The following is a 115343-nucleotide window of genomic DNA, read 5'->3' as shown; positions in this document are numbered from 1 at the left end:
TCGTTGCCGGGGGAATCGGATTGGCCGATGCCCTGGACCGTCATGTCGTAGTCGAACTCACGAAGGCGCTGTATGTACTGGTTTGTATCCACCAGACGTACGGATACATCGACTCCCAGCCTTTTCAGGTTGTTCTTGAAGGGCAGCACCACCCGTTCGAAGGTTTTCTGAAAAATCAGTATCTCGAACGCCAGGGGGTCACCGGTTTCCCGATTCACCATTGTGCCATCCTTAACCTCATAGCCGGCCTCGCGTAACAACATGAGGGCGTTGCGGAGATTATCGCGGAGCCCGCCTTCACCCGACGTCGAGGGCGGCTGGTACGTTTCATTGAAAACGTCATCGGGCAATTGATTGCGATAGGGCTCGAGGATCTCCAGTTCGCGTCCTTCGGGCAGGTCGGACGACGCCAGTTCGCTGTTCTCGAAGTAGCTTGATGTCCGGGTGTACTGCCCGAAGAAAAGGTTCTTGTTGGCCCATTCAAAGTCAAACGCATAAGCCAACGCCTCTCGCACACGAGGGTCGCTGAAGACCTGGCGGCGGGTGTTCATTGCGAACGCCTGCATGCCCGCAGGGCGGCCATGCTCGACGGCCTCGGTTTTCACCTTGCCGGAATCGAACTGGTTGCCGGTGTAAGCGGTGGCCCAGTTCTTGGCCGAGGATTCCACCCGGAAATCGAAATTACCGGCGCGGAAAGATTCCAGGGCGACGGTGTCGTCCTTGTAGTAATCGTAGTGAATCTCATCGAAATTAAACCGACCCTTCCGCACTCCGATGTTTTTGGCCCAGTAATCCTCCACTCGTTTGAAGGTGATGGAGCGGCCCGCCTCGAAATCGCCAATGCGATACGGTCCGCTGCCAACGGGTGGTGTCAGGCCGTTGTCGCCAAATTCACGGTTTTCCCAGTAATGGCTCGGAAGAATGGGCAGTTGACCAAGAATCAGTGGCAGCTCACGGTTGTTGGTGTCGCCGAACTCGAAGCGGATAGTCCGCTCATCTTCGATGATTACCTCGGCCACGTCCGCATAATAGTTGCGATAGAAAGGATGGCCTTTGGTGGTCAGGACATCGAACGAAAACTTCACGTCCTTCGCGGTAATGGGTTCACCATCCTGGAACCGGGCTTCTTCACGCAAACGAAAGGTAACGTAGCTGCGGTCTTCGGGGGTCTCGATGGACTCGGCAATCAGGCCATACGCGGAAAAGGGCTCGTCCGCTGAGGGTTCCATCAGGGTGTCGTATAGGTATGTGTTAATGCCCGCCGCGGCTACACCGCGAATAACGAAAGGGTTGAAGGTGTCGAACCCGTTGGCCACCACGGCCATTCGAAGTGCGCCGCCCTTGGGCGCTTCGGGGTTAACGTAGTCAAAGTGTGGGAAGCCTTCGGCGTATTGGGTGTCGCCGTGCATTGCAATGCCGTGTCTCGCGTCCGGCTCGGCTGAGGCAGATTGCCATGGAAGGAGAGCCATGGCGGTAACGGTAAAAACACTGATGAGGGATGAGGCTTTCCGTGTTCTTGTCATAGATCTCGCACGTTTCCGGTTCAGACTCAGGGGCTGTTTCTTATGTCGACATAGAGTACCAGACTTTGCCCGGGCTGAAGATAACGGGAGGTGTTGAGGTCGTTCCAGCTTGCGATATCTCTCACATTAACTGCAAAGCGGCTGGCGATGGTTGACAGGGAATCGCCTTTGCGGACCTGATAGCCCACTTTACGTACCATGCCTTTGCCGCGATTGGTGCTGGCCAGCATGGCGGGCTGTTTGGATTTTGACCAGATGACCAGTTTCTTGCCGGGCATAAGCGGGTCGCCAGGGGCCATGCCGTTCCAGGACGCCAACTGGCGGACGGACACCCGGTGCTCGCGGGCGATATCCCAGAAGGTGTCCCCGGAGCGGACGGTGTAGTCAACCCGAGTACCGTTGGTGTTCTTGCCGCTCCGTTCCTGCTTCCTGGCGAGTCGTTCACTGGCGCTCAGGGAGTAGGTGCCTGCCTGTTCAGCTGCGGAGGGAATCATCAGTCGTTGGCCGATGCGGATGATGTGACTGTCGAGGCTGTTGACCTGCTGTATCACCGATGGCGTAGTGGAATAGCGTTTGGCAATGGTGCTCAGGGTATCGCCGGATTCCACCTTGTAGTTCCGCCAGGAAACGCGTTTCGCCGGATCCATACTCTTGAGAGCAGTAGCAAAGGTTTCAGCGTGGTCGCGGGGGATTAGCAGGCGATGGGGACCATCCGGCGACGTGGCCCAGCGATTGTAAGAGGGGTTGAGCAGGTAAATCTCGTCGATATCGACACCGGCCAGTTCCGCTGCTTGTGCCAGATCGAGCTGCGAACCGGTGTCCACGATTTCAAAGTAGGGCTCGTCGTCCAGCGGAGGCAGCTCAATGCCGTGGGCTTGTGGATCATCGAAGATCTTCGCGAGGGCAATCAGCTTGGGGACATAATGGCGGGTCTCCCGAGGTAGGTCGAGGGACCAGTAATCGGTTGGTTCGTTGCGCTTGCGGTTACGGCGCATGGAGCTGGAAACCGTGCCGCCACCACTATTGTAGGCCGCAAGTGCCAGCATATAGTCACCATCGAACCGCTTTGCCAGTCGATCAAGATACGTCAGCGCCGCATCGGTGGCGGCAACGATATCGCGGCGATCGTCATGCCACCAGCTTTGGGTCAGGCCAAAATACTTGCCTGTGGAGGGAATGAATTGCCAAAGGCCGGCAGCGCGACCGTGAGAATAGGCGAACGGATCGAAGGCACTTTCCACCACAGGCAGCAGGGCCAGTTCCGTGGGCAGCCCCCGTTTTTCGGCTTCGGAAACAATGTAGTGCAGGTAGCGGCTGCCACGATCAACCACTCGATCAATGTAGCGTGGATGCTTTTTGTACCAGTTCAGTTGCGCCTGGACTCTGGGCTCGCTGGCATCGTGATCCAGCTCAAATCCTGCTCGCAGGCGGTGCCACAAGTCTGGGGTGGCGTCATTCTCTTCCGCGATCTTCTGGTCGGGCTCGTCCAGCTTTTCCCTGGCGTCTTCGGCGGTTTGCTTGAGCGTTGGGTCAATGGCGTCGTCTAGTTTTGTTCGGGACGCGCGACCCGTTGGTTCATTGCCAGGTGAGGACTCTATCGCCTCTTTAAGCTCGTCATCACCGGCCGCCACAGTCAGTTTCTCGGAGGCCAGTACGTCACTTGATGAAGACTCTGAAAAAGGATCAAGAGTGCTGCAGCCGCTGGCAAGTGCGCCAAGGAGAAACAGGGTGGAAAATCGCGAGACCGTCATATAACTACTTCCGGTGGCTGGTCGAAGCCGGGATGAACTGTACAAAAACCCGGCATATTTAATGAGTTATGACACAAAAGTTAAACGGATTCTATTGGAACGCTTTTCAGGGGGTCAACAAGACTCGCGTTACGTCATTGATAGATTTTGTTACCTGCCTCAGAGCGTATCCTTTAGAGCGTGTCTTTTAGAACGTGTCTTTGCCGTGCCTTGTGGCTGCGAAAACATCGTTGTCCGATTCGACGGCCAGCCCCGTTTTCTTTGCATATCGATGCGCGGCGGAGACAACCGCCTCGTCGTCCCAGCGCAGGAAAGGGTTCAGTCGCTTCTCTTCACCGAGGATGGATGGAACGGTGGGCATGCCATCGTCGCGACGTTTCTTGCAGCGGGCCTCGAATTCCCTGAGCGGCTCGTCATCTGGTAGCCAGTGACGGGCGAATTTGAGGTTGGCGAGGGTGTATTCGTGAGCACAATATACGGCCGCCTCGTCTGGCAGGTCCCGAAGGCTTTCCAGTGATCGTTTCATTTGCTCTGGTGTCCCTTCGAACAGGCGTCCGCAACCGCACACAAACAGAGTGTCGCCACAAAACAGCACCGGACGGTCGTTGACATGTACGTCGGTGAAATAGGCGATATGGTCGAGGGTATGGCCGGGAACGCCAATAACATTGAATGTGAGGTGTTGCCAGACCACCTCATCCCCGGGATGCACTTCACTGTTCGCGCCCTTGAAGGGAGAGTTCGCCGGGCCGATGATCCTGCAGTCGGATACTGTTCCGGCGAGTTTGCTTACACCGCCCACATGGTCAGGGTGGTGGTGAGTCACCAGGATGGTGTCCAGTTCCAGCCCATTATCCGCCAGGAATTCAATGACCGGCTCTGCCTGCCCGGGGTCCACGACCAATGCTTTGCGATCCTCACTGTTGGACAGGCACCAGATGTAGTTATCATTGAAGGCTGGAATAGCGTTAATGGTCAGCATAGGCTCCACATGTGCGATACGAATGTGACTGTTATCATAGTGTATTAATCCCGGCGTCCCAACACCGGAGAAACGAACCAGGGGAACGCAGCAATGAGACCAGCAGGTGACGTTGACTATTCCGCCCGACATGACGGCTTCGAGAGCTGGTTTCAGACGCCCCTGGGCCGTTCGCTATTGGCCGATCAGCGTGCCTGCGTTGAGCGTCATGTCCGCGCCCTCTCTGGGGCGAGGCAGTTACAGGTTGCGGTCAGTCATCGTCTCCCATTGGCCAGTGGGACTGATTTTGCGCAACGTATTCTGACGACGCCGAACTGGCAGTCGTCCATTCCCGACGGCGTGGCGGTCTGCGATGCCGACGAGTTGCCCTTTCCCGGTGATTCCATGGACCTGGTGATTCTCCATCACACGGCGGATTTTTCGCCGCATCCTCACCAGGCTTTGCGAGAGGCTTCCAGGGTGCTCAGGGGGGAAGGCATGATGGTGCTGATCGGATTCAACCCATTTAGCCTCTGGGGCATGCGAAAACTGGTTTCCAGGCACCATGAGGGCCCCTGGGGTGGTCGTTTTCTGATGAAGGGGCGCATGGAAGACTGGCTCCGGCTGCTGGATTTTTCCGTGGAGTCATCGGGCTCCTCGTTTTTCCGTGTTCCGCTTCAGCGGGCGGTTCTCGCGGAGCGCAGGGGCATGATGGAAAAATTGTGCAGCAACCGTTTCCTGCCGGTGGGGGCTTATTACTGTATCCTTGCCAAAAAGCGAGTTTATTCCAGGTTACGACGTCGGCCAGCCTGGCAAGGGCAGAAAGTCATCGCCCTGCCAGGAAGGGGCGCAGTGGGAGCCTCACGTGGCTACCCCGCGCAGCCCGAAAACGATCGGTGCGTCATATTGAAACACAAGCATGTCGAGGAGTATTGATGGCCGGAAAGGTTGTTCTCTATACCGATGGAGCCTGCAAGGGCAACCCGGGGCCGGGAGGCTGGGGTGTTGTTCTGAGGTACGGCGATGCCAACAAGCTGCTGCACGGCGGTGAGGCGAATACCACCAACAACCGTATGGAGTTGATGGCTGCGATACAGGGTTTGAAAGCGCTCAGGCGCGCCTGCGACGTGGAGCTCTATACCGATTCCCAGTATGTCCGCAAGGGCATCACCGAATGGATGGCGGGCTGGAAGCGAAATGGTTGGAAGACATCCGCAAAAAAACCGGTCAAGAATGAAGACCTCTGGCGGGAGTTGGATAACGAGGTGGCCCGCCACAAGGTCAATTGGCACTGGGTGAAGGGACATTCGGGGAATCCCGACAATGAGCTGGCAGATGAGCTCGCCAATCGTGGTGTGGAAGAACTGGCTAACGCCGGATAACAACGGCGAATAGGGTAACCATGAGACAGATTGTACTGGATACAGAAACCACCGGTATCGACCCGACGGAAGGTCACCGGATTATTGAAATTGGCTGCGTTGAATTGATGGAGCGCCAGATTACCGGTCGGCACTATCACGTCTACATTAACCCTGAACGGGAAGTGGAGGCGGAAGCCATAACGGTTCACGGAATCACCAATGATTTTCTGGCGGACAAACCAAAATTTGCCGAAATAGCCGACGAGTTCTTTGAGTTCATTAAAGGAGCCGAGCTGGTTATCCACAATGCGGCGTTCGATATCGGATTTATGGATTCCGAATTTGCCCGCCTGAAGCCGGTTCGCAGGACGACTGAGCATTGCGGAGTGGTGGACTCTCTCGCCATCGCCCGCAAGAAGCATCCTGGCCAGAAGAACAATCTGGATGCCCTGTGCAAGCGTTACGGGATCGACAACAGCAATCGCGAGTTGCACGGCGCGTTGCTGGATGCGGAAATCCTAGCTGACGTCTATCTTTTGCTGACAGGCGGGCAGACTGCGCTTTCTCTGGACGCTGGCGGTGACGAAGCCGGCGGTGAGGGTGGTATCCGTCGCCTGGCTGATGACCGCAATCCGCTGCCGGTACTCAAGGCCAGCGACGACGAGCGTGCCGCCCACGATGAGTTCATGGCGTTGCTGGCAAAGCAGGCTGGTGCAACCGTATGGGATAAGCTTTCGGCTAAAGAATAAGCCGAGCTGAGCAGAATGTTCTTTTGGCAGTGCGAACTGTGTGTCGCGCTGTACGTTTTGTTACATTCCTGCTTTCTTGAGCTACTTGAGTTTTGTGTTATAAGTAATGATAAGTTCGCGAGTTTTCGCGAACTTTTTATTTTAGCCGGGAAGGATAAATCTGGCTCATAAAGTGATTCTTCAAAAAACCGACAAGATCACATTCCAAGAACAGGACGCGGTAGTTTCCGCATAATTTACAGGAAGCGTTTATGGTTCAATCGTCTCTGGCGACGAAATCACAGTCATTTGATCTGGTCAAAAGTGAGATTGAGCAGACCATCAGACAGGCAGAGTCCAGCCTTGAACGCTTTCAGGAAAATCGTGAGAGTGGCGAGGATCTGCAAAATTGTGTGGATTTCCTGAATCAGCTCCGCGGTATTTTCATTCTTGTCGAACTGCGTGCCGGTACCCTCCTGTGTCAGGAGGCCGTCACTATGGCCAACGATGTTCCCGTTGGTGCTAACGACGACAAGAACATCCTTCTGACGACACTCAACAGCGCCTTGTTCATTTTGCGCCGTTACGTTGAATACTATCATCAGCAGCGAGCGGATCATCCGGAGCTGCTGCTGCCGGTTATCAATGATCTGCGCGAAGCCCGCAAGGAAAAACCTTACCCGGAATCCTGTTTCTTCGATGTGGACGTAAAGGAGCGGCCGGATTTCTGTTCAGGGCTTTCCCTCCAGGCGTTTGATGGAAACGAGGCCGAATACGAGATACTGGCCCGCCGTATGCGGCTGACGTTCCAGGTCGCGCTGCTGGGTGTGCTTCGTGAGAAGAACGATGTGGTCAGCAAGAAACTGTTTGGACGGGCAGCACGTGGATTTGCTCGGCTTTGCCAGGGGCAGCCCATGGGGCAAATGTGGTGTCTGGTTGCCATTGTGGCGGATACCATGCTTGATCGTGTCATGGGGTTCAGCAAAGCCCGCAAGCGCATGTTCATGCGTATCGAGAAATATTCCCGTGAAGTCGTGTACGTCGGTAAGGTGGCCACAGCCAAAGATGCGCCGGATTCTCTCATTCGTGATCTGGTGTATCTGCTCTATAGAAGCGGATCTGCGAATCCCGAGGTCACCTCCGTTCTGTCAGCCTATCGACTGACACCTGCGGAATTCCCGGACTCCATGCTTGATGCTCATGCCCGTCGCCTTTACGGCCCGGGTACCGATGTTCTCAAGTCGTTGTCGACGGCATTGCAGGACGAGCTGAATCAGCTCAAGGACAAACTCGATATCGTTGAGCGTGGCATTGAGCCGGATCTGGCGGAGTTGTCCTCCATTGCAGATGCTCTGGAGCGCCTCGCCAATACGCTGGTGATGCTGGACCTCAACCAACTGGGCACCATGGCTCGGGGTGAGGCCGCGAAGTTGCGCACCTGGGAGGAGGAGAATCGTCTGCCTGCAGACGATGAGCTCTATAAGCTGGCGGATTCCGTACTGGGTATTGAGGATGCCGTGATGCAAATCGTGGTTCGTGGCATCACATCCGAAACCGACGCCCTTGCGGGTGGGCAGCGTACCCGCGAAGAGTCTCTTTACCTCCAGGAAGCCACCTACGTGGTGGCGGACGAAGCGAAAGGCGCACTGACCCTCGCAAAACGCGCCATAACGGCATTTATTGAGTCCGACTACGACAAGCTCCACCTCGCCAATCTGCCTGCTACGTTGCACAGTATCTGGGGTGGGCTGCACATGTTGGATGATCCTGGTGCGGCCTCGGTGCTGGAGCGCGTAGCAGCGTCCATCCAGGAGCGCCTGCTGGATGCCAGGGAAGCACCTCAGGCCCAGGTGTTGGAAGCATTGGCAGACGCACTGACGTCCCTTGAGTACTACATAGAGAGTGTTGGCAGGCGGGAAGATCGCAATGCGGACCTGTTAAAGCTGGCGGAGTCTTCCCTGGAGGACGTTGGGCTCTAGCGCCGTAGTCGCTGGTAGTTAGTCACTGCAGATCAAAAAAAACCCTGCCGTATGTGCAGGGTTTTTTTTGGGAGTTCAAAGAGCCATTAGCCCATATTGAACAGCTCGCCGAGCTTGGTTGCCAGCATCATGTCGCCTTCAGCGCGCAGCTGACCGGCCATAAATGCCTGCATGCCATCGGTTTCGCCGGAAACGATGCCCTGCAGGGTTTCGGAGTTCATGATCAGGGTGACGGAAGGATCATCGTGGGCGCCTTCAGCCATCTTGCAGGTGCCATCCTTGATGACCAGGTGGTAGGTCTTGTCATCCTCGATGTCGAACTGGAATACCAGATCCAGGCCTTCAGCTGCGTCCGCGTTAAAATTCTGTTCGAGTTTTTCGAATATCTGAGCTACAGACATTATTTTACCCTTATTAATGGTTGTCGTGGCGTATTGACGGCTTCTGGTTCCTGGCCTTTCGCCTGCATGGAAGCCCGGGTGAGCCGACGTAGCCATTCGACTTTAGGGTTAGACATTACTGGTGTCAAGCTCGATCGAACGCTTGTTTTAATTTGTTATGGGTTCTATGGCTTGTACCTCAGGGCACCTCGGTTACAATCGAGCGCTCAAGAATAATCCTGGAGAAGCAACTTGGAATTTCTGACAGAGTTCGGTTTGTTTATTGCGAAAACGGTTACCCTCGTGGTGGCGCTCCTGGTCATCGTTTCGGTGATTTTATCCGCTGCCCATAAGGACAAGGACGATCAGGGGAGTGACGGTGAACTGAGGGTTCGCAAACTCAACGAGAAATACCGCAAGCTGAGGGAGTCACTTCAGGCCAAACTGCGCAGCGATTCGGAGCGCAAGGCTTTCGAAAAGGCCCGTAAAAAGGAAGACAAGGCCGAGCAGAAAGCCGAGAAGGCCAAGCGTAAATCCGGCGACTCGGAAGACAAGCCCCGGCCCAAGGTGTACGTACTGGACTTTGATGGTGATATCAAAGCCAGCGATACGGATTCCCTTCGCCGATCAATCACAGCAGTGCTGAGCGTCGCGGAGCCTGAAACCGACGAAGTGGTGATACGCCTTGAAAGTGGCGGGGGCCTGGTTCATTCCTACGGACTTGCGGCTGCCCAGTTGGACCGTATTCGCGCCAAAGGCATCCGTCTTACGGCCTGCGTAGACAAAGTGGCCGCCAGTGGCGGGTACATGATGGCGTGCGTGGCCGACCGGATTGTCGCATCGCCGTTTGCGATTCTCGGGTCCATCGGTGTGGTTGCTCAATTGCCCAACTTCCATCGTTTCCTCAAGAAAAACGACGTCGACTTCGAGATCCTGACGGCGGGAGAACATAAGCGCACCATGACCATATTCGGTGAAAACACCGACAAGGGCAGGACTAAATTCCTCGAAGACCTTGAGGATACTCACGTTCTGTTCAAGGAATACGTGGGTGAGCGTCGTCCGGAGCTCGACATCGCTGCTGTTGCCAATGGTGATATCTGGTTTGGTCGGCGCGCCCTGGAAGTCAAACTGATTGACGAGATTAAAACATCCGACGAATTTCTCATTGAAGCCTGTGATAGAGCAGACGTAGTCTCGGTAGGTTTTCAGCGCAAACGCACGTTGCCGGAAAAGCTTGGCCTGGCCACCAGTGCGGCACTCGAGCATACCGTATGGCGGGTACTGGGCGCGTTCCGCAACCAGAAAATCCAGTAAATCGACAAAACGGGAACAGAGTCATGACAAACGACACCGAGTTCAAGGCATGGCGAGTTCAGGAGCAGGGCGGCGAGTACGCGGGTTCCGAGCATACGCTGCAGGTATCCGATCTGCCCGACAATGACGTCCTCATCAAAGTCAGTCATTCGTCGCTGAACTACAAGGATGCCTTGTCTGCGTCCGGCAACAAGGGCGTTACACGTAACTTCCCGCATACGCCGGGCATCGACGCCGCCGGCGAAGTGGTGGACGCGGCCTCTGGTCCCTTTTCCGCCGGCGACAAGGTGCTGGTTACCGGTTATGACCTTGGCATGAACACCGATGGCGGCTTTGGCGAATACATCCGTGTGCCTGCCGAATGGTGCGTGGCAATGCCCAAAGGTTGGGATGCCCGCACGGCCATGATCTACGGCACAGCCGGCCTTACTGCGGGCCTGTGTGTACAAAAGCTGCTGACCATGGGTGCCAGGCCCGAACAGGGCAAAGTCGCCGTCAGTGGCGCCAGTGGCGCGGTAGGCAGCGTAGCGGTTGAGCTGCTTGCGAGCCTTGGCTTTGAAGTCGTGGCCATCAGTGGCAAACAGGACCACGCGGATGCACTCAAGAACCTCGGTGCTACGGACGTGCTGGGACGCGAAGCTCTGGCAGCCGAAAAAAAGCCAATGCTGAAACCCGTTTATGCCAATGCCGTGGATACCGTCGGCGGTGGCCCACTGGCGGAATTGCTGAAGCAGATCCACCCAGGCGGCTCCGTCTCCTGCTGCGGCCTGGTCGCCGGGCCACAACTGGAAACCACCGTGCTGCCGTTTATCCTCCGGGGTAACAACCTGCTGGGTGTCGATTCGGTTGAAATCCCACTGGCGGACAAGCAGTCAGTCTGGGACAAATTCGCTGGTGACTGGGCGTGTAAGAAAACAGAAGCGTCTGCCCGCGATATCGGGCGTGATGAACTGGATGGGGCTTTGAAGGCGTTTCTGAAAGGGGAGTCTTCAGGAAAGATCGTTCTGGATCATTCCCTGTAAACCAACAGGCTTTAAACTGGCGGGCCATCTCCCAAGGTCCGCCAGAACGAAGAGGGAGCTGAGCACCAAAACTGTGCGGAGCCATGGATGGCGAAGCCCAAGCCGAACAGGACGTCTTGAGGCGTGTTTTGGTGATCAGCTCCCTCTTTGTTCGTCTGGGGAGTAAAAGAATACTAAGAGTCAGGAAGCCCGGCGGCGGAACAACGGCTCGTCTGTATCCGTCGCAGCCTGATACCCCTGTGTAAAGAAGTTCAGGCAACGAGCTGCCTTGTTGATATCCTTATCAGCGCGCAGTACATAAGTATCAAAGCCGCATCGCTTCATAAACTGCAACTGGTCGAGAAGTACATCTCCAACCGCACGGAGCTCATTGCGGTAGTTCAACCGTTCCCTGAGCAGGCGCGCAATACTGTACCCGCGGCCATCGCTGAACTTCGGAAAGTTCACCGCAATTACGGGAAGCTCATTCACCACGCCTGCCAGAATCTCTGGCTCGTCATGGCTGTCGAGCCACACACCAATATCATCACGGTCTTCAAAATGCTCCTTGCCCGCCAACCACAGGTCGGCCGGGATCAGGGCGGGTTGCTCGGGAACATCCAGCGACTCTCCATCTGCTGGCCGTGGCACAACAACCCAATCGTCCTGACGGATACTTCCGTCACTGGTGATCACATCAGGCATAAACCCGCTCCTTGAATGGCTCAATGCCAATACGGCGATAGGTGTCCAGGAAAGGCTCTTCCTCGGTCCGGTTATCGACGTACACATTAATGATTTTCTGCATCACTTCCGGCATGTCTTCCCGGGCAAAAGAGGGCCCAAGAATCTTGCCGATCGCGGCATCATGATGGGACGAGCCGCCCAGGCTGATCTGGTAGAACTCCTGCCCCTTCTTGTCGACGCCAAGGACGCCGATGTTGCCCACGTGGTGGTGACCACAGGCGTTCATGCAGCCGGAAATGTTCAGGTCAATGTTGCCGATGTCGTACAGGTAGTCCATATCATCGAACTGGCGCTGAATGGACTCCGCCACGGGAATCGACTTGGCGTTCGCCAGGGCGCAGTAATCGCCGCCGGGGCAGCAGATAACATCGGTCAGGGTGTTCAGGTTCGCGGTGGCAAAGTCCATCGGCGTGATGGTTTGCCACAGATCGAACAGTTGATCCTTCCGGACATCCGCCAGAACCACGTTCTGCTGGTGCGTAACCCGCACTTCGCCAAAACTGTACTCGTCCGCCAGGTCGGCAATCTGTTCGAGCTGCTGATCGCTGACATCGCCCGGCGGCGTACCGGTTTTCTTCATGGTCAGCGTCACAATGGCGTAACCAGGATTCTTGTGGGTATCCACGTTGTGGCTGATCCACTGGTCAAACTCTCGATTCTCGAATCGTTGAGTCGCCAGGGTGTCCTTCACGTCCGGAACCTGTTGATAAGCCGGTTCCGTGAAATACCCCTTGAACTTGTCAATAGCGTCCTGGGTCAGGCGGGTGGGGGAGTCCTTGATGTGGGACCACTCATCTTCCACCTTGGCTGCAAACCCTTCGGGTGTTAATGCTTTCACCAGAATTTTAATGCGGGCCTTGAACTTGTTATCACGGCGACCGTAACGGTTGTAGACGCGCAGTACGGCTTCAAGATAGGTGAGCAGGTCCAGTTCCGGCAGGAAGTCCCGGATAACAGGGCCAACCATCGGCGTACGACCAAGACCGCCACCCACATGAACACGGAAACCCAGCTCACCCTGCTCATTGCGAACCATCTGCAGACCGATATCGTGCACCTGGATAGCGGCGCGGTCGGTATGCTCGGAGGCATTGACGGCCACTTTGAACTTGCGCGGCAGAAAGGCAAATTCCGGGTGGAATGTGGACCACTGACGGACGATTTCGCAGTAGGGGCGCGGGTCGGTAATTTCGTCCGCCTGCACACCGGAAAACTGATCCGTGGTGGTGTTTCGGATGCAGTTGCCGCTAGTCTGGTTGGCGTGCATTTCCACTTCCGCCAACTCGGCCAGGATATCCGGTACGTCTTCGATCTCCGGCCAGTTAAGTTGAACATTCTGGCGGGTTGTAAAGTGAGCATAACCTTTGTCATAGTCACGGGTTATGCGTGCCAGACGGCGAAGCTGAGCAGAACGGAGCATTCCGTACGGCACCGCGATGCGCAACATCGGGGCAAGACGCTGTACATACAATCCGTTCTGAAGTCGCAGTGGAAGAAACTCGTCTTCGCTCAGCTCGCCAGCCAGAGCTCTCTCGGTCTGGTCACGGAATTGTGCAACGCGCTCGGCAGCCATCTGCCGGTCGTGTTCGTCATAAACATACATAGTGGAACGTCCTGCTAAAACGCTGGAGATACGGCTTTAGTGCCTTTTCTTGCGTGGGAGAATATCACCGTGTCATTATTCTTAAAATGATTATTTCCAAATATGTTTATCGACTAAGGTGATATAGAAAACCAGATATTGCTGGACTGATTACAATTTCCCGCCTAGATTTAAAGAGGCGTGTGCGACAAAACAGACAATAACGACATAGCGAGGAAAGAGTATGAAGAAGACCGCGAGAACCGACAGTCAGGCCGACGCCGTTGCCGCCGTTTTACTGGTAATGCTTGCCGTTGCCTTCGCCGTAGTCTGGGTAGCCGGACAATAATCGTTACTGGCCGGCAAGCACCAGCTTGACGACCACCACGAGGGTAACCACGAATCCCACTGTAAACAGGATGCCGGCAATGATGTACGGCCAGGGGCTGTGGCTCGAGAAATCCTCCTCCCGGCGCTTGTCGGACTGAACACCGAGCGCGCCGGCAAGGATGCTCTGCATCACCTTCAGAACGCCCGGTCCTTTTTTCACAGGCTTGGCGGGCGTTTTCTCTTGTTCGTTCTCATCCGTCATGCTGTGTTCCCGTTGGTTTGAAGGAGGCCTCCGGCGGTGGTTACTCCGCCGGGTCGTATGCAAGGCTGGGTGCTAACCAGCGCTCTGCTTCCGCCTTGGATATTCCCTTGCGCGTTGCGTAGTCTTCAACCTGATCCGCGCCAATCTTGCCCACCGCAAAATACTTTGACTCGGGATGGGAGAAATACCATCCGGAAACGGCTGCAGTCGGGAACATGGCGAAATGCTCGGTCAGTTCCAGGCCAGCGTTTGCCGGTGCGTCGAGCAAGTCGAACAGGGTAGCCTTCTCCGTGTGGTCCGGGCAGGCGGGATAACCAGGCGCTGGCCTGATTCCCTGATAGCGTTCACGGATCAGGTCATCATTTCTCAGCGTCTCATCTTCGGCATAGCCCCAGAATTCCTTCCGCACCCGTTCGTGCAGATGCTCGGCAAAGGCTTCCGCCAAGCGGTCCGCCAACGCTTTGACCATGATGGCATTGTAGTCATCATTGCGGTCCTTGAATTCCAGCGAAAATTCCTCTGCGCCGATGCCGGTGGTCACGGCAAAGCCGCCCACGTAGTCGACCGGGCCATCGCCCTCCGGGGCCACGAAATCCGATAGCGCCATCATCGGTTTGCCTGGCGCCTTGTCATCCTGCTGTCGCAGGTGATGAAGAGTGGTGAGTTCTTTTTCCCGGGTTTCGTCGGTGTAGAGCACGACGTCATCGCCACGCCGATTGGCCGGCCAGAAGCCGATTGCCGCTTTGGCGGAAACGCGCTTCTCATCGATCATCTGCTGCAGGATCTGCTGACCGTCGTCGAACAGTGTTCTGGCGGCTTCGCCCCGTTTCGGGTCGTCGAAAATGGCGGGGTACTTGCCGGACATATCCCAGGAGATAAAGAAGGGCGTCCAGTCGATGTAGTCCACCAGCTCTTTGAGGTCATAGGTCTCGAAGGAGCGAATGCCGTTAAAGGTCGGTTTGGGCGGCTGGTAATCGTCAAAACGGATTTCCGGTGCGCGGTCCCGGGCCTCCTTTAACGAGACCAGCTTAGTGCGTTCACCCCGGTTTTTGCGGCGCTCCCGAATCTCGTCGTATTCGGTACGTGCGCCCTCGACCAGTGCCGGCTTGGCGGTCTTGCTCAGCAACTGGGACGCAACGTTCACGCAGCGCGAGGCGTCAGAGACATACAGGGCGATGTCGTTCTTGTACTGGGGTTCGATCTTGACCGCAGTGTGTGCCTTGGAGGTGGTGGCGCCGCCAATCATCAGCGGGATATTGAAGTCCAGTCGCTGCATCTCTTTGGCCACGTGTACCATTTCATCGAGCGACGGTGTGATCAGGCCGCTTAGGCCGATAATGTCGACGTTTTCCTTTACTGCCACGTCCAGGATTTTGTCGCACGGTACCATCACGCCGAGATCGATGACTTCATAGTTGTTGCATTGCAACACCACGCCCACGATGTTCTTGCCGATATCGTGTACGTCCCCTTTGACCGTTGCCATTAGGATTTTGCCCTTGGCTTGCTGATCGCCGGATTTCTCGGCCTCGATATAGGGAATCAGGTGGGCCACCGCCTGCTTCATAACGCGGGCGCTTTTGACCACCTGGGGCAGGAACATCTTGCCGTCGCCAAACAGGTCGCCAACCACGTTCATGCCGTCCATCAGCGGGCCTTCAATAACCTCGATCGGGCGGGTGGCGCGCTGCCGGCAGGCTTCGGTGTCTTCAATGATGTAGTTGGTAATACCCTTGACCAGGGCATGCTCCACTCGCTTCTCAACCGGCCATTCGCGCCAGGCAAGATCCTCTTCCTGAGTCTTGCCGCCCTTGCTGCGATAGCGCTCGGCAATTTCCAGCAAGCGGTCTGTGGCGTCGTCGCGGCGGTTAAGCACCACGTCTTCAACCAACTCTTTCAGTTCCGGATCGATTTCGTCGTAAATCACGAGCTGGCCGGGGTTGACGATGCCCATGTTCATGCCCGCCTTGATGGCGTAGTACAGGAACACTGAATGGATGGCTTCACGCACCGCATCGTTACCGCGGAAGGAGAACGACACGTTGCTGACACCACCAGAAATAGCCGCGTGGGGGAGGTTGTCGCGAATCCAGCGGCTGGCGTTGATGAAATCCACCGCGTAGTTGTTGTGCTCTTCGATGCCGGTGGCGATGGCGAAGATGTTAGGATCGAAAATGATATCGCCAGCGTTGAAGCCGATGCCAACGAGCAGGTCGTAGGAGCGTTTACAGATATCGGTCTTACGTTTGAAGGTATCGGCCTGGCCATCCTCATCGAACGCCATGACCACAACGGCGGCACCGTAGCGCATGCAGTCCCGGGCCCGCTTCAGGAATTCCTCTTCGCCTTCTTTCAAGCTGATGGAGTTCACCACTGCCTTGCCCTGAATGCAGCGCAGGCCGGCTTCGATCACCTCCCACTTGGAGGAGTCGATCATGATCGGTACGCGAGAAATATCCGGTTCCGAGGCAACCAGTTTGAGGAACGTCACCATGACGTCCTTCGAATCCAGCATGCCCTCGTCCATGTTGATGTCGATGATCTGGGCGCCGTTTTCAACCTGGTCCCGGGCGACGCTCAGGGCTTCCTCGTACTGCTCCTCCTTGATGAGCCGCAGGAATCGCTTGGAGCCCGTTACATTGGTACGTTCGCCCACGTTGATAAACAGGGTGTTCTCATCCCCCGTAAACGGTTCAAGACCGGACAGCCTCAGGGCGGGCTTCTGTTCAGGAATCTTTCTGGGGGGGTACTTGGAAACCGCATTGGCAACAGCTTCGATATGGTCTGGGCGTGAGCCGCAGCAACCACCAATGATGTTCAGAAACCCGTCACGGGCAAAGCCTTCAATGATCTCGGCCATTTCTTCCGGCGTTTGGTCATACTCGCCGAATTCGTTCGGCAGCCCGGCATTGGGGTGGGCGCTGACGTAGGTTGTCGACCTGTTCGCCAACTCTTCTACATAGGGGCGCAGGGCGTCGGCGCCGAGGGCGCAGTTCAGGCCAACCGAGATCGGCCTGGCGTGGGACACGGAGTTCCAGAACGCCTCTGTGGTCTGGCCCGACAGGGTGCGCCCGGAAGCATCGGTGATGGTGCCGGAAATCATGATCGGCAGCTCAATACCGCTGTCGATGAAGTACTGCTGGGTCGCGTATATCGCCGCCTTGGCGTTCAAGGTGTCGAAGATGGTTTCGATCAGGATCAGGTCACAGCCACCTTCAACGAGGCCTTCGACCGCTTCGTAGTAGTTTTCCACGAGAGTCTGGAAATCGACGTTGCGATAACCGGGGTTATTCACATCCGGTGAAATGGAGGCGGTGCGTGAGGTGGGACCAACTGCCCCGGCCACAAAACGAGGTTTTTCGGGGTTGCGGGCGGTGAATTCGTCCGCAATCTGACGTGCCAGTTTTGCCGCTTCAACATTCAACTCCTTCGCAAGCGACTCAAGACCATAGTCGGCCTGCGACAACTGCGTGGAGTTAAAGGTGTTGGTTTCAATAATGTCAGCGCCCGCGTCTAGATAGTCCGCGTGTATATTGCGGAGCAGGGCGGGCTGGGTCAGGTTCAGCAGGTCATTATTGCCCTGAACCTCACGGTCATAATCGGCAAACCGGTCGCCACGGAACGCCGCCTCGTCCAGTTTCAGGTTCTGGATCATGGTGCCCATGCCACCATCAAGGATGATGATGCGTTCTTTCAGGGCCCTATCAAGCTGTTCCAGGCGGTCCAGACGAGCGTTGCGGTCGGTCATATAAATTACTTCCGGAAGTCGTTTTTGTCTCAATGGCGCGCGATCATAGCAAAAATGGCAGTTGTCGTCCCACGGCTCGATGATGTTGGTCAATGGAGCACTTAAAGTCTGACTATTTTACTTGGTCTTTCATGTTGCAGCGATCTCACTTAAAATGAGGGAACACTTACAAACGGGTTGCAACTATGGCATTGGTTACGGTGACAGATCCCGCTCGGGATTACCTTGCACAACTTATCGAAAAACAGGATGTGGAGGGCATGGGTGTCCGTATTTTCGTAACCCAGCCCGGCACCAAGAACGCCGAGACCTGCCTTGCCTACTGCCCGCCGAACGAAGTCGTGCCGACGGACGAGCAGGTAGATCTGGGCAAGTTCACGTTGTTTCTGGATCATAATTCCGTGCCGTTCCTGGAAGAGGCCTTTGTGGACTATTCCAAGGACCAGATGGGCGGACAGTTGACCATTAAAGCGCCTAACGCCAAGGTGCCCAGCGTTGATGAAAACGCGCCGCTGCCGGATCGCATCCAGTATATCCTGGCGTCGGAAATTAACCCCAATCTCGCGGCTCACGGCGGCGAAGTGTCCCTGGTCGAAGTGGCCGAGGAATCCATTGCTGTCCTGCGGTTTGGCGGTGGTTGCCAGGGCTGTAGTGCGGTAAGTCTCACGCTGAAGCAGGGTGTTGAGTCGACGCTGAAAGAGCGCGTTCCCGAGATAACGGCCGTTCGCGACGTTACCGATCATACTTATACAGAAAATGCTTATTATCAGTAATATAAAGCAGACTCTGAAAGCATGATATGAAGCCGGCCTATGCCGGCTTTTTTAGTTTTGGGCGTAGAGGTTTGTCGGTGCTGTTTATCGGTCCCTGTTTGTCAGTACTATGTGTAATGCACCATGCGTGCCGCGCTATCGTCATTGCTGTGGCGGCACGGCCAATGTCGGATAATTCGATTTAACTCATCATCAGTCACATAATCAGAATCAAGCGATGGGTAAGATACCCGTCATACACAATTATGGCGTGTCCTCACCACCGTGCCCGCCAATTACACACTGGGGTTTGTCTTGGTTGATGTAGCACTTTTCTCTGTGCCACCCATGGCCGCTATTGTTGGCTGGTTCACCAACTGGCTGGCGATTCAGATGTCATTTAATCCAATTCAGTTCGTGGGTGTTGGCGCTATTGGTTGGCAGGGAGTGATTCCGCGCAAAGCCGAGAAAATGGCCCATATATGCATTGACCGCACCCTACAACAATTCGGCGACCTGAACGCGGTGTACCAACAATTGGAGCCGCAACGAATCGTTGAGCAGGTCATTTCCCAGGTTAACCCTCGCATGGACGAATACATTGACGAGGTGATGTATGAGATCCAGCCAGTACTGTGGGACAACCTCCCGTTGTTCATGAGAAATCGCATCTATCGGTGGGGTCGAGAACAGCTCCCGTCAAGAATAGAGTCCCTGGTGGAGGACTTTGGGGATGACCTCAATGACCTTGTCGATCTGAAGGCCTTGCTGAGCCGCGAGCTAAAACAGCACCCTGACCTGATGAACCGAATTTTCAGGGAAGCGGGCTCAGTCGAACTGCGGTCGGTTATCAATCGAGGGGCTATCATTGGCGGCCTGCTGGGGGCGTTATTGGCGCCCGCCTGGGTTCGCTATCCCGAACCATGGTTATTACCGGTCGGTGGCTTTGTGGTTGGGTTTCTAACCAACTGGATTGCCATCAACCTGATTTTCCGCCCGCTCAAGCCCAGGCGTTTCCTGTTCTGGCGGGTACAGGGTCTGTTCCTGCAGCGCCAGCCGGAGATCAGCGACGTATGGGCCAGGTTGGTGGCGGAGGAGTTGATCACCGTTGAGAAAGTGGCTGACGCCATGATCAACGGTAACCGTGGGGACCGTACGCGGGCGATTATCCAGAAGCATCTGAGGCCACTGCTGGACAACTCGATGGTCATGAAGCTCGGTGCCCAGGTCACCGTTGGTATGACGGGGTATACCGAGCTTAAAAAAGCCATGAACCATAAGGCGGTACTGGCTACCCATGATGTCTTTGGGGACCCCGCGTTTAACCGCGAACGGGCGCCGGTGGTGGCCGGGGTGTTGGCCGGGCAGATGAAGTCTCTGGCGCCGGCAGAGTTTCAGGATATCCTGCGGCCGGCATTTCGAGAGGAAGAGATTCAACTCATGCTGGTTGGAGGGGGACTGGGTTCCCTGGCGGGTGCGCTTCAGTTCTTGGTGATGAACAACGTATTGAATTAGGCGCTTGGAGCAGTATTCCTTGCATAATGAGCTGACCAGGAGGGCAGTATGGATTTTGGATGGGCAGTCGCGATACAGGCTCTGGTAACTGGGGCTGTTGTTCTTTCAGTGCTTGCAGGTTTCTGGTTCGGCATTGTGCGGCCGCACCTTGACCGAAAGGTGGTGGAGCTCATAGAAGCGTCGCGGGAGATAGAGCCCAGGGTGAGGCAGGGAGTACGGGAGGGTGTGGAGGAAACCCTTCGGGAATTGCCGGAAAGTACGGTGAAAGAGTCTACCCGCCAGTTCCTCCGGTTCGGTTCCGGGCTGTTCGAGAACGGCCTCAGCAGCTTTCTGGGTGAGGTGTCTGACCCCGGACGAAAGCCCCGAAACGATTTATAGACAATTCGTCGGTCTTGGCAGGCCTGCTATTCGGCAGGCCGTTTTGGCTGGTGTGCCGGGAAAGAGCTGCATCAAGTAAATGCTGTTGCCCTTTTCTTCGTCAAACGCCTCCTTGACCGCTTTCACAAACAACCTGTTCGATGGTGGTGAAATTTCATGTTGTTTGTAAAAATCCCTTAGGAACTCAATGATTTCCCAGTGATTCTCGGTTAAATCGATATTGTCGTCCGCAGCGATGTCACGGGCCACGTCAGGTGACCACGCCCAGGCGTCCTCCAGGAACCCTTCATTGTTTCTCGTCGGAGTTGTCATTACCAACTGATCACTCTGGTTGCCTCGGTGGTCAGGGCCACCATTGTGTCAAAATCAATCGATTCCGCGTCAAGTCCATCAACTGTGATGGCTCTGGCCTGCAGGTCGGGGGCCAAGGCATAAACCGTACCTTTTAGCGTTGCTTCACGATCCGCCAGTGCGAGCACACCAGATTCAGTCAGTAACAGGCCATCCTGGTCTGTGATACTCGACAGGCACGCTCCAAATGCCGGATGATCCGGCCGCTTGTTGACGATGTGCAGGGTGTGGATAGTTGCCATCAATGCGCTCTCCGGGTGTGTGGTTGCCTGCTCAGCTCAGGTTGACTACGTGGGCGTAGTGCTCGAGAACATCGGCGTTCAGGTTTGTCATGGTGACGCCCGGAATCATATTCGCTTCGTTGAGGCCAAACCGTTCACAGGCCCCATGATCGGCCATCAGGGCAGAAACGCCAAAAATCGGCGCGGCTGACAGGTTCCTTTCCATCGATTTCTGCTGCACGGAGTTCGCCTGCTGAGCTTTGCGAAGCCAGTTAACGCCTTCACTGGTGAAAAGCAACGTCACTGGCTGGTCAAAGGCGGCCAGGGAAAAGGCCATGTCTAGTGACTCACGGCCGGTCCAGTCGCAATACGGCGCCTGACTAATGATAACTAATGTCTCCACGCTCAGCCTCCACCGTGAAAATAGATAACACGATCAGAACGGGCCACGCCCTCCACCCACTCGCCCAAACCGGCAATTGTGAACGGTGAGGCAAGGTTGTTGGCGGGCAGTTCGTAACGCTGTTGTTCGCTCTGATCCACAATACCTCGTCGCAGGGCCGACGCGATACAGGCAAAACCGGCAACACCATGGCTTGCAAGGAAGTCCTGCCACTCCTGCGACCAGTTCACCTCATCGGATGGTGGGCTGGTCAATGCTGACGCCAGATGAACGCCATCGCCGTAGAGGAATACCCGGTCAATTTGATGGCCGTTTGCGAGTACTGCCCTGGCAAAGGCGAGTGAAGTTTGTGGCGCTTGGGTGGAATAGGGCGCCCCAGTGATGACCAGAGTGAAGGAACAGGGTGTGTGCGGGCTCATAGCTGCGTATCAGTCTGTTGGAGTCCAGAGTGTAGTTTACCTTATGAATGAAAAAACCCCGACCGAAGCCGGGGTTTTCTGGCAAATGCCGTCTGTCACCAGAGTGATCAGTCGTCGCCGCTGAACGCCATCATCAGGTGAAGCAGGCTGACGAACAGGTTGTAGATGGCCACGTAAAGGCCAACAGTGGCGATGATGTAGTTGCGTTCACCGCCATTGATGATCCGGCTGGTTTCAAACAGGATCATGATGGAAGCGAAGATGGTGAAGCCTGCAGACACCGCCAGGTGCAGAATGGAGCTCTGCATGAAGAACGCCAGCAGCATCGCACCGATCAGCACGAAGGCGCCCGCTGTCAGGAAGCTGGACAGGAAGCTGAAGTCCTTCTTGGTGATAATGGCGGTTGCGGACAGACCCACAAATGCGGTGGCTGTGAGGGCCAGGGCATTCGCGACAATCTGGGAAGCACCCGCTGCCACCATCTGACCGATGATCGGACCGAGAGTGAAGCCCATGAAGCCGGTAAGGGCGAACGTCGTTACGATACCCCAAGGGCTGTTTTTGAGCTTATAGGTCGCGAACAGTAGGCCGATATAGCCTACGATCGTGATCAGGAAGCCCGGGTGTGTGCCGTTCATGTTAAGGAACGCGGTCAGTGCGGAGAATGCCAGAGTCATTCCCAGCAGCATGTAGGTATTGCGCAGCACGTTCATGGCATCTGCGCTGATACCCGTCGCCCGACCTTTTTCTGTGGTCGAATAGGCTCCCTGGTTTTGCTGGACGCCAAATCGTCTGTCTTCCATTGTCTTCTCCGTCTGTGTGTCACAACCGTTTGAATCTAACACTCATCATAATGCCAGATACACAACTTTCAATCATTTACGACAGAAAACGGTCTCATGGATTCCATTAAATGGAGTTAATGTTCGGTCAAAGGGCAGATGATGTGGCCAGGGCGTTGACAGGAAAAGGAATTCCGGTATCATGCTCCCCGCTGTCGCAATGACGGCTGTGGAAAAAACGGTGGGCTGGCAGAGCGGCTGAATGCAGCGGTCTTGAAAACCGCCGAAGGTTAGTAGCCTTCCCGGGGTTCTTATATTAGTGTGCAGTTTGATGTGCATTACAAATGACCACCAGATCACCGTAAAAAGTTTAGGAGGAGTGGCAGAGCGGCTGAATGCACCGGTCTTGAAAACCGGCGAAGGTTAATAGCCTTCCGTGAGTTCGAATCTCACCTCCTCCGCCAGATTCCGTTTAAAATCAAGGGCCTAGGTTTTTCCTAGGCCCTTTTTTTTCGCCTCAAGTTACCCGCACGATGTGAAATTACGTAATATGCATCAAAAATGATGCGTATTTAGTTGACGCTCAGAGAAAAGCCATCTAAAACCCTTTCTAAGTGATGCGTATTAGAAAGGCGGTCTTATGAGTCAGAATTCAAACCATTCAACCCTCGTTAAATCCTCGCGTGATGGACGAACATTTTTTCGTCTGGTTTGTCGCGATGATTATTTGTGCAACTTTTTTGACGACTGGTCTTTCTCCCTTGCCAAAAGCAAAAAGTTCAACACAGTTGAAGCTTATGCCTTCGGGGTTAAAAAGTTCATCAACTACTTTCTGGAAGCCGATAGTCAGCTCAACGGTTCTGTCAGCAGCTTGGACCTCTACCTGTTGTTGGAAAACTTTGAGAGCTACCTGGCATTCGGTGCCGACAGCGATATTGAATTGATCCAAAAAATCGGAAAGGCAGCGCCTCCTGGCAATCTTGGGGGAGCAACAATCGAGCAGACAATGGCTGCTGTAAATAACTTCTTGGAAGCTAGTGAGGCATTCCGAATTGCTTTACTGCAACTGACCGAGGCAGGGTACATTGAGTCGAGCACACCCGTGGCGAGTTCGGGCCTTATAAAGCATTTGGAGCGAGTTGAGCCGAAAGAGTCGGTGAAACGTGCAGTCAGGAAAAGTTCTTGGTTTGCTGCCTGTATCAGTGGCGGCATGAGAAAAATGAAGCAGGCCCGCTTAAAGCCCAAAAGTAAAACCTCAGAAATCATCGTCTCTGACGAGTTTGGCGGCGACCACAAAACGTTTCCCTTCGATCTAGCCAAGGATCTTATTAACAGTGCTCCAAATCTTCGGGATAAACTCCTTTGGAGTCTATTAGCAGCCTCCGGAATTCGAATTTCGGAGGCCCAGACTATGTTTTCCTCGGATATCGTTGTAACCACATCGGCTAGAAAGGGAAAACTGCAAGATCAGCGACGAGTGGTCTCGAAAAAAGTATTCGTTATCGACCCAGATACGCGTCAATCTGAGCTGATTCCATTCCTTACCGAAGCAGAAATCAACAGCCTTCCGCATAAAGGTCGTGAAAGGCCAGATACTTGGCTAATAGAGCCATTCGCCTCCATGTTTTGGAAAACTCTGCATGAATATCGATTAGAGGAAAACCGCAAAGCAAAAAGGCGTCCGATAGCTCCGAAACATCCTTTCTTATTGAATTTAGTGAATAGCGGTAGCCCAGTCGTCCACTCCTATCAAACGCTTTATGACAGCTTCACGAAAGCGTCAGTGAAGGTAACAGGGAAACAGTATGCCTTTCATGCCCTTCGCCACATGTACGGGTACTACATCCACAATTTTGCTCCTGTGGGCAACGGTAAATTTGGCCTGCCCCTGAAAGAAGTTCAGTTGCTGATGGGTCATGCGGAAATCAAAACAACTCAAAGGTATGCAAGGCAGGACATGATGAAACTGGAAGTAGCTATGGGTGCCCTCAATATGGCCCAGGCAAGTGACCCTTTCTTCAGCATTCAAAAAGCGAGGCTTAAATATCTGGAGCAACAAGTCGCCGAGACGAAAGCGAAAATAGAGCAAAGCAAGCTAGGAGCTTCCCAGGATGATTAATTTAGACGCCGACAAAACGGTTTTACTGGCACCACTCGAAGAAATTGGGCTGGCACTTGCGACAGAGCTTCGGAGAAGCGTCCATGATCTTGAAAAAAATGGCACCCACACCAGAAGTGACAGGGCCAAGAACAACCCAGTGATTAAGTTCTTTCGCTCCGGAGGATACAAAGACTTCGCAGGGATTAGCGAAGAGTCTCTGCAAGGCTTGGTGGCAGCATGTGGTCGAGGTTTCACCGGGGACCTTGATGCAAGCGAATTGAAGACGTGTTATCAAATCTACGCTGAGCTGCGTTCCGGTCAAGAATTTTTTCTTCGACGACCAGCGGCTCACACAATAACTGCGTTCATCAGCCTCACAAAAATCACATTGATCTCTTTGTGGGCTAAGGGCCTGATTATACTGCCTCGGAACTTCTCTCCAGTTAAGATTCCCCATGAGCGCTTGGCCGAAATTGCGGAGACGATACCTGCAAACTTTCTCTATAAAGCGCTCTCCGCGAATCCCTCGGCAGATCTAGTGTTTGAAGGAAACGTCGATATCAAGCTTAGAAAAAGGGCCTGCAACCACTGGCTTCGCTTGATCTTCAATACAGACTGGCATTCACCAGATAACGTGATTGAGGAAGATATTCGTGCGTTGATCGACAATTCTCGCGGATCAAAGCATCCTCTGCTGGGTAGGTATTATGTAATTGAATTATTAACTTTTTTGTTCGCTGATCATCCACATCTGAATCAGCTATTTGAGGAGATAATCGGTGACATCGTTGGTCAAAAAAATCGACTAAAAGAGGAGCGCAAAAAGCAAGCCGAAGCACGTAGGGCGGAAAAAGAGAAAAATCGAAAACCCAGGACCGGGACTCCTTATGAATCAAAAACCACCAAGCGAACGAAAGAGTTAATAGCCTACGCACACGGAACGGGTTCTGCCGACATTAGCTCGCTGATTGGCACGAGCATTGCGCCGCGAACACTAAGACATATTTTCTTCCGCAAAAAGCTCGACGTGGCAAGCGATTATCCGTATTCGGAGCTTGGTGATGAGGTTCAGAAAATAGTTCATATCATTGATCGAACTTTTCAATCCTTTATCGATTCGAAGCGGCTTGAAAAGCGATCTTCTTACGAGTTCTTGCTGAGTATACTTCTCTGCTATGTCAGCATTTATCTACCAAGATTCTTCAAGGAACGCGACGGCGACTTGCGTAATTTCCCCACATCGTTCAATGCTCTTACGTGCGCCTACTTCATAGCTAGAAACGAACACCTCGCTGAATTGGTCAATGAAACTCGTGAAGCTCCTCTTACCTATTTTAAATTTATGGAGCTTTTGAGTGATAAGTTTGATTGGGAATGGAATACGACAACCTATGGGTACTTGATGAATGCGCAACGGTATTTCAAGTACATAGAGCTTTTGAATGACCAAATCCCCGATGCTGAAAAATTTAAGTGTACGGTCGCAGAAGCAGATATACCGAAAACGTCAAGAAAAACCACCACTGTCAAAAATGTGCTTCCCCGTGAGTACTTTAGAGTTTTTATTTCTCTTCTCGAAACACTGGACTATTTCATCGATCACCTGAATGGCATGGCCGATGGCACGAATCCTGGAGTGCTTGGTGGAGAGTTGGTTTCCCTAACCTACAACAAATTGTGCACACAGAAAGAGTGGAGGTCCATTTGGCCAGAACCTGGGAAAAAGGATTTGCACATAAATGTAGAGCGCCTCAATTATACCCCGGTGGTCCGGTTCGAGGATCGCTACTATCCGTTGAAACAAGTGATGCGCTTCTACTGGCTTACTCCCTATCGCATCAATGGAATTGATGAGGAGCGAGCTACTCCCCATGTGCCAAGAGTCTTATGGCTAATGACCCACACCGGTATCCGGCAGAAACATCTTTTATGGCTCGACAAAGATGGGTTTGATGCGGCTATCCCCGAAAAAAAGAGCGGTTTAGCCCCACTCATTGTGAGCACAGACAAGGCGCATGCTGAGTGGGTCTCTGTTGTAAGTAGGGAAGTAATCGACGTTTGCCAACGTCAAAGGACATGGCTTGAAAGGAACGAGATTGATTCGTTGAAAGAGCCGATGTGGTATTCCGGATCAGCTAAGAGCCGGTTCGGTAAGTTCATTCCGCTGTTTAGACTGGACTCTTCGCACACTAACTGGGATGTTCATGAGGAAACAGGCAAGATCTTCTGGATGCTGGAAAAGTTACTAAGGCACGAAGTCGGTGAAATCGACTGTCCGCAGCTTGCACATTGGAAGCCTAGGAACACCGAAAAAACACCAGGTCCAACGTCCGACCACATAACAAGTATTGATGACTTCGATCCAAAAAAAGTTGATAGCTCCTGGGAGTGGCGCGTCTATACGCCATATACGCCCCACGGGCTCAGAGCCGCTTTTATATCCGAGCGCATGCGTTTCTTACCTCCGTCACTGATTGGACGGCACCTCACAGGTCAATTTAGTGATGACCTTGTTTGGTATTACACGATCATGGAGGCCGAGGATGTTGGTGATCATCAGCAGCTTCTAGTGAACCTTTTGATGAGAAATGAGGATAGGCTTAAAGGTGGCGGTGCTCCGGAGCTTGCTGAAAAGATAACTGAGATCAATCGGATCATAGCAAAGGATATTGAAACCGATCCGGATGAGGCAATTTCGACACATGGTTTGTTCAGTCTTTCTGATGTCGATGACTCGAAAAACGGTATTGCTGAACTAAAAGCTAAGCAGTACACGAAGCTCGCTTGTAATTCCACTCACATCTGTCCATTCGGAAACGTTTGTCCTTCAGAAGTCGTGCAGAAATATGGTTTGGATAAACCCTGCACCATTTGCCCGTACGCGATAAGGGGCATTATGCACTTGCCTGCGATCAATGCGGCGAAATTCAGAGCTGTTGAGCTGATGGAAGAGTACGGGGAAAAGATAAAGGCTTTTAAGAAAAGGCCGAAAACCGGTGCGCTCACTTCAGATATCGAAAGTATGGAGTCGCAATATGACCGCATGACTAGGGATGCGTTCGCACTGGAGGCGATTGAACAGCAGCTGTATCACATGCGTGATTCGAATAGCGATGACTTCATGGCTCAAGACAGCGAAACCATAAAGAACCTTTATGAAAAGTTAGAGCTTGGAGAGGGGGAGCGCCTCATCAAGCGACTGATTGATGTCCAGTGCTTCCCGGATTTAGACAGCCCTGGTATTCAAAGAAAATTTGCGGCCTTGAGATACAAGCTGATGGTGGCCAGCGGCAACATTCGAGGGCTACTGGAGTCTCACGAAGAGCCTGAGAATGCGCTCCTTGCTTCCCAACTCCATTCGATGATGTCTGCAAATGGTCTAAATGTTCGCGATGTTTACAAGCTCGCAACTGCGAATCTTTCGGAGAATATGGACTCTCTTCCACAGCTTCCAAAGATCGGGTTCGACAAATTGAATCTTGTTCTTTCCAGAGCATATGAGGCAGAAAGTGAGTAACAAAAAAAAGGGAAAAAACCCTTTCGCCCAGAGCCAAAAAAAGAAGGTTGAGAACCGAGAAGCCCTTGTAAGAAAGGCTTTAACGCTTTTGGCGGGAGCAAGTTTCGACTCTTTGAACTCGCTGGCAGTAAGTACGGCTCAGGTAGTAACTGAGCTGGAGAGGAGGCAGGCCAAAGACGGAGAGGATGTCTCTCCTATCAGCCGAACAACGCTGACCAGGAAAGAGGGGAAGTACAGGCATATATTGCTTGCTCACTTTGAAGGTTCTGCGCATGCCGAAAAAAGTGATGAGGAGGCTGAGCTAGAGGAGCTTCAGCTCCACTGCGCACACCTAGAGCATGAGAATGAGTTACTCAAACATCGACTTAGCATTACAGGCGGCAATGCGCCTGAGACGCCCTCAGAAGCTCAGGAAGGGCGTTCCGACAAAGACGACATTGGAATGCTCATCGACATCATAGACGGCATTATGGATCACCTTTTCGACGCCTTTGTGATTGTTGGGCCGAATGAAGTCTCCGAAGAAACACCGGACCCAGGTATCTACGCGATTGAAACATTGATAGCGGAATACGACGACTTGATTAGGCTGAATGAGCTGCGCGAGGCGGTGAAGAATGAAAGATAAGACCTTCATCTGTGAGAAACCTCCTGAAGGCGTGAAGCTTTCTGGGCCTGAAAAAGGAAAGCTCAACAAGCGTAATTTCGATGCCTATGTAAAGTATCTGAAAAACACAGAGCAGAAGTTTCCGATCAGCCAATTCGGCGACATCAACTATTCCCAGATTGCCGAGTTATGTGGGTTCGACAGACAAGTCTTCGCCAAAAACAAAGCCTTGAAACAGCAACTCCATGACGAGGCGAAGGTCATTGGAACCGACGCCGTGGAGGGCAAAGACCCAGAAACGCGCACTGACAACGAACTAAAAAATCTCAGAAAGCAGCTGAGCAATGCCCGAAAAGACTTGGCGCTTGCAGAAGAGAAAATCGAGGGACTTCAAAAGCAGTTAATCCAGGTGAATTCTGAACTTAGACGGTCTGAGGAAGATAAGGAAGAGGCTGCTGAGTCTTTAGATTTTATGATTAATACCGGTCGGCGCTTCAGCCTATGAGCTTCTCTCGCGTCGTAGAAGTTAAATCAGTTTTCCCTTCACCCATGGGCGGTGCCGTGTTCAAAGGCATACCGGTTGGCAAGTTCAGAAAGAAGTCTTTCCGTGCTCCTAGGAGCGTTGTGTCGCGGATACCAGCTGAAGGAGAGTTTTGGAAGATTGAGGGGCAGATACTTGAAGACCCAAAATACGGTGATGTTGTTGTTGTCACAGATGCGTTTCTGACTGAGCTGCCCTCATTCAACTACGTGGGGCGTCTGCTAGAGAATCATCCAGCCTTCCGAGGATTCCATTTTGGTAAGGCGAAGGTTGCGAAGTTGATTGATGCAGCCGGGAAATATGCGTTAGTTGAAGTCCTCAATAAAGGTGACGTCAATGCTTTGATAGATGCTGGACTGAGTGAGCCAATCGCAGTTCGTGTGTGCGATGCCTGGTCAAAGCTAAAAGAAGAAACAGAGGTTGCCACCTTTCTCCACGAGCACAAGCTAGATAGTGCTCTAGCAAAGAAGATAATCCGCCTCTGTAAACATGACACAGTCAGCCGACTCAAACGAAATCCGTTCGCTTTGATCGCTTTGAGCAATGCGAACAGGAAGAATCTCCTCACCATCGCTAGGGTCGCAGAGAAGCTGGGCATTTCTCTTGAAGATGATCGTGTCCAAATCGGAGCGGTCGAGTATGCGATGTTTAAGGAGCTAGATGCTGGCAATACCGTAGTCCATCTCCCCAAAGCTTTAAAGCGGATCGCGGACGCACTTTCAGCCATAAGAAGCCCTGTTTCGGCTGAGGTAGCGGTAAAGTCAGCGCTGGCAGTAAAAGCTGTCTGTGTCTATGAGAGGGATGGAGAGAAATATCTGCAAGCCATTGCTGTTGCTTATATCGAGCAATATGTTGAAGAGGCGCTCTTGCGTCTCCACCACACTCAGATACCTCGATCTCTTTTCAGTTTCGACTCAGCGTCGTTGAAGAAGCGGATCGAATCTTACAACGCAAAGCAGCTTGAAAGTGGAGGGTTCGCACTAAATAGGGAGCAAAACGAAGCAGTGGAGATGGCACTCCAAAACCGGATATCACTTCTCAGCGGTTACGGCGGAACTGGAAAAACAACCGTACTCAGAGCCATCGTACGGCTTGCTAGAGAGAGCCTGATACCGGTTTTTGTTTGTGCTCTGGCAGGTAAAGCGGCGAACCGAGCAAGCCAGTCAGTCGGCGAAGAGGCAACCACGATCCATTCCTTTATCCATCGGATAAAAAATGACCGGAATCTCGAAGAGGAATTAAATTCTGATCCTCTGATAATTGTTGATGAATCGTCGATGATTGATATGTCCCTGATCTGTACGCTACTGAAAACCCTGGAGGGAATAACCGTTCGATTCTTGTTCGTTGGTGACACGGCACAGCTGCCGCCCATTGGCTTTGGCCTGTTCTATCACAAGCTTGTAAAGTCGGAAGTGCCACAAACCCGACTGATTCAAGTCCACAGGCAGGCGGACGGAAGCCCCTTGCACGATGCCGCGATGTCCATAAGAAATAGGCAATCGCATCAGCTACCAACATATGAAGGGCAGGAAGAGGGTATTTATCTGCTAGAACCGTCTGATAACTCCAAAAGAACGGCGATAGAGTTGAGGCAAAAGATGAATGCCATGATTCTCACGCCTTACAGTTCTGGCCGGTATCACAGTTCCACAGAGGCGCTTAACCCAGTTATTCAGTCTGCCGTAAACAAACAAGAGGAATCAAACCTGAAGCTCAAACTTGGGGCGCACACACTCCAGGTTGGAGACCCAGTGATCGTCACTAAAAATGTGGCGCACCTCAATTTGTTTAACGGTATGACAGGTGTCGTTACGGGCATAACGATTGAGGGAGAGACTCTGTGCACAGTGTTTTTCGAGGGGTCGGATTCACAGACCACTTTAAGTCGGGATCAGGCCTGGGAACTGGGGCTCCAACTCGCATACGTCATCACGATTCACAAGTCCCAGGGCAGTGAGTACGAGGTATGCGCGATCATTTTGGGTGGACCAATGATTGAGAATAGCGCCTTGTATACCGCGATTACCCGGACACAGAAACTCTGCATCGTCATAGGAAGCCAAGAGATGTATAACGAGGCGCTGAACAGGCCGCCCCGCTATGAGACTGTGGAGTGTGGATTCTCGCCTGCATTTACTTGAACGTTAGAGTAGGACCGGCAGGAGGACTCATGGACGACAGTGATAGCACATGGACGGTTGCGGACTGGTTGATACAGGATACTGAGGGAAAAGAGGGTTTCCGGGCCTTTAGCGCTTTGGTTGATCTTTCTGTACGATCTCTAAATTTATGGAAATTAAATCGAAGCACTAAGGAAGATTCGCATGAAACTAAGTCTCGAATATATTTTGCTTGTCGGATTTTTGGCGATTTTCATGTATCGGGCTTATGCCTGGAAGCAAGTTTTCAAGGAATCGTTGTCAGATCAAAGCAAAATTCTTAAAGAAAAAAACAGAGAGATAGCAGAGTTATGTTCGGAGCTTCTGCAACAGGCGCTCAAAAAATTTAACGAGCACGCGCATCAGGGTCGAGGGAAACGGTTGTTAATTACGCACGGTCGGTTACACAATGACAAATTTCCTATGAAGGAATTACAAGATACATTGAACTCCTTGGAGACTCTTTATTTTAAGTCGTTGACTGCATCGCCTGAGGTTCGATCAAGCACTCGAATTACTTACCAGATTATTTGTGATATAAAGTCGTTACATGAAAATGATAGCTTATACATTAGGCAAGATTATTTCTATAATTTCGTTTACTTATCTTTAAATTTAATATTCGAATCCTTGAAGTCAACTGTTTCTATTTCTAAGCCAAATCTTATATTTACAAAATCAAGGTACGGAAGGGAGCTTGCGAAATACACAGTCGGCGAAAATAAAGATTTTTTCAGTGAAACCGCGCAGCTAACGGAGAACAATCCACTGAGTCACATTTTTGCAGCGTTTTATTTTGAAGTTTTGAAAAAGATTCCAGAGGTTGCTTACTCTAAGCTTTTCTTCAAAAATATGGGCTACGATAATTCAATTTTACTAGCCGATATGGCGCTATCGAAAATTGCGTTCCATAGAAAGCTACCTGATACATCTAAAGCGATTATAGATGGAGAAAAGTTTGACATTGGAGCGATTGCCCAGACGGAGCGCATGAGCACTGGTTTGGCAGAGAATAAAATAATAGAAATATTTTATTCAGCGTTTGTTTGTAAAAGAAACGATAATAACAAGCAGGTAATTAAGAGACTTGAGGAAGTTTATTCGGACTATGAGGCTAAAATTTCTGTTACGAGCGAAGCTTTGGGAATTGTCAGTGTTAAGTTGCCAAAGAGAATTTGTCTTGAGCTATTTAAAGAAAGCTCAGTTGCAATAGACTATTCGATCTGGGAGGTCGCGGGAAGGTCTCCTGCAACATTCTACTTCAGAAGTGTAATGTCTTCTGCGAAGACGCCGATAGCATCGTATATAAATTCGATCAACGAAAAAATAAAAAGAAAGTTCAAAAAATACGATTTCTAGAGTGGTGGTTTTTCGAGCGCGGCGATTTCTAGAGATGGTGGTTTAGAGCACCAGAATAAGCACTATGCCACTCGCTAGTGAGGGATCTTGGAGATGTCGCGCTAAGCAGGCCTCCTCGCTATGAGACTGTTGTGCGCAGGTTTTCGCAATCGCTCAACGGAAGACAGCACTCTAAAGCGGTGTCTTCGTTCTATACGAGCTTTGGACCGACCACCAACATCATCCCCACTCCTTTTCCGACATCATAGCGGTCCACCTTTTCCTCTCGCGTTGTTTATACTAGAGAAACCGGATGTACTACGCCAGGAGGGTTTATTATGGGGGAATTCACGGCTGATGGACTGCATGCAGATGGCCCGGACCGTATTTTCGAGTTGGTCTGCGATGCATGGGCGCTGTCCGATGAAGAGCGTGAGACGCTGCGTCAGAGAGCCCTTGAATGTGAAGATTTTGAAGGCTATCTCAACATCTCACGGATCTATCGCGCCCTCCATGCGATTTTTTCGGAAACAGAAGATGGCCGTGCCGATAGTTGGGTTAGACGTCCTAACCGTCGCTTTGACGGGGCTCCAGCGCTTGAGTACATGATTGAGAAACCTGGCGGGATCGCCGAAGTTAAAGGTTATGTCATGGGTCAGGTCTTTGGTGGTTGGTGATCCTAATGAGTCGAAAGTCCTCGTAGAAGCTGATGCGAGCTGCCAAAGACTGCAAGCCTATTTGGGATGACGATTGGTTATCGCTAAAAGACTTTCCAAAAGCCGACGCAGATTTTCTCAAACATCGCTCTGGCAGGCCAATAGTCTTAAAATCATCACTTGGCTCAGATCAGCCGATATACATCAACGCCAGCGAGACGCGATGATCCATTGGCTCAAGAAAAGCGATTACTGGAACCCGAGTAAATCGGGGTCAAGGGGTTGGTGCGGCCCGCAGCACGCAGTGCGAGGACTCGGCCCCTTGACGCCTTCTTCGAAGCTATCCTCTTAATGGGGTTGCAGTGCAGCTGCAACCCCTGCCTAACGGCGAGTGATGCTTTGTCTTTTCAGCGTTCCCGCGACAACACCATCCCAAATCCAGCAACTCCATTACGACCTAGAATTTAAATATGCATCATGATGCGTATTACTTAACAACTAAAAGTCATTCATTTGAGATGTTAATCCTCTTCGCTAGATGGCCCGGAATCAGGGATTCCTAGAGGTTTAAGGCTCATGGAATTTATGGTGTTATAGATACACACAGTTGTCGGTCGGGGAAGATTTGTACTTACATAAGGGTTCGAATCCCTGGCCCACCGCCACTTTCTCTTCCTTTCCTGATCTATCTCGTATCCCTTCAAGACGTTAGCGCTTCTAGTTCGTAGTCAATGCTTTCCGAATAGCGCGAATACCGCTCAGTGCTGCTTCATTATCGCCGTGGACGCACAGGCTATCAGCAGGCAGTGTGAGCCAGTTACCGGATGAACTGTAGACCCCGCCGTTGTGAGCGAACGACACCGCCTGATCAACGATCTTGTCTGCAGACTGGTGTACGGCCCCTGGGAGGCGACGGGACACCAATTGGCCTTCGTCGTCGTAGACACGGTCGGCAAAGGCTTCCAGCAAGATGGGGAGGCCGACATAGTCCGCCAGTTTCCGGTGTTGTTCGTGTTTGACGGTCACCGGAAGCATTAGCGGCAGATCCGGCTGATAGCGCTTAACAGCGACCATAACGGCTTCGAGGGTGCTCATGTCCCGCATCATGTCGTTGTTCAGGGCACCGTGGGGTTTTACATACGACAGTCTCAGGCTTTCGGCCCGGCACAATCCCTCTAGCGCGCCAAGCTGATAAAGGATCAGGGCGTGAATTTCCTCGGGGCTATGGCTGATGGAGCGTCGGCCAAAGCCGGCGAGGTCGTGATAGGAAGGGTGGGCGCCGATCTCTACCCCGTGCTTCGCTGCCAGAGCCACGGTTCTCTGCATTACCGAGGGGTCTCCGGCGTGGAAACCGCAGGCGACGTTCGCCATATCGATAAGGGGCATCACCAGGTCGTCCTGGCCCATGCGCCAGGCACCGTAGCTTTCCCCAAGATCACAGTTCAGTTTCATCTCACAGCTCCCGGCCCGGGTACTGGGCCTGTTTCTGTTCTTCCGCGAGCCTGACCCTCTCTGCCAGTTCCTCGGGCTCATTTCGCGGCACCTGCCAGCCCTGAAGATTTTCTTCAATCAGCTGGGTGAGGGCGTCGATATGTCCTGGCGTGGCATTGAGCGCCGAAATATAGCTGAAGCCCTCGCCGCCGGCCTCCATAAAGTACTCACGGTTTTCCTCGTCAATCTCCTCGATGGTTTCGAGGCAATCCGCCGAAAAACCGGGGCAGAACACATCTATCGATGTTACGCCTTTTTGGGGCAGTGCCTTAAGGGTTTCGTCGGTATAGGGCTGCAACCATTCTTCCCGGCCAAAACGTGACTGGAAGGTGGTTATATACTCATCCTTTCCGAGGCCAAGCCTCGCGGCCAGCAGACGGGAGGTCTTGTGGCACTCACAGTGGTACGGGTCGCCACGCTTCAGGTATTTCAGGGGAATCCCGTGATAGGAAAGGATCAGTTTCTGGTTGCGCCCATGCTTGTCCCAGTGTGCCTGGATATGGGTTGCCATGGCCTCTATATAAGGGGGGTAGTCCGGATAATGGGACACGAACCGCAGATCGGGCAGCCAGCGCCGACGGGTGAAGTCATGGGCAATAGCGTCGAACGTTGAGGCGGAGGTTGAGGCGGAATACTGCGGGTACAAGGGCAGTACCAGCAATCTGCGAACCCCCTGCGCCTGCATTTCATCAAGCACTTTGGGAATTCCCGGGTTGCCATATCGCATGGCAAACCCCACGAGCAGGTTGTTACCGTGTTTCGCTTGCAGTTGCTTTCGAATGGCTTCGGCTTGCCTGGCGGTGTGAATCAACAGCGGCGAGCCTTCCGGTTGCCACACGCCGGCATAGGCTTTGGCAGATCGGCTGGGACGCAGCCTCAGGATAATGCCGTGGAGTATCAGCCACCAGATCGGGCGCGACACCTCAACCACCCGTGGATCCCAGAGGAATTCCCCCAGGTAGCGACGGAGGGCAGAGGTGGTTGGGGCATCCGGGGTTCCCAGATTAGTGATCAGTACACCGGTTTTTTCGGGATGGTCATGGCGAAAATCGGCGGTACCCTTGTACGGCATGGTTCTGGATCCTGGAAATGGTTGGTGTCCGGTCGAGAGTGGCTTAGGAGCGCTTTCCCGCCTGTTGCGCCATCCTCGGCGCTAGCCCGCCAACATCGTAACCAGCGTTACGGGCCTTATTGACGATGTCCCGAGCCGGCTCGGTGCGCGCCGAGCTTAGCGCCCAGAGTACGGTGCAGCGGGTTCCTGAGCGGCAGAAGGCAAGTACGGGCTGCGTCGCCTGACGGATCATTGTGTCAAAGCGGTCGACGTCATTATCAAAGATGTTGCCGGACTCGACGGGCAGGTACACCCATTCCATACCGTGTTCGTGGGCGGCGGCTTCGATGTCGGCCATGCCCGGCTGTCCGGGCTCTTCGGCATCGGGTCGATTGGCGACAAGCGTCTTGAAGCCGAGTTTCGCAGCCTCGCTCACGTCTTCAACTGTGAGCTGGGGTGAGACTGAAATCGTGTCGTCGATACGTCTGATGTCCATAAGCGATCCTTTTACCGGTCTCGTAAATGCCTCAGCATAATGCCACAGGACATAGCCGCTGTCAGAGCCTGGGCCATGGGAAGTTTTAATTCAGGAGATAAAAAAAGCCCGGCACTGGTGGCCGGGCAGAGGCGTGCGAGTAGTATCCATGAAAGACTTCCAGACAAACCGGCATCAGCAGGGACACCGGTATAGTGAAGTATTGACGATATTTTGAACACTTCAAGCCAGCGAGCGATTCGTTTGATCACATTTTTTCATATTGAACGTGTGCTTATATTAAAGCCGTTCACTGTGGGCCTTTCAGGCCATTGAGGTTCAGCTTTGAAACAGAGAAAAAGGCCTGTTAACTGAAATTCTGTGCCCGCTGTAATACAATAATGGGTTATTGAGAGTCCAACGCCTCCGAGGTTTTGCATGTCTGACGAAAACGAAAACACGCCGGAAAACGACGAGCAGCTGGCGGGTAAAATAAAGGGATCTGCGCGGCAGATCTGGCTGGCTGGGCTCGGTGCCTACACCAAGGCCGAGGAGGACACGGGTCGCTTCTTTGATCGCCTGGTCCAAGAAGGCGAACAGTTGGAGAGTAAGACCCGGGGCGTTGTTGAAAAGCACGTACGCTCTGTGGAAGACCGCGTAGACGATGTGCGGGAAAAGGCCACTGGTACCTGGGACAGGCTCGAAAACATGTTTGACGATCGCGTGTCCGGAGCGCTGCGCCGTTTGGGTATTCATCGTCGGGATGAAATCGAAGCCATGGAACGCCGGATTCAGGTCCTGGAGGCCGAGCTTCACCGCCTCAGGGAACAGACCGAGGATCGTTCCGAAGAGGAATAATACTCGCCACGGGGCACTGGTATCAGAGGTAGTCCCGGCTCATCAGGTAAATCTGTTCCTTTCCATCCGGATCCAGGTAGGGCAACAGCAGGTGCATCATCTGGTAAACACCGCGGCCCGGGTCCATGGAGTCGCGATCGTCTAGGTGTGACAGGCTGTCGAAGCTGCTCCAATAGCAGGCGGTGAGTGTCAGCTGGTCGCAGAGTGCATCCAGCTCCCCGCTTGTAATCTCCATGACGCCCTGACGTCGAAAGCTCTCGCAGATGACTCTGAAACCATTGGTTTTCTTTTTCAGAATGCGCCGGAAACGCGTTTGAAGCTGTTCGTATCGGGACAGGACGTTCACCAGGTCCTGATACAGGAATCGGTAGCGGGCGACGGTTTCGAACAGTAAATGCAGGAAAAAGCTCTGCTGGTCCAGGCTGATGTCTGCATCCTCCGGTACGGCCAGCAGGTCGTGCATCTCGTGCTCATAGCTGGCAAACAGCTCCCCGACAATATCGCCCTTGCTCTTGAAGTGGTAATAGAGGTTGCCTGGGCTGATCTCCAATTCGTCCGAAATCAACAAGGTGGTTACGTTGGGCTCGCCGATGCTGTTGAACAGCATCAGGCTGGCCTCAAGGATGCGGTCGCGGGTTTTCATTTTTTTCATGTCGCGGCCCAGCCGGGTGGGTTCAAAGCGCGAAGCGGGCCCACACCGGACAATGGTCCGAAGGCCGCTCCATGGCGCGAATATCGTAGCTGACGCCTGCTTCATTTGCCTTTGGCAGAAGCGCGTCACTAGCCATGACCAGGTCGATCCTCAGGCCCCGGCGCGGGTCCCTGTCAAAGCCCTTGCTGCGGTAATCAAACCAGCTGAAGGTATCCGATTCCTCGGGGTGGAGGTGTCGAAACACGTCGGTGAAACCACGGCTTTCAACCTGTCCCAGCCATTCACGTTCTTCCGGCAGAAAGCTGCACTTACCGGTTCTCAGCCAGCGCTTGGCGTTATCGGCCCCGATGCCGATGTCCTGGTCAGTGGGGGATACATTCATGTCACCCATCACGACGATCTCACCGTTGGCCGCTTTAAGGTCGTCCAGGTAGCGCATCAAGTCCGCGTAGAATTTTTCCTTGGCAGGGAATTTCACGGGGTGGTCTCGGCTTTCGCCCTGGGGGAAGTAACCGTTGATCACGGTAAGCTTGCGGCCATTGACCGTGAAATGACCGGTGATCAGCCGGCGCTGTGAATCCTCTCCGTCCCATGGGTAGCCTTTCTGAACGCTGTCTGGCGCCTGGCGGGAAAGAAGTGCAACGCCGTAATGAGTCTTCTGGCCATGGAAGTGAACGTGGTAGCCGAGTTCGCGAATGGCGTCCTCCGGGAATTCCTCGTCGGTCACCTTGGTTTCCTGCAGGCCGATAAAGTCCGGATTCAGGCTATCAATTACGGCCTCAAGCTGGTGCAGCCGCGTGCGGATACTGTTGACGTTGAATGAGACAAACATCATCGGCGGAAACCTTCTGTTTTGCAGTTTTGGCGGTTGTCAGGGTGCGTCAGGAAACCGCAAGTCTACCACAACAGGTCGGTGTGTCCGCGTTGGCTGCAAGGACGGATTCAGCGGGTCAGTTCACAATCCGGCATGGTTTCCACGGTATAGCGGATATGGGCGGTGTAGTTTGAGTCTTTGTCTTTGCGGATATTGGTCAGCCCGAGGTAGTCCGTCAGCGCCCCGTTTTCGTCATAGCCCAGGAGGATTGGGTCCACCAGAAAGCTCAGGATGGTGCTGGAGGGCTTTATCAGCACCGTGTGTGCGGCGTTGATACGATCGTCCTCCGCCGGTTCGAGTACAAAGCCATAGGCCTTGCCCCGGGTAGGCGCCAGAAAGTGGAATTCAATGCGGTCATCGGAAGCGACCTTGGGCCAGTGATTGCGAACCAGGTTGTCGAAGCCCGCATCCGCCACCAGTTTTGGGTTGATCTCCACCGTAGAGTTTTCCGTGTCGCCTTCCGGAGTCTGCCACTCGATTTCCAGCTCAGCGTCATCGCGGTTGCGGATCTCCATCACTTCATTGAAACCCGGCTGTTGGAAGGTCATCGTCGGACGCAACGGAGACTGTTCGTAAGACAGTGTCTTTTCAGCAAACGTCTCTCCGTTACTGCGAACGTAAGTCACCTTGTGGGCGGCGGGCAGGAAAAGACCATCGGTGCACTTGCCCGTCACTAAGTGCTGCTCTTCATAGAGCCGGTTGTCGCCTTTCAACGGCATCGCCTGGCCGGTGAACCGCATCTCGACGGCCGCAACCGACAGGGGCAGGGCACAGATGAGCAGTAGGGCGCTGGTCCTCATCGTATTAGCTCCGGATAGAGGGCTTTGCGGAGGTAGAGAAGGCTCGGGAATACAACCAGCCAGCCGAATGCCAGAGCTGCCAGGGAAAGCGTTAGATCCGGAAGTTGCACCGCGCCCAGCGCGCTCGCGGACCAGTAGGCAAAAGGCCCGGCGATGGGGGCACACACAAAGGGCAGCCAGGGTTTGCTGCCAATCCAGGACAGGGAATGGCTCAGGGTGGTCATGAAAATGGCCCAGATGCCGACCAGCCAGACCGGAGTGATCTGTACGCTGCCAGTGCCATCGTCAAGGATACCGGTCTGGAACCAGATGCCATCCAGCACGCCCCCCAATACCGTGCCTGCGCCGATGAACTGTAGCTCGGTAAAACGGTGCTGGCTGATAAACATCACGTGGAAAGCCAATAGCAGCACCACGAAACCGGCGGCCGGCAGCCCTGGATAAAGCACGCACACAAACCAGCCAGTCTGGAACAGGGCGAAGTTCAGGACATTGCGCAGGGTGTCGTTGCGGATCATACGCTCAGAATGTTCTCGCGCTTGTTGCCCGGCTTGGCCAAAAGGATCTGGGAAACACCAATGGCTCGTTCACTGAACCCGGCTTCGCAGTAGGCGAAGTAAAAATGCCACAGGCGGCGAAAAGCGTTGTCGTAGCCGAGGCTGTCGAGCGTATCCCGCTTTGCCGTGAAGCGGTTGCACCAATCTCGCAATGTTCGGGCGTAATGGAAGCCGATATCCTCGGCGTGGGTCATCACCAGGTCCGAGCCGGTACGAACGGAGCCCAGAATCGCGCCAAAGGAAGGAATGAAGCTGCCCGGAAAGATGAAGCGCTGGATGAAATCGACATTCTTCAGGGCACGTGTGTAGCGTTGCTCGGGCATATTGATGGCCTGCACCAGGGCCAGGCCATCGGGCTTAAGCAGTTGGTTGATTTGTGAGAAATAACTGTCGAGGAACTGGGGGCCGACGGCCTCAATCATTTCGATGGAGACCAGTTTGTCGAATTGCCCTTCTAGGTCACGATAATCGTCGAACAGTAGGGTAATACGATCTTCCAGGCCCTCCTCGCGGACCTTTTCTCGTGCCAGTTCCAGTTGTTCGGCGGAAATCGTGGTGGTCGTCACGTGACAGCCATAGTGCTTGGCGGCGTGCACAGCAAACCCACCCCAGCCGGTCCCGATTTCGACCACCTGATCGCCCGTCTGCAGGTCCAGCTTGCGACAGATGGTATCCAGTTTGTAAACCGCCGCCTGTTCCAGCGTGGCCTCCGGGCTTGGGTAGATAGCAGAGGAATACATCATCGTAGGATCAAGGAAGGTTTCGAACAGGTCGTTCCCCAGGTCGTAGTGGGCGCTGATGTTCTTGCGGGAACCTTCCTTGGTGTTGCGATTTAGCCAGTGCAGGCCCTTTAAGGCTGGTTTGGTCACCCAGCTGAAGCGGTCTTCGAATGCGTTCATGCGGTCAACGTTTCGAGTGAAGAATCGCAGCAGAGCCACCAGATCCGGTGTTGACCAGTCGCCGGCCACATAGGCCTCGGCGGCGCCCACGCTGCCTCCGGTAAGCAGGTCCTTCCAGGTGCTGTGGTCGTGGATGACCAGCTCCGCGGGCGCGAATCGGCTGTCGCTGTCTCCAAAGGTCAGGGTTTCAGCTCCGGCTTCACGAATCGTCAATGTTCCCGCTTCAAGAAGCGAAAGCTGCTGACACACAAGGGCTTTCGCCCACCGGCTGGTGATCGGCGCCCGGCCAGTGCCAGTGGATTCAAGCGAGGTGTTCAGGTTCTCCATGAGCTTACCTTTCCGGTTGTCTTGTTCTGGGCTGTGGGTTCGGTGACATCCTGGCCTGAGTCTTCTGCGCCGAGCCGGTGCGCCGGGTCGTTTTCAGGCAGCTTGTTTGGATGAGTAAAGAACGGCACCCCTTTGAGCTTGAGCTTCAGGGCGTGCCAGTAAATACCGCCCACCACCTTCAGCGCTTCCAGTGGAAACTGCCTAAGGCTCCTGTGTAGTTCTTTACGATCCAGGGGGGTGCGTCGGACCACCAATGTGGCATCAAAATGTTTGCGCTCGTCCTGTCGTACCCCCATGTGAATGCGAAGTTCAGGGCCGCGAAAGCTGAATGTCCACTGGTAGTGCTGGTCCATGGGATTAAAGGGCGATACGTGAAAGCGTTTGCTGAAGCCGAAGCGCTCAGTGCGCCAGCCGGCGTTGGTTGGCTCTGCGCCCGTGGTTTCCAGGCAATACACATGGCGGTCTTTCCACGGGGTATTGGTGATCTGGGCCAGGATGACCCGGGGCACAGCCCCCTGGTCAGGGCGCTCACCAGGGTTGTAGCAAAAGTAGAAGCTGACCGGGTTGAACACGTAGCCAAAGTATCGGGGATGGGTGATGAGCTCCACTGCGCCATCCGGGCGCCATCCCGTCGCCTGTTGTACCTGGTCGCTTACCGCCTGAAGGAGGTTTTCGGTTTCGGGCCGGAAGTAGTCGCGGCGGTGCAGGGACAGCCAGTTAAAGCGTTCCAGGGAAAACAGACGGCTTATGTGGGTAATAGATGGCCATTCACGCAGATCCAGCGCAAGCATGCCGGTGCTGTAGCTGAATTCGTGGCGCACCGGTGACTTGCGGCGATGCCGGATAGTGCCTTCCAGCCACTGGCTGGCGATGATGTTCTCCGGTACGGCTGCGTTCATGACTACAGCTCCACTCCCAGCGCCTGGGTGACACGGATAGCACTGCTCACACCGTCCTCATGGAAGCCATTGAACCAGTAGGCGCCACAAAAATGGCTGCGATTGTGGCCGCCGATGTCGTCATAGCGTTTCTGGGCGGCCACAGCTTCCAGGGTGAACACGGGGTGCGCGTAGTCGAAGCGTTTGATAATGCGCTCCGGGTCAATATCCCGGCTGCGGTTGAGGGTGACACAGAAGGTTTCCGGTGCCTCCTCAAAATTCTGCAGTATGTTCATGTTGTAGGTGACGGATACAGGCTCGGTACTGTGCTGCGGTATGAAATAGTTCCACGCCGCCCACGCCCTGCGATTAGACGGCAACACCGAGCTGTCCGTATGCAGCACCACTTCATTGCGTTGAAAGGTAATGGCGCCGAGGATGTCCAGCTCCCTGGCCGACGGATCCGCGATCATGCCCAAGGCTTGATCGCTGTGGCAGGCAAACACCACCTGGTCAAAGTAATGGTGTTCTTCGTTTACGGTAACCACCACCCGGTCGGCCTCACGAACGACGGAACTGACCGGGCTATTCAGATGTGTGCGGTCGCCCAAACGCTCCATCATCGCATCGACATAGCGAGCGGAACCGCCGGAAATGACTCTCCAGGTAGGCCGGTCATCCACCGACAGCATGCCGTGGTTGTTGAAGAACTGAAGGAAGAAGCGGATCGGAAACTGTTCCAGAACAATCTCGGGAGCCGACCAGATCGCAGCTCCCATGGGTACGATGTAATATTGACGAAAGTAGCGCGAGTAGCCGTTGCGGTTCAGGTATTCGCCCAGGGTTTCGGTGTCTGCGATACTCCCGGCGGCCAGGTCTGCCCGGGATTCCTTGTTGAAACGCAGAATCTCCCGGACCATGCGAAGAAACGGCAGATTCAGCAGGTTGCTGCGCTGGGCGAACAGGGTATTCAGGCTGGTGCCGTTGTACTGTAGCCCAGAGGAATGGCAGTCAACACTGAAGCTCATGTCGCTAACCTCCGAGGCAACGCCCAACCGGTCCATCAGTTTCATGAAATTGGGGTACGTCCAGTCATTGAAGACGATAAAGCCGGTATTGACGGGCCATTCCCGGCCGCCGGCGGTGACCATTTCGGTGTTGGTATGGCCACCGGCGTAGTCGTCGGCTTCGAAAAGCTCCACATCGTACTTCTCTGATAAAAGCCAGGCCGTGGTCAGGCCAGAGACCCCTGCGCCAATGACTGCAATACGTTGACGGTCGTTACTCATCTATTGGTTTCCTGTTCATGCCTGCTTTGCCGGCTCATGCTGGCGGCCATTCGGTCGATCAATCCCTGGGGCAGGGCGCCCAGGGCCTTTAGTGTCCAGGTAAATCGTTTCGGAAAGGCGATTTCGTTCTTACCCTTGCTCAGTCCTTTCACAATACGATTGGCGGCATCTTCCGCAGACACCAGGAATGGCATCGGAAAATCGTTTCGGTCAGTCAGTGGTGTTTTTACGAATCCCGGTGAAACAACCACCACGTCGATGCCTTCGTGCGCCAGATCCGCTCTCAACGTGTGGGCAAAGTAGGTGAGCGCCGCTTTGGAAGCTCCGTATCCCTCGGCGCGGCCAAAAGGAAACCACCACGCCGATGAACTGACAATCACCAGCGTCGCCGGTTGGCCTTTTGCAACTGCGCGCCGCAGAGCCGGCAAGGCAATATCCAGGCAGCGTGCGGTACCGACAACGTTGGTGCTGATGTTGTTTTCGATCACGGCGCTGTCGTAGTTGGCGATGTCCAGGTATTCGCAGGTGCCAGCGTTGAGGATGGCCATATTGAGGTCGCCATGTGTCTCCAGGCTAGAGGCAATGCCTTGCAGGTCCTCTCGATTCGTCGTGTCGGCCCGCGCCGCCACGACTCTCTCCGGCGCCAGCGCGCACAAGCCGTCCAGCGCTTCCTGTCGTCGACCGGTGATCACCAAACGGTGCCCCTGGTCCACCAGTGCCCGGGTTACAGCTTCGCCGATCCCTGAGCTGGCGCCGGTAATCCAGATGTTTGATACTGCTCCAAGCCGTTTACTCATCCCGCCTGAGTCCTTATCCAGCGAATCACGCCACCCATCAACGGCAGGTTTTCGTACAGCAATTGGCCGATGTCGAAATAATCCCGATGGGAGAAAACACGACCGTCCCGAATAACCAACTGGCTGATGCCTTCCACTTCAACCGCGTTGCCTTTGCGAATACGCTTGTGTTGGAGACGCATTACCCAGGGAATGCAAACGTTCTCGCCGTTGACCACTGGCTCGCCGAAGTCGAAACCGCAGGAAATCACGTTGGCGTAGGCGCCGGAAAAATATTCCGTCAGCTCATCAATGCCCCGCACACTGGTGAACGGGTCGGAAAATCTCACGTCCTCAGCGTAAACGCTGGTGAGTTCCGCCATGTTTCCGGCACAGAGGTTATTGAAGAGTTGCTTGAAGCGCCCAAGGGTTTCGTGAACGGATGAATTCTGGTTGCCCATGTCAATGATAGAGGCGGTACTCATGATTGTTTCCTCCTCATGGAATCCAGTTGGCGGGTTTCTTCCTGAATGTGTTCTGGAATAGGGTTCATGTCCCATATGACTCCAAGGCGCGCGAGTAACCATAGTCCGTACCAGGTCATATCCACCTCGTACCACCGGAATCCCTGGCGCACGGATTGCGGCCAGCGATGGTGGTTGTTGTGCCAGCCTTCGCCCATGGTAATGAGCGCGAGCCAAGCGTTATTTCTGCTGTCGTCACTGGTTTCAAAGCGGCGTTTTCCCCACACGTGGGACAGCGAGTTGATTGATACCGTGGCGTGGAACAGCGCCACCGTAGATATAAAGAAACCCCAGGCGAGCAATTGCAAGCCATTGGTGCCCAGGCCCGGAGCCCAGGCCGAAAGCACTTCACCCAATGCATAAATGCCAGCCGCAGCGGCTGCTGGCACCAGTGAGTCAAAGCGGTTGAGAAAGCGGAGTTCGGGAAATTTCATCCAGTCCTTCACCCGGCGCTCATTCATAGCGAAGCCCGCGTCACAGGTAAACCAGCCGACGTGGGACCACCAGAATCCGCCTTGGTGCGGTGAATGCAGGTCCTTCTCGTCGTCAGAATGCTGATGGTGGTGTCGGTGATGGGCGGCCCACCATAATGGTCCTCGCTGTGCTGCGCTGGCACCCAGTACCCCGAAGAAAAATTGCGTGACGCGGCTGGTCTTGAAGGTTTTGTGGGCGAAATAACGATGGTAGAAACCGGTTATGGCGAACATGCGAACGGCGAAAAATCCGATTGCAAAGACAACGGCAAAGGTACTTGCGCCAGTGACGATGACCAGCAAGCAGGCAAGATGAAGTGCTATAAAGGGCACCACCCTGAGAAAATTGAAAGCTCGCGAGCTTGTGTCGAGGTGATCCGAACCCGCAGCGGAATCGAACCATCTCAGAATGTTTGTCAGCCAGTGTTGCACTCGGGTCATACCCTGATTGCCCTTTCGTTCGTGGTTTAACCTATAAAGCATGGACGTTGATTGATCTCAATCAGATGCCTGACGGGTTCTACGTTCCAACAACCGAATTTGGATGCACGTTATACGATGTTTAACCAAACCGATCAGATGCCTGTTATACGCCGGGTTGCCATTGTTGGTTCAGGAATGGCTGGCCTGACCGCAGCGATTCTGCTCCAGGAGAAGAACCACGAAGTGACGGTCTTCGAGAAAAGCCGCGGCCCGGGTGGTCGCATGGCGGCGAAGCGCGTTGCGGGTGGCTCCGTGGACATCGGGGCGCAATACTTTACGATCAGGAACCCGGCCTTTTTCTCACTCCTGAACCGTTACGCCGAAGGCAGTTTCAGGCCGTGGCCCGGCCGATTTGGTTACCAGACGACCTCCGGGCAATGGGAGCCGTTCCCGAAAGAGACTCGCTACGTCGGCGTTCCCCGAATGACCGCCATCACCCGTGGGCTCTCCGCGGCAGTGGAAGTCCAGCCGCAAACGCGTATCGATAGTTTGATTCGGCAGGACCGACAGTGGCTGCTGAAAGATACAGACGGCGGGTCGTACGGCCCCTTTGACGCGGTTATCGTCACAGTACCCCCGGCCCAGGCCCGGGATCTGTTCAGCAATAGCAAGCTCACAGCGCTCTCAGACCAGATGCGGGGCCCTGTCAGCCATATCCAGCCGTGCTGGGCAACCGCCGTCTATTTTCGGCAGCCTCTGGAACAGCCCTATGACGCCATGCGTTGCCAAAACCCGGTGCTCGACTGGATTGCGAATAACACCAGCAAACCGGGGAGGGAGGACTCCGGCCAGTGGTGGGTGCTCCATGCAACGCCTCAATGGTCCCGGGAGCACGAGAATACCTCGGCGGACAAGGTGTCGGCTGCCATGATTGAGGCGTTTAAGAAGGTCACCGGTGTTACTGTCTGCCCTGACGACTGGATTTCGCACCGGTGGCTTTATGCGAAATCCTCGCCTACAGAGCAACCCGGTTTTCGCTGGTATGGCGACCAGCGCATCGGGCTGGCCGGGGACTGGCTGAGCGGCGGCCGTGTGGAGGGCGCGTTCAACAGTGCCAGTGGCCTGGTCGCGCATATGCTGGCGGACTAAACCCAACTTACGTGCCAGTCAGCACGGTTGGCCGAACGTAAAAATGCGTAATGGTGCCGTCGCTGAATTTGCTGAAGAAGGCGCTGATATCGGTAATCTTGCGCAGGGAGCGGGCACGGTTGATCGGATCACGCACCAGTACTTTGATGCCATTGAAATTGTCCTGGATATTGGAAAACCGCGCCCGCATGGAGCAGGTCACGACCTCGCCCGGATCCAGGTCCAGCTCCATGGCCAGCCAACGGCTGTGATCCTCGATGCCGGTGGCCGTCAAATCCTCTCGGGTGTCGAGGTGGTTCAGCTTGGCACGGTCCACGATGCAGCGTGAATAACTGCCGGGCTTTCTCCGCGCCACTTTGCGGAAAGCCTCCCAGAAAAAACTGTCGGTCAGTTCTGCGAAGTAACGCATATCGCTCAGGCAGGTATCCACCCAATCGAAAATCTCCGGGTCCTCAAGCACTTCGTTGATGGCTTCCCGCAACAGCCAGTCAAAACCCAGCGCTGTTTTGTGGGCATACACCTTGCGGTACATCTGGTGGCGGCTGTAGACGAAGTCCTCAAGTGCGCCAAGGCCCTTCTGGGTGATGGCCAGGCCAAGCCAGGGCTCACGCACGTCCCAGCCGAAGCGAAGGTTGCTCAACAGATGGTCGAGATTGAAGCCGCCGATGGTGACCGAGGAATGGAAACCGTCCCGAAGCATATAGTCGGCCCGATCAGCATCGATTTCACCAGAAACAATCGACGACATCAGATCCATCACCAGGCGGGGCGTGTCTGCTTCGCTTAGAACCCCGGATTCCGCATCGTTGCCGGCGATGAAGTTCCAGAAAGTACGCGCATGACGACAAAAAGCCTCGCTGGGCCGGACATCGGTGGTTTCCATGATGCCGATGACATCCCTGGGGTCCAGGCCTGCGGACTCAAGGCCAATGGACGAAAGCACCTCGTGAGCGACTCGCACGGAGTAATGTTCGTGCTCCAGCTCCTCGGGGCGTTCGCGGTGATACTCGGAATAGTCCACGCCACTCCAGAGATCATCAAACCGGTCGGGCCGCGACATAAGATCGTGAATCCGACGCGCCTGAGTGAACTGATGGGAGAAACTGGAATGACCGCTGTCGTGCAGCAAGCAGCCCAGGCGAATGGCTTTCGCCAGGTAATCAATGGCATCGAGTTGGCTCAAGCTCAGGTCTGTCTGGTCGCTGAGCTGGCGTTCCCGCAGATAGGCGTCGATCATCGAGCGGAACATCCGTGTACCCACGTGCATCACGCCAATACTGTGAAGGAAGCGTGAATGGGTTGCCCCCGGGAACACCAGGCTGAGAATGTCGTTCTGGCATATGTTGCGCAGGCGCTGGAACAGGGGGTGGTCGATAACCTTGATTTCATGCCGGTAAAGCGGAATTCCGCCATGGACCGGGTCCATGATCAGTTTGTCATAAGCCCCGAGTAGGTCATTGACGGCACTTCTCATAGATTACAACCTCCCAAAAACATCAAACATGTCTTGTTATATCACAGGGGCGTGCCAGAATAGGTATCAGAAACCCAATTTCCTGTTTACCGATGGTAGTTTAGGGTAATCACCATGACATCGCGCACCGAGCGCATTCTTATTATCGATTCGGATGAACGTGCCCGCTCGGAACTGGGTCGGTACCTTGAGGCCAGGGGGTTCTACGTCACCGGTTATCCGGACCTGGCTTCTGCTCGTTCCCTGTTCGACGACAATATCCCGGACATCATCTTTGCCGACCTGTCACCAGACGCCATTGGTGAACTCGCTGGCAGGCTGGAAGATGCGGAGACCTTCACACCAATCGTTGCCTGCTATTCCACTGCACACGCTCCCGAAATTGTTAATGCGTTGCGGGCCGGTGCCGCTGATATTGTGCTTAAACCCTGTTCCGATGATCGTGGCGCCCTCGATGATGTCATTGGCAAGCTGTTTGATCGGGTGCGTGTGAACCGGCTCAACCAGCTTTATCGCCAGGAACTGGAAGAGGCAAACCGGGACCTGCGGGATGGTATTGCGGAATTGCGTGCAGATCAGCGCGCCGGCCGAAAGGTCCAGCTCAGAATGCTGCCGGACCGGGAGCAGGCGCTTTCCGGTTATTCCATCAATCACCTCATCAAGCCCTCGCTGTTTCTCAGCGGGGATTTCCTGGATTACTTTCGAATATCCGAAGACAAGGTGCTGGTTTATATCGCCGATGTGTCTGGCCATGGTGCCAGCTCCGCCTTCGTAACGGTGCTGCTGAAGAATCTGACCAACCGCCTCCAGCGTAACCTCAGGCGCGGGTCCAGTGATGACATCCTGTATCCCGACCGTTTCCTTGAGCGTATCAATTCCGAATTGCTCGATACCGGGTTGGGCAAGCATGTAACGGTGTTTGTGGGCATCATATCTACCTCCGACAACAGTCTGCGTTATTCTGTTGGCGCCCATTTTCCCATGCCAATCCTTTCCTTCGAGGGCGGCACAACGGCGTTTCTGGAAGGTAGCGGCCTACCGGTGGGGCTGTTCGAAACGCCAGAATGGGAAGTATACGAAGTGCCCCTGGACAAGCCGTTCCACCTGATTCTTTTCTCAGACGGTATATTGGAGGTCATTAAGGCCAAAAGCCTTGATGAAAAGGAAAAGACATTACTTGAACTCGTCTCGGGAGGTAGTCACACTATTGATTCCCTGGGCGAGGCTCTGAATCTCGACGAGATCACAGAGTTACCTGACGATATTGCTATCGTATCAGTAACGGACACCGATCCCGATACCAATGGCCCGACGTCGACATAGTGGCAGTGGATTCAATGGCTGGTTACAAGATCCTGCAAGCTGAAAAACAGGGCATCTATGTCCTGAAGTTTATTGGAGAAATCCGGCTGAACCTGTGTTCGACGCTGGATAATCTGGTCGAGTCCATTACCCAGGATCCAGATTTCAAGACGGTGGTTATTGATCTTACCGAAACCGAGATCATTGACAGCACCACTTTGGGATTGCTTGCCAAGATTGCCATGGCAGCCCAGAAACGCAGCAATTTCCTGCCTACGATGATATCCACCAACCCCGATATAACCCGAATCATTACCTCCATGGGTTTCGACAAGATTTTCATCATTGTTCGCGAGCCTGCGTCCCGAATCGAAGAACTGGAGGAAATCCCCGTACTGCGCGCGAGCGAGCAACAGGTCAGGGATAAGGTGCTGGAAGCCCACCGTGTGCTAATGGGCCTGAATAGCCGGAACCGGGAAGAATTCAAGAACCTGGTACGCGCCCTGGAATGCGAAGAGCCCAGCTGAGCCACAAAATATAACGGAACGACTATGCCTGAGAAAAATGACCGTGGGCCCACTGAAGCTTCCCAGACCGGCCATGATGTGGCGGTTCTTGGTGGTGGCAGTTTCGGTTCCGCCATGGCCAAGGTGCTGGGAGAGAATGGCCATACCGTCCATTTCTGGATGAGGGACGAAGCCCAGGCGGATGAAATTCGCAGTACTGGCATCAATAGCCGCTATATGCCCGATGTCGCCCTCACGGGTGATATTCAGCCAACCACCAGCCTGCCGGAGGCCGTCGGTAAAGCCGAAATTGTTTTTGTTGCCATTCCCAGCAAGGCCTTTCGCTCCGTCATTCGTGAAAACAGCTCTGAGTTCCGCGAGGGACAGATCGTCGTCAGCCTGACCAAGGGCATCGAAGAACACGGTTTCAAACTGATGAGCGAAATCCTTCAGGAAGAAATCCCGCGTTGCCGCATTGGCGTGCTCAGCGGCCCCAATTTGGCCGGAGAGATCGTCAGCCAGGACCTCACGGCGACCGTTATCGCTGCCAAGGACCCTGACGTGCGCCGCACAGTGCAGGAGCTGCTCGGTTGCGAATATCTGCGGGTTTACGCCAATGTGGATGTTTATGGCGTTGAGCTCGCGGGCGCGCTGAAGAATATTTACGCCATCGTTGCCGGACTTGCATCAGCGCGGAACCTGGGAGAGAACGCCAAGGCGATGTTGATTACTCGCGGGCTGGCGGAAATGAGCCGGTTTGCAGTCAGCCTGGGTGCCAACCCCATGACGTTTATGGGGCTGGCTGGGGTAGGGGATCTTATTGTTACCTGTACCTCTCCAAAAAGCAGGAACTACCGTGTCGGTTACGCCGTTGGCAACGGCCAGGCGCTGGATGATGCGGTCGCGGAGTTGGGCCAGGTGGCCGAGGGCATCTATACCCTGAAACTGGTCAAGGAAAAATCCGAGGCGATCGGCATCTACATGCCCTTGGTTCGAGGTCTTTACGAGATTCTCTACGATGGCGCCTCCATTAGTGCGGTGATCAACAGTTTGATGATGTCGGTCCAGAATTCAGACGTGGAATTCATTCTTCCACGTACTATAAGCCAGTAAGGTTTGGTGAGCCGGAGGGAAGCCAGTGCACTTGATCGTGATGCGCCATGGTGAGGCCGGTTGGCACACCTTGGATCGGGAACGAGAGCTGACAGAGTTTGGTCGCCATGGGGTGGCGGATGTGGCAGCCCAGATCGCAGAGTCACCCTGGCGCCCTGAGTTTATATGGTGCAGCCCGTTGGTCAGAGCCCGGCAAACCGCTGCCATCGCGTCGGAGATTCTTAATTGCCCGGTGACTGAAAAAGACTATATTACGCCGGATGATGATCCCGGTCGCTGCCTGGACGAGTTGATCGAATCCGCCCCATCGCCGTTATTACTGATTTCCCATATGCCCTTTGTTGGCAGCCTTTCGACACTCCTGGTGGATGGCCATCGTAAGGGCATTCCCTTTATGACGGCCCAGGCAGTGGTTCTTGAAATGCCTGTGGCGGGTCCAGGTTGCGCTGACTTGCGGGCACAGTTCCTACCCTGAAATCTCTCACAAGACCTTTAAAATCGGTGCGTCAGCGCCCATAGTTTCTGTGAATCCACACAGGAATAACCTTTATGAGCCAGAAGCCAGAGACAATTGCGCAACAAGTGGAAAGTGCACAGGCTCCCGGAAAAGGTCTCCCACCGCTCGAGACATGGAATCCGGAGCTTTCCGGAGACATTGATATCGTAATCGCCCGTGACGGGCAGTGGCTGTATCAGGGCAAGCCGATCGGCCGGGACGCCATTGTTAAGCTGTTCTCCACTATTCTGCGGCGTGAAAGCGACGGACACCATTATTTGGTTACGCCGGTTGAGAAGTGGCGAATCACCGTCGAGGACGCGGCTATTGTCGCTCATTCTCTGGAAGTCTCTGGTAGTGGGAAGGATCAGGTCTTGTCAGTGACAACCAATACAGGCGAGACACTGTCAATCGGGGGCGAGCACCCTCTGCACGTTGGTGTTTATGAGGGAACCGACGAGCCACGCCCCGTTGTCGGTTTACGCCATGGTGTGGAAGCAAGGCTGTTGACGACCGCTTATTACGATCTGGCCGATCGGGTGACTGAAGAAAACTCCGGCAAGGACTGCGTTATAGGTGTCTGGAGTAGCGGAAATTTCTATAAAATTGCCGATAACGGTTGAATTACCAGTCACCGTCCCAACTAACTCACGGTAGAAAACACAGTCTGACAGTTGTTAAACTGTGTCTTCGAACTTGTTAACGAGCCTGGCTCTCTAACGAGGCCCGGTGGTCGTAAGTCCCTCTGTGCAGTCTGGCTGTTCAAGATCACTTTCGATTGCCCAAATTTACATCAAACAGTCATTGCGACACGCAAGGAGATCACATGGCCCAACCTCGTGTTGTCACCATCCACTACACGCTCACCAACGACCAGGGAGAAGAGCTGGACTCCTCCCGTGTAGAAGGTCGCGAGCCTCTGTCCTATGTGGAAGGTGCTCAGAACATTATCGGCGGACTGGAAAATGCGCTGAACGAAAAAAACGCTGGCGATCAGGTTAAAGTATCTGTTGAGCCAGGTGAAGGTTACGGCGAAGTCAACGAAGAGCTGGTCCAGCCGGTCCCGCGTTCTGCGTTTGAAGGTGTCGACACCATCGAGCCGGGCATGCAGTTCCAGGCACAGACTCCGGGCGGTCCCCAGGTAGTTCGTGTTGTGGAAGTAGGCGACGAAACCGTCACCATCGACGCTAACCATCCGCTGGCAGGCGAAACCCTGCACTTTGATGTGGAAGTGGTTGAAGCGCGCGAAGCAACTGACGAAGAGCAAGAGCACGGTCACGCTCACTGATCTCGTTATCGTTGTTCATAAAAAAAACGGCCCCATCAGGGGCCGTTTTTTTTGGCTATCCAAAACCTTTTACATATTCGGATAGTTCGGGCCACCGCCACCTTCCGGTGTCACCCAGGTAATGTTCTGGGCAGGATCCTTGATGTCACAAGTCTTGCAGTGAACGCAGTTTTGCGCGTTGATCTGGAATTTCTTGCCACTGCCATCATCCGCCTCAACCACTTCGTACACGCCGGCCGGGCAGTAGCGCTGCGCAGGCTCGTTGTACTTCGGCAGATTTTCCTGAATGGGGATGTCGGGGTTGGACAGTTTCAGGTGAACCGGCTGATCTTCCTCGTGGTTGGTGTTGGAAATGAATACTGAGGACAACTTGTCGAAGGTCAGTTTGTTATCCGGCTTGGGATAGGCAATCTTCTTCGCCTGATCCGCAGGCTTTAGCGTGGCATAGTCCGGAGTCGTGTCGTGGAACGTAAATGGCAGGCTACTCCGGAGAATGTTTTGCTCGAAGTAGGCAATTGCGCCACCCACGAAGTTACCGAACTTATGCATGCCGGGGCTGAAGTTGCGCTCGGCATACAGTTCTTTATAAAGCCAGCTGTCTTTGAAGCGCTCTTCGAAGCTGGTGATTTCCTCACCGCTCTTGCCATCCTTCAAAGCCTCAAACACGGCCTCTGCGCCCAGCAGGCCTGACTTCATGGCCGTATGGGAACCCTTGATCTTGGAGCTGTTCAGCGTGCCGGCGTCGCAGCCCAGCAGTAGGCCACCCGGGAAACTCATCTTCGGCAGCGAGTTGAAGCCGCCCTTGGTGATGGCACGGGCACCGTAGGACACTCGTTTGCCACCTTCCAGATGCTTGCTGATCTCCGGATGCAGCTTCAGGCGTTGGAACTCATCGAACGGGCTCATGTGCGGGTTGCTGTAGGACAGGTCAGAAATCAGACCTACATAGACCTGGCCGTTCTCAAGGTGATACAGGAACGAGCCACCGGTGGAACCGGATTCGTTCAGCGGCCAACCCGTGGTGTGGATGACCAGGCCTGGCTCATGCTTGGCCGGGTCGATGTCCCACAGCTCCTTGATGCCAATGCCGTAGTGCTGAGGATCCTTGCCTTCGTTCAGCTTGAAATCGTTGATCAGACGCTTGCCGAGGTGACCACGGCAGCCTTCGGTAAACAGGGTGTACTTGGCGCGAAGTTCCATGCCTGGCATGTAGCCGTCTTTTTCCGAACCGTCACGGGCTACGCCCATGTCGCCGGTGATGATGCCCTTGACCTGACCATCTTCAACGATGGTTTCAGCGGCGGCAAACCCGGGGTACACCTCAACGCCCAGGCTTTCGGCCTGCTCGGCCAGCCAGCGGCACAGGTTGCCCAGGCTGATAATGTAGTTGCCGTGGTTGTGCATGTTTTTGGGCACAAAGGCGTTTGGAATCTTGGTGGCGCCTTCCTGGTTCTTTAGCAGGAAAATGTCATCACGGGTGACCGGCGTGTTCAGTGGTGCACCTTTCTCTTTCCAGTCCGGGAACAGCTCGTTGAGGGCCGTGGGCTCAAACACCGTGCCAGCCATGATGTGGGCGCCGATCTCGGACCCTTTCTCAACGACGCAGACGGTCAGTTCCTGCTCGGCTTCCTGGGCCATCTGCATGACACGACAGGCTGCTGAGAGGCCAGCCGGCCCACCGCCGACGATCAGAACATCAAATTCCATCGATTCGCGTTCCACGTTGGTCTCCTCATCTGTTTTATAGTGATGCCAACAGGCAAATTCTTAGGGGCGTCATCATACCGGTAAAAGCTCGTATAGACGACTCCCTCAAAGCGAAAGCACCTGCCTTATAAGGTGAAAGGATACCGCAATTGAACAATCAAACAAACGTTTGTTTGAAATTTGGGTCTACCTTTGGCATTGTTTGGTGGCGCTGGGCCAAAACGTGTTTTTTGAATCGTTTTTTAGTATCGTCTCACGCTCAGGTAGAGTCAACCGGCGTTCATTGGCCAATAATGCGGCGGTGCAACGTCTTTAGGGACTATTGACCCCGGTAGCCTTTGCCTGCAGTATTATGACGCCCTGACAGACAGCAGGTCCCGCAAGTATGTGCTGTTCTCAATTGTAAACTCATCGTAGAAGAACGAGGAATCTATGAAGGTTCTGGTCGCTGTAAAACGAGTAATCGACTACAACGTAAAGGTGCGCGTCAAGCCGGACAACACCGGCGTTGATCTCGCCAACGTCAAGATGGCAATGAACCCATTCTGCGAAATCGCTGTTGAAGAAGCGGTTCGTTTGAAGGAGAAGGGCGTTGCCAGTGAAATCGTGGTGGTATCCATCGGCCCGAAGGCCTGCCAGGAGCAAATCCGTACCGCTCTGGCACTGGGTGCTGACCGGGGTATCCACATCGAAACTGACGAAGAGGTTCAGTCTCTCGAAGCGGCCAAGCTGCTCAAGAGCGTGGTTGAGAAAGAAGAGCCCAAGCTCGTCATTCTCGGCAAACAGTCCATCGATTCGGACAACAACCAGACTGGCCAGATGCTGGCCGCGCTGACCGGTATGGGTCAGGGCACGTTCGCGTCTGAGGTGGTTGTTGAAGGCGAGAAGGTTAATGTGACCCGCGAAGTTGACGGCGGCCTGATGACCGTGGCCCTGAACCTTCCAGCGGTTGTGACCACCGACCTTCGCCTGAACGAGCCGCGCTACGCTTCATTGCCGAACATCATGAAGGCCAAGAAGAAGCCGCTGGATGCCATGAGCCCGGCCGATCTGGGTGTTGAGCTTGCTCCGCGTCTGTCCACCCTGAAGGTAGAGGCACCGGCCTCCCGTCAGGCAGGTGTGAAGGTCGCTGACGTAGCTGAGCTGGTCGACAAACTGAAGAACGAAGCGAAGGTGATCTAAATGAGCATCCTTGTAATTGCGGAACATGACAACAGCGAGCTGAAGCAAGCCACCCTGAATGTTGTGGCTGCTGCCAAGGCCATCGGTGGCGATATTGACGTACTGGTAGCCGGTGAGAACTGTGGCGCTGTAGGCGAAGCGGCTGCCAAGGCCGAAGGCGTTAACAAAGTACTGGTTGCCGATAACGCTGCGTACGGTCACTTCCTGGGTGAAAACCTGGGTGAGCTCGTTGCCGAAGTAGGCAAGGGTTACGGCCACATCCTGGCAGCTGCCGGTACCACCGGTAAAGACTTCATGCCGCGCGTTGCAGCGCTGCTGGACGTTGCCCAGGTATCCGACATCATGCGTGTGGAGTCCGAAGACACCTTCGTTCGCCCGATATACGCCGGTAACGCCATTGCCACGGTGAAATCCAGTGACAGCATCAAGGTGATCACGGTTCGCCCGACCGCCTTTGATCCGGTGGCTGGCGAAGGCGGCTCTGCTTCTGTAGAGCAGCTGGACGTGGTGAAGGACGCTGGTCTGTCCACTTTCGTGAACGAAGAGCTGGCCAAGTCTGACCGTCCGGACCTGGGAAGCGCGGGCATCGTGGTTTCCGGTGGCCGTGGCATGCAGAATGGCGACAACTTCAAGATGCTGGAGCAGGTTGCTGATCTGATGGGTGCCGCTGTTGGTGCCTCCCGTGCCGCTGTCGACGCAGGCTTCGTGCCCAACGACATGCAGGTCGGCCAGACCGGTAAAATCGTTGCACCCCAGCTGTACATTGCTGTTGGTATCTCCGGTGCCATCCAGCACCTGGCGGGTATGTCTGACTCCAAGGTGATCGTTGCGATCAACAAGGACGAAGAAGCGCCAATCTTCCAGGTTGCTGATTACGGCCTGGTCGCGGATCTGTTCGAAGCGGTTCCGCAGCTTGAGGAAGAGTTGAAGAAAGTTCTTTAACTTTCTGATTCTATATAAAAAAGGCACCTAAGGGTGCCTTTTTTATTGCTTGTCTTTCGGCCTTTTCCGTGACGTCAGCTGTTTTTCTTTCTTACCGAAAAACAGCGTGTCCGCCAGGATATGCAACGCCTTGTTGGTGGTGTGTACCGAGCGATAAATCTGGTCACTGGTCTGGTCGTGGGATTCCCGCGCCCGACGGGCGTTTTCGCGGAACTCCTCATTGGTGGAAAAGCGGTCGATCAGGCTGAACGTTGTGGTGGTGAAAGCCTTATGGACTTTTTCTACCGCGCTGGTGCCATTCTTGACGGTTTCCTCCAGCAAGCGGGCCCGGTTTCGGGTTTCCATAAGATCCATCCGGGTTTTCTGGATATGGCTGTTGGCTGAAATCCGCTGCGAATGAAGGAGGCGAAGGGTTCGGGTATTGCGGTTGTGTTGGCGCAACGCAACGGATATAAGCCCTGTTGACGTTATGATGGCGCTTATACTGAGCAGTGATGCGATGTCCATGGCACCTCCTATCGGTACTCAAGCTTCATTTCCACGTCGATGTCTCGTTCGGCCAGCTCCAGGTCGAGCTCTTTCATCACTTCCTGGTACACCAGCCGTTTCACCATTACCGGAAGGCGGTCTGCAAGCATGCGCGCTGATTTCGATTCGCGTTTTGCCAGGGCAATCGGATCTTTTACTCGCAGCGTAAGTATCAGGTCCGGCTCCCGTGTATTATCAGGGCCATAGCTCTCAGCCATCGCCTTGCCAATGGATCTTTGCTGGAGACGTACCTGCCAGAACAGCCAGGCGCTGAGAATGGCAAGTATGAGGCTCAGTACCAGAAGCAGGGTGTTCAATGGTTTAACCTCCGGGATTCGGGTTCATTGAGTCTGACAGAGTGTGCAGTATCGGTAACATGATTCGATTGGCCGATGCGACGTTTTGTTGCAACCTCCAGGGAAATAATCGAAAGGATAGTGACATGATCTGGTTAAAAGCATTTGTCAGTGGTCTTCTTGCAACCCTGATTTTCCATCAGGGGCTGTTTGCCGTGTTCTATTTCGTGGGAATGGTGCCATCCGCACCTTTTAACATGGCTGCGGTCCCGCCGTTGGGTATTCCCGCTGTTTTTTCGCTCGCTTTCTTTGGCGGGCTTTGGGGAATCGCGCTCTGGGCGATTCTTGGCCGCTTCGGCGGCTTTAAGTTCTGGCTGGGTAATGCAATAGTAGGCGCCATTGGGCCGACAGCCGTTGCCATGTTGGTGGTCTTCCCGCTCAAGGGCATTGCTGTAACCGCCCAAACCTGGGTTGGCGGACTGATCCTGAATGGCTTCTGGGGCCTGGGCGTGGCGCTTTTCCTGGTATTGATGGGGGCGAAAGCATCGCAGCCGACCGCCACCAATTCATAATTGATCCGGACGGATTAAGGACAACGAATGAGCACAAAGACTGACACCACTTACGACATCGTGGTATTCGGTGCCACCAGTTTCGTGGGGCAGATCCTTACCGGTTATCTGCTGGAATCCTATGGTATCGGAAATGACGTTCGCTGGGCGATCGCCGGGCGCTCTGAAAGCAAGCTGAGCACCCTCAAACAAGGGCTGGGCACGTCAGCGTCCGAGCTGCCCGTCATCGTGGCAGACGCCGCGGATGAAAGCAGCCTTAAAGCCATGTGTGACCAGGCACGCGTGGTGATCTCAACCGTTGGTCCCTATGCGCTGTATGGCGAGCCGCTGGTGAAAATCTGCGCCGAAACCGGAACGGATTACTGCGACCTCACGGGTGAAGTGCAGTGGATCCGAAAGATGGTAGAAACCTACGAAGACAAAGCAAAGGCATCCGGCGCCCGTATCGTCCATTGTTGTGGCTTCGACTCGATTCCGTCGGACATGGGTGTCTGGTTCCTGCAGGAAAAGGCCGGGGAAGCCTTTGGCGCTCCGTGCCAGGACGTGCGCATGCGGGTCAAAGTCGCCAAGGGCGAGTTCTCCGGCGGCACTGTGGCCAGCATGATGAACATCGCCAAGGAAGCGGCCGCCGACCCCAAACTGCGCAAGGAGCTGGCCAACCCGTTCTCGATCTGCCCGCCGGAACACCGTTCCAAAACCCGTCAACCGAGCCAGAAAGGCGCAGAGTTCGATAACGACTTCGGTGTCTGGCTGGCGCCGTTCGTAATGGGAGCCATCAACACCCGGATAGTCCATCGCTCCAACGCGTTGCAGAACGCCCGTTATGGCAAGGAGTTTACCTACGATGAGGCCATGATGACCGGTCGTGGTGTGAAAGGGCGCCTTGCGGCTTACGGAATTACCGGCGCGCTTGGAGGTTTTTTCACCGCATCTGCATTCAAGCCAACTCGTTGGGTGGTGGAAAAGTTCGTACCCAAACCGGGTGAGGGCCCGAGCCCGGAAGCCCAGAAGAATGGCTTTTACGATCTGCGCTTTGTGGGCAAGACGACTGACGGCAAGATCATCAAGACCAAAGTCACGGGTGACCGCGATCCCGGTTACGGTTCAACCGGCAAGATGTTGGGCGAAGCAGGAATGAGCCTGGCGTTCGATGTACCGGCCGAAAAGCAGGGTGGCTTCTGGACCCCCTCATCGCTTCTCGATGGCAAGCTTTATGAGCGCCTGACCAGCAAGGCTGGCCTGACCTTCGAGGTACTGGAAACCAGCTGAGGCCGCTAGACCAGCCGAATAGTGCGGTCGGAGGCCGGCAAGGCCTCCGGCGCGTGCCCCAGTGACACCACGGTTTTTCCTGCCAACCACTGCTTCATACCCGTCGCAATGTCGTTCCGGGTTTCGACGTCCACTCCAGTGAACGGTTCGTCCAGAATCAATAGCGGCGCTGTGTTCAACAGCACCCGTGCGAGCGCAATACGCCGGGCTTCACCGCCAGACAACTGGCTGCCCATGGAGCCCAGCCAGGTATTCAGCTGTGCCGGTTCGTGGACAAACCGGTCCGCCATCGCTACCAGCTCAAGTACCCGCCAGAGCTCGGTATCGGACGCCTCTGGCTGACCAATCAGCAGGTTGGCTTTCAGAGAGTCATCGAACAGCACGGTTTTTTGCGTCAGGTACGCCAGGGGAGCGCACTGCACGCGCCCAGTTGCCGGTTCCTCCAGCCCGGCAACTACATCCGCAAGTGATGACTTGCCGGCACCGGAGTTGCCAATTATCGAGACCCACTCTCCAGGCGCGACAGTCAGATCAAAATGACTGAGCACGGGGGCATGGTCTCCAAACCGGATGCGAACCCGTTCTAGCTCAAGAGCGTTGCCGATACTTTCCTGCAGCCTGTCGTTCGCTCGTGGGGAGGGCTCCGGTGCACAGTCGCGGTTTAATGCGGCTGCCGAGGCAAGGGTTCCACCCAGGCGTGCAAACGCATCCGGCAGCATCGAATAGACTTCCTGTAAGCCCAGGAGAGCGATTGGCAGCAACACCACCATGGGGCCGGATACTGCGCCGGCCTGGAAGAGCTCCAATCCTATCCACAATGCAAGCACCACCGCCAGGTTGACCATAACCTGCGATAGCCCCAGGTTCCAGCCCGTTCGCGTGTCGGTACGTGCTTCGTTGCGGGTTATCTGGCCGGCCTGTCGCAGGCACAGGGCAGCGTGTTTGCCGATTCGGCCCGCTGCGGTGAGCTCCCCGAAGCCTTCGATGTGTTCGATGACGTCTGTTCTTACCCGTTCACGGGCAGCCGTCTGCTGGTAAACCAAGTGCCGGGTACGCAGGTACACCAGCAGTGTTGCCACCAGAAACGCCGGTACCAGCACCAATGCCAGGCCCACGGCCAACTCCCCCCGATACATCACCCACGCGGCCAGCAGCAATATCATCGTCACCAGAGCTGCGAGCGCCGTGGGAGCGATCAGACGCAGATACAGAGTGTCCAGGGCGTCCACATCATTCGTCAGGCGGGATAGCCATTGCGGGCCCCGCAAGCGGGTTCTCCGGTTACGTCCTGCGATGGAAAGCCGCTTGAACAGCGCCACCCGGATATCGGTCAACAGGCGCAGTACGGTATCGTGGTTGTAAACCCGCTCTGCGTAACGGGCCACCGTTCGAGCTACGGCAAAGAAGCGAATGCCACCCCCTGGCACATACAGGTTGAGGGATGCCTGCACGCCGGCCGCCAGCAGGATTCCGGTGAGCGCCGTGGCAGTAATAAACCAGCCCGACAACGCCAGTAGCCCCATACCCGCGAGCAGGGTGGCCAGTATAAGAACGCCACCGATGACGAGACGACCGGGGCGGCGGAATATCAATGCCACCCAGGGGGCAAGCTCACGCATCTTCAACCCCTCCTTCCGTCACCAGAAGGGTGCGGTTGGCCAGGGTTAACAGCGCCTGGTGGTGGGTGGCGAACACCAGGGTTTTTCCGGCCTGGGCCAATTTGTGGAGAGCCTCAAGAACGTAGATTTCGCTGTCGCTATCCAGCCCCGCTGTGGGCTCGTCCAGCAATATCAGGTTGTAATTGGCCACAAATACGCGAGCCAGGCTCAAACGGCGTGCCTGACCGCCAGACAGTCCCTGGCCGTCCTCGGTAATGGCGCTGTAGATCCCCCGTTCCCGACCCTTTATCAGACTTTCCAGGCCAACGTGATGCAGGGCGGTTTCTATGGCAATGTCGGTAGCGTCCGGAGTGGTCAGGCGCAAGTTGTCGGCCCAGGTACCATGCACCAGAAAAGGAGATTGCCCCATCCAACCAAACGCCTCGTCGCCGGCACGCTCTCCAAACACTGAAATACGACCCCGATCTGGCCGCATGAAACCGGCCAGGAGGTGCAAGAGGGAGGTTTTACCGCCACCAGAAGGGCCGGTGAGGGCGATGACATCGCCCTTGTTGATAACCAGAGAAACGCCGTCCAAGACTGACCTGGAACCATTGTAGGCAAGAGAAATGTTGCGAACGGCCACAATATCGGGAGATTCCGGCTGGTGATGGCGCTCTGCCGGGGAGTGTGGCAGATCAACACCCTGCAGCCGATCCACAATCTCAGAACTGGCGCCCATTGCGGCTGCTCGATCGTGATAATGTTGGGACAACAATCGCAAAGGCTGGAAAAACTCAGGGGCCAGCAACAAAATCAGCAGCCCGGAAAACAACGTCAGGTCGCTGGACGGCCCGAAACTGATGTAACCCAGCAAACCAAAACCTATGTATATGGCGACGACTGCAATGGCCACGGAGGAGAAAAACTCCAACACGGCGGAAGACAGGAATGCAATCTTGAGGGTTTTCATGGTGATTCGGCGGTAATCATCCGAGCGCTTGCGTAGGGTTTCCGCGGCGGGGGCCGTCTGGCCGAACAACTGCAGGGTGGTCAGCCCCCGAACCTTGTCGAGGAACTGGCCAGACAAACGGCCGATGGTCTGGAAGTGCTGCTGGTTGAGCTTTTCGGCGCCCATACCCACCAGCGCCATAAACAACGGTATGAGAGGGGCGGCCAGCAGCAGGAAGACCCCCGCGAGCCAGTCCTGCGAAAACACCACTACCAGAATCATCAGTGGCACCACCACCGCAAGCATCATCTGTGGCAGGAAGCGGGCGAAATACCCGTGCAGGGCGTCGGTGTGATCCAGCCATTCCCGCGCCAGAGTGCCGGCGGAGGTCTGGCCCATCAATACCGGCCCGCTGGCCTGCCAACGGCGATTGATGCTGTGGCGCACCTCGCTACGCACCTCACGGCTGCAGTGCGCTGCATAGCGGGCCTGTAGCCCCTGGGCCACGCCCCTGATCAGAATGGCGGCAATGGCTCCCGTAAACAACAGCGACAGTTCCGCAACCGGCACCTCCTCCACAATACCCTGATGAACAATGCCCGCCAGTAAGGCCATCTGCGTGATAGTGGCAAGGGCTACTACAACCCCGGCCGATACCGTCGCCAGGATCAGTCGCCGGCTATGGGCGGCCAGTCCCCTCAGCCAACGTTTCGACTCAGCCTGCTCAGCCACCTAGTGGTATCCCTCGCCAGCCCGCACCTTGCCCCTGAACACCCAATACGTCCAGGCGGTGTAGACCAGCACAATGGGAATCACGAACAGCAGCCCCAGCAGCAGGAATAACTGGGAACCGTACGCCGAGGAGGCGTCCCAGAGCGTGTATTCTGGCGGCACCACGTAGGGCCAGCGGCTGACGATCAAGCCCAGATAGGTGAAGATGAACAGCCCCAACGTGGAGACAAACGGCATGCCTTCGAACCGGTTCCGAACCGACCGGAAGATCTGAAAGGCGCATAGCAGGGCGAGCACGGGCAATATCCAGATAATGCTCAAATTGGAGAACCAGCGGTCTTTCACCGTCTCATCCACAAACGGCGTCCAGACGCTGATCATGGCGAACACTACCAATACACCCAGCAGCAGCGGAATGGTGATCCGATAAGCCCAGTCCTGCAGGCGACCTTCTGTTTTCATGATCAGCCAGGTGGAACCCAGCAACGCATAACCTGCCATCAAGCCGAAACCGGTTAGTACCGTAAAGGGCGTCAGCCAGTCCAGAGCACCGCCGGTGTAGACCCGGTTGGTAATCTCGAAACCCTGGATATAAGCACCCACCACGGCCCCCTGGGCAAATGAAGCCACCGTAGAACCGCCGGCGAAGGCCCAGTTCCAGAGATAGCGCGAGGTTCTGGCCTTGAAGCGGAACTCAAACGCTACGCCACGAAAGATGAGGCCGGCCAGCAGCAAAAACACACCAATGTACAACGCCGGAAGAATGGTGGAATAAACCAGTGGAAACGCAGCCAACAGGCCGGCTCCGCCAAGCACCAGCCAGGTTTCGTTGCCATCCCAGACCGGTGCCACGGTGTTCATCATGGTGTCCCTGTCTTCTTCCGTCGGTGCGAAGGGGAAGAGAATGCCAATGCCGAGGTCAAACCCATCCATCAGCACATACATAATAATGCCGAAACCGATAATAAACGCCCAGATCAGGGCCAGATCGAACAGTTCCATAATCAGTGGCCTCCCTCGTTCAGCGGTTTGTAGGTTGTGTCGTCCTCAATTTCAAACGGCACATGGGTGGCTGAGAAGGGCCGTTTCGGACGCTCAGCTTCATAGCCTTCCTCCGCGTCGTCGTCTTCCATGCCTACGTACAGTACCCGCATCAAGTAATAGACCCCCGCGCTGAACACCAAAGCATAGACCACGATGTAACCAATCAGTGAGAACAGCGCCATACCGCCGGTCAATGACGGTGTAACCGCCTCGCTCTGGTTCATCAGTCCATACACCAGCCAGGGCGCGCGGCCAATTTCCGTGACAAACCAGCCGGCCAGTACCGCCACAAAGGGTGTCAGGCTCATAAAGCGCAACCCTTGCAGGAACCAGGGGGTTTGCCAGTATCGGCCACCGGCCCGCAATACCAGGCCGGCCAGGCCAAAGAGGATCATCAGCATGCCCAGGCCAACCATCACCCGGAATGACCAGAACACGATTGCGACCGGCGGCTGCTCCTCCACCGCAACTTCGTTCAGCCCGGGCACTTCACCGTCCCACTCGTGGGTCAGGATCAGACTGGCCAGGCTGGGAATGGCTACCTCGAAATGATTGGTCTGGTTTTCCTGATCTGGAATCGCGAACAGCAGCAGCGGCACGTTACGCGAGGTTTCCCAGTTGCCCTCCATCGCCGCTACCTTCATGGGCTGATGTTCCAACGTATTCAGGCCATGGAAATCCCCGATAACCGCCTGGGTGGGGGCAAGGATCAGAATCAGCCACAGGCTCATGGACAACGCACGCCGGTTCGCCTCCACCTCACGTTTGCGGAGCAGATACCAGGCACTGACTCCCGCCACCACGAACGAGCCAGTGAGGAATGAGGCCACCACCATGTGAGAAAGGCGATAAGGGAAGGAGGGATTAAAAATCGCCTCTGCCCATGATGTTACGAAGAAAGTGCCGTCACGGAATTCGGTACCCGCCGGTGTGTGCATCCAGCTGTTGGCGGAGAGAATCCAGAATGATGAAATAAAGGTTCCTGTGGCGACCATAACAGCGGCAAACAGGTGGACCCCGGCGGGAACCTTGTCCCGCCCGAACAGCAGGATGCCGAGAAACGATGCCTCAAGGAAGAAAGCGGTAACCACCTCATAGCTCAACATCGGCCCCAGGAAATTGGCGGACGCCTGGGCAAAATTGCTCCAGTTGGTGCCGAACTGAAACGACATCACAATGCCCGAGACCACACCCATGCCAAACACCACGGCGAACACCTTGGTCCAGAAGGCCGAGAGCTTTACCCACGAAGGGTTGTTGGTTTTGAACGCCAGGCCCTCAAGCACTGCAATGTAGGACGCAAGCCCGATGGTAAACACCGGAAAAATAGCGTGGAAGGACACCACGAATGCAAACTGGATTCGCGACAGAAGGACGGGATCAAGTTCCATGCGGAACCTCCGGACACTACAGTGAACAGAATAAACAAGCTTAACGCCCGCTTGGCCGCTGCCTTGGCTGGATTGTAGTGTTGTTTTACCGGCAGATAGTAGCCATGCTACCTGTAGCACAGGGAAAACCAAGGGACAGAATGTCTCACCCCTTGATTTAAAACAAGTATAGGAAGGCTCCATGGGTTTCTACGACGAGCGAATACTGCCGCACCTGATCGATTACTCCTGTTCTGTTGGTCAGGTAATGAAACTGCGTAGCCAAGTGGTGCCCCAGGCACATGGCACCGTGCTGGAAGTGGGTATGGGCTCGGGCATTAATCTGGAGTTCTACAACCCGGATACCGTTAGCCTCGTCTACGGCCTGGAGCCGTCCGAAGGCATGCGCCGGAAGGCTCAGGCCAACCTGGCCACCTCACCGGTGACCGTCGAATGGCTCGACTTGCCAGGCGAGAAGATTCCACTAGCGGACAACAGCGTAGACACGGTGCTGCTCACCTTCACCCTCTGCACGATACCCGACTGGCGAGCCGCGCTGGACCAGATGAAACGCGTGCTCAAGCCCGACGGCCAACTGCTGTTCCTGGAACACGGTGAATCGCCTGACCAGAGCGTGTGCAAATGGCAACACCGCATCACCCCAGGCTGGAAGAAAATCGCCGGCGGCTGTCACCTTAACCGACCGATTGCGGACCTGATACGGGAAGCGGGATTCGAGATCACCGAGCTGGAAAATCTCTATATGCCAAAGGCCCCGAAATTCGCTGGTTATATCTACAAGGGCAGGGCGCGGAAGCCCTTGTAGCCCGCCTTAAAACACAGCAAACGCAATCCCAATTGCGTTACCGGGCGCGGCCTTATACAATCCTGCCCCTCAAAAGCTCCTCACAACCCCCTCCGAATGCCCGGATGGTGGAATAGGTAGACACAAGAGACTTAAAATCTCTCGGCCGTAAGGCTGTGCCGGTTCGATTCCGGCTCCGGGCACCATATTTGACAACATTCTAGGGCCTTCTCTGTTTTTCTTCCTCGGATCTAATCGTACTATGTAGACGGGCATGTAGGCAGTTTGGCAAGCTGTCGTTTAGGCAGAGCACTCTTTACAGCGATAGTGGTACTGAAGGTCAAAGAGGTTCACCAAATCCTGATCAAGGAGCCCATCAGTCCCTTTTGCCAGTCTATCGCTGTTTTTATACAAGACTTGCGATAGACGATTCTGTGAGCGCTGAAGCACTATTGAATCTAGTTACTTGTAGCATATAAAAAAGGCTTTTGAATATGTCAAAAAATAGATGCGAGTTTTGGCATGATTTCTGGGACGACAGATGGGAAGAGTACCGTGACTTCTTTCAGTTGATAATAGTGCGATACCTAATAATATGGTTTTCAATCGTCCCGGTTGTTGCAGGAATAGTCTCTCAGTTTCCTAGCCCTCTCGTTGTTGAGTTTGCCAATGAGGTGCATGAGATCGAGCTGGTTATGCCTTTTAATTGGCAGCTGCTTTGGCTGTCTTCGTTATTCTTTGTATTTGCTTTGTCTGTTTATAAAATATTTTGTCCAAAGTTTATTCAAGAATATAACAATTTTTCAGATTATAAATCGCTTGGCCATCATCCCCGATGGCTCGTTTGGCAGGCGCACAAGCTTTTTAAAAAAATAGATAACCGTAACAAAGAAAAATTTTTTAAACGACTTTCGGACAAAGGTTACTTAGAAGAAGTAAAAAAGAAAGGTTTGTCAGAGCTGTGTAAGAAGCCAATTGTTGCGCGAAAAGAAACGTTTATGACGTTCAAGGTTGAAGGTAGAGCTTATAGGTTTGGGATGCCAACAAGGAAAGTTGACAATGAAAATGAGCCTGAAAAAGACGTTTTCTATGAGATTTTTGGAAGATATTCTCAAAGCAAAAAATCCGCTCGTGTCATTATAAAGGCTTCTTTGTTATTAAGCTTTGTGTTGTTTTTGGTTGTTCTTTTTCAGCATGTGTGGAATGGTGGCGTATTCGTTTTGGATTGGGTTCAGGGTTTTACTAATGAGGCCATATAAATATTACGCTGGATTAACCAGCCAAGTCGCGTTTTGCGCTACTCCTCTTAGGCTTGATTCATATAATCGATGTCAATTTTCTTGTGAGTATTGTTTTGCCGCGACACGTCAAGGTTACGGTCGCGGGGAAGCTCTTCAGATTAGCAATCCTAAATCTCTAAAAGAAAGATTGGAAAGGGTTTCGAAGGGAATCATACGTTCAGCTCTCGATGAGATGATTGGTAGGAATATTCCTTTTCAACTCGGAGGTATGTCTGACCCGTTTACTAAAATTGAAAAAGAAAAAGGTGTTACCTTAGAGTATCTGAAGATACTAAAAGACTATAACTATCCTGTAATAGTAAGTACTAAAAGTGATCAGGTTATCGGAAAAGATTACTTGGACGTAATCAATGGCTCTAATATTTATATTCGTTTTTCAACGACCATTGTTTCCCCGCACCTAAGAGAGAAGATTGATCGCGGATGCCCGCCATTAGCTGATATTGGCTTTGCCGCTAGCGTCCTTGCTAATGAAAATATCCCGGTTTGCTTTAGGTTTCAGCCTATCATCCCTGGGCACGAGCAAAGTTTTGATGAGGTGTTTGAAGTTGCTAAGAAAGCCAACGTCAAGCACATTTCAGCCGAGTATTTGAAATGTCCGATTGATGCTAATAGAAATTTTGGAAAATCATTGGTAAATGACTTGGGCAAGAATCCAATAGAGTACTACAAGGAATTAGGGGCAGAGAGATATGGTCGAGAATATATGCTGCCTCTTCGTTACCGTGCCCCGTGGTTGATAGAGTTCGCAAATAAAGCTAGAGATAACGGAGTTACGTTTGGGTTTGCAGACAATGATCTGTTGTTACATTCTGATGGTCAATCTTGTTGTTCAGCTTCTGACTTGTACCTCAAAAAGGCTAGTTTTTTCAATGCTAATATAGTTGCTTTAGCGAAATCTAAGCAATATGGTGACCTGATTTATTTTAGCGACTATCTTTCGCGGTGGATTCCTGAGTTGTCGGTCTCAACATATCTTAATTCGACAGCAAGATTAAGGTCATTGAACTTTGAGGAATCTCAATGGTTGCAGTATCTAAGGGAAATGTGGCTTGGTCAATATGGTGTGTTCCGCCCGGATTTTTTTGACGGTCTTGAAAAGACCAAAAAGGTTGATTTGAACGGTCTACCAGTTTACGTAAAACGAAAGTCTGATTTCGTGAATCGCTTAGAAACCAGTGCTGCGAGTTCCGGCTATTTAGAACGTAAAGTTCAGTTGAATTGAGCGCTGATTTCTCAAAGATCAGGTTATTGTATCTAACATACAGTTACTGAAGGCACTCTAAGGTGCCGGTGAGTCCAACTGTCAGAGGTTACCCGAACTCGGAAATGATAGAGCCGAGCAGAGCTGTCACCGCCGTGATGAGGTTGGGCCTCTACCCGATAGCTTCCGTGCCTTTTGGGTATTGTGCCGGTGCAATATTATCCATCTTGTCTCAAACCGTCCTTCATGGCACGCGCCGCATGCAACTTCTTATAGCTATCAACCAACCGCTGATGCTTCTCCAGACCTTCCAGCTTCATGCTTGTGGGTGTCAGGCCATGGAAGCGTACTTCGCCGCTGACTGAGCCAACCACGGCGGCCATGGTGTCTTCGCCAAACATGCGCTGCAGGTTGGGCAGGTAGTCGGGCAGTTCCAGTTCGTCGTCCAGGGTGATTTCCAGAACGGTGTTAACGGCGCGGTAGAACAGGTTGCGTTCCACGGTGTTGTCGTTGAACTGCAGGAACATGTCGACGAATTCCTGGGCTTCTTCGTGCCATTGCAGGGCCAGGCAGATTAGCAGTTTCAGTTCCAGAATGGTGAGCTGGCCCCAATCAGTGTTCTCGTCGAACTCAATGCCAATCAGGCTGATGATAGTCATGTAGTTGTCGAGCTGGCTGGCTTCCAGGCGCTCGGCCAGATCGGCCAGCTGATCATCGCTGAGGGCGTGGAGGTTGAGGATATCCTCGCGGTAGTCCAGCGCCATGTTGGTGTTGTCCCACACCAGATCTTCTACCGGGTAGACCTCGGAATAGCCGGGCACCAGGATGCGGCATACCGGTGCGCCCAGGTCTTCATGGGTCGCCACGTACACTTCTTTACCAAGGTCTTCCAGAATGCCGAACAGGGTGCTGGCCTCTTCTTCGTTGGTGCCGGAGAAGTTCCACTCGCAGAACTCCAGATCGGATTTGGCGCTGAAGAATCGCCAGGACACCACGCCCGTGGAATCGATAAAGTGCTCAACAAAGTTGTTGGGCTCCGTCACCGCCTGGCTGCTAAAGGTGGGCGCCGGTACGTCGTTGAGGTTTTCAAAGCTGCGGCCCTGCAGTAGTTCGGTCAGGCTGCGTTCCAGCGCCACCTCGAAACTCGGATGCGCGCCGAATGAGGCGAACACGCCGCCGTTTCGTGGGTTCATGAGCGTCACGCACATCACCGGGAATCGACCACCCAGGGAGGCGTCTTTCACCAAAACCGGGAAGCCTTGTGCTTCCAGAGCATTGATGCCCTCAACAATGTGCGGGTATTTATCCAACACACCTTGGGGCACGTCTGGCAGCGCCATTTCCTCTTCAATGATCTGTTTCTTGACCGCGCGTTCGAAAATTTCAGACAGGCACTGTACCTGGGCTTCTGGCAGGGTGTTGCCCGCGCTCATGCCGTTGCTGAGGAACAGGTTCTCGATCAGGTTGGAGGGGAAATACACCGTTTCGCCGTCGGATCGGCGTATGAACGGGAGCGACACGATGCCTCGGTCTGTTTTGCCGGAATTGGTGTCGATCAGGTTGGACCCACAGAGCTCGCCCTCGGGGTTGTAGATCGCCAGGCAGTGGTCGTCGAGGATGCCGTCGGGCAGCTCATCGTCGGGCCCCGGCTTGAACCATTTTTCGTTGGGGTAGTGGACGAACTCGCTGTGGGCGATGTCTTCGCCAAAGAACTGGTCGTTGTAGAAGAAGTTGCAGCTCAGGCGTTCGATGAACTCGCCCAGGGCCGAGCACAGCGCGCTTTCCTTGGTGGCGCCCTTGCCGTTGGTGAAGCACATGGGGGAGGCGGAATCGCGGATGTGCAGCGACCATACGTGGGGCACGATGTTGCGCCAGGAGGCGATCTCGATCTTCATTCCCAGGTCGGCCAGTATGTCGCTCATGTTGGCGATGGTCTGTTCCAGCGGCAGGTCCTTACCCTCGATGTAGGTGCTGGTATCGCTTTCCGGCGCCATCAGCAGGGCCTGGGCGTCCTCGTCGAGGTTTTCGACGGTTTCGATCTGGAATTCAGGGCCGGTTTGCACCACTTTTTTCACGGTGCAGCGGTCGATTGAGCGCAGGATGCCCTGGCGGTCCTTGTCGGAGATGTCTTCCGGCAGTTCCACTTCAATTCTGAAAATCTGGTTGTAGCGGTTCTCCGGGTCGACGATGTTGTTCTGCGACAGGCGGATGTTTTCCGTGGGAATGTCCCGCGCCTTGCAGTACACCCGCACAAAGTACGCCGCGCAGAGCGCCGATGACGCCAGGAAATAGTCGAACGGGCTGGGAGCCGAGCCGTCGCCTTTGTAGCGAATGGGCTGGTCCGTGACCACGGTGAAATCGTCAAACTTGGCTTCAAGCCTGAGGTTTTCGAGAAAATTAACTTTGATTTCCATGAACAGCGTACCGGGTTTGCAGAATTGAGCGGGCTTTCAAAAGCCGGATGGCCATTATCCAGTTTTTGCCGCCCTGCGTCTTGGGTGGCTTACAAATCGGCGGGGAATGTCCGTACATCAACGGATGCGTCAGACCGTCCGCCTTCGCCTATACCGTTTTACTTCGATCCAGCCATGGACCACCAGCGCGGAGAAGACAATCGCGCCGCCGATCAGGCTCAGGGTGGTGGGAACCTCGCCCAGGAACAGCCACACCAGGAAAGAGCCAAGTATGGTTTCCAACAACAACATCAGGCTGACTTCTGCAGCTGGTATATAACGCGGACCGATCTGGATGAGCACGCAGGCCACCGGAAGGAAGAAGAGGCAGAGCAGGGCGATGAACAAGGCATCCCGAGGTGAGAGCATCACTGCGCCGCCCGCCAGCGCTGCGGTGCCGGCAACGAGTAGCGCGCCGAACATCAGTACAAGGCTCATATCGCTGTCCGGCTTTGAGCGCGCCACGTTGAGATTCAACGCCAGAGCGGTAGCCGCAACGCCCGCCATGATCAGCCCTAACGGATCACCACGGCCCCATTCTCCCAGGGCCATCAGGCTGGCGCCCGCCACGCAGACGAGGATGACCATCCAGGTTCGCCACGGCAGAGCTTCTTTCCAGACCAGCCAGGCGATGAGCGCGGCGATGACCGGCGAGGTATTGAGAATGACCAGCACGTTGCCAGCCGCGGTGTTTTTCATGCCCATCACAAAACCCAGCTGGCTTAACCCGAAGGCGACAGCGCAAAACACCCCTTTCCAGCCGCATCGACGGATCTCAGCCCCCAGGCGGGCGCGATAGCGGACCGAACTGATCACCAGAAAGCTGAACGCCAGCAACAGGCCGCGCCAGAACAGAAACACCACCGGCTCCACGGAGGTGATTTTCACCAGCAGGGCGTCTGGCACGATGAACAGCACACCCAGTGCGGCAATGCTCAGGCCTTTGAGTCGGGTCGTCTGCAAGCCGCTACTCCGCTGCGTTGTCGGTGGCGGCGCAGGCTTTCTCAAGCCGAGTGATGCAGTCGCTGAACGTTCGGCTGATGCGTGTCTGGTCTCGAATCATGGCCATTCTCGGCCAGGTAGCCTGTTCTCCAAGCCGGATGAACATTTCCAGGTCTTCCTTGTTGGGGTTGGACAATATCTTGCGATACAGCATCGGCTTGAACGGGAACTGTATGTTGATGTCCCCCAGATAGGTCTGCGTGGCCATGGCATGAGCCTGCTCCAGTAAAGGCCGCAGTACCGTTGATGACCAGCTGTTGCGGGTGAGCTGAAGCGTCGTCGCCACTTGAGCATGCATCAGCGATGCGGCAGCCTGTTTGGCAGAGGCGCCCGGGCCGCGCTGGTGGTGATGGCTGATAAAGGGCAACACGTGGGGATTCGCCTGGCTGACAATGGTGCGATTAACGTTGTGCAGCCGCGCCATGCGCATCAGCGGCAGGTCCCCATGAACGCTGCCGTCGATCCAGCGCTCCGTGGGCATATAGGGCTTGCCCCCGTTGTCACCCCTATCCTTGTCCCTGGCCTGGAGTGTTACTGGGGGATAGATGCCAGGCACGGCACAGGATGCCAGAATGGCGGAATCCACCAGTACCTCCGGTGAGGCCAGGTTGTTCAGCAGGCGGGGTTTCTGGCGAGTACGGGTCGGCGAGACAGAGATGTTCAGGGTGCGCCCGCTTCGTTCAGCCGCTTCCTGAAAACTGGTGCGGCCGATGTTGGTGCGAATGTGGTGGAGCAGCTGGAACTGGTCCATGGCATGACGCTTTCGCCAGATACGCTTGGGTTCGAGCCAGCGAAAGGCGTCCAGGTGGATCTCCCCGGGTTCGTTGAAAAAACGTTCGAGCTCGCGATTGTTGCGGGTACAGATGGCGCCAGCCACAATCGCCCCCATACTGGAACCGGCAATCACGTCGGGAAGCAGGCCTTCCTGCCAGAGCGCGCGGGTGACCCCAATATGATAGATACCGAAGGCGGCGCCACCACTCAACATAAGGGCCGGGCGGCCATACACTCGCTCGGCATCCCGGAACAGGCGCAGTTTCTGCTGGTCGGATACGCCTGGCATGGGATTGTCGCAGATGAAGTTCATGGAACGTTCCACTTCATCAAGGAACTCACTGACCAGGACTTTGGTGCCGCTCCAGGCGATGGCGTAAAGGTCAGGGTTGCCAATCTCACCCAAGTGGCGATAAAGGCTTTCCTGCAGTACCCGCGTCAGCGCTCGGGTATCGCCTTTGTCGCGACAGCGTTTCATGGACGTGATGTGGTCACGAATCAGGGCTTCGTGGAGCAGTTCGCAGCCATCCTCTTCCCGCCACGCCAGCGTGCCCTCCAGTTCATCCAGGTTTGTGGCAGTGGCGAGCCAGTGCTTGTAGGAGGAGGCTTCGGTGAGTTGCTTTTCCAGTTCCCGGCGTTGTTTCTTTGTATCTCTCATGGGATAAAGGATACATCAGGAAAACGAAGTAGGGGGCATGATGACCGAGCAAACCGAGGTGTTGGTAAAGAAATACTCCGAAAACGGAATCACCACACTGACGCTGAACCAGCCGGAGCGCCGAAACAGCCTGTCCATGGCCATGCTGGAAGCGCTTTCCGCCGAATTGGAATCTGTTGCGGATGACGTGGACACGCGGGTGGTGGTGATTGCTGCTGCAGGGCAGGTGTTCTGCGCCGGGCACGACTTGCGGGAAATTCGCGGCCAGCTCGACAGCCATGAGCTCCAGCTGAAACTGTTCAACCAATGCAGCAAGGTGATGCAGCAGATTGTGAACCTGCCGAAACCGGTGATTGCCCGTGTGGCTGGCGTGGCGACCGCTGCCGGTTGCCAGCTGGTGGCCAGTTGCGACCTGGCGGTAGCGGCTGATACGGCGCGTTTTGCCACGCCTGGCGTGAACATCGGCCTGTTCTGCTCCACGCCCATGGTGGGGCTGTCCCGAAACGTGTCGCGTAAGCAGGCCATGGAAATGCTGTTAACCGGCGAGATGGTTGGCGCTCTTAAGGCTGAGCAGATCGGGCTGGTGAACCGGGTGGTGGATGAACAGGTCCTTGATGAAACCGTCTACCGCCTGGCCGCCACTATCGCTGAAAAATCCGGCCATACCCTGAAAATCGGCAAGGAGGCGTTTTATCAACAACTGGAGATGGGGCTGGCAGAGGCCTATGACTTTACGTCGGAAGTGATGGCGAAGAACCTACAGGCGGCAGACGCCCACGAAGGTATCTGCGCATTTCTGGACAAACGCAAACCGGAATGGAAAGACGAGTAGGGCGGGTTAACGGCAGTCTGATGGTTTCAGGGAGAGTCGATCTCCCACTCCGATCCTCTGGCTTTCGAAATAGCCCAGATTCATCTCCAGCGCTTGATAGAACGGGACACCGGCTTCATAGGTGGGGCAGTCCCGACCCTGGTCCGACGGGCAGGGCACCATAGGGTGAATGGCGCCGATGATGCCGTCACGGTCCAGATAGGCAATATCCAGCGGAATCAGTGTTCGGTACATCCAGAATCCGTGGTCGGCACGGCGTTGGTTGTTATAGACGAACAGCATGCCGGTGTCTGGCGCTAGCCTCTCCCTGCCCATCAGCCCGCGGCTGCGTTCGGCGGACGTGCGCGCAACTTCCACCGTGATGGGCACCGCCTGCCCGGCGGAGATCAGGCATGCTTTTTCCACCGGCAGGTCGTTATTGTCCGGGAGTGCTGCCAGGCAACCGGAGAAAAGCAGCGCCAGGCAAACCAGCAGAGCTCTCACGAACGCAGCCGGTAGCCGGTCTTGAAGATCCACCACACCGCGACCATGCACGCCGTCAGGAATAGCAGGGTCATACCCACGCTGATACCCACATGCACGTCAGACACGCCGTAGAACGCCCAGCGGAAGCCGCTGATCAGGTACACCACGGGGTTGAACAGGCTGATGGTCTGCCAGATCTCTGGCAGCATTTCGATGGAGTAGAAGGTGCCGCCAAGAAACACCAGCGGCGTCACGATCATCAGCGGAACAATCTGCAGTTTTTCAAACCCATCCGCCCAGATGCCGATGATGAAACCGAACAGACTGAAGGTGATGGAGGTAAGCACCAGGAAGGCAAACATCCAGAAAGGGTGCAGCACGTCGTAGTCCACAAACAGTTTAGCTGTAAGCAATATGATGACGCCGAGTATGACCGACTTGGTGGCGGCGGCACCGACGTAGCCGAGGACGACCTCCATGTAAGAGACCGGCGCGGACAAAAGCTCGTAAATAGTGCCGGAGAACTTCGGCATGTAGATGCCAAACGAGGCGTTGGAGATGCTTTGCATCAGCAACGACAGCATAACAAGGCCAGGAATGATATAAGCCGCGTAACTGACATTATCGATATCGCCCATGCGGCTGCCAATGGCGGAGCCAAACACCACGAAGTACAGCGAGGTGGAAATTACCGGCGAGGCCACGCTCTGCATTAAAGTGCGGCGCATGCGGGCCATTTCAAAGTTGTAGATTGCTCGGACACCGTAAAGGTTCATTGCGTTACTCCCGCATACCGGTTGGTTTTATTCATGCACCAGGCCAACAAAAATCTCTTCCAGGGAGCTTTCCCTGGTCTGAATATCCCGGTATTCGATGCCCAGGTCGCCCAGGGTTCGAAGCAGTCGTGCCACACCCGCCTGCTCCTGTTGGGAGTCGAAGGTGTAGATCAGCTCGTAGCCGTCGTCTGACAGGTCCACCGGTTCCAGCGTCAGTACGCCTGGTATCTGCTCTAGCGGGTTCTGCAGATGCAGGCGAAGCTCTTTCTTTCCCAGCTTGCTCATCAGCCGGGACTTGTCCTCAACCAGGATAATCTCGCCTTGGCGGATAACACCGATTCGGTCGGCCATCTCCTCCGCTTCCTCGATGTAGTGAGTGGTGAGGATGATGGTGACACCGTTTTCCCGCAGCTTTCGTACCATTTCCCACATGTCCCGGCGCAGCTCCACGTCTACGCCGGCGGTGGGCTCGTCGAGGAACAGGATGCGGGGTTCGTGGGACAGCGCTTTGGCAATCATCACGCGACGTTTCATGCCACCAGACAGGGACATGATGCGATTATTGCGCTTGTCCCACAGTGACAGGTCTTTCAGGACTTTTTCGATGTGGTCCGGTGCGGGTGCCTTGCCGAACAGGCCCCGGCTGAAGGAAACAGCGTCCCAGACGGTCTCGAAGGCGTCGGTGTTCAACTCCTGGGGAACCAGGCCAATGCTCTCCCGGGCTTTGCGATAATCCTTCACGATGTCATAGCCGGCAGCGTTCACTTCGCCGTCGGAGAGGTTCACAATGCCACAGATAATGCTGATCAGCGTGGTCTTGCCGGCACCGTTTGGGCCAAGCAGGGCAAAGATCTCTCCCCGCTCGATGTCGAGGTTGATGTCGTTGAGGGCCCTGAAACCATCCGCATAGACTTTGTTGAGGTGCTTGACGGAGATGTCCGGTTGCACTGGCTTATCCTGTTGGTGGTGAATCAAAGCGCAACATTTTCTCATGACCGGTGATGATTTAGAAAGCTTTGCCTTGTCAGCGATTATCCCCATAATGCCCGCTTAATCGTGGAGGAGTGGATGTGTTGAGAGCGCTTGTTGCTATGCTTGCCATTGCCGGTGTCGTCACGCTGGGCATTTTTGGGCCGCATTGGTTGATGTCTGAAGACGCCGCCGAGGCCGATCAGGGCACGGTCGTGTGTGACCTTCTCTATACTACGTGCCAATGGGAACAGCAGGGTAAGAGCTGGCAGGCTCGGTTGAAGAAAAGCGGTATTCAGGCACAGGACACGGAATATCACCTGACGGTAAAGACCGACAGAAATCAGCCCCGGATGCTGGCAGTGCTGCGGGGCGAGTCCATGTACCTGGGGGAGTATCCCGTTCCCATGACCAAGGTGGGGGTCTCACCTGACGGCGGAGGCCAGCTCTGGGAAGCACGATTTACCGCGCCTTTTTGCACCACGGACCCACACATGACTTGGCGGATCGACCTTCAGGCTGGAATGGATCAAGCCTTCGCGATGCCCGTAAAACTGACGTTTGTTGCCAAGGGCCGCGTCTGACGACGGGATGACAGTGTGTCAGGATTGTGTAAAATCAGCAGATCACCACACCGCACCACGACAGATCGTCCAGGGAAGCGCATATGGATTACGGCGATAGCGTACAGAAAGTCCTGCTAAGAAAAATCCAGAAGACGGAACAGGACCTGCTTCAGCTCAAACTGGATTATTGCCGTTTCATCTTTGGGCTAAGCCACCGCACCAGGGTAGTCAGCAATGGTACCAGCTACGTGGTACGTTCCGTGGATGTGGAGTCGATGGAGCGTCTGGAGGACGGGTGCTTTTCCCGGCCAAACGTAGCAGGGAGCCCTGTCGATCACCCGGATACGTCGGATGCAGTGAACCTTGGCGTTGACTGGACACTGGAAGAGCCAGCCACTCGCCCCAAAGCCCGCAGTTGAGAGGGTGTTACTTTTAAAGTGTCAGATAAAGGCGTTCGAAGTAACCGCTGAGTAGAGGCTATGTTCCTGGGGAACGTAGCGATGCCCGCTCCAATATTCCGCACCGCTTACACCACTTCTGAAACAGGCTAACAAGGTCGAGCTACCGGTTATCGTCGATAGCGCCTGGACGGCCTCGGGTTGCCGTATGCCTATTTTGCGGCTGGCCAGTTTGCTGACCAGGTTAAGCAGCGCATCTGAATGCCGTTGCGGTTTTTCACACAGGGCGCAAGCAGCACCATACAACCAGGCGACGGCATATTCCCGAACAGCATGGGGCGCAGTTTCCAGATTAAGCCCATGTTCCCGGCAATCCCTGTCCTGAAGGCTGAGCAGGATATGCAGTTGGGTAATCAGCCCACACTTGTCCGAGGAGGCTGTGGGCGATGGTTGCGGAGCGGCAACGGAGCGCTTCTGGAGAGCCTCTGGCATTGGAGCCTGGGCCGAATGCTGGTTGCCCGCTGTCACCATTGTGACTACGGAGGCCGGCACAAACGGATCGTTTCGGACCAGCGTAAGCATTCGGAAAACCAGTAACAGCAGCAGCGCAATCAGCCCGACTTCGAACAGCATAATAAAGCTGCTAATCATAGGTGTTTCCTCTTGCTCAAATGCTGCTCAGGTCATGGCCGAGCGGTCTACTGGTTGAGAGTGTTACATCCGTTATCCGAAGTGTAACCAAATGTATCTCCGGCACGAAGGGAGGCGGGGCCAAAAGCGGTAGGAATCTACGGAACTGTGACGCGGTAGTCAGCTAGCAGGTGGGCATGGTCTGAAGAGCGAGTTTCCTGCGAATAAAACGGCCCAGTACATCGACACCGATATTCAGCGATGCGGTAATCAGGATTAGTACCATAGCGCGGTCAAACTGGATGTTCTGGATGGCGCTATCAACATAGAAGCCCAGTGTGTAGATGCCCAGGATACCCAGGATCGCGGTTTCCCTCATGATGATTTCCCAGCGGTAGAACAGGAAAGCCAGGAATGAGCGGTATACCCTGGGGACGAGCTCGTAGGTGTAGCGATTGAGACCGCTGGGAGCATCTGGCCGCAACCGTAGGGTGCTAGACTGGCGACCAATGAGATGTCCGATAATGCCGCCGTTGTGCAGCGCCAACGCGACAATGGCGGGCAGCATGGACGGGCCCCACAGTTGCAATAAGATATAGGCCAGAATGTACTCTGGGGTTGAACGCATTATGACAAGGAAGACGTGGCCAGAAGTGCGGCGTACCGGTCCACCGAAATGGGTGGAAATCAACGGGAAAGTGAGTAGCGCAATCAGGCCCGTTGCTACAAGAGCAATCTGCGTAAGTACCACGGTATTGAAGATGCCTGGCAGCGCTTGATTGACAAACATGTCTCCGAACCAAGTGCCCATACCCGACCAGCCTTCTTCGCCGCGCAAAGGCGATGGCACAATATCCTGTGTGAAAAATCGGGCGATATTGCCCCAAACGATAGGCAGCCCTTCACCCAGGAAAAACGGGGCGCCGATCACGTACACGGGCAGCAGCTTAGGCCTGACCCAAAGCGGCATAGTGGCGATCAGGACGTAGAAAAGAATCAGCATGGCGCCGGCATCGGAATAATGGCCCTGGGAAAACGCTGACTCCAGATAGAACCCGAGAGTCGGCAGACCGACAAACCCGAGAATTGCACTGGAGCGTAGGCCGCACTCCAGCCGGTAAGCGGTGTAAGTCCGCAGCTGGACCCAGCAATCGGGAATTCTGGTATAGAGAAAAGCAGCTATCACATGGGTGCGAGGCGGCAGCAAACGACCCGGTTCGGGGTCAGCCTCATCAATGATTTCTGAATACACTTTGGCAAATATACCGGAGTAGGGAATTGCGATTGCCAACACCCCTGTCAGCGGGTGGAAACCGAAGAACTGTAGAAAGATCAGCGCCCAGAAAAGTTCATGGATGGCACGAACGAAGGCGCAGAAAATTCGCACCGGCCAAGCTTGGTAAACAAGGGATAACAGAAACCCGCAGATGCTTCCCAGGGCCACGCCCACGAAAGCAAAGGCAACGGTTCGAAGCAGGGCAGTCGCGAGCCCTTGGGTGCTGAAGAAGTCGGGGGTAAGAACTCCGAGAAAAAACTGGCCCAGGTCTTTCCAGGGATTCGCTGCGGTGATGGCGATATCCGCAAAGACCAGACCTATCAGGGCGATAGCAGTGAAGATCAGGCTGGTTTTTACGGTCGGCGAAGACAGCATAGAGGTTTCTGGGTCAGTAGAGTGGCGCAATATCGGCCGGGGTGAGCTTTGCGCTGGGCTCATCCAGTGCGATTTGTCCGTCCTGGATACCCACGATACGAGTGCAATATGTCAGTGCAAGTTCGACATCGTGGAGTGCAATCACGCTGGTTTGGAAGCGTTTATCCAGTAACTTCATTATCTGATGAGCCATGGGGCCATCCAGTGCTGATACTGGCTCGTCCGCAAGCAGAAGGTCGGAGTTCCTGTAGAGGGCCCTGGCAATCGCAATTCGCTGGCGCTGACCACCCGACAGTGAGGCCGCTGGAATCCATACTTTTTCCGCCATTGCCAGCTCGGACAACAGAGCTTTCACATCGCTGCTGTCCTTTAAAAATGGTCGCATCAACGTGACGATGTTGTACCAGGTGGCATGGGCATCCAGGCGGCCCATATAGACATTATGGAACACCGGTAATGCATTCACCAGGCCAAGGTCCTGGGGAACCAGTGAGGCCAGCCTTTCGACGTGTTGGTACACCAGCCGGATCAACGTGGATTTACCGGCACCGCTACGGCCAACCAGAGCGACCTTTTCGCCTTCCTTTACATTCAGGGAGAGCGGGCCGATAACCCGCTCTCCACCAAATGATGCTGTCAGGCCAGTCAGATCAAATCCTGACATTAATCGATGATTCCGATCTGCTTGCCCACAACCCGGATGGGCTCGTAGGCATCGTTTGAAACCGGAATGAAGCCGCTACGAGGGAAGCTCTCGAGCAGGGCCGGATCATCCATTGCCAGCAGTGCTTTCTGAACGCGCTTCGAGAACCCTTCGCCGAACTGTTCATCGACGTTGCCGCGGATAGTCCACTGGTAGTTGGGGTAGGCCGGCGTTGTCCAGATGACTTTAACGGCGTCGGTATCGATATTGTCGTTCTCCATTTCCTTCTTCCACACTGAATAGTTGATCGCGCCCACGTCGTAGGTGCCCGCCTCAACGAGACGAAGTGTGCGGGTATGGTTGCCACTGAAACCAACACGGCCAAAGACTTCTTCAGGGCTTTCCCCAAAGGCTTCCCGAACGTAGTACTCCGGGATCAGGCGGCCGGATGTGGAGCCCTTGGAACCAAATGTGAAAGTCTTGCCGCGTAGTTCGTCGGACAGGTTCTCCATCTCATCAAGGCCGGTGCTTTTATGAGCAATAAAATGAGAGTTAAACGCCTGGTCTTCCACGCCCTGGGCGATCGCTTGCGAACCGGGGACCAGCTCCCGGGCCTGAACACCGGAAAGCCCGCCAAACCAGGCCAGTTGAACCTGATTGTTACGAAACGCCGAGATTGCTGCAGCGTAGGATTTTACCGGAATATAGCGTACGTCTACGTCCAGCTCTCCAGACAGATAGTCGGCAATACCCTTGAAGCGCTCTACCAATTTGGTTTCGTCTTCATCCGGAATGGCTGTGAACACGAGTGTTTGGGCAGAAACGGTGGCAGAAACAACAAACATCAGGAGACTGCCGGCAGCCAATTTCCGTATAAGATTCAGTAACATTTGAATTTCCTTGTGATTGATCTGTGGTTGAGCGGAATCAGTATGCGAGCAAGAGGCTCGAAACGACCCAGAATACCGTGATTTACCTCAACTCTGAACAGCTATACGATTCCCAGAGCTAAACAGGTTAGGGATATCCATCAAAAATGAAAATCTTTACGGACACCTGTACCAATGAAAATAGCATTAATTACGCCCGCGCCGCCCGGGTCTAAAGCCGGTAACCGGGCGACAGCGGAGCGTTGGAGTCGACTGCTCCGGCAAGCGGGGCATCAGGTGTCTTTGTTAACCGAGTACACGGATGAGCCCTGTGACCTGTTTATTGCACTCCACGCCTGGAGAAGCCACGAAGCCGTGACGAGTTTCCGGAACTTGCACCCGGAAATCCCATTGATTGTCGTGCTTACGGGAACCGATATCTACGAGCACCAGTACCGTTACCAGAGACAAACCCACAGTTCCATGGATATGGCGGATTGCCTGGTCGGGCTCCACCACCGGGTTGATCTGGACATTCCCGAGCGTTTTACCGACAAACTGGTCACTGTGCTCCAGTCAGCCGACAAACCTGCAAGCGAGCCCGACCTCCAAAAAAATAGGTTTGATATCTGCGTCATCGGGCACCTGCGCCAGGAGAAAGACCCCCTGAGGGCTGCATCGGCGGCAAGGCTATTGCCAGGCACCTCGGCTATTCGCGTAATCAATGCCGGAAGCGCCCATACTCTGGATTGGGAGCAACAAGCCCTTATCGAACAGGAAGCCAACCCCCGCTTCAAATGGTTGGGGGAATTGGACAAGCCCGCTATCCATCGATTGATGCATTCATCCTACGCCATGGTGATCAGTTCCTTGATGGAGGGCGGTGCCAATGTTGTTTCTGAAGCCTGCAGAGCCGGCCTGCCTGTAATTGCGTCGGATATTTCCGGAAACCTCGGCCTGCTGGGTGACGACTATCCCGGATATTTCCGTGTTGGCGACGAGGCCGATCTTGCCAGGGTGCTGCAACGAGCGGAACAATCATCCACGTTCCTCGGAGAACTGTGCAATCACGTCCAGGAATTGGCCTGCTTTTTCACGCCTGAAGCGGAACTGGCGGCCTTGCTGACCGCCATTGAGAAAGCGTTGACGGTGCGTACCCGGCTCAGTCCCGGAGCGTGATCGGCTCAATCGGGCCACTTCCGTCCTGAGCCAATACCCTCCCAATAATCGCTGTGTGAGGATAACCCATGGCCTTCAGCTCACTGACGCAAGCATCGGCCTGGTCAGCGGGAACACTGGCCAGCAGGCCACCAGCCGTCTGGGGGTCGAAGATCAACGGGTAGCGGGAATGTTTGACCCACTGCTCCTGGTCGCGGATGCCACGCCGCAGGCGGATATTGGCCGGCTGTAGTGAGCTGAGAATTCCGGCCGCTGCCGTTTCCTCGGCGCCCGGGAGTATCGGGATTGCGCCCAGATCCAGTTGTGCATCGACACCCGATGGTCTCGTCATTTCAACAAGGTGCCCCAGCAGACCAAAACCGGTCACATCCGTACAGGCTTTTGAGCCATAACGGCGCAGGCACTGTGCTGCGTCTTTGTTGGACTGGACCATGGAGGCGAGCGCCGAGTCAATCCAACGGCCTTTGGCAGCAAGCTTGGCATGGGCAGCGAACAGGGTGCCGGTACCGATGGGTTTAGTCAGGATCAGTACATCTCCGGCCCGCAGGCCGCCCTTGCTCATCACTTCCTCTGGATCAATCAGGCCGTTAACGGCAAACCCGAGGGCCAGTTCACGACCTTCGCCGGTATGTCCGCCGACCAGCGCGCAACCGGCTTCATTCAATACTTCCACAGCCCCGGACATCATCTGGTAAACCACGTCCTCCACCTTGGATTCGATACCGTAGGGCACCGTGGCAACGGCAGTCGCGCTCTGGGCTTCGGCACCCATGGCAAACACATCGCCAAGCGCATGATTGGCAGCCACTTTGCCAAACACATAGGGATCGTCGATGAAGGCTCGGAAGAAGTCGACCGTATGCACCACCGCCTTGCCTGGCGGAACCGTGAGTACTGCGGCGTCATCGGGCGCGTGCAGGCCGATCAGTATGTCGTCGCGTTCGATCGGGCGCAGCTCACCCAAAGCGCGAGACAAAACGGTACTGCCCACTTTGGCGCCACAGCCACCACAACGCATGGCCACCGCAGAGATGGCCTGGGAGGCCTCCTCAGCGTTTTGCGCGGCACCGGTGTCGGGCAGGGCGCCATTATCTTCCATGGCGGGGAGATCATTGAACTTCGCCATGAAACGTCTATCAATGCTGTCTTTCCAGCGCCAGACCCAAGAACCAGACACCGACAAATCCCCGCGAGAGGCCACTGCGAATTTGTCGCCGGTACTGATCAGCGCCAGCCACTTTTTCTGCGGCCGGAACGGCCTGGTCTGCTTTCCAAGGGCGTAGCGCCGGAGGTTATCCGCCAGTGGTCGGCCTTGGCGTACGGCGAACACACCGGCTTTTTCCCTGGGATAATTCACAACGTTGGCGATGTCTCCCGCCGCGAAGATGTCGTCGTCTGTCTCGGTCTGCAAGGTATCCGTTACCCGGATAAAGCCACCGTCGTCCAAGGCGAGGCCAGTATCCCGAAGCCACTCAGGGCCGCCGGCACGGGTGACCCAAAGCACTTCATCAACCGCCAGGGTGTCGCCGGATTCCGTGGTCAAACGATTGGCCTCCACTTCTGAGACCGCCGATCCCAGATGAACCTTCACGCCGCGGTTTGCGAGTGTTTCGGAAAATACCGCACGCACCTTGGCGTTGTGGGTGGGCAGGATCTGCTGCTCCGAATCGAACAGATGGAAATGCAACTGGTCGGGGTCGTGGCCGCGTTTCTCGAGTTCATTTCTTAGCCGGAACTGCATGGCCAGCGTGAGCTCAACGCCCCCGGCACCCGCACCGACCAGGGCAACGGTCATTGGGCTGTCGTGGTTTTCAAGCCGCGATAGCAGCGACAGCCAGCGATTATTGAATCCGTTGATAGGCTTTACGGGCACAGCATGTTCGGTAGCCCCGCTAACGTCACCCACCCGAGGAGCGGAGCCGATATTAACCGACAGAATGTCGTAGGGCACGTCCGGCCGGGAACGGCAGATCACCCGCTTTCGACCGCGGTCGATGCCTATAACTTCATCGCGATAGAAGCGTGCGCCCGCAAATTCGGCCAGTTTGCTGAGGTCGATATGGACGTCGTCGTAGGAATAGTGCCCAGCCACATAGCCGGGCAGCATGCCGGAGTAGGGTGTGTGGGTATCCCTGCAGATGAGGGTAAGGCGGACACCAGGCACAGGGTTCATAGCAAAGCGCTTAAGAACACCAACGTGGCTGTGTCCGCCGCCAATCAGGACAATGTCCCGTAAAACAGGCTGTTCGGATGGTTGCATCAAATAACTTTCTTGGCTTCGTCGCTGAAGGTGCTAAAGCCTTTCACGTTTGAAAATGCCTGAAGCTTTTCTTTGTCCGCGTCAGACGGATTGGCGATCTGATCAACCGAGGTGATACCGGATTCCTTCATTTTGCGGGCGGTGGCCGGTCCAATACCTTTAACCTGGGTCAGGTCGCTTTTGTCCTTCGGCTTCGGAGCTCGTTTCGCTGCAGACGGTTTTGCAGCCGGCTTCCGCGCGGCCGTGGCGGCTTTTTTGGGAGCGGCTTTAGTGGTTGCGGCCGGACTTTTGGCGGCTGTGCTCGCCTTGGGCTTGGCGGCTTTCTTCGCAGTCGCCGCTTTTGGCGTGGCGGTCTTCTTGGCGGCCGGTTTCTTAGCCGCTGTCTTACCTTTACTAGCGGGAGTCGCCTTCTTGGTGGCCGTGTCCGCAACCTTCTTCGCTTCTTCGCTGGCTTCCTTGCTGGCAACGCCAAGACGATCCAGTATGTTGTTTTGCAACTCGTGGAATTCACCCAAACGACGCTCAAATTCTTCGTTAAAACGTTTCATTTCACGATCACGAAGTTCATCCACTTCTTTTAACAGCTTGCGGACGGGTTCCTGAATCTGATTTTGCAGGCTGTCGAACTGCTTGAGAGCGTCGTTGATCAGCTTTTCAATCTGTGATGATGTTTTATCGAACTCTTTGTTCACTTTCTTGACGACTTTATCAACGCTTGGCTTTTTGGCTTTCTTCGCCATGAGGACTTTCTCCTTAAAGTGCGAGTTGATGCGGGGCTTGGGTGGGTTCAGGCCAGTTGCCGAATGCTGGAGGCAGGCCCAGAGGAACGTCTGGATTTCAGTGTCTGCTTCTTGATCACCACCTCCCGAATGCGCTTGAGTTTTTCGCTCAGGGCAGACGAGGAGTTGTCATTGAGTTCCACGAAATCAACGGAATAGAAGAAGTTGCTACAGTGTTTTCTGCGCTCTGTTACAAGGCCGGTGATGCCATCTGCCCGGATGTCGTCAAACGGCATTTCCATTACAAGATCCAGAATGACCGTATCACCGGGATTGAATATCTTGTCCGTCTTCATCACACATCCGAAGTGGTCCAGCTCGAACAGCGCGGCCTGTACACGCTCTCGACGGAAGAGACCACGCTTGATGTGAAAATGTGCGACAAGATCCGGTAGTGCTTCATTCATCTAAAAATCATCTCTTATGCACCCCCGAGGATGTCCGGATGACACCTCGAGGGCGTATTCCTGAAAGTATATGGTTAAACAATAGCCACACTCTGTTGGTTTGGCAACGTGTTCAGTGTCCTACGATAAAGCTCTCAGGCGGTTCATCAACTGCTTTTATCATTTTGGCCCGTCTGTAGGGTGTTCAACTCGTAAATGTCCGTGCGCCGGTCTTTCAGGTTGGTCACCGAGCCTTCATTTCGCACTAGCTTCAGCTTTTCCAGATCCATATCCGAAAACATGATCATTTCCGTGTTCGGCGTCGTTTCGGCCATCACCGCATCGTGGGGGAAGGCAAAGTCCGACGGCGAAAACACGGAAGACTGGGCGTACTGGACGTCCAGGTTCTCAACCTTGGGAAGGTTACCTACGCTACCGGTGATCACGACGTAACACTCATTCTCAATCGCACGGGCCTGGGCACAGTGCCGGACACGGAGGTAGCCGTTTTTGGTGTCTGTCCAGAAGGGCACCAGAATAATATCCACCTCTTCGGTGGCCGCCAGGCGCCCAAGCTCCGGGAATTCGATGTCATAACAGATCATGATGGCCACGCGGCCGGCGTCGGTGTCAAACACCTGGAATTTTTCGCCGCCTTCGATGACCCAGTCACGGCGTTCGTGGGGCGTGATATGGATCTTGCGCTGCTCGTCCACACGGCCGTCGCGGTGGCACAGGTAGGACACGTTGTAGACTCGGTCGTTTTCCAGCAATGGCATGGAACCGGTGATAATGTTGATGTTGTAGCTGACCGCCATTTCTGACATCTGGTTGCGGAACTGTTCGGTAAAGCCTGCCAGAAAGCGAATGGCCCGTGTCTGGTCGACCTGGTCCGTCAGGCCCATCAATGGCGCGTTGAAAAACTCTGGAAACAGTGCGAAATCGCTCTTGTAGTCGGAGAGTGCATCCACGAAGTACTCGACCTGCTCCAGCACTTCTTCCACAGAGGTAAACTCACGCATCTGCCACTGAACCGCGCCAAGGCGCACCTGGGTTTTCTTGACACTGAGCACCGGCGAGGGTGGGGTATAGAGGATGTTCCTCCATTCCAGCAGAGTGGCGTACCCGAGGGACTTTTCGTCTTCCGGCAGGTACTTGTGCATTAACCGGGTAACCTGAAAATCGTTGGACAACTGGAAGCTGAGGATCGGGTCGTAGATATCCTTGCGGTCTACGCGCTGGATGTACTCTTCCGGGGAATGCTGGTCGGAATACTTGTGATACCCGGGAATACGGCCGCCCGCCAGGATGGCGCGCAGGTTCATGGAGCGGCACAGTTCTTTGCGGGCTTCGTAAAGCCGCCGGCCCAGACGGTAACCGCGATAGTCCGGATGGATAAACACATCGAGGCCGTAAAGCGAGTCGCCTTTGGCGTTGTGCCAGATCTTTTCATTGCGCAGGATCAGGTCGTCGTAGGTATGGGGATTGCTAAATCGCTCATACTTGACGCACACCGTGAGGGCTATAGCCACCAGATCTCCGGATTCCTCAATGCAAATCTGGCCATCCGGAAACTGCTGCACCAAAGCTTCAATCGTGTCCTCTGGCCAGGCACCGCCAATATCGTCGTAGACTCTGTCCATCAATCGCTGGAGCTGTGGGTAGTCATCACTGGTCAGGTTACGAAGGTTGAGGTGCAGTTCTTCGTGGGCCATATACGGCAGCTCCCGTTGAGTGTGGAAATGACGGCAAGAGTGGTTGATTGCCAGAACTATTTTAACAGATAGCGCTAAAGACTTCGCAGCCAACGCCGAAAACCAGTCTATGAATAATAGGCAGACGATACGCTGTTTGCTTAAGCCCCCGAATAGAATGTCTCGAAAAGGACCCGGAAAATGAACCTGAGTTTCGGCCAGAAGTTGCTTGTCGCCTTTGGTATTTTGCTCTTACTTGTAATGGGGGCGTTTACGCTCAGCGGCAACCTCAGGTTACAGAACACCACGGATACCTATGTAGATGCGCTGATTGAAGACACCGTGGCTCAGAGTACGTCCAGTATCGCGGATTGGCTCAACACGCGCCTTGCCATGACCGAAGCAACGGCAAAAGCGCTGGAATCGGTGGAAACCGACGCCGAGGCCCGGGGTATCCTGGCTGCCGCGACATCCGGTGGCGGGTTCATTGATGTGTATGTTGGCCGTGACGATGGCTATATGCTGATGAAGGACGACGCTTCAGAAGCCACGCTTCCTGCGGATTTCGACCCACGCACACGCCCATGGTTCAAACAGGCGAAGCAAAAGGGCTCGGCATCGTTCACCGAACCCTATCTGGATGCCGGCACTGGAGGTACCATCATTTCCACACTGGCGCCGGTCAGGCGTGGGGCCTATCAGGGGGTTGTCGGTGGTGATATTGCACTGAAGACCATAGAGCAGACGCTCTCCACGATTACGCTGGCCAACACCGGTTATGCCGCTCTGATCAGTGACGATGGCACAGTGTTGTTTCACCCGAACAAGAAACTGGTTGGTAAGAAAATCAGTAGCCTTCTGGGAGAATCACCACGGCTCAGCGGTGAAGTCCATCAATATGACACTGGGGAAGCCAGTTGGAGTGCCGGTTTCCATCGGATCAAAGGCGCCCGTGGTGTTGAGTGGTATCTTGGAACCTTTATCAACGAGGACAAGATCAATGCTCCGGTTCACGCGGCCCGGGTGACAGGACTGATCATCGCTGTGATTGGCCTGCTGGTGTCACTGGTGATCCTGCATTTCGGAATCCGGTTCCTGATGTCTCCGGTTCGCAGGCTTAATGCCGCCATGGCCTCAATCGCCAGTGGCGACGCAGATCTCACCAAACGCCTGGATGATAGCGCCAACGACGAATTCGGCAAGCTCGCGGCGGAATTCAATAGTTTTGTGGAGAATATTCAGAATGTGGTCCGGGACGTTCAGCAAGGCACGGCAGAGCTTGGCGAGAACGTGTCATCCCTGCGGGATACGGCCAGCACCAGCCGAGACAGCGTTGAAAAGCAGCAGGCAGAGATTGATATGGTGGCCACTGCAATCAATGAGATGTCCGCCGCTGCCGGGGAAATTGCACAAAATGCCCAACAGACTGCGGATGCCTCCAATACCGCCGATGCAGACAGTCGCGCTTCCCTTGAAACCGTTGCCGCGTCTCGGGATGCAGTGCAGAAACTGTCGAAAGAGATCAACGCCGCTGCGGAAGTCATCGACAAACTCGGCAAAGATGTTACCGACATTACTTCGGTTCTCGAGGTTATTCAGGGTATTGCTGAACAGACCAACCTGCTGGCACTAAACGCGGCGATTGAAGCTGCCAGGGCCGGGGACGCAGGCCGCGGCTTTGCGGTAGTGGCGGACGAAGTGCGAAATCTGGCTCGCCGTACCCAGGACAGCACCGAAGAAATCAACAACATGATTGAACGCCTGCAAAGCGGTGCAAACCAGGCTGTGGACGTCATGAAGGCATCAACAGCGGTATCGAATGTGAGCATGGAGAAAGCTCAGGATGCAATGGAGTCGCTCAACCGTATTGCCGACGCGATAACGTCGATCAGCCAGATGACGTCCCAGATCGCAACGGCTTCTGAAGAGCAGACCTCGGTGACAGAAGAGTTGAACTCCTCCATCACCCGGATTGCCGACCAGGGCCAGGAAGCCGCCAAGGCTGCCAGTGAAAATGATGTCTACAGCGGCCAGATTGAGTCGGTTGGCCACACACTCAATCAAAACGTGTCACGATTCAGGGTTTGAGTAGGACGTTTTTTGGGGCGAGGATAATATCTGGATTCGCCGCCGGAGTTCGAGGAGGGTTCTGGTGCCAATAGCCCAGGACTCGTCGGTCAGGTAGGGGTTATCCAGGACAAGAACGTTCCTGCTATGCAGGTTCAGATCGTCGATGGCCTGGCCGTAGTATTGGTTGAGATATGCACCGAAGCTGCCATCGAAAACGGCCCTTTCCATACCTAATTGAAGCCGGTGAGCCGTTTCGTGGTCGTGGCGGTTGACGAAGAAGTAAGAGGGCATCGGATAAGCCAGTAGCAGGTCGGGTTCGATGACAAAGTCTTCGTTGTTTTCAAGCTCCAGATCGAATAAGACTTCGCTGACACCCCGAGCGAAGCATTCAAAACGGTGATTCTCCAACATGCGGAAAAGGATTTCATACCGCGAGTGAGTCACCACATTGACTCCGTTGACCTGCAGAATCGACGAGTCCGGCCAGTGTGCGCCCTGGCCGATGCGGATGCCGGCTTCCCGCAGATTGCCCAGGTTTCGGATACCCTCGAACCTGGGCAGCGATTCTTTAAGCACGACGCATACCCGAAGCCCCAAAAGGCCGCCATCAATAGGTATGGGAATGGCCCGCAGGCTTTCTTCCCTCTGGCTTGAAGTCGCGACATTTGCGAGATCGACCAGTTCTGATTGCTGGCGTTCGAGTTCGCGGACAACCCGCCCCTGGGCCATTTCCGGAGTGCGTGTGATTCGATAGGGGCCGTATTCCGGTGTCTTGTCGAAGGCGAGGGCGACCAGGGCGCGTATAGGGGGGCTATCGTAATTGCGGTACCACAGGCGATACTCCGATTCCTGCGTTTTGCCAGCTGGGTATTCTGAAGACACACTGGTGCCCGAGCCAGCCAGCATTAATGCCAGGGCCGTTAGCCAGCCAAGCGCACGCCTCACTTTCATTGAAGACTGACTCCCGCGTCCATTCGAAGTTCTTATTGTCGCCCGTTTTGATATCAAAGCAGTTTAGGTGAATTTCCGTGTCCTGGAAGGGTTTGCCGCAAAAAATCCCAAAAACAGTTGCGATACCTTTTAAACGGCTGCGATCATGGGTGTTAAATCACCAGAAGGTAAAAGGCATGGCGTTTATCGACAATCTGATTGGTGCAACCGGCCAATGGGTGTCTGCATCGGACCCAGGGGCACGAATCACCCAGCCTCTGGCATGGCTCCGTAAAACCAGCGGTTATGCGGCGGTTAACCGGATTATTGGTCTGTCGATTCCTTTTGCACCGCGAAACGGCTTCAGTGTTGAAGAGGTCCGCCCCGGATTCGTAAAGGCAAGAATACGCCTGAAAGGCAATAAGAACCACTTTGGCAGTCTGTACGCCGGTGCCTATTTCCTGGTAGCGGAAATCCCCGGTGGTGTTTTGACGCTGTTTGATCTGGGCCCGGCTTACACGCCGATTCTCAAGGAAATGACGCTTCAGTTCCTGCAGCCGGCGAACTCCGATGTGTTTGTGGAGTTTTCACTGGACGCCGCCACGGTGGAAGCCATCAAGGCCGAGGCCGATGCAACAGGTAGGGCTGCGTTTGAGTTGGAAGGTATCCTTTACGACGGTGAGGGCAATCACGTGGCCACCTCGATGGCCCACTATCGCGTTCGCAAGAAAGGCTTCCAGGCGCAATAAGCTCAGGTCGGGTCAAGCGCCGTCCAACTCCCGCAGTGCTGTGAGGAACGTTTCCCCGTACTTCTCCAGTTTTGCCGCACCCACGCCGTTAATCTCGGCCATTTCGGCAAGGCTGTTCGGTTTTTTGTCCAGGATTTCAAACAGCGTGGCATCGTGGAAAATCACGTAGGGCGGCACGCCTTTCTCATCCGCCAGCGCTTTGCGGCAGGCACGCAGCGCCTCCCAGCCGGGTTTGTCAGTGATCTGGTCCGCAATCCTGCGGCGGCCGGACCCTGATGACCCGCGGCCACCGGAGGCTTTGACCACTGGATCCTTGCGTAACAGGATGGGTACCTCGCCCTTAAGTAGCGGGCGGCATTCTTCTGTGAGTTGCAGCGCTCCGTAGCCTTCCGGATCCGCCCTCAGGTAACCGTTGGCCACCAGCTGACGGAACACGGACTTCCAGTCGTTCGCAGACAGCTCGGTACCAATGCCGTAGGTGGAAACCGTTTGATGGCCGGATTGCAGGATACGTTCGTTCTCAGAACCACGTAACACATCAATCAAGTACGTGACCCCGAAACGTTGGCCGGTTCTGAATACGCAGGAGAGAGCCTTCTGAACGGCAACCTTTCCGTCCCAGGTTTCCGGTGGGATCAGGCAGGTATCACAGTTCCCGCAGGGCTGTTCAAGGGTGTCGCCGAAATACCGCAACAATACCTGTCGTCGGCAGCTTGTCACTTCACACAGGCCCAGCATGGCGTCCAGTTTCTGGCGCTCAACCCGTTTGAAGTGATCATTGCCCATGGAGCCTTCGAGCATCTGTCGCAGTTTGATTACGTCCTGCAGGCCATAGACCATCCAGGCGGTCGAGGGCTTGCCGTCACGACCCGCTCGGCCGGTTTCCTGATAGTACGCTTCCAGGCTTTTGGGAAGGTCCAGGTGGGCGACAAACCGTACATCGGGTTTGTCGATGCCCATGCCAAACGCAATGGTGGCTACGATGATTATGCCGTCTTCGCGAAGGAAGCGTTCCTGGTGCCGCGCGCGATCACCGGCATTGAGCCCCGCATGATAGGGCAGAGCAGTGTAGCCCTTATCGCGAAGCAACTTTGCGGTGTTGTCTACTTTATTGCGGGACAGGCAGTAAACGATGCCGCAGTCGCCATCATGCTCTGCTTTAATAAAGTCTAGCAATTGTTTGTTTGCATTAATTTTTGGCGCAATTCTGTATTGAATGTTCGGGCGATCAAAACCACTGATAAAGTGTCGGGCTTCGGTCAGGGAAAGCCGTTCAGCGATCTCCTTGCGGGTGCGCTCGTCAGCGGTGGCGGTGAGGGCAATTCGGGGTATTCCCGGAAATTCATGGGCCAGCCGGCTCAGTTCAAGGTAATCCGAGCGGAAGTCATGCCCCCATTGGGAAACGCAATGCGCCTCGTCGATGGCAAACAGGGAAATCGAGGCGTGATGCAGCAAGTCCAGTGTGCGTGGCTGAATAAGCCGTTCCGGCGCGCAGTAGAGCAGGTCCAGCTCGCCGGTCATCAGGGCATTTTCCGTGTCGCGGGCCTGCTCGAAATCCATGGTGGAGTTGAGAAAGGCCGCTTTTACACCGAGTTCTTTAAGCGCCGCCACCTGGTCCTGCATCAGTGCAATCAGTGGTGATATGACGATGGCCGTTCCGGCCCGAACCAGGGCTGGCACCTGATAACAGAGGGATTTACCGCCGCCGGTGGGCATCAATACCAACGCATCGCCACCGTTAACGAGCTCGCGGATTATGTCGCCCTGCAGGGGCCGGAAGGTCTCGTAGCCGAAAACACGATGCAGGACTTCTTCAGGGTCTTGATCGGAAACACGGGGGCGCTCTGTGCTGAGTTGTGCAAAATCCATGACTTGGCCAGCGGTTTGGTTGAGGGTAGACGTCAACTAGGGTGTTAGCTAAAAAGTGCCATTCTGGCAGGCAAGCCATGATACCAGAAACCTGTCACGGAATCGGCGGAGACAAACAAACCTTATAAACGCTACAATGCGCCTTTTTTCTGCACCCAACAAACAGGAACTTCATGCAGGAATTTGACGCCATCCGACCTTACTCGGACGAGGAAACCGGAACCGCTATCAACAATCTGGTACGGGATCCGGAGTTTCTGGATATGATTGGCCGCTTCAAGTCACCCACACTGGCCAAATGGGCACCAGCGGTTCTCCGGGTATGGGTCAAGCGCTGGCTGGCCAGCCACTTCGGCGGGCTTACCCGTATCGAGGACCTCCAGGCCCGGCTGTCGGGTTACGTTGGCGAACTGGTCGACCAGACCACGACACGGGTGACCCACAGCGGTTTGGAAAACCTGGATAAACAGACTGCTTACCTGTTCATCTCGAACCATCGGGACATCGTGTTTGACCCGATGGTGGTCAACTATCTCCTGTTCGCGAACGGTTTCAACACCACCCGCATTGCCATTGGCGACAACCTTCTGGCCAATCGCGTGTTCGCCGAAATGATGCGGCTGAACAAGAGCTTTGTGGTTCGCCGCAGTATGACCAGCCCACGTGAAATGCGGGACGCCTACATCATGCTTTCGGCGTTTATAAATCACAGTATCGACAACAACGAAAGCATCTGGATTGCGCAACGTGAAGGGCGGGCCAAAAACGGACTGGACTTTACCGATCCTGCAATCATTAAAATGTTTTACATGAGCCAGAAGAAAAGCGGGCTGGATTTCGGCGAAGCCATGAACCGGTTGCACATTGTCCCTGTCTCCATTGCCTACGAGTATGACCCCTGCGATATGGACAAGGCCCGAGAGCTCGAAACCCGCGCTCGCACGGGTAAGTATATCAAGGCCGAAGGTGAAGATACTGACCAGATTATGCGCGGGCTTACGGGATTTAAAGGGCATGTACACGTGCATTTCGGAGCGCCCATCGCGAATGCCGAAAATACGCCAAAGGAGCTGGCTGCCCGGATCGATCGGGAGATGCATGCCAATTATCACTTGCACACATCCAACCTGGTCGCTTATCAGCAGCGGGGCATACACCCTGATTCACACGCCACCAGAGACTCTGTGAGTGATGCAGTGGTGACGGCTGAGGCCTGGTCAGCGGCGGAAATAGAAGCCGCCGAAGCGGAGATGGAGCGCCGACTTGATGCCTGCGACCCGGCGATTCGCCCCTACCTGCTGGATATGTACGCCAATCCTGTGGTGACAGCGCTTGAGGCCCACAATGGCAATGACTCAGCGGATACACCAACGGAACACTCCTGATACCCGAGGTATTTTGTGCAAGAACTTCAATATATCGAGTTAGAAACCAACCCCAGTCCTACTGCTGCCGTTATCTGGCTGCATGGCCTTGGTGCCAGCGGCCATGATTTCGAGCCGGTTGTGCCGGAATTGGGGCTGCCGGACGATGCTGCGGTTCGATTCATCTTCCCTCACGCCCCCAACCTGCCGGTCACCATCAATGGCGGAATGACAATGCCAGCTTGGTACGATATCAAGGCGATGGATATTGACCGGGTGGTGGATACCGACCAGCTGATGGCTTCGTCAGACGCCGTTGCAAAACTGGTGGACCGGGAAATTGAGCGTGGCGTGAAAAGCGAGAACATTGTGATTGCTGGCTTCTCCCAGGGGGGCGCCGTGGCCTACGAGCTTGGGTTGAGCTATCCGAAGCGTCTGGCGGGCATTATTGCCCTGTCAACCTACTTCGCCACGGCGAAGACCGTGAAGCGTTCAGAGGCGAATCGCGACATTCCCGTCAAGATCTATCATGGCACTTTCGATCCGATGGTACCTGAGGCCCTGGGCCGGCAGAGCTTGGAGAAACTGCAGGACATGGGGTTTGACCCCACGTATCAGACCTATCCGATGGAGCACAGCGTGTGCATGGAAGAGATCGTCGATATCGGCAAATTCCTTCGCGATAACGTACTGTAGCACGCCTGCCGTTCATCGGCGGAGCTGGCAGGGCACGTACTCTGCTTAGCTTCGCCAGAATGCGGGTGACAGCACAATCACCACGCTCAGTATTTCCAGACGCCCCATCAGCATACCCACCGATAGTATCCATTTGGCAAGCTCCGGGAGCGGTGCAAAGGTGCCTGCCGGCCCTATTGTGCCGCCCAGCGCCGGGCCAACGTTGGTCAGAACGGTGAGCGCCCCGGAAAGGCTGGTGATAAAGTCCAACTGCAGAGCTGCCAGCGCGACCGTTATGATCAGCAGGCACAACAGAAAGATAAAGGTGTAGGCGATCATGGAAGAGATAATTTCGTCGCTTACCGCGCGCCCATTGTAGTTACGGGTAAACACGGCCCTGGGGTGCAGCAGTCGCATTAGTTGTTCCCTCAGCACGATCAGCGACAGCTGGAAACGGAACACTTTCATGCCCCCGGCTGTTGAGCCAGAGCACCCGCCGATAAACATCAAGAAGAAAAACAGCACGAACGCAAGTGGCCCCCACGTGGAGTAATCTTCCGAGGCATAGCCGGTTGTCGTGACGACAGACGTAACATTGAACAGTGTCGACACGTACCCGTTAAAGAGGTCGAACTCCACCGGCGAAACATACCAGCGATAAAGAGTTAATAGCGCCGGTACTACCAGCAGGATGGTCACGAACAGCCGCACCTGCTGATCCCTGAAGAGCACCCCGTGCTGGCCATGCATCTCCCGGACAAAAAGAAAGAAGGGCATGCTGCCAATCATCATGAACAGGGTGGCTTCCAGCAGAATCAGGTTGGAGTCGAACTTGCCCATGGACATATCAGACGTAGAAAAGCCACCGGTCGCAATACTGGTCAGCCCATGATTAAACGCATCAAACAAGCTCATACCGGAGAGCCAATAGATCGTGACCGCAAGCACCGAAAACACCACGTAAACCAACAGCAGGCCACGACTGAGGGTCTTCATTCTCGGCAGGGCCTTGTCAGTCCATTCTGAGGACTCCGTAGCAAAAAGCCGCATGCCACCTACGCGAAGAAAGGGCAGTACGGCAACGAACATGCCGATGATCCCGATGCCACCAATCCACTGCAGAACCGAGCGCCAGAGCAACAGGTCCTGGTCCATGGTGTCCAGGCCTGTAAGTACCGTGGCACCGGTGGTGGTGATACCGGATGTGCCTTCGAAAAAGGCCTCGCCGAGGGTGAGCCCCAGATCACTGAGGTAGAACGGGAGCGAGGAGAGTAGGGCGATGAGAAACCAGCTGGAGACGGTCAGCACAAACATGTAACGCGGTTTCAGATCTCTTGCCTGGCGGTAGGTCGCGAGAATGCCCAGCAGACCCGTACCAAAACAGATAGCCGCAGACTCCGCAAACGCCATCGCATTCGGCGATTCAGAAGTTACGAGAAGAAGCACGGGTAACGTCATGAAAATACTAAGAAGTATAAACATGACACTCATGATAAAGATTACGGGGTTCAGGTTTCTCAAAGGACGCTCTAGCCGGCTGAACAGAGAGACGGCGTCAGAATACATGCGGCTTGGGGCTTTCGCAAGGTGGAACCCGTAGTGTGTCAGGGTCTTACAGGCACATTAAATCACTGTAAATTCCGAGTAAATGAGGATCCGAGCGCTGGTGTTTGTCGTCATCCTGATGCAACTTCGAATTGCGAGTTCGGTTTGAAATCGAAAGGAGAATTCAAATGAAAAAGCCGATTGCATTGATGCTTGGTCTTTCTGCAGCACCTCTGATGGCGGTCTCCCCAAGTGCCTTCGCTGATGTCTACAAGTCTGATGGTGGTAGCCTATACGCGGGCCTGAACTACAGCTTTATCAATATCGAAAACGGCAGTGACGACGTTGATGTTGGCACGCTGTCCGCAAAGGTTGGTGGCTTGGTGTCGCCCTTCTTTGGGCTCGAAGCCCGTGCTGGTTTTGGTGTGGACGACGATCGTATTGGCGGCGTCGATTACTCGCTGGACAATTTCTTCGGCGGCTACGCAACCTTGAATCTGGCGAACGAATCACCCGCAACTCCTTACGTTATTTTTGGTGTTACCCGGGTTGAAGTGGAAGCAGAGTCGTTTCTGGGTACCACCACAGAGGATGAGTCCGACTTTTCCTATGGCGCGGGTGTGAATGTTGAACTGGCACCGGAAGTGTCTGGTAACGTGGAATACATGCGTTACTATGACAAGGACGGCTCCACGGTTGACGGCCTTGGGCTGGGTGTAACCTTTAACTTCTGAAGCGTTAGAGAGAAACGCTCGGCAGAATAGCACTTTGGCGGCGGAGCCGTTCGCCGCCATTGTTTGTTGCTACCCTGTTTCGCGACAGCTTTCGTATGACTACCGGGAGCCAGCTTGAATCACCTTTCCCATCTTTTCCTAGCGCCGGATTCCCCCAAGGCTCGAGTGGGCAGCCTGCTGGGGGACTTCGCGAGAGGCATTGTGCCGGAAGAGCTGCCCCGGGAGGTCAGGGCAGGGCTGCAACATCACAGGGCGGTGGATGCGTTTACCGACCAGCATCCGCAAGTCATTGCCAGCAAGCGGTTGTTCTCCCCTCAGCGTCGACGTTTCTCGGGCGTGGCCCTCGATATCCTCTACGATCACTACCTGTTAAGAAACTGGCAACGCTTTAGTCATGTGGATTCCGATACCTTTATCGAGCAGGTCTATCGGGAACTCGATGAAAATGCGTCGTTAATGCCTGAAAAAATGCAGAGGGTGACCCAACAGATCGTGCTCCACGACTGGTTCCACTCATATCAGGATATTGAAAACATTGGGTATGCTCTGGACCGGGTCGCTGATCGCATACGTTTTCGGAATGCGTTCAGCGGAATCATCGAAGAAATCAAAACACACGACCAGGAACTCGAACGCAGGTTCCTGAGTTTTTTTCCTGAACTCAAACACTTCGCCACAAAGGATTTTGAATGTTGACGAACTCCACAAAATACGTTGTCGCAGTGCTTCTCGCTATCTTGACCCCCACCATCGCCATGGCTGAGAGCAGCAGTAGTGACAACGCTGTGCCAGAGCGGCTTGGCTTCGTGGAATGGCTTGTACTTGAGGGCACAGGCTTGCGCATGAAGGCCCGGCTGGACACCGGAGCCAAAACCTCTTCACTGCATGCTGTCAATGTTGAACCTTTTATGAAAGGTGACGAAGAGTGGGTCAGTTTTCAGTTGCCGCTGGATGATCACCAGGATAAAGACGACGCCGACGGCAAAAATCTGGAAGAGGTGATTCTGGAATTCAGCTTGCCCGTCGAGCGTACGGTTAAAATCAAGCGCAAGGGCGCCCCCTCGCAACGCCGCTTTGTGGTGATTATGGACTTTTGTATTGCGGGTACCAGTCACAAGACTGAGTTCTCGCTCACAGACCGCGGGAGGTTTTCCTATCCGGCGTTGTTGGGTCGACGGTTCATGCGCGACGACAACATCCTGATTGATTCGGCGGACGCCTTCATCGCGAAGCAGGACTGCGAGCACAAGAGCCTGGCCGACGTGGCTGAAGAACACGCTGGCTGAATTGTCCGGAAAGTCTTCGTATAGACATATGGTTTAATAATGTCTACAATGATACTACGTGTTCAATGGGCAAAGCCCGAGAATAGTGGTGTCCGTAATGAGTAATGCGCAGAAACTCGCAACCGTCGAAAAAAACAACGTCTCCGGCGTCGGCCTGAAGACTGTGTTCAATATTCTGGACCGTTGGGGCTGCACTCCGGAGCAGGTACAGAAAATCCTTCAGATCTCTCGCCCGGCGTATTACAAGTATCGTAAAGCGCCGGAGCAGGCGAGCCTGACCCATGACCAGATTGAGCGTCTCAGTTATCTGGTCAACATCCATGGCTGCCTGCGGATGATCTTCGAGAACCCTAAGAACGTTTACGGTTTCATGGCCCTGAAAAACGACAATCCGTACTTCAACGGCAAAAGCCCCCTTGAGATCATCAGTACGGGCCAGTTTTCTGCCTTGTATGAAACGTTCAGGCGTATCGATGTGTTGCGTGGGGGGCTCTGGTGAGCCAGGAATTGCCGTCAACGATCACACCTGAAAGCATCACCGGGTTTCGCCTGATCAACTCAAGATTTCCGCCCATCAGCCTGTTTGATGATGTGGCGGACGCAGGGGAGTTTGACGCGCTCTACGAACTTCAAGCACTCACCAATCCCCGTCTTCAAACCGAGTTGGGCAATCTCAACCTGATCCACAAAGCGGAGATCCCGTTCGGAATCCCTGGCTGTTCCTACGCCACCGGCCCGTTTACCCATGTGAACCCGGAAGGCAGCCGCTTCAGCGATGGCCAGTATGGCGTTCTGTATATGGGGGAGAGCATCGATACAGCCATCGCGGAAGTGGCCTATCACCAGTCACGCTACTGGCAGGGCGTTCACGGTTTGGGCTACGACCGGCTGGTGTTCCGCGGGCTTAAATGCAAGGTCGGGACGATGAACCTGCACGATGCCACAACCCTCTCTTTTGAGGATGCCATCTACGATCCTGACAGCTACGAGGCTTCACGAAATTTTGGTCGCAGGCTCTACAAGGCCGGCTCGGAAGGGCTTCGGTACCATTCTGTTCGAAAGCCCGGCGACGCCTGCTGGGGGTTGTTTACCCCCAGGCACGTCCGCAGTGTTATCCAGACGGCGCATTTCGAGTTTATCTGGAACGGTGAGGAAATCAGCTCGGTAAACAAGTTCACCAAGGCGTAAGAATACCGTTACGGTTTCCATTCACTGACAATCAGGTCGAACAGTGCCCGTAATTCTGAACGTTCATAGCTTCGCACGCCACATATCAGGTTGAGGTTGGTGGTCATCTCCGGATCATCAAAAATGCGCACCCCACCGCGGCTCTGTGATTGCTCTGCGAACTCCCGCTCGACAAGCCCAAATCCCATACCGGATTTGACCATAACCACCGTGGAATACTCGTCGTCGGAACTGGTGGCCGCTTCGGAGAGGCTTGCCTGAGGGCCAAGCAGGTCCTTCATGAAATCAAAAAATGGGCAGTCCCGATTGGGCCAGACCCAAGGCAGGCGCCGACGTGAGTCGAAGTCGGCCGGTAGGGTGTCGAATTCCGTATCCGCTGGGCCAACAACGGAAATACGCACTGGCGTGAGTGGCACGACCTTCAACCTCGGGTCCTCACAGTTGCCATAGACATACCCCAGATCCAGCTCTTCCGAAAGCACTTGCTCGACAATCAGGGTTGACGACCGGGTTTTCATTTCCAGGTTGAGGTGAGGGAGAGCGTCCGTCTTCCGGCGGAGCACCTCGTCTACGCGAAGGTATTCAGGCGGAGAGTTCAGTCCAAGGCGGAGTGTCGCGTGAGGCACCGAGCGCAAGGAAAGCGCAGTGTTACGTACATCTTCCACTGCGGTAAACACCTGACGAACGGGCATGAGCAATCGCTCGCCTGCCGTAGTCAGGGACATTCCCTGTTTACTCCGCTCGAACAGCAGAACCTCGAATTCTTCCTCAAGCTGGCGCAGGTGTTCGCTCACCGCTGATGGTGTTGAATGACGTCGAGCGGCTGCGCGAGTCAGATTGGCCTCTTCAGCTACCAGAAGAAAGGACTTGAGCCTGTCCAGCTTTATGTTCATATTTTCCGAACACCGGGTTCATATAATGTCGATGGACGACCTATTAAAGCGGGTCGAGAATGGTTTCATTGTAGTCATCGTTCATATTTAAAGGAAGATGAAAATGAAAGCCACCCTCGTCAACCAAACACTCGGACAAGCACCATCGATTGCATGTGTTCCCTCAAAGAGCACTACCCTGAGGCGGGCCATCGCAGCCATCAAACGCTACTCGGGGCGTTGGAGCCGCCGGTACCAGTTGAGACAGTCGCTGTATGAAATGAACACCCAACTGATCGAAAAAGACATAGGTCTGCCCTACGGCAGCCTGGCAGAGGAGGCACACAAGCCATTCTGGCGTGAATAGTCACCGCACTGATCCCCGGCTGGGGTTCAGCGACGGGTCTTCCAGAACGGGCTGTGTGCTTCTCGCACTAATTCGGCTCTGGTTGTTCCGATGTCCCATGCCAATCGGTCCAGCTCTCTCATTGGCATTCCCCGCAGGCGTCTTTTCAGGCGAGTGCGGGTTTTTTGGTTATCGATATAGCGCTTGATCCTTCGAAACAGGACTTTGTTGATGTTCATATTCCACCTCCGGTGCCTGATAAAATTCTATTGCTCCAGTGTTGGCGGAACAGGCACAGAAGGGTGCTATTGGGGGAGTACAGATTTACGATACAGTTGACGCCAGCGAAACGGGTGCTAACCTTCCGTAGGTGCCGGGCTCCCATATGATTTATTTTTCAACATGACTATTCGTTTCGTGGCCGACTTGTGAGGGATCACCTGAAATATCTTATTCCCCTAGTTCTCAGCCTGTGTCTCAGCCTGGCGTCGGCGCATGCATCTATACGCTCGGAATATGAAGTCAAAGCGGCGTTCCTCTACAACTTCACACGCTTTATTACTTGGTCAAACGGGGCAACCGCTTCCGCGCCTCTTGACGTGTGCATCTACGGCGATGACCCCTTTGGCAACCTGCTTGATCCCATGCAAGGTCGTAAATCCCAGGGCAGGGAACTGCAGCTTCGATACCCCAGCGTTCCGGCCGACATTGCGGGATGCGACGTACTTTATATAGGCCAGTCCCAGTCCAGAAATGTCGACGAACTTCTCGAAATGGCCCAGAGCCAGGAAGGCATACTGACAGTCAGTGATTTGCCAGACTTCATTCGCAAAGGCGGGATTGTCGGTTACGTAAAGCAGGGTAATGTCATTCGTTTCGAGATCAGCCTGAAAGCCGCAATGGAAGCGGGCCTGACCATTAACTCCAGACTTCTGGAGCTGGCAGTGAGGGTCCTGAGATGATTGGGCGGTGGCGGTACTGGCGGCTTAAAACCAAACTGCTTTTTCTCACGCTGTTCACCAGCGCACTTGGCATCGCCCTGGTCTGCGCGAGCCTCATTTTTGTTGAGAACCAGAATTACCGGAAGCAGCTCGAATCCGAGCTTCATGTCATTGCCGGCATCCTGGCGGAACAATCCGCTGCCGCCCTGGTATTTGAAGACAACGAACAGCTGAGCAGCATTATCGCCAGCCTCAAGCGTATCGACACCATTCGGCAGGCCTGTGTCTACGACCAGCAGGGCAATGTAATGACGTCTCTTTCAGGCCGGCAGCAGGGCCAATGCCCGTCGGTTGGTTCGTCGTTGGAAGTAGGGTTCGTCGAGGACGTCTATCGGTTATTGATGCCGGTCACACTGGACAACGAAGTGGTCGGGCAGCTTTTCCTCGCATCACACCTTGAAGTTTTGCGGGGCCATATCCGGACCTTCGTATTCGTTGCCTCTGGTATCGGTGCGGTGATCCTGATCGCGCTGGTGTTTTTGGCCCTCAGGCTACAGAGAATTGTGTCCGAACCTATTCTCAAGCTTTCAGAGACTGCCGAGCGCATTGCCCAGGATCACGATTATTCAATTCGTGCGCCGGTTACCGGCACCGACGAACTCGGGCGCTTGGGCAACACTTTCAACGAGATGATCAGCACCATCCAGCAACAGAACCGCCGTATCCTGGAGAGCCGTGACGGCCTGGAGCGCATCGTCGAGGCCAGGACTTCCGAGCTGAGCATGGCCAACCGTGAACTGGAGGCATTCAGTTACTCGGTCTCCCATGACCTGAGGCAGCCCCTTAGAGCTGTTGAAGGGTTTGGGCAAGCACTGGAAGAAGATTGTGGCGACCAGTTGAATGACATCGGTAAGGATTACCTGAAGCGAATCCGCGCGGCAAGTGTACGGATGGCTGGCCTGATCGACGGACTGCTTGTTCTTTCCCGCGTCAGCCGACAGTCCATGGAAAATCAGACAATAGACTTGAGCCAGATGTTGGAAGAAATTGCGGAAGAACTGCAAGGCATCAGTGATGATGTGCCAACGGAAATTCTCATACAGCCGGCTATGTGGGTTGTAGGCGATAGCCGAATGCTGCGTGTTGCATTCCAGAACCTGCTGGCGAACGCATGGAAATACAGCGCCAAAGAAGAAAAACGAATCGTCGAAGTGTTATCGAGAAGAGAGGGGCGCTGGGTCTCTATTGAGGTCCGTGATAACGGTGTCGGCTTCGATATGAGGTACATCGACAAACTGTTCGTGGCGTTCAATCGACTTCATACGCCGTCAGAGTTCGGTGGCACGGGTATTGGCCTGGCGACCGTATACCGTGTGGTTCGCCGGCATCATGGCGATATTTCCGCCACGTCACAACTGGGTGAGGGTGCGAGTTTTATTGTGAAGTTGCCTGTTTCGGGAGATCAGGACTAGACTGTAGTCAGATTTAACCTATTTATGCAATTCATTGAAAGGGCAAATAAAATCATGGATGGCCATTCAATCCTTGTGGTTGAAGACAACCCGGATGATCAGGTTCTGGCAGTGCGAGCTCTCAAGAGTGCGAGCGAAAACAGCCCTGTCATCGTGAAAGAAGACGGGCAGGAAGCCCTGGATTTCCTGTTTGGCAACGATGCCAGGCAGCCGTGTAAAGATCTGGATTCGCTCGGTCTTGTTTTGCTTGATGTAAAGCTTCCAAAGGTCAGTGGCCTGGAGGTCCTGAAAGGCATTCGCTCCTCACCACTGACCAACTGGCTGCCAGTTGTTATGGTTACATCCTCTGATGAACCGGCAGACCTGTTGAATGCATACCGCCTGGGGGCCAATAGCTTTATCACCAAGTCGATCAATTATCGGGAGTTTACGGAACAAATGAAGTTGCTTGCCCGCTATTGGCTTTTTGTCAATAAAGTGCCCAAGGCAGGTGCGGTTCGCTCGTTTTAAAAAGGTAAGGCCATTGACAGACACAGCCAGCCCTCTACGGATGTTGATCGTCGAAGATTCAGAAGACGATGCGCTGCTTCTACTGCGAGAGATGCGCAAAGGAGGCATCGCCCCCTATCATGAGTTGGTAGACAGCGAAGACCGTCTGTCCTATGCCCTTCGCCGGGGTAAGTGGGATATCGTCATTACCGACCACAACATGCCAGGTTTTTCTTCCTTTCGAGTATTGGAGCTGACCAAGAAGTACTGCAAGGACCTGCCAGTAATCATCGTATCCGGAACGATCGGTGAGGGCGTTGCCGTTACTGCCATGAAAGCGGGTGCGCAGGATTACATCATGAAGGACAACCTGTCCCGACTGATTCCCGCCATTGACCGGGAGGTACGTGAAGGATTCATGCGTCAGGCCAAGCGTGTTGCCGAGAATGCTCTGGAGCATATGGCCTTTCATGATAGCCTGACCGATCTTGTGAACCGTCGAGAGTTCGAACGGCGACTGGTACAGGCGCTCGAAGACACCCATAAGACTGGCAGCCAGCATGTACTGCTCTATCTTGATCTCGACCAATTCAAGATCATAAACGACACCTGCGGTCATGTAGCCGGTGATCACTTGCTTAAGCAGGTCGCCGCGTTGCTATCACATCAAATTCGCTCTGATGACACCCTGGCTCGCCTTGGCGGCGACGAATTCGGGGTACTGCTGCGAGGTTGTGATGCGGTTCACGCGCAGAAGGTCGCCGAGAAGTTGTGCGAAGAGGTCCACGAATTCCGTTTTGTATGGCAGAACAAGCCGTTCTCGGTGTCGCTCAGCATCGGTATGGTTTTGATCAACGAAAACTACAACAGTGCTGGCGAACTTCTCAGCCATGCCGACTTGGCCTGCTATGCTGCCAAGGATCGGGGGCGAAACAATGTCCAGCTGTACGAAACCAACGACGTTGATATGCAGCAACGTCAGCGGGATATGAACTGGACCAGCCGAATTCAGCAGGCCCTGCAAAACAACAGTTTTTGCCTCTGGCAGCAGGAGATGGTCGCCCTTCAGCCAGAAGCCTCCGATGGTTATCGAACCGAGTTCCTGGTCCGCTTGAACGAGGGGGATGACATAATACCCCCTGGTGCCTTTATTCCCGCGGCGGAACGCTTCAACTTGATGACAAGAGTTGATCGCAAGGTCATTCAACTGGCATTTGATTACCTTGATCGCACGGGTCTTGGCCGTGAGAGCACAGGAACGTTTTTTATCAATTTGTCTGGAAGTTCGTTTAACGAACCAGAACTGTTTCTGTACATCAGCCAGTTGGCGGAGCGGTATAAGCTCATTCCAGAACGTATCTGCTTTGAGATTACTGAAACCTCCGCGATTGCCAATTTGAACGCGACTCAGAAGTTTATCGATTCCTCCAAAAGGCGGGGGTTCAAATTCGCGCTTGATGATTTCGGCGCGGGCATGAGTTCGTTCTCCTATCTGAAAGCCCTCCCAGTGGACTACCTGAAAATTGATGGTGGTTTCGTCCGCAACTTGCTGGACGACCCAATCGATTTATCCATCGTCGACGCATGTAACCGAATTGGCCACTCCGCTGGACTCAGGACGGTTGCCGAGTTTGTCGAGAACGACGAGGTAAGAGCCCGCTTGGTCGAACTGGGACTCGATTACGCCCAGGGATATGGGATTTCCAAGCCTCGACCGCTGGAATAGTTAACCTTCCGTTTTTATTCATACTTCAATGGACGTAACCTCCAAAAGGATTATCAATGCTCGAAAATGGTGACTTGATTATTCGCTATCTTGAGCGATTGGGAGTTGAGTATGTATTTGGGGTTCCCGGCGGGAGTATTGAGCCTTTTTATAATGCGCTTGCTCGCAGCGAAAGACGTGGTGGTATCAAAGCGGTCATCTCAAGACACGAAGCGGGCGCGGCGTTCATGGCCGAGGGGTATGCCCGGGAAACAGGTCGACTGGGTGTGTGTTGCTCAACGGCGGGTCCTGGCGCAACAAATCTGATAACGGGTGTGGCGTCTGCCTATGCTGACAACATTCCTATGCTCGTTATCTCAGCTCAGACGTCACTTGATCGCTTTGGACAGGGATCTCTTCAAGAAAGTTCTTGCACCAGCATCAACACCATGGAGATGTTTGCCCGTTGCACACGTTACAACACGTTCGTCTCGCATACTGCCCAACTTGAGACCAAGTTGCTTCAGGCTGTCAGCTATGCACTGGGAAACCAACCGGGCCCCTCGCACTTGGGCATTCCGTTGGATGTGATGAGACACCCTGTTTCCGATGACTCCAGCCACCACAATCTACGAGCTTTTACTCATCACAACGTTGCGCCAAGCCCAGATTCAATCCGGCTGTTGTTAGATGAGCTGTCGGCGGCTTCAAAAGTAACCGTTGTGCTGGGGGAGGGCGCAGCGGAGGCTGCGGATACTTTAGTTAGCCTGGCGGAGTCGAGGAACTGGCAGATGGTGACTACGCCTCGCGGCAAAGGGATCGTCGATAGCTATCACCCGCTATACCGTGGAGTCTTCGGATTTGCGGGACATGAAAGCGCAGCGGAAGCACTCAAAACCGAAAACACAGATTTGGTACTGGTGGTTGGGTCCGCTCTGGACGAAGTATCAACCTCCGGATGGGATACGACAGCCATACTCTCTGAGCGTTTAGTGCACATATCGAGAAATCCTGAACACCTCACCCGATCTACGATGGCCCGATTGGTCATTCTGGGTTCGCCAAAGCTAATGCTTAAGTCTATTGCAGACGAACTCGCGATTGAAATCGGCGGAGGTTTTGTCTCAACGACAGCGCATCATGCGCAATTACCCGCACAGATACGTCTCGATAACCGGGCAGCCTGTGAGAATTTCAACGGAAAGATAAAGCCACAGGCTCTAATGACCTATTTGAGCAGGGAGTGCCCCGCAAACTCCAGGGTGCTTATGGACAGTGGCAACAGCTTCCTCTGGGGCATTCATCATTGGAATATCCGCCGTCATGAGGATCAGGATCCTTCCAAGAAGTTTTTTCATATTGGTATTGGGTTTTCTTCAATGGGTTGGGCGATAGGGGCTTCGGTAGGTGTAGCAGCAGCTTTAAAGAACGCCCCGGTCGTATGTTTTACAGGCGATGGTAGCTATTTAATGGCTGGTCAGGAAATCACCACCGCATTGCAGGAGAATCTCAACCTGCTCATGGTTGTACTAAACGATTCCGCGCTAGGCATGGTTAGGCACGGGCAAAGCCTCAGTGGCGGAGAGCCAATTGGTAATAGTTTGCCGGTTATTCGATACGCTGATATGGCTAAAGCAATGGGGATAGAGTCCTATCGCATTGAAACAATGGAACAACTGCTTTCCCTGGATCTTGGATCAATCCTGCAGAGACCAGGCCCGTGTTTATTGGACGTAATCGTTGACAGGGATGAAGTTCCGCCCATGGGATCCAGAATGAAGGTTTTAACTGGCGCCGCTTAAAGATAAAGAGCACTGTATATGACTTCCAATTATGTCTACCACTCTAACTTTTGGCTGGAAGAGCCGGAAGAGTCCAACCCATTCGCAGCCAAGCAGTGCTTTTGCTCAGGCTACGATGTCTATGGCGAAATCGTCCCCCAGGCTCACTGGTTCGATTATCTGTTGCTCATGTTTGATGGTGAAAAGCCCGCTCCCGGAAAAACAGGGCTTTTGGAAAAGCTTGCCATGATACTGGCGAATCCAGGCCCCAGAGAAGCAAGCGTCAGGGCCGCCATGAATGCCGGGGTAGCGGGCACCAATCACAGTTCTGCTCTTATGGCGGCATTGGCAGTGGGAGCCGGTCAGTATGGCGGTGCACAGGAAGTTTCTGTTGCGGTCAGACTCTGGCGTGAATGCGGTAGAGACCTCCCAAAATGGATTGAAAAGCTCTTCAACCCAGAAGAGGATGAGAGGGCTGATATTTGGCTACCAATGGAACATGCCCCAGGGTTTGACCCCAACGGGAAGTCCATCACTACGCCGGTATGGCAGGCGCTGCAGTATCTCGTTAACTTAGCCCCTGAAGATGGTGCGCTCCGATGGCTGAAAAAACACAGGGAAGAACTCGAGCTAGCCGTCGGCTATCCTCTCGCCCTGAGTGGTGTTGCTGCGGCGGCTTTTGTAGATCTGGACCTTAACGAAGACCAGGCCAGCATGTTGTACCTCATATTGAGACTGCCCGGAGCCGCCGCCCATGCAATTGAACAGAAGGGAATGGGGTGGAAGAAGTTTCCATACTACGGACCAGCTATCGAATTGGCAGACGACCCCGGCCCGGCTTCTGCCGATTCCTATGGGGAGGATGGACAATGAGTCATGAGCACCTTTTTGAAACTGAGAGCCGGTGGTTAACCTACAAAGGAAAGGCGTATTTATCCGATCGGGTGGTTATGCATGGCAAAGACCTGCATAAAGAGTTGGGTGAAATGGATTGGATACATCTCTATCTGTACGCCATCTTAGGCAGAGATCCTGGTGAGAATGTTGCCAAACTACTTAATTTTTATTGGGTTTCGACCAGTTACCCGGATGCATCCATTTGGCCCAACCATGTGACCGCGCTGGCAGGAACCGTTCGAACCACGCCGTCACTCGCGCTGATGGCCGGCATGAGTGTTTCTGAAGCGTCCATATATGGCCGCAGACCGGAAGTTCGTGCTCTGGATTTTTTCTACCGGGCGGGGCAGTGGTGTGATGATGGTGGCCAGCTAACAGATTTTGTCGATCAGGAAAAACAAAAGGGGCGAATCCTATACGGCTATGGCCGCCCGCTGGCAAAAACTGACGAACGCATATCCTACACACTCGATAAGGCCCGAGAACTTGGATTGGCGGGCGGTCGCTATCTCCAGATGGCATTAGACGTACATCAGCACCTTGATGAGAAACATGGATACTCGATGAATGTGGCGGCAGTTCACGCAGGACTTGCAGCCGATATGGGCTTGACGTGTCAGGAGTACCAATTATTCCTCACCCCATGTTTCGTGACAGGAATGGCTCCATGTTATCAGGACACCAGGGACAAACCTGAAGGTAGTTTTTTTCCAGTGCGCTGCGAGAGTATCGTTTATGGTGGTCCGGCCAAACGTAAATGGCGGTCGGATTGAGCGATTTGCACTTTTGGGGGAAACAGCTTCAGAAACGGTATTGAAGCTCCCCAACTATTTGTCGCCCTGGCATTGGAAAATCATTGGGGATTGCGGGGATGGGATCTGCATAGGGACTGGGATCTCTAACATTTTCGTCAAGCAAATTCTTTACCGCAAAAGAAAGCGTCCAATCGGGCAAAACATCAACGGCTCTTAGTGTTAAATCCACGGTTGCATAGTCATCCACTGGGGAGCGGGGGTCATTGGCCACTCGCTTCTGCTCGCCAACCCAATTGACCTGCGTGGAAAACTTCCAAATCGGGCTTACACTCCATTCCATACGCCCATACAGCTGATGGTTCGGTGCTTCGCCAACACCAGAATTGTTTCGTTCATCGGTCGACTTTTGATACGCGTAGTTCGCCGTTAACTTTATTTCGTCGATTGGACTGTAGGAGAATTCAACTTCACCACCATGCCCTGTCCGCTCCTCAGAGTTCCGGTACTCCTGAGATACTGGGCCGGTGACAGCAACTGCCGTGATTAAATCATCAATCTCGTAGTAGAACAGATTAATACCGTAGAACACCTGCGCGCTCAGTTGATGGGAAACAGCAATTTCCAACGTATCGATCGTTTCCGCGCCTAAGTCCGTGTTACCCATCGTGACGGGGTTGTTCGCCACGTAAAGCTCATTTAGCGAAGGGGCACGGAATGCCCGTCCGTATAGGAGCTTGGTGGTGATTGTGTCGGTGGTTGCCCAGATTAAAGCAGCTCGGGGATTTACTGCATTGCCGAAATCCGAATAGTCATCGAAACGAATACCGCTTACCAGTTGCCAATTCTGGGCGAACTGCCACTCATCTTGCACAAAGACATAGTAGTTGTTGCGATCCTCTTCGGGCATCCAAACCTCAGTCGGGTCGCCTGAAACATCAACCACGGCACCCTTGGGACTAAAATCAGGATTAAAGTTCTTTCTTTCAGTGACCTCGTACAGATCAGCCCAAAGCCCCCCCAAACCTATGTGTATGCGATGATTTGTAAAGCCACGGTAGATCGCACTGAGGTCGAAGCGAGCCTGGTTTTCCTTGTATCCCGGGCTTCCAATCAAACCCTCCGGAAAATCACCGTTAAAGGCTCCGGGCGGGTAGAGTACAATGTCGTTCTCTGGTTCCTGGGTTATATTGAAATAAGATACCCGTGCTTCCACATCCAGCGCGTCAACAAGATCAGGCAAGCGATAGCCGAAATCTGCATTAATCCGCCTGGAGGAGAATTCGCCTTTTGGATCCAAGGCTTGCGCAACGCCCGGGCCAGTGCCAAGGTTGCTGCGGTCTTGGAGTCCTGCGCGGAAAGTCCATTGTTCGCCGCCAACTTCAAAGCGAGCATCCAACTGATCTACACCTGTATTGACGGGGCCGGGCGCCAAAGAAGCTGAAGTACCGAACATCTCGTCAAAGTTTGTTTGAGCATCTCGCTCGACCGTTTCTCGCCATCCGTCGGTGGTTTGATACTCAAGAATCATGCTCATGCCCAGATCGCCTACCTGGTGGCCAGATTCCAACCAGCCTCCACGAGTATCAAAACTCCCAACCCTTCCTCCAATCGTTTGACCATCCACTGATTCGGGGCCTTTGGTAATGATATTGATGACGCCGGAATAGGCATCAGCACCATAAAGCGCAGAACCAGGGCCCCTGATAACTTCGATTCGTTCGATCGCCTTAACTGGCATGCCACCCCACGCGTTGCTGCGATTTCCGTACATCATCGTGGTAGCGGGGATTCCGTTGATTAGCATCAGTGCTTGAGGGTTATTGCTGGAAGTAATACCCCGAAACACATACTTGGGTGAGAACGCTTGATCGGAGTGATTCACATGGAGCCCAGGCACTGTTTCAAGTACCTGGTCCAAGTCCGTGGCGCCCATGGCTGCAATATCGTCCGCATTGATAACTGAAGTGATCGCAGCGGCCTTATCCAGCGGTGTTTCGGTGCCAGAGGCAATTGAGACAACACGAATTTGACCGAGCTCTTCCAAGGGAATGTCCCAAAGGGAGTCGTCCGCGGCAACAACATTGGAAGAGGCTGAATAGCAAAGAACGGCGGCTACCACCCTCGAAACCACTTTGGGGCGTAAAGCTCTGCTTAGGGGCGATAGACGTTCCTGCATGCGCAATCTCAGCACTTTACTCTTAGCATTATTTGAAACGATTCAGTCAATGATTGCACTCCGAGACCCGCTACTGACAAACCCGGCGGTCACACTGCCAGGGATGGCACACTTTTTGGCCAAACAGCGACGAAAAATGCAAGCTGAATAGGAGTTTAGCTGCATTCATCGTATAAGCAAGTCTTAAACGGAATGGAACCTAACGATACAACCAAACCCGTATTACTTGGCAGGCGGAGGGGAGCAGGGCGCCACTGTGCTGCTCCAATTGACGAGTTTGTCTTCCAGTATCCGGGCGGTCCTTGGCGTGCTGTTCTCAGCGACCGCTTTTTCAATGATGGCTTGATACCTACCGTTGTTGCGCAACTTGGTTAACCCATCATTGAATGCCTGCCTGAGGCCGGCTGACTCCGCGTTAAACACCAAGTGGTAAAACGCTTTCCGGAGCGGTTTGGGGTGAAATGTCAGGCGATACGCCTGGGAAGCAAATTGCTTTCTTATCATCGCTTCACCGACGACGGGATCCATGGGAAACAAATCAATGCGTTTAAGGAGCAGTTTCTTGAAATTAGCCGCATCGGAGGTGGTGACGTCGGCGTCGACGAAACCACTCTCAATAACGCCACTGAGAGTTTCGCCGTAACTGTAATCCTGTGTCAGACCAACTCTCTTTCCTTTCAGCTCCACCAGGGCATCCCAGTCAAAAGTCTCATCAGCGCGGTGATAGAAAACGTATTGATACGGCAGAAGAGGAGAGGAGAACAGGAAGTCACGGCTTCTTGACTCCGTGCAGGACCAGACCGCAGAAGCCTGATACTTTCCGGATTTAACCATTGCCAGCGCCCGCGACCATGGAAGAAACGCAAACTCTACGTCGACACCTTCGCTTTTAAAGGATTCACGAATAATCTGGGAGACAAAACCACCATCAGGTAGATCGTCGCCTAGGTACGGCGGCCATTGCCCGGTACTAATTTTAATGGTGCTCGCTCCAAACAACGTAGGACTAAACGAAACAAAGATCAGAACCATGAAGTACCGAATATACCGACATCTTTTTGGGCCTTTCATCTGTCCAAAATCCTGAGATTCCTGCGTTGGAGGAGCTACATTTTATACTGCTATCAAACCTCGCAAACATCACAAGGTCATATTTCTCGCAACATTATGTAAACGACAATCGGAGAAGAGCCGTCACCAAGTGTTATAGAAACGTTATGTTTGGGGAGGAACCAAAACCGTCACCTCTTGCTCTGATCCATTAATATAGATGGCCAATCTCTTGTGAGGTTCCCATGACAAGATGGTTTCTTGCGTTGCTTTTCCTGTCGCCGTCGTTTGCCAACGCCGCAGAGTGGAGTAGCGGAACGAGTAGAACCGACGTTGTTGAGTTGTTTACTTCAGAGGGATGCAGCAGCTGTCCGCCCGCTGATCGCTGGCTGAGTTCTTTGAAGAGCAATCCTGAGCTTTTCAAGGGGTTCGTTCCCATGGCATTCCACGTTGACTACTGGGATTACATTGGCTGGAAAGATCCGTTTGCAAAACCTGCTTTTAGTGAACGCCAGCGTGAGTACGTGCGGGAAGGGCACGTTAGTCAGTCCTACACTCCGGGTATTGTTATTAACAACAAAGAATGGCGCCAATGGTTTCGCGGGCAACGCACCTGGACAGACGACACGAAACAGGTCGGGGGACTCAAGGCTAGTGTTAATGACGAACGTCGCTTTAAGGCGGAATTTGATGGCGAGAAAGCCGGCCAGCTGCATATAGCCATACTCGGTATGGGGTTAACAACATCCGTGAAGGCTGGAGAAAACCGGGGCCGTGAACTCTCACACGAATTTGTGGTGTTGAAGTTGATAACAGTACCCGGAGAGAAAAGCTGGACCATTACACTTCCGGAATTCCCCGAAAAAGGCCAGAAACAAAACGCTATCGCAGCCTGGGTGACCCCCAACAATTCACAGACGATTCTGCAGGCAGTGGGTGGCTACGTCGACTGAAAGTGGGCCATGCTCGATGTTTCATTTTCTAGCCTAGTGACGACTCTCCTTATGAAGCACAAGAGCGAGATCTTCAGGCAAAGGCATTGGCGCAAACGGACTGACGTTCGCACGCCCAGTATTTCCAACTGGAACCCATATGCGAGAAAACAACAAGGCGGCGAACGTTCGAGTAAACTGCCCAACGACTTCTCGTATGTCACGCATCCGCCAACCAAGTTTGAGCATGCGTATGTGGGTAGCAGTATGCGGGATTGCGTATTTCTGACTCAAAATATGAGCGCGTTCAAGGTGCGCGAACGCCTTTGAAAAGTCACCCGAATCCTCAGCCTCGCGCGAGGCTATAAGTTCTGCTTGATAGAACGCTTTCAGATCGCCTTTCATCGTAAGGGTGCTTCCATCGATTGTTGATTTATGAGCTTCACAGAGCCCGTTGCTAGCCGTGATTAAAAACTCTGTAGCAGCTACAGAGTCAACTCAATTCGCGTCAAATTTCATATGGGTGGCCAGATGAGTGAGTTTTGTCGAGTAGAGTGAGGGGGCTTGGGATGGGTTTCAGCTGAAGTTTATTATAGAATTTAACATAATATACATTATGCGCACTACAGGATTTGAGCGATGGACGAACTGTTAGCTCTTTTTGGGCGAACACAGAAAGTACTAAAGAATCGTCACAAGAAGTACTAAATTTTCACAGAAAGTACTTAATTCGTCGTCCACTCGCCTAAGAGTATGTTTCTTCTGAATTTTCAGATCCTCTTGCTCACACCCGATTTGGACATGTTTAAGAGCTTTGATGCTGGCCAGCTAACTTACTTCAGTGGCATGATGGCTACTTGGACCAAAGTATTGCGGGTGAGATCTATGAGTACGAAAGCATCGATTACTGGTGGGCAGCGACACCACCTCTATTTTCAGGAGTATCTGGATGATGAGCCAAGGAATGTTTTCTTTGAGCTCACCAAGCCTCGTGAATACTCGGTTACAAAAGAAACAACGCGTGAAGGAGCCATCGATAACTTGGTCGTGGAAATCCCTGCCGAAATTATGGACGACATTGCCATCGCCTGGATCAAGAAGCGGAAACTACAAGGCGCTGTTGGCGGCCCCGTCGGAAATGAATGGGGAAGTCCGGACTGCCCATGGGAGTGAGCTTTCCCTGACGATATGACAAAAATCCGTTAAAATAACATTAATACGGATTTTAATTTTACCCTATCCTTGCGCTTAAGTTGCAGGAAGTTGAGCGCAATAAACTGGCCGCTTAAACGCGGTCATTTGGACAACTGGGTTGAAAATCGCCGCAAACCGGAATCCATGATTTTGCAGGATCGGCCGAATTGGAATTGGCAAAGCACATTCGAATCAAGTTAATCTAGGTAAACTTCAGTTTTCGAGGGCCTCCCAGCAATGTCGAGTTCAGAAAAATCGGAACCGCCACAGAACATGTTTGTGAGACGAAATGCCGAGAAGGAAGCCGCGCGCATGGAAGAATACAATGATCCCGAGTACGGTAAGGCAATCCGCTACCTACTTTACAGCGGCGTTTGTCCTGCCCCCGTTCGAGCACCGTTCAACCGATAAATCTCCCATTGCCCCTTAACCAAGCCGGGAGTTGGGAGGGCACAGTTGGTGATAATCAGGAAAATAATGTTTACTTCGTTCAGCCCAGTGGTGACAGTGAACCGATAGAAGCGATTTGCTGTGCGGTAAGGTCGCAAAGCGGACATTCGGGTTATGTGACAGCAAGGCCTAAATTGGCCTCCGTGCAAAGCAGAGGCGTCGTGTCATCCTGTAGTAGCCCCCATTTAAACCGGACACCTTGGTAGAAGCAAAGGCCTAGGCATAGACCTAGTGCAAAGGAGTGTCCAAGGTGGAGAGAATCGAAGTCATAACCGGAGTGCAGCGTCGTCGCCGGT

110 protein-coding genes and 2 tRNA genes (1 of these 112 running past the window's edge) are annotated in these 115343 nt (G+C 54.3%); 56 read left to right on the top strand and 56 right to left on the bottom strand.

What is annotated here, in order from left to right; all coding sequences use genetic code 11:
* From AC0B60_RS08295 to gloB, 3 genes are all read right to left on the bottom strand, one after another.
* Positions 1–1523 carry the 5' portion of an extracellular solute-binding protein gene (locus tag AC0B60_RS08295; protein WP_465085285.1) on the bottom strand. Its footprint begins 301 nt before the window's first position, so the window shows 1523 of its 1824 coding nt (coding positions 1–1523); it begins with the start codon at positions 1521–1523; the stop codon falls past the left edge of the window.
* A 26-nt stretch (positions 1524–1549) separates the two neighbouring features.
* Positions 1550–3274, bottom strand: coding sequence for a LysM peptidoglycan-binding domain-containing protein (locus AC0B60_RS08290; protein ID WP_465085284.1), 1725 nt, complete (start codon positions 3272–3274; stop codon positions 1550–1552).
* Between the two features lie 187 nt (positions 3275–3461).
* On the bottom strand, positions 3462–4256 hold the full coding sequence (gene gloB / locus AC0B60_RS08285) for a hydroxyacylglutathione hydrolase (RefSeq protein ID WP_465085283.1): 795 nt from the start codon (positions 4254–4256) through the stop codon (positions 3462–3464).
* Positions 4257–4349: 93 nt separating this feature from the next.
* Between gloB and AC0B60_RS08280 the strand changes: the two genes are divergently transcribed.
* From AC0B60_RS08280 to AC0B60_RS08265, 4 genes are all read left to right on the top strand, one after another.
* On the top strand, positions 4350–5171 hold the full coding sequence (locus AC0B60_RS08280; RefSeq protein WP_465085282.1) for a class I SAM-dependent methyltransferase: 822 nt from the start codon (positions 4350–4352) through the stop codon (positions 5169–5171).
* Positions 5171–5617, top strand: coding sequence for a ribonuclease HI (rnhA, locus tag AC0B60_RS08275; RefSeq protein ID WP_465085281.1), 447 nt, complete (start codon positions 5171–5173; stop codon positions 5615–5617). The genes AC0B60_RS08280 and rnhA overlap by 1 nt, the downstream gene beginning before the upstream one ends.
* 20 nt (positions 5618–5637) lie before the next feature.
* Positions 5638–6348, top strand: a complete 711-nt coding sequence (gene dnaQ / locus AC0B60_RS08270; RefSeq protein WP_465085280.1) for a DNA polymerase III subunit epsilon — start codon at positions 5638–5640, stop codon at positions 6346–6348.
* A gap of 251 nt (positions 6349–6599) precedes the next feature.
* Positions 6600–8306 (top strand): chemotaxis protein, encoded by a 1707-nt coding sequence (locus tag AC0B60_RS08265; RefSeq protein WP_465085279.1) that lies wholly within the window; start codon positions 6600–6602, stop codon positions 8304–8306.
* An 86-nt stretch (positions 8307–8392) separates the two neighbouring features.
* Here AC0B60_RS08265 and AC0B60_RS08260 read toward each other — a convergent pair whose 3' ends face one another.
* Positions 8393–8707, bottom strand: a complete 315-nt coding sequence (locus AC0B60_RS08260) for an SCP2 sterol-binding domain-containing protein (RefSeq protein WP_007154761.1) — start codon at positions 8705–8707, stop codon at positions 8393–8395.
* A 231-nt stretch (positions 8708–8938) separates the two neighbouring features.
* Here AC0B60_RS08260 and sohB point away from each other — a divergent pair, with 231 nt between their 5' ends.
* Both sohB and AC0B60_RS08250 read left to right on the top strand, forming a co-directional pair.
* Positions 8939–10003 (top strand): protease SohB, encoded by a 1065-nt coding sequence (sohB, locus tag AC0B60_RS08255; protein WP_465085278.1) that lies wholly within the window; start codon positions 8939–8941, stop codon positions 10001–10003.
* 23 nt (positions 10004–10026) lie between these two features.
* Positions 10027–11025: a YhdH/YhfP family quinone oxidoreductase gene (locus AC0B60_RS08250; RefSeq protein WP_465085277.1), complete on the top strand. Its 999-nt coding sequence runs from the start codon at positions 10027–10029 to the stop codon at positions 11023–11025.
* 180 nt (positions 11026–11205) lie between these two features.
* Here AC0B60_RS08250 and AC0B60_RS08245 read toward each other — a convergent pair whose 3' ends face one another.
* From AC0B60_RS08245 to metH, 4 genes are all read right to left on the bottom strand, one after another.
* A complete protein-coding gene (locus tag AC0B60_RS08245; RefSeq protein ID WP_465085276.1) occupies positions 11206–11709 on the bottom strand; it encodes a DUF934 domain-containing protein in 504 nt (167 codons plus the stop codon).
* Positions 11702–13354 (bottom strand): nitrite/sulfite reductase, encoded by a 1653-nt coding sequence (locus tag AC0B60_RS08240; protein WP_465085275.1) that lies wholly within the window; start codon positions 13352–13354, stop codon positions 11702–11704. Before AC0B60_RS08240 ends, AC0B60_RS08245 begins: the two co-directional genes overlap by 8 nt.
* A 331-nt stretch (positions 13355–13685) precedes the next feature.
* A complete protein-coding gene (locus tag AC0B60_RS08235) occupies positions 13686–13925 on the bottom strand; it encodes a DUF2970 domain-containing protein (protein WP_465085274.1) in 240 nt (79 codons plus the stop codon).
* 40 nt (positions 13926–13965) lie between these two features.
* Positions 13966–17673, bottom strand: a complete 3708-nt coding sequence (gene metH, locus AC0B60_RS08230; RefSeq protein ID WP_465085273.1) for a methionine synthase — start codon at positions 17671–17673, stop codon at positions 13966–13968.
* Between the two features lie 185 nt (positions 17674–17858).
* On the opposite strand from metH, the gene nfuA reads away from it, so the two are divergent.
* The 3 genes from nfuA to AC0B60_RS08215 all read left to right on the top strand — a co-directional run bounded on the left by nfuA (position 17859) and on the right by AC0B60_RS08215 (position 20318).
* Positions 17859–18446, top strand: a complete 588-nt coding sequence (gene nfuA / locus AC0B60_RS08225; RefSeq protein WP_465085272.1) for a Fe-S biogenesis protein NfuA — start codon at positions 17859–17861, stop codon at positions 18444–18446.
* Between the two features lie 294 nt (positions 18447–18740).
* Positions 18741–19940 (top strand): hypothetical protein, encoded by a 1200-nt coding sequence (locus tag AC0B60_RS08220; RefSeq protein ID WP_465085271.1) that lies wholly within the window; start codon positions 18741–18743, stop codon positions 19938–19940.
* 48 nt (positions 19941–19988) lie between these two features.
* Positions 19989–20318, top strand: a complete 330-nt coding sequence (locus tag AC0B60_RS08215; protein ID WP_465085270.1) for a hypothetical protein — start codon at positions 19989–19991, stop codon at positions 20316–20318.
* Here the strand turns inward: AC0B60_RS08215 and AC0B60_RS08210 are convergent.
* The 5 genes from AC0B60_RS08210 to AC0B60_RS08190 form a co-directional block, all read right to left on the bottom strand.
* Positions 20313–20630 carry a TusE/DsrC/DsvC family sulfur relay protein gene (locus AC0B60_RS08210; RefSeq protein WP_465085269.1) on the bottom strand — a complete coding sequence of 106 codons (318 nt, stop codon included), beginning with the start codon at positions 20628–20630 and terminating at the stop codon, positions 20313–20315. The two genes, AC0B60_RS08215 and AC0B60_RS08210, sit on opposite strands and share 6 nt — an antisense overlap.
* Positions 20630–20911, bottom strand: a complete 282-nt coding sequence (tusB, locus tag AC0B60_RS08205) for a sulfurtransferase complex subunit TusB (protein ID WP_465085268.1) — start codon at positions 20909–20911, stop codon at positions 20630–20632. The genes AC0B60_RS08210 and tusB overlap by 1 nt, the downstream gene beginning before the upstream one ends.
* A gap of 31 nt (positions 20912–20942) precedes the next feature.
* Positions 20943–21293, bottom strand: a complete 351-nt coding sequence (locus AC0B60_RS08200) for a DsrE family protein (RefSeq protein ID WP_465085267.1) — start codon at positions 21291–21293, stop codon at positions 20943–20945.
* A gap of 2 nt (positions 21294–21295) precedes the next feature.
* Positions 21296–21712, bottom strand: a complete 417-nt coding sequence (tusD, locus tag AC0B60_RS08195; RefSeq protein WP_465085266.1) for a sulfurtransferase complex subunit TusD — start codon at positions 21710–21712, stop codon at positions 21296–21298.
* Between the two features lie 107 nt (positions 21713–21819).
* Positions 21820–22515 carry a Bax inhibitor-1/YccA family protein gene (locus AC0B60_RS08190; protein ID WP_007152095.1) on the bottom strand — a complete coding sequence of 232 codons (696 nt, stop codon included), beginning with the start codon at positions 22513–22515 and terminating at the stop codon, positions 21820–21822.
* 352 nt (positions 22516–22867) lie between these two features.
* Here AC0B60_RS08190 and AC0B60_RS08185 point away from each other — a divergent pair.
* From AC0B60_RS08185 to AC0B60_RS08150, 8 genes are all read left to right on the top strand, one after another.
* Positions 22868–22958: transfer RNA gene (locus AC0B60_RS08185), tRNA-Ser, on the top strand.
* Between the two features lie 176 nt (positions 22959–23134).
* Positions 23135–24613: a tyrosine-type recombinase/integrase gene (locus tag AC0B60_RS08180; protein ID WP_465085265.1), complete on the top strand. Its 1479-nt coding sequence runs from the start codon at positions 23135–23137 to the stop codon at positions 24611–24613.
* A complete protein-coding gene (locus AC0B60_RS08175; RefSeq protein ID WP_465085264.1) occupies positions 24606–28112 on the top strand; it encodes a hypothetical protein in 3507 nt (1168 codons plus the stop codon). The genes AC0B60_RS08180 and AC0B60_RS08175 overlap by 8 nt, the downstream gene beginning before the upstream one ends.
* Entirely contained in the window at positions 28105–28740 is a 636-nt protein-coding gene (locus AC0B60_RS08170) for a hypothetical protein (protein ID WP_465085263.1), read from the top strand. Before AC0B60_RS08175 ends, AC0B60_RS08170 begins: the two co-directional genes overlap by 8 nt.
* Positions 28730–29224 (top strand): hypothetical protein, encoded by a 495-nt coding sequence (locus AC0B60_RS08165; protein WP_465085262.1) that lies wholly within the window; start codon positions 28730–28732, stop codon positions 29222–29224. The genes AC0B60_RS08170 and AC0B60_RS08165 overlap by 11 nt, the downstream gene beginning before the upstream one ends.
* Positions 29221–31404: an AAA family ATPase gene (locus tag AC0B60_RS08160; protein ID WP_465085261.1), complete on the top strand. Its 2184-nt coding sequence runs from the start codon at positions 29221–29223 to the stop codon at positions 31402–31404. The genes AC0B60_RS08165 and AC0B60_RS08160 overlap by 4 nt, the downstream gene beginning before the upstream one ends.
* A gap of 183 nt (positions 31405–31587) precedes the next feature.
* Complete coding sequence (locus AC0B60_RS08155) at positions 31588–32781, top strand: hypothetical protein (RefSeq protein ID WP_465085260.1); 1194 nt, start codon at positions 31588–31590, stop codon at positions 32779–32781.
* A 317-nt stretch (positions 32782–33098) separates the two neighbouring features.
* Complete coding sequence (locus tag AC0B60_RS08150) at positions 33099–33437, top strand: antitoxin Xre/MbcA/ParS toxin-binding domain-containing protein (protein WP_465085259.1); 339 nt, start codon at positions 33099–33101, stop codon at positions 33435–33437.
* Between the two features lie 696 nt (positions 33438–34133).
* On the opposite strand, the gene AC0B60_RS08145 is transcribed toward AC0B60_RS08150, so the two are convergent.
* From AC0B60_RS08145 to AC0B60_RS08135, 3 genes are read right to left on the bottom strand one after another with little or no spacing between them, the layout of a single operon-like run.
* Entirely contained in the window at positions 34134–34868 is a 735-nt protein-coding gene (locus AC0B60_RS08145) for a 5-oxoprolinase subunit PxpA (protein ID WP_465085258.1), read from the bottom strand.
* 1 nt (position 34869) lies between these two features.
* On the bottom strand, positions 34870–35979 hold the full coding sequence (gene hemH / locus AC0B60_RS08140) for a ferrochelatase (RefSeq protein ID WP_465085257.1): 1110 nt from the start codon (positions 35977–35979) through the stop codon (positions 34870–34872).
* Between the two features lie 43 nt (positions 35980–36022).
* Entirely contained in the window at positions 36023–36454 is a 432-nt protein-coding gene (locus tag AC0B60_RS08135; RefSeq protein ID WP_465085256.1) for a protein tyrosine phosphatase family protein, read from the bottom strand.
* 417 nt (positions 36455–36871) lie between these two features.
* Between AC0B60_RS08135 and AC0B60_RS08130 the strand changes: the two genes are divergently transcribed.
* Positions 36872–37291, top strand: coding sequence for a phasin family protein (locus AC0B60_RS08130; protein ID WP_465085255.1), 420 nt, complete (start codon positions 36872–36874; stop codon positions 37289–37291).
* Positions 37292–37313: 22 nt separating this feature from the next.
* On the opposite strand, the gene AC0B60_RS08125 is transcribed toward AC0B60_RS08130, so the two are convergent.
* The 10 genes from AC0B60_RS08125 to AC0B60_RS08080 all read right to left on the bottom strand — a co-directional run bounded on the left by AC0B60_RS08125 (position 37314) and on the right by AC0B60_RS08080 (position 45781).
* Positions 37314–37943 carry a TetR/AcrR family transcriptional regulator gene (locus AC0B60_RS08125; RefSeq protein ID WP_465085254.1) on the bottom strand — a complete coding sequence of 210 codons (630 nt, stop codon included), beginning with the start codon at positions 37941–37943 and terminating at the stop codon, positions 37314–37316.
* 22 nt (positions 37944–37965) lie between these two features.
* Positions 37966–38778: an exodeoxyribonuclease III gene (gene xthA / locus AC0B60_RS08120; RefSeq protein WP_465085253.1), complete on the bottom strand. Its 813-nt coding sequence runs from the start codon at positions 38776–38778 to the stop codon at positions 37966–37968.
* A gap of 107 nt (positions 38779–38885) precedes the next feature.
* Positions 38886–39617, bottom strand: a complete 732-nt coding sequence (locus tag AC0B60_RS08115) for a hypothetical protein (protein WP_465085252.1) — start codon at positions 39615–39617, stop codon at positions 38886–38888.
* Entirely contained in the window at positions 39614–40135 is a 522-nt protein-coding gene (locus AC0B60_RS08110; protein WP_465085251.1) for a DUF2878 domain-containing protein, read from the bottom strand. The genes AC0B60_RS08115 and AC0B60_RS08110 overlap by 4 nt, the downstream gene beginning before the upstream one ends.
* Positions 40132–41400 carry a class I SAM-dependent methyltransferase gene (locus tag AC0B60_RS08105; RefSeq protein ID WP_465085250.1) on the bottom strand — a complete coding sequence of 423 codons (1269 nt, stop codon included), beginning with the start codon at positions 41398–41400 and terminating at the stop codon, positions 40132–40134. Before AC0B60_RS08105 ends, AC0B60_RS08110 begins: the two co-directional genes overlap by 4 nt.
* Positions 41388–42272, bottom strand: coding sequence for a DUF1365 domain-containing protein (locus AC0B60_RS08100; RefSeq protein ID WP_465085603.1), 885 nt, complete (start codon positions 42270–42272; stop codon positions 41388–41390). The genes AC0B60_RS08105 and AC0B60_RS08100 overlap by 13 nt, the downstream gene beginning before the upstream one ends.
* Before the next feature lie 29 nt (positions 42273–42301).
* Positions 42302–43567 (bottom strand): NAD(P)/FAD-dependent oxidoreductase, encoded by a 1266-nt coding sequence (locus AC0B60_RS08095; RefSeq protein WP_465085249.1) that lies wholly within the window; start codon positions 43565–43567, stop codon positions 42302–42304.
* Positions 43564–44364, bottom strand: a complete 801-nt coding sequence (locus AC0B60_RS08090; RefSeq protein WP_465085248.1) for an SDR family NAD(P)-dependent oxidoreductase — start codon at positions 44362–44364, stop codon at positions 43564–43566. Before AC0B60_RS08090 ends, AC0B60_RS08095 begins: the two co-directional genes overlap by 4 nt.
* Positions 44361–44828, bottom strand: coding sequence for a nuclear transport factor 2 family protein (locus AC0B60_RS08085; protein WP_465085247.1), 468 nt, complete (start codon positions 44826–44828; stop codon positions 44361–44363). The genes AC0B60_RS08090 and AC0B60_RS08085 overlap by 4 nt, the downstream gene beginning before the upstream one ends.
* Entirely contained in the window at positions 44825–45781 is a 957-nt protein-coding gene (locus tag AC0B60_RS08080) for an acyl-CoA desaturase (RefSeq protein ID WP_465085246.1), read from the bottom strand. Before AC0B60_RS08080 ends, AC0B60_RS08085 begins: the two co-directional genes overlap by 4 nt.
* Before the next feature lie 117 nt (positions 45782–45898).
* On the opposite strand from AC0B60_RS08080, the gene AC0B60_RS08075 reads away from it, so the two are divergent.
* Positions 45899–46912 (top strand): NAD(P)/FAD-dependent oxidoreductase, encoded by a 1014-nt coding sequence (locus tag AC0B60_RS08075; RefSeq protein ID WP_465085245.1) that lies wholly within the window; start codon positions 45899–45901, stop codon positions 46910–46912.
* Between the two features lie 7 nt (positions 46913–46919).
* Here AC0B60_RS08075 and AC0B60_RS08070 read toward each other — a convergent pair whose 3' ends face one another.
* On the bottom strand, positions 46920–48386 hold the full coding sequence (locus AC0B60_RS08070; protein WP_465085244.1) for an HD domain-containing protein: 1467 nt from the start codon (positions 48384–48386) through the stop codon (positions 46920–46922).
* Positions 48387–48500: 114 nt separating this feature from the next.
* Between AC0B60_RS08070 and AC0B60_RS08065 the strand changes: the two genes are divergently transcribed.
* The 6 genes from AC0B60_RS08065 to AC0B60_RS08040 all read left to right on the top strand — a co-directional run bounded on the left by AC0B60_RS08065 (position 48501) and on the right by AC0B60_RS08040 (position 53091).
* Positions 48501–49709: a PP2C family protein-serine/threonine phosphatase gene (locus AC0B60_RS08065; protein WP_465085243.1), complete on the top strand. Its 1209-nt coding sequence runs from the start codon at positions 48501–48503 to the stop codon at positions 49707–49709.
* Between the two features lie 14 nt (positions 49710–49723).
* Positions 49724–50215: an STAS domain-containing protein gene (locus AC0B60_RS08060; RefSeq protein ID WP_465085242.1), complete on the top strand. Its 492-nt coding sequence runs from the start codon at positions 49724–49726 to the stop codon at positions 50213–50215.
* A gap of 24 nt (positions 50216–50239) precedes the next feature.
* Positions 50240–51307, top strand: coding sequence for an NAD(P)H-dependent glycerol-3-phosphate dehydrogenase (locus AC0B60_RS08055; protein ID WP_465085241.1), 1068 nt, complete (start codon positions 50240–50242; stop codon positions 51305–51307).
* A gap of 25 nt (positions 51308–51332) precedes the next feature.
* Positions 51333–51782: a SixA phosphatase family protein gene (locus tag AC0B60_RS08050; protein WP_036207403.1), complete on the top strand. Its 450-nt coding sequence runs from the start codon at positions 51333–51335 to the stop codon at positions 51780–51782.
* A 74-nt stretch (positions 51783–51856) separates the two neighbouring features.
* Positions 51857–52426: a DUF1285 domain-containing protein gene (locus AC0B60_RS08045; protein ID WP_465085240.1), complete on the top strand. Its 570-nt coding sequence runs from the start codon at positions 51857–51859 to the stop codon at positions 52424–52426.
* Between the two features lie 203 nt (positions 52427–52629).
* On the top strand, positions 52630–53091 hold the full coding sequence (locus AC0B60_RS08040; protein WP_317305795.1) for an FKBP-type peptidyl-prolyl cis-trans isomerase: 462 nt from the start codon (positions 52630–52632) through the stop codon (positions 53089–53091).
* Positions 53092–53160: 69 nt separating this feature from the next.
* On the opposite strand, the gene AC0B60_RS08035 is transcribed toward AC0B60_RS08040, so the two are convergent.
* Positions 53161–54813, bottom strand: coding sequence for an electron transfer flavoprotein-ubiquinone oxidoreductase (locus tag AC0B60_RS08035; protein WP_465085239.1), 1653 nt, complete (start codon positions 54811–54813; stop codon positions 53161–53163).
* A gap of 417 nt (positions 54814–55230) precedes the next feature.
* Here AC0B60_RS08035 and AC0B60_RS08030 point away from each other — a divergent pair, with 417 nt between their 5' ends.
* Complete coding sequence (locus AC0B60_RS08030) at positions 55231–55980, top strand: electron transfer flavoprotein subunit beta/FixA family protein (RefSeq protein ID WP_036207392.1); 750 nt, start codon at positions 55231–55233, stop codon at positions 55978–55980.
* Complete coding sequence (locus tag AC0B60_RS08025) at positions 55981–56922, top strand: electron transfer flavoprotein subunit alpha/FixB family protein (RefSeq protein ID WP_465085238.1); 942 nt, start codon at positions 55981–55983, stop codon at positions 56920–56922.
* Positions 56923–56964: 42 nt separating this feature from the next.
* On the opposite strand, the gene AC0B60_RS08020 is transcribed toward AC0B60_RS08025, so the two are convergent.
* Positions 56965–57429 carry a hypothetical protein gene (locus AC0B60_RS08020; protein ID WP_465085237.1) on the bottom strand — a complete coding sequence of 155 codons (465 nt, stop codon included), beginning with the start codon at positions 57427–57429 and terminating at the stop codon, positions 56965–56967.
* A gap of 8 nt (positions 57430–57437) precedes the next feature.
* On the bottom strand, positions 57438–57767 hold the full coding sequence (locus AC0B60_RS08015; protein WP_465085236.1) for a hypothetical protein: 330 nt from the start codon (positions 57765–57767) through the stop codon (positions 57438–57440).
* A 125-nt stretch (positions 57768–57892) separates the two neighbouring features.
* On the opposite strand from AC0B60_RS08015, the gene AC0B60_RS08010 reads away from it, so the two are divergent.
* Positions 57893–58318, top strand: a complete 426-nt coding sequence (locus AC0B60_RS08010; RefSeq protein WP_465085235.1) for a hypothetical protein — start codon at positions 57893–57895, stop codon at positions 58316–58318.
* Between the two features lie 27 nt (positions 58319–58345).
* Complete coding sequence (locus AC0B60_RS08005; protein WP_465085234.1) at positions 58346–59587, top strand: saccharopine dehydrogenase family protein; 1242 nt, start codon at positions 58346–58348, stop codon at positions 59585–59587.
* Between the two features lie 5 nt (positions 59588–59592).
* Here AC0B60_RS08005 and cydC read toward each other — a convergent pair whose 3' ends face one another.
* Genes cydC through AC0B60_RS07985 form a run of 4 tightly spaced genes read right to left on the bottom strand, consistent with a single transcriptional unit; the run spans position 59593 to position 65304 of the window.
* On the bottom strand, positions 59593–61206 hold the full coding sequence (gene cydC, locus AC0B60_RS08000; protein ID WP_465085233.1) for a thiol reductant ABC exporter subunit CydC: 1614 nt from the start codon (positions 61204–61206) through the stop codon (positions 59593–59595).
* Entirely contained in the window at positions 61199–62869 is a 1671-nt protein-coding gene (gene cydD, locus AC0B60_RS07995; RefSeq protein WP_465085232.1) for a thiol reductant ABC exporter subunit CydD, read from the bottom strand. The genes cydC and cydD overlap by 8 nt, the downstream gene beginning before the upstream one ends.
* Positions 62870–63871 carry a cytochrome d ubiquinol oxidase subunit II gene (cydB, locus tag AC0B60_RS07990; RefSeq protein ID WP_465085231.1) on the bottom strand — a complete coding sequence of 334 codons (1002 nt, stop codon included), beginning with the start codon at positions 63869–63871 and terminating at the stop codon, positions 62870–62872.
* Positions 63872–63873: 2 nt separating this feature from the next.
* Positions 63874–65304: a cytochrome ubiquinol oxidase subunit I gene (locus AC0B60_RS07985; RefSeq protein WP_465085230.1), complete on the bottom strand. Its 1431-nt coding sequence runs from the start codon at positions 65302–65304 to the stop codon at positions 63874–63876.
* Between the two features lie 181 nt (positions 65305–65485).
* Here AC0B60_RS07985 and AC0B60_RS07980 point away from each other — a divergent pair, with 181 nt between their 5' ends.
* The 4 genes from AC0B60_RS07980 (at position 65486) to AC0B60_RS07965 (ending at position 68614) form a co-directional block, all read left to right on the top strand.
* Positions 65486–66109: a class I SAM-dependent methyltransferase gene (locus tag AC0B60_RS07980; RefSeq protein ID WP_465085229.1), complete on the top strand. Its 624-nt coding sequence runs from the start codon at positions 65486–65488 to the stop codon at positions 66107–66109.
* A 98-nt stretch (positions 66110–66207) separates the two neighbouring features.
* Positions 66208–66294: transfer RNA gene (locus tag AC0B60_RS07975), tRNA-Leu, on the top strand.
* A gap of 288 nt (positions 66295–66582) precedes the next feature.
* Positions 66583–67347, top strand: a complete 765-nt coding sequence (locus AC0B60_RS07970; protein ID WP_465085228.1) for a hypothetical protein — start codon at positions 66583–66585, stop codon at positions 67345–67347.
* Positions 67334–68614, top strand: coding sequence for a radical SAM family protein (locus tag AC0B60_RS07965; protein ID WP_465085227.1), 1281 nt, complete (start codon positions 67334–67336; stop codon positions 68612–68614). The genes AC0B60_RS07970 and AC0B60_RS07965 overlap by 14 nt, the downstream gene beginning before the upstream one ends.
* A 197-nt stretch (positions 68615–68811) precedes the next feature.
* On the opposite strand, the gene AC0B60_RS07960 is transcribed toward AC0B60_RS07965, so the two are convergent.
* The 3 genes from AC0B60_RS07960 to AC0B60_RS07950 all read right to left on the bottom strand — a co-directional run bounded on the left by AC0B60_RS07960 (position 68812) and on the right by AC0B60_RS07950 (position 73480).
* Entirely contained in the window at positions 68812–71007 is a 2196-nt protein-coding gene (locus AC0B60_RS07960) for an OsmC domain/YcaO domain-containing protein (protein WP_465085226.1), read from the bottom strand.
* 129 nt (positions 71008–71136) lie between these two features.
* Positions 71137–72009, bottom strand: a complete 873-nt coding sequence (locus AC0B60_RS07955; protein WP_465085225.1) for a DMT family transporter — start codon at positions 72007–72009, stop codon at positions 71137–71139.
* 4 nt (positions 72010–72013) lie between these two features.
* Complete coding sequence (locus AC0B60_RS07950) at positions 72014–73480, bottom strand: patatin-like phospholipase family protein (RefSeq protein ID WP_465085224.1); 1467 nt, start codon at positions 73478–73480, stop codon at positions 72014–72016.
* A 37-nt stretch (positions 73481–73517) separates the two neighbouring features.
* Here AC0B60_RS07950 and AC0B60_RS07945 point away from each other — a divergent pair, with 37 nt between their 5' ends.
* Positions 73518–74312 carry an enoyl-CoA hydratase gene (locus tag AC0B60_RS07945; RefSeq protein ID WP_465085223.1) on the top strand — a complete coding sequence of 265 codons (795 nt, stop codon included), beginning with the start codon at positions 73518–73520 and terminating at the stop codon, positions 74310–74312.
* Between the two features lie 6 nt (positions 74313–74318).
* Here AC0B60_RS07945 and AC0B60_RS07940 read toward each other — a convergent pair whose 3' ends face one another.
* The 3 genes from AC0B60_RS07940 to AC0B60_RS07930 are packed head-to-tail and all read right to left on the bottom strand — an operon-like array spanning position 74319 to position 76501.
* Positions 74319–74795 carry a DUF192 domain-containing protein gene (locus AC0B60_RS07940; RefSeq protein ID WP_465085222.1) on the bottom strand — a complete coding sequence of 159 codons (477 nt, stop codon included), beginning with the start codon at positions 74793–74795 and terminating at the stop codon, positions 74319–74321.
* Positions 74792–75553 carry an ABC transporter permease gene (locus tag AC0B60_RS07935; RefSeq protein ID WP_465085221.1) on the bottom strand — a complete coding sequence of 254 codons (762 nt, stop codon included), beginning with the start codon at positions 75551–75553 and terminating at the stop codon, positions 74792–74794. Before AC0B60_RS07935 ends, AC0B60_RS07940 begins: the two co-directional genes overlap by 4 nt.
* Before the next feature lie 27 nt (positions 75554–75580).
* A complete protein-coding gene (locus tag AC0B60_RS07930) occupies positions 75581–76501 on the bottom strand; it encodes an ABC transporter ATP-binding protein (RefSeq protein ID WP_465085220.1) in 921 nt (306 codons plus the stop codon).
* 122 nt (positions 76502–76623) lie between these two features.
* Here AC0B60_RS07930 and AC0B60_RS07925 point away from each other — a divergent pair, with 122 nt between their 5' ends.
* Positions 76624–77106 (top strand): hypothetical protein, encoded by a 483-nt coding sequence (locus tag AC0B60_RS07925; protein WP_465085219.1) that lies wholly within the window; start codon positions 76624–76626, stop codon positions 77104–77106.
* A gap of 83 nt (positions 77107–77189) precedes the next feature.
* Complete coding sequence (locus tag AC0B60_RS07920; RefSeq protein ID WP_465085218.1) at positions 77190–77507, top strand: hypothetical protein; 318 nt, start codon at positions 77190–77192, stop codon at positions 77505–77507.
* 21 nt (positions 77508–77528) lie between these two features.
* Here AC0B60_RS07920 and AC0B60_RS07915 read toward each other — a convergent pair whose 3' ends face one another.
* From AC0B60_RS07915 to AC0B60_RS07900, 4 genes are all read right to left on the bottom strand, one after another.
* Positions 77529–78137, bottom strand: coding sequence for a hypothetical protein (locus AC0B60_RS07915; RefSeq protein WP_465085217.1), 609 nt, complete (start codon positions 78135–78137; stop codon positions 77529–77531).
* 163 nt (positions 78138–78300) lie between these two features.
* On the bottom strand, positions 78301–79767 hold the full coding sequence (locus tag AC0B60_RS07910) for a PhnE/PtxC family ABC transporter permease (RefSeq protein WP_465085216.1): 1467 nt from the start codon (positions 79765–79767) through the stop codon (positions 78301–78303).
* A 13-nt stretch (positions 79768–79780) separates the two neighbouring features.
* On the bottom strand, positions 79781–80431 hold the full coding sequence (locus AC0B60_RS07905) for an ATP-binding cassette domain-containing protein (RefSeq protein ID WP_465085215.1): 651 nt from the start codon (positions 80429–80431) through the stop codon (positions 79781–79783).
* Positions 80431–81300, bottom strand: coding sequence for a putative selenate ABC transporter substrate-binding protein (locus tag AC0B60_RS07900; RefSeq protein ID WP_465085214.1), 870 nt, complete (start codon positions 81298–81300; stop codon positions 80431–80433). The genes AC0B60_RS07905 and AC0B60_RS07900 overlap by 1 nt, the downstream gene beginning before the upstream one ends.
* 174 nt (positions 81301–81474) lie before the next feature.
* On the opposite strand from AC0B60_RS07900, the gene senB reads away from it, so the two are divergent.
* On the top strand, positions 81475–82458 hold the full coding sequence (gene senB, locus AC0B60_RS07895; protein WP_465085213.1) for a selenoneine biosynthesis selenosugar synthase SenB: 984 nt from the start codon (positions 81475–81477) through the stop codon (positions 82456–82458).
* Here senB and selD read toward each other — a convergent pair.
* The 4 genes from selD to AC0B60_RS07875 form a co-directional block, all read right to left on the bottom strand.
* Positions 82442–84718 (bottom strand): selenide, water dikinase SelD, encoded by a 2277-nt coding sequence (selD, locus tag AC0B60_RS07890; protein WP_465085212.1) that lies wholly within the window; start codon positions 84716–84718, stop codon positions 82442–82444. The two genes, senB and selD, sit on opposite strands and share 17 nt — an antisense overlap.
* Complete coding sequence (locus AC0B60_RS07885) at positions 84718–85458, bottom strand: helix-hairpin-helix domain-containing protein (RefSeq protein WP_465085211.1); 741 nt, start codon at positions 85456–85458, stop codon at positions 84718–84720. The genes selD and AC0B60_RS07885 overlap by 1 nt, the downstream gene beginning before the upstream one ends.
* Positions 85459–85505: 47 nt before the next feature.
* Entirely contained in the window at positions 85506–85904 is a 399-nt protein-coding gene (locus tag AC0B60_RS07880; protein WP_465085210.1) for a hypothetical protein, read from the bottom strand.
* Between the two features lie 146 nt (positions 85905–86050).
* A complete protein-coding gene (locus tag AC0B60_RS07875) occupies positions 86051–87598 on the bottom strand; it encodes a GNAT family N-acetyltransferase (RefSeq protein ID WP_465085209.1) in 1548 nt (515 codons plus the stop codon).
* A gap of 180 nt (positions 87599–87778) precedes the next feature.
* Here AC0B60_RS07875 and AC0B60_RS07870 point away from each other — a divergent pair, with 180 nt between their 5' ends.
* Entirely contained in the window at positions 87779–89665 is a 1887-nt protein-coding gene (locus AC0B60_RS07870; protein WP_465085208.1) for a methyl-accepting chemotaxis protein, read from the top strand.
* On the opposite strand, the gene AC0B60_RS07865 is transcribed toward AC0B60_RS07870, so the two are convergent.
* On the bottom strand, positions 89648–90598 hold the full coding sequence (locus AC0B60_RS07865; protein ID WP_465085207.1) for a hypothetical protein: 951 nt from the start codon (positions 90596–90598) through the stop codon (positions 89648–89650). The genes AC0B60_RS07870 and AC0B60_RS07865 overlap by 18 nt on opposite strands.
* Before the next feature lie 176 nt (positions 90599–90774).
* Here AC0B60_RS07865 and AC0B60_RS07860 point away from each other — a divergent pair, with 176 nt between their 5' ends.
* Complete coding sequence (locus tag AC0B60_RS07860) at positions 90775–91326, top strand: PaaI family thioesterase (RefSeq protein WP_465085206.1); 552 nt, start codon at positions 90775–90777, stop codon at positions 91324–91326.
* Positions 91327–91338: 12 nt separating this feature from the next.
* Here the strand turns inward: AC0B60_RS07860 and recQ are convergent, their stop codons facing one another.
* The gene (gene recQ / locus AC0B60_RS07855; RefSeq protein WP_465085205.1) at positions 91339–93195 is read right to left on the bottom strand and encodes a DNA helicase RecQ; all 1857 of its coding nucleotides are present in this window, start codon (positions 93193–93195) and stop codon (positions 91339–91341) included.
* A 173-nt stretch (positions 93196–93368) separates the two neighbouring features.
* Between recQ and AC0B60_RS07850 the strand changes: the two genes are divergently transcribed.
* A complete protein-coding gene (locus AC0B60_RS07850) occupies positions 93369–94580 on the top strand; it encodes a 1-acyl-sn-glycerol-3-phosphate acyltransferase (RefSeq protein WP_465085204.1) in 1212 nt (403 codons plus the stop codon).
* Positions 94581–94595: 15 nt separating this feature from the next.
* The gene (locus AC0B60_RS07845; RefSeq protein ID WP_465085203.1) at positions 94596–95255 is read left to right on the top strand and encodes an alpha/beta hydrolase; all 660 of its coding nucleotides are present in this window, start codon (positions 94596–94598) and stop codon (positions 95253–95255) included.
* A gap of 45 nt (positions 95256–95300) precedes the next feature.
* On the opposite strand, the gene AC0B60_RS07840 is transcribed toward AC0B60_RS07845, so the two are convergent.
* Positions 95301–96716 carry a TrkH family potassium uptake protein gene (locus AC0B60_RS07840; RefSeq protein ID WP_465085202.1) on the bottom strand — a complete coding sequence of 472 codons (1416 nt, stop codon included), beginning with the start codon at positions 96714–96716 and terminating at the stop codon, positions 95301–95303.
* Positions 96717–96967: 251 nt separating this feature from the next.
* Between AC0B60_RS07840 and AC0B60_RS07835 the strand changes: the two genes are divergently transcribed.
* The 5 genes from AC0B60_RS07835 to AC0B60_RS07815 all read left to right on the top strand — a co-directional run bounded on the left by AC0B60_RS07835 (position 96968) and on the right by AC0B60_RS07815 (position 99987).
* Positions 96968–97513, top strand: a complete 546-nt coding sequence (locus AC0B60_RS07835; protein ID WP_465085201.1) for a porin family protein — start codon at positions 96968–96970, stop codon at positions 97511–97513.
* A gap of 114 nt (positions 97514–97627) precedes the next feature.
* Entirely contained in the window at positions 97628–98209 is a 582-nt protein-coding gene (locus AC0B60_RS07830; protein ID WP_465085200.1) for an acyl carrier protein phosphodiesterase, read from the top strand.
* Positions 98203–98799 carry an ATP-dependent zinc protease family protein gene (locus AC0B60_RS07825; protein ID WP_465085199.1) on the top strand — a complete coding sequence of 199 codons (597 nt, stop codon included), beginning with the start codon at positions 98203–98205 and terminating at the stop codon, positions 98797–98799. Before AC0B60_RS07830 ends, AC0B60_RS07825 begins: the two co-directional genes overlap by 7 nt.
* Positions 98800–98896: 97 nt before the next feature.
* Positions 98897–99298: an antitoxin Xre-like helix-turn-helix domain-containing protein gene (locus tag AC0B60_RS07820; RefSeq protein WP_465085198.1), complete on the top strand. Its 402-nt coding sequence runs from the start codon at positions 98897–98899 to the stop codon at positions 99296–99298.
* Positions 99295–99987, top strand: a complete 693-nt coding sequence (locus AC0B60_RS07815; RefSeq protein WP_465085197.1) for an RES family NAD+ phosphorylase — start codon at positions 99295–99297, stop codon at positions 99985–99987. The genes AC0B60_RS07820 and AC0B60_RS07815 overlap by 4 nt, the downstream gene beginning before the upstream one ends.
* Before the next feature lie 8 nt (positions 99988–99995).
* On the opposite strand, the gene AC0B60_RS07810 is transcribed toward AC0B60_RS07815, so the two are convergent.
* Positions 99996–100880, bottom strand: a complete 885-nt coding sequence (locus tag AC0B60_RS07810) for a LysR family transcriptional regulator (protein WP_465085196.1) — start codon at positions 100878–100880, stop codon at positions 99996–99998.
* Positions 100881–100983: 103 nt separating this feature from the next.
* On the opposite strand from AC0B60_RS07810, the gene AC0B60_RS07805 reads away from it, so the two are divergent.
* Entirely contained in the window at positions 100984–101226 is a 243-nt protein-coding gene (locus AC0B60_RS07805; RefSeq protein ID WP_465085195.1) for a DUF1127 domain-containing protein, read from the top strand.
* A gap of 26 nt (positions 101227–101252) precedes the next feature.
* On the opposite strand, the gene AC0B60_RS07800 is transcribed toward AC0B60_RS07805, so the two are convergent.
* The gene (locus tag AC0B60_RS07800; RefSeq protein ID WP_465085194.1) at positions 101253–101444 is read right to left on the bottom strand and encodes a hypothetical protein; all 192 of its coding nucleotides are present in this window, start codon (positions 101442–101444) and stop codon (positions 101253–101255) included.
* Positions 101445–101633: 189 nt separating this feature from the next.
* Between AC0B60_RS07800 and AC0B60_RS07795 the strand changes: the two genes are divergently transcribed.
* From AC0B60_RS07795 to AC0B60_RS07765, 7 genes are read left to right on the top strand one after another with little or no spacing between them, the layout of a single operon-like run.
* Positions 101634–102167 (top strand): YfiR family protein, encoded by a 534-nt coding sequence (locus AC0B60_RS07795; RefSeq protein ID WP_465085193.1) that lies wholly within the window; start codon positions 101634–101636, stop codon positions 102165–102167.
* On the top strand, positions 102164–103618 hold the full coding sequence (locus AC0B60_RS07790) for an ATP-binding protein (protein WP_465085192.1): 1455 nt from the start codon (positions 102164–102166) through the stop codon (positions 103616–103618). Before AC0B60_RS07795 ends, AC0B60_RS07790 begins: the two co-directional genes overlap by 4 nt.
* Before the next feature lie 54 nt (positions 103619–103672).
* Entirely contained in the window at positions 103673–104128 is a 456-nt protein-coding gene (locus AC0B60_RS07785; RefSeq protein WP_040474253.1) for a response regulator, read from the top strand.
* A 13-nt stretch (positions 104129–104141) separates the two neighbouring features.
* Positions 104142–105833, top strand: a complete 1692-nt coding sequence (locus tag AC0B60_RS07780) for a putative bifunctional diguanylate cyclase/phosphodiesterase (protein WP_465085191.1) — start codon at positions 104142–104144, stop codon at positions 105831–105833.
* Positions 105834–105889: 56 nt separating this feature from the next.
* Positions 105890–107614, top strand: coding sequence for a thiamine pyrophosphate-binding protein (locus AC0B60_RS07775; RefSeq protein WP_465085190.1), 1725 nt, complete (start codon positions 105890–105892; stop codon positions 107612–107614).
* An 18-nt stretch (positions 107615–107632) separates the two neighbouring features.
* Positions 107633–108466 (top strand): citrate synthase family protein, encoded by an 834-nt coding sequence (locus AC0B60_RS07770; protein ID WP_465085189.1) that lies wholly within the window; start codon positions 107633–107635, stop codon positions 108464–108466.
* Positions 108463–109263 (top strand): citrate synthase family protein, encoded by an 801-nt coding sequence (locus AC0B60_RS07765; protein ID WP_465085188.1) that lies wholly within the window; start codon positions 108463–108465, stop codon positions 109261–109263. The genes AC0B60_RS07770 and AC0B60_RS07765 overlap by 4 nt, the downstream gene beginning before the upstream one ends.
* A gap of 28 nt (positions 109264–109291) precedes the next feature.
* Here AC0B60_RS07765 and AC0B60_RS07760 read toward each other — a convergent pair whose 3' ends face one another.
* Together AC0B60_RS07760 and AC0B60_RS07755 are read right to left on the bottom strand one after the other, a co-directional pair.
* On the bottom strand, positions 109292–111421 hold the full coding sequence (locus AC0B60_RS07760; RefSeq protein ID WP_465085187.1) for a TonB-dependent receptor plug domain-containing protein: 2130 nt from the start codon (positions 111419–111421) through the stop codon (positions 109292–109294).
* Between the two features lie 222 nt (positions 111422–111643).
* Positions 111644–112492 (bottom strand): substrate-binding periplasmic protein, encoded by an 849-nt coding sequence (locus tag AC0B60_RS07755; protein WP_465085186.1) that lies wholly within the window; start codon positions 112490–112492, stop codon positions 111644–111646.
* 224 nt (positions 112493–112716) lie between these two features.
* On the opposite strand from AC0B60_RS07755, the gene AC0B60_RS07750 reads away from it, so the two are divergent.
* Positions 112717–113424, top strand: a complete 708-nt coding sequence (locus AC0B60_RS07750) for a DUF1223 domain-containing protein (RefSeq protein ID WP_465085185.1) — start codon at positions 112717–112719, stop codon at positions 113422–113424.
* A gap of 33 nt (positions 113425–113457) precedes the next feature.
* Here the strand turns inward: AC0B60_RS07750 and AC0B60_RS07745 are convergent, their stop codons facing one another.
* Positions 113458–113808 carry a DUF3703 domain-containing protein gene (locus AC0B60_RS07745; protein ID WP_465085184.1) on the bottom strand — a complete coding sequence of 117 codons (351 nt, stop codon included), beginning with the start codon at positions 113806–113808 and terminating at the stop codon, positions 113458–113460.
* 480 nt (positions 113809–114288) lie between these two features.
* On the opposite strand from AC0B60_RS07745, the gene AC0B60_RS07740 reads away from it, so the two are divergent.
* On the top strand, positions 114289–114576 hold the full coding sequence (locus tag AC0B60_RS07740; protein WP_465085183.1) for a hypothetical protein: 288 nt from the start codon (positions 114289–114291) through the stop codon (positions 114574–114576).
* The last annotated feature ends 767 nt before the right edge of the window (positions 114577–115343 follow it).

Source organism: Marinobacter sp. V34 (assembly GCF_055524115.1).
Note: the sequence above shows the minus strand (reverse complement) of the source record. Positions and strands in the feature narration are given on the sequence as shown.

Coding starts and splice junctions, on each gene's coding strand:
- AC0B60_RS08290 (WP_465085284.1), bottom strand. CDS start 3,274: ATGACGGTCTCGCGATTTTCCACCCTGTTTCTCCTTGGCGCACTTGCC.
- gloB (WP_465085283.1), bottom strand. CDS start 4,256: ATGCTGACCATTAACGCTATTCCAGCCTTCAATGATAACTACATCTGG.
- AC0B60_RS08280 (WP_465085282.1), top strand. CDS start 4,350: ATGAGACCAGCAGGTGACGTTGACTATTCCGCCCGACATGACGGCTTC.
- rnhA (WP_465085281.1), top strand. CDS start 5,171: ATGGCCGGAAAGGTTGTTCTCTATACCGATGGAGCCTGCAAGGGCAAC.
- dnaQ (WP_465085280.1), top strand. CDS start 5,638: ATGAGACAGATTGTACTGGATACAGAAACCACCGGTATCGACCCGACG.
- AC0B60_RS08265 (WP_465085279.1), top strand. CDS start 6,600: ATGGTTCAATCGTCTCTGGCGACGAAATCACAGTCATTTGATCTGGTC.
- AC0B60_RS08260 (WP_007154761.1), bottom strand. CDS start 8,707: ATGTCTGTAGCTCAGATATTCGAAAAACTCGAACAGAATTTTAACGCG.
- AC0B60_RS08250 (WP_465085277.1), top strand. CDS start 10,027: ATGACAAACGACACCGAGTTCAAGGCATGGCGAGTTCAGGAGCAGGGC.
- AC0B60_RS08245 (WP_465085276.1), bottom strand. CDS start 11,709: ATGCCTGATGTGATCACCAGTGACGGAAGTATCCGTCAGGACGATTGG.
- AC0B60_RS08240 (WP_465085275.1), bottom strand. CDS start 13,354: ATGTATGTTTATGACGAACACGACCGGCAGATGGCTGCCGAGCGCGTT.
- AC0B60_RS08235 (WP_465085274.1), bottom strand. CDS start 13,925: ATGACGGATGAGAACGAACAAGAGAAAACGCCCGCCAAGCCTGTGAAA.
- metH (WP_465085273.1), bottom strand. CDS start 17,673: ATGACCGACCGCAACGCTCGTCTGGACCGCCTGGAACAGCTTGATAGG.
- nfuA (WP_465085272.1), top strand. CDS start 17,859: ATGGCATTGGTTACGGTGACAGATCCCGCTCGGGATTACCTTGCACAA.
- AC0B60_RS08215 (WP_465085270.1), top strand. CDS start 19,989: ATGGATTTTGGATGGGCAGTCGCGATACAGGCTCTGGTAACTGGGGCT.
- AC0B60_RS08210 (WP_465085269.1), bottom strand. CDS start 20,630: ATGACAACTCCGACGAGAAACAATGAAGGGTTCCTGGAGGACGCCTGG.
- tusB (WP_465085268.1), bottom strand. CDS start 20,911: ATGGCAACTATCCACACCCTGCACATCGTCAACAAGCGGCCGGATCAT.
- tusD (WP_465085266.1), bottom strand. CDS start 21,712: ATGAGCCCGCACACACCCTGTTCCTTCACTCTGGTCATCACTGGGGCG.
- AC0B60_RS08190 (WP_007152095.1), bottom strand. CDS start 22,515: ATGGAAGACAGACGATTTGGCGTCCAGCAAAACCAGGGAGCCTATTCG.
- AC0B60_RS08180 (WP_465085265.1), top strand. CDS start 23,135: ATGAGTCAGAATTCAAACCATTCAACCCTCGTTAAATCCTCGCGTGAT.
- AC0B60_RS08175 (WP_465085264.1), top strand. CDS start 24,606: ATGATTAATTTAGACGCCGACAAAACGGTTTTACTGGCACCACTCGAA.
- AC0B60_RS08165 (WP_465085262.1), top strand. CDS start 28,730: ATGAAAGATAAGACCTTCATCTGTGAGAAACCTCCTGAAGGCGTGAAG.
- AC0B60_RS08160 (WP_465085261.1), top strand. CDS start 29,221: ATGAGCTTCTCTCGCGTCGTAGAAGTTAAATCAGTTTTCCCTTCACCC.
- AC0B60_RS08155 (WP_465085260.1), top strand. CDS start 31,588: ATGAAACTAAGTCTCGAATATATTTTGCTTGTCGGATTTTTGGCGATT.
- AC0B60_RS08150 (WP_465085259.1), top strand. CDS start 33,099: ATGGGGGAATTCACGGCTGATGGACTGCATGCAGATGGCCCGGACCGT.
- AC0B60_RS08145 (WP_465085258.1), bottom strand. CDS start 34,868: ATGAAACTGAACTGTGATCTTGGGGAAAGCTACGGTGCCTGGCGCATG.
- hemH (WP_465085257.1), bottom strand. CDS start 35,979: ATGCCGTACAAGGGTACCGCCGATTTTCGCCATGACCATCCCGAAAAA.
- AC0B60_RS08135 (WP_465085256.1), bottom strand. CDS start 36,454: ATGGACATCAGACGTATCGACGACACGATTTCAGTCTCACCCCAGCTC.
- AC0B60_RS08130 (WP_465085255.1), top strand. CDS start 36,872: ATGTCTGACGAAAACGAAAACACGCCGGAAAACGACGAGCAGCTGGCG.
- AC0B60_RS08125 (WP_465085254.1), bottom strand. CDS start 37,943: ATGAAAAAAATGAAAACCCGCGACCGCATCCTTGAGGCCAGCCTGATG.
- xthA (WP_465085253.1), bottom strand. CDS start 38,778: ATGATGTTTGTCTCATTCAACGTCAACAGTATCCGCACGCGGCTGCAC.
- AC0B60_RS08115 (WP_465085252.1), bottom strand. CDS start 39,617: ATGAGGACCAGCGCCCTACTGCTCATCTGTGCCCTGCCCCTGTCGGTT.
- AC0B60_RS08110 (WP_465085251.1), bottom strand. CDS start 40,135: ATGATCCGCAACGACACCCTGCGCAATGTCCTGAACTTCGCCCTGTTC.
- AC0B60_RS08105 (WP_465085250.1), bottom strand. CDS start 41,400: ATGGAGAACCTGAACACCTCGCTTGAATCCACTGGCACTGGCCGGGCG.
- AC0B60_RS08095 (WP_465085249.1), bottom strand. CDS start 43,567: ATGAGTAACGACCGTCAACGTATTGCAGTCATTGGCGCAGGGGTCTCT.
- AC0B60_RS08090 (WP_465085248.1), bottom strand. CDS start 44,364: ATGAGTAAACGGCTTGGAGCAGTATCAAACATCTGGATTACCGGCGCC.
- AC0B60_RS08085 (WP_465085247.1), bottom strand. CDS start 44,828: ATGAGTACCGCCTCTATCATTGACATGGGCAACCAGAATTCATCCGTT.
- AC0B60_RS08080 (WP_465085246.1), bottom strand. CDS start 45,781: ATGACCCGAGTGCAACACTGGCTGACAAACATTCTGAGATGGTTCGAT.
- AC0B60_RS08075 (WP_465085245.1), top strand. CDS start 45,899: ATGTTTAACCAAACCGATCAGATGCCTGTTATACGCCGGGTTGCCATT.
- AC0B60_RS08070 (WP_465085244.1), bottom strand. CDS start 48,386: ATGAGAAGTGCCGTCAATGACCTACTCGGGGCTTATGACAAACTGATC.
- AC0B60_RS08065 (WP_465085243.1), top strand. CDS start 48,501: ATGACATCGCGCACCGAGCGCATTCTTATTATCGATTCGGATGAACGT.
- AC0B60_RS08060 (WP_465085242.1), top strand. CDS start 49,724: ATGGCTGGTTACAAGATCCTGCAAGCTGAAAAACAGGGCATCTATGTC.
- AC0B60_RS08055 (WP_465085241.1), top strand. CDS start 50,240: ATGCCTGAGAAAAATGACCGTGGGCCCACTGAAGCTTCCCAGACCGGC.
- AC0B60_RS08045 (WP_465085240.1), top strand. CDS start 51,857: ATGAGCCAGAAGCCAGAGACAATTGCGCAACAAGTGGAAAGTGCACAG.
- AC0B60_RS08040 (WP_317305795.1), top strand. CDS start 52,630: ATGGCCCAACCTCGTGTTGTCACCATCCACTACACGCTCACCAACGAC.
- AC0B60_RS08030 (WP_036207392.1), top strand. CDS start 55,231: ATGAAGGTTCTGGTCGCTGTAAAACGAGTAATCGACTACAACGTAAAG.
- AC0B60_RS08025 (WP_465085238.1), top strand. CDS start 55,981: ATGAGCATCCTTGTAATTGCGGAACATGACAACAGCGAGCTGAAGCAA.
- AC0B60_RS08020 (WP_465085237.1), bottom strand. CDS start 57,429: ATGGACATCGCATCACTGCTCAGTATAAGCGCCATCATAACGTCAACA.
- AC0B60_RS08010 (WP_465085235.1), top strand. CDS start 57,893: ATGATCTGGTTAAAAGCATTTGTCAGTGGTCTTCTTGCAACCCTGATT.
- AC0B60_RS08005 (WP_465085234.1), top strand. CDS start 58,346: ATGAGCACAAAGACTGACACCACTTACGACATCGTGGTATTCGGTGCC.
- cydC (WP_465085233.1), bottom strand. CDS start 61,206: ATGCGTGAGCTTGCCCCCTGGGTGGCATTGATATTCCGCCGCCCCGGT.
- cydB (WP_465085231.1), bottom strand. CDS start 63,871: ATGGAACTGTTCGATCTGGCCCTGATCTGGGCGTTTATTATCGGTTTC.
- AC0B60_RS07985 (WP_465085230.1), bottom strand. CDS start 65,304: ATGGAACTTGATCCCGTCCTTCTGTCGCGAATCCAGTTTGCATTCGTG.
- AC0B60_RS07980 (WP_465085229.1), top strand. CDS start 65,486: ATGGGTTTCTACGACGAGCGAATACTGCCGCACCTGATCGATTACTCC.
- AC0B60_RS07970 (WP_465085228.1), top strand. CDS start 66,583: ATGTCAAAAAATAGATGCGAGTTTTGGCATGATTTCTGGGACGACAGA.
- AC0B60_RS07965 (WP_465085227.1), top strand. CDS start 67,334: ATGAGGCCATATAAATATTACGCTGGATTAACCAGCCAAGTCGCGTTT.
- AC0B60_RS07960 (WP_465085226.1), bottom strand. CDS start 71,007: ATGGAAATCAAAGTTAATTTTCTCGAAAACCTCAGGCTTGAAGCCAAG.
- AC0B60_RS07950 (WP_465085224.1), bottom strand. CDS start 73,480: ATGAGAGATACAAAGAAACAACGCCGGGAACTGGAAAAGCAACTCACC.
- AC0B60_RS07945 (WP_465085223.1), top strand. CDS start 73,518: ATGATGACCGAGCAAACCGAGGTGTTGGTAAAGAAATACTCCGAAAAC.
- AC0B60_RS07935 (WP_465085221.1), bottom strand. CDS start 75,553: ATGAACCTTTACGGTGTCCGAGCAATCTACAACTTTGAAATGGCCCGC.
- AC0B60_RS07920 (WP_465085218.1), top strand. CDS start 77,190: ATGGATTACGGCGATAGCGTACAGAAAGTCCTGCTAAGAAAAATCCAG.
- AC0B60_RS07915 (WP_465085217.1), bottom strand. CDS start 78,137: ATGATTAGCAGCTTTATTATGCTGTTCGAAGTCGGGCTGATTGCGCTG.
- AC0B60_RS07910 (WP_465085216.1), bottom strand. CDS start 79,767: ATGCTGTCTTCGCCGACCGTAAAAACCAGCCTGATCTTCACTGCTATC.
- AC0B60_RS07905 (WP_465085215.1), bottom strand. CDS start 80,431: ATGTCAGGATTTGATCTGACTGGCCTGACAGCATCATTTGGTGGAGAG.
- AC0B60_RS07900 (WP_465085214.1), bottom strand. CDS start 81,300: ATGTTACTGAATCTTATACGGAAATTGGCTGCCGGCAGTCTCCTGATG.
- senB (WP_465085213.1), top strand. CDS start 81,475: ATGAAAATAGCATTAATTACGCCCGCGCCGCCCGGGTCTAAAGCCGGT.
- selD (WP_465085212.1), bottom strand. CDS start 84,718: ATGCAACCATCCGAACAGCCTGTTTTACGGGACATTGTCCTGATTGGC.
- AC0B60_RS07885 (WP_465085211.1), bottom strand. CDS start 85,458: ATGGCGAAGAAAGCCAAAAAGCCAAGCGTTGATAAAGTCGTCAAGAAA.
- AC0B60_RS07880 (WP_465085210.1), bottom strand. CDS start 85,904: ATGAATGAAGCACTACCGGATCTTGTCGCACATTTTCACATCAAGCGT.
- AC0B60_RS07875 (WP_465085209.1), bottom strand. CDS start 87,598: ATGGCCCACGAAGAACTGCACCTCAACCTTCGTAACCTGACCAGTGAT.
- AC0B60_RS07870 (WP_465085208.1), top strand. CDS start 87,779: ATGAACCTGAGTTTCGGCCAGAAGTTGCTTGTCGCCTTTGGTATTTTG.
- AC0B60_RS07865 (WP_465085207.1), bottom strand. CDS start 90,598: ATGAAAGTGAGGCGTGCGCTTGGCTGGCTAACGGCCCTGGCATTAATG.
- AC0B60_RS07860 (WP_465085206.1), top strand. CDS start 90,775: ATGGCGTTTATCGACAATCTGATTGGTGCAACCGGCCAATGGGTGTCT.
- recQ (WP_465085205.1), bottom strand. CDS start 93,195: ATGGATTTTGCACAACTCAGCACAGAGCGCCCCCGTGTTTCCGATCAA.
- AC0B60_RS07850 (WP_465085204.1), top strand. CDS start 93,369: ATGCAGGAATTTGACGCCATCCGACCTTACTCGGACGAGGAAACCGGA.
- AC0B60_RS07840 (WP_465085202.1), bottom strand. CDS start 96,716: ATGTTTATACTTCTTAGTATTTTCATGACGTTACCCGTGCTTCTTCTC.
- AC0B60_RS07835 (WP_465085201.1), top strand. CDS start 96,968: ATGAAAAAGCCGATTGCATTGATGCTTGGTCTTTCTGCAGCACCTCTG.
- AC0B60_RS07825 (WP_465085199.1), top strand. CDS start 98,203: ATGTTGACGAACTCCACAAAATACGTTGTCGCAGTGCTTCTCGCTATC.
- AC0B60_RS07820 (WP_465085198.1), top strand. CDS start 98,897: ATGAGTAATGCGCAGAAACTCGCAACCGTCGAAAAAAACAACGTCTCC.
- AC0B60_RS07810 (WP_465085196.1), bottom strand. CDS start 100,880: ATGAACATAAAGCTGGACAGGCTCAAGTCCTTTCTTCTGGTAGCTGAA.
- AC0B60_RS07805 (WP_465085195.1), top strand. CDS start 100,984: ATGAAAGCCACCCTCGTCAACCAAACACTCGGACAAGCACCATCGATT.
- AC0B60_RS07800 (WP_465085194.1), bottom strand. CDS start 101,444: ATGAACATCAACAAAGTCCTGTTTCGAAGGATCAAGCGCTATATCGAT.
- AC0B60_RS07790 (WP_465085192.1), top strand. CDS start 102,164: ATGATTGGGCGGTGGCGGTACTGGCGGCTTAAAACCAAACTGCTTTTT.
- AC0B60_RS07785 (WP_040474253.1), top strand. CDS start 103,673: ATGGATGGCCATTCAATCCTTGTGGTTGAAGACAACCCGGATGATCAG.
- AC0B60_RS07775 (WP_465085190.1), top strand. CDS start 105,890: ATGCTCGAAAATGGTGACTTGATTATTCGCTATCTTGAGCGATTGGGA.
- AC0B60_RS07770 (WP_465085189.1), top strand. CDS start 107,633: ATGACTTCCAATTATGTCTACCACTCTAACTTTTGGCTGGAAGAGCCG.
- AC0B60_RS07765 (WP_465085188.1), top strand. CDS start 108,463: ATGAGTCATGAGCACCTTTTTGAAACTGAGAGCCGGTGGTTAACCTAC.
- AC0B60_RS07760 (WP_465085187.1), bottom strand. CDS start 111,421: ATGCAGGAACGTCTATCGCCCCTAAGCAGAGCTTTACGCCCCAAAGTG.
- AC0B60_RS07755 (WP_465085186.1), bottom strand. CDS start 112,492: ATGAAAGGCCCAAAAAGATGTCGGTATATTCGGTACTTCATGGTTCTG.
- AC0B60_RS07750 (WP_465085185.1), top strand. CDS start 112,717: ATGACAAGATGGTTTCTTGCGTTGCTTTTCCTGTCGCCGTCGTTTGCC.
- AC0B60_RS07745 (WP_465085184.1), bottom strand. CDS start 113,808: ATGAAAGGCGATCTGAAAGCGTTCTATCAAGCAGAACTTATAGCCTCG.
- AC0B60_RS07740 (WP_465085183.1), top strand. CDS start 114,289: ATGAGTACGAAAGCATCGATTACTGGTGGGCAGCGACACCACCTCTAT.